Source organism: Ruegeria sp. BA12 (assembly GCF_056539625.1).
The window spans coordinates 222,842-334,828 of record NZ_JBQFVF010000002.1; the positions used below are offsets into that span (position 1 = coordinate 222,842).

116 protein-coding genes (2 of these 116 only partly in view) are annotated in these 111,987 nt (G+C 57.8%); 47 read left to right on the forward strand and 69 right to left on the reverse strand.

Annotated elements, in window-relative coordinates; translation table 11 throughout:
• A protein-coding gene (locus tag ACR0B0_RS06630; RefSeq protein WP_170349008.1) for a TRAP transporter substrate-binding protein crosses the window boundary here: on the reverse strand, positions 1-695 show its 5' portion. It extends 391 nt beyond the left edge of the window; only the first 695 of its 1,086 coding nucleotides appear in the window; the start codon lies at positions 693-695; its stop codon lies beyond the left edge, outside the window.
• A 231-nt stretch (positions 696-926) separates the two neighbouring features.
• On the opposite strand from ACR0B0_RS06630, the gene ACR0B0_RS06635 reads away from it, so the two are divergent.
• Positions 927-2,360, forward strand: a complete 1,434-nt coding sequence (locus tag ACR0B0_RS06635; RefSeq protein ID WP_170349423.1) for a cache domain-containing protein — start codon at positions 927-929, stop codon at positions 2,358-2,360.
• A complete protein-coding gene (locus ACR0B0_RS06640) occupies positions 2,357-3,004 on the forward strand; it encodes a response regulator transcription factor (RefSeq protein ID WP_170349009.1) in 648 nt (215 codons plus the stop codon). The genes ACR0B0_RS06635 and ACR0B0_RS06640 overlap by 4 nt, the downstream gene beginning before the upstream one ends.
• A 79-nt stretch (positions 3,005-3,083) precedes the next feature.
• On the opposite strand, the gene ACR0B0_RS06645 is transcribed toward ACR0B0_RS06640, so the two are convergent.
• Both ACR0B0_RS06645 and ACR0B0_RS06650 read right to left on the reverse strand, forming a co-directional pair.
• Complete coding sequence (locus ACR0B0_RS06645) at positions 3,084-3,467, reverse strand: bleomycin resistance protein (protein ID WP_170349010.1); 384 nt, start codon at positions 3,465-3,467, stop codon at positions 3,084-3,086.
• 47 nt (positions 3,468-3,514) lie between these two features.
• Positions 3,515-4,360 carry a HalD/BesD family halogenase gene (locus ACR0B0_RS06650; RefSeq protein WP_170349011.1) on the reverse strand — a complete coding sequence of 282 codons (846 nt, stop codon included), beginning with the start codon at positions 4,358-4,360 and terminating at the stop codon, positions 3,515-3,517.
• Between the two features lie 425 nt (positions 4,361-4,785).
• Between ACR0B0_RS06650 and ACR0B0_RS06655 the strand changes: the two genes are divergently transcribed.
• The 3 genes from ACR0B0_RS06655 (at position 4,786) to ACR0B0_RS06665 (ending at position 8,200) form a co-directional block, all read left to right on the forward strand.
• Positions 4,786-6,537, forward strand: coding sequence for an acetolactate synthase 3 large subunit (locus tag ACR0B0_RS06655; protein ID WP_170349012.1), 1,752 nt, complete (start codon positions 4,786-4,788; stop codon positions 6,535-6,537).
• Between the two features lie 59 nt (positions 6,538-6,596).
• On the forward strand, positions 6,597-7,157 hold the full coding sequence (gene ilvN, locus ACR0B0_RS06660; RefSeq protein ID WP_170349013.1) for an acetolactate synthase small subunit: 561 nt from the start codon (positions 6,597-6,599) through the stop codon (positions 7,155-7,157).
• Positions 7,158-7,447: 290 nt separating this feature from the next.
• Complete coding sequence (locus ACR0B0_RS06665) at positions 7,448-8,200, forward strand: helix-turn-helix domain-containing protein (protein WP_226688333.1); 753 nt, start codon at positions 7,448-7,450, stop codon at positions 8,198-8,200.
• A gap of 2 nt (positions 8,201-8,202) precedes the next feature.
• On the opposite strand, the gene ACR0B0_RS06670 is transcribed toward ACR0B0_RS06665, so the two are convergent.
• The 6 genes from ACR0B0_RS06670 to ACR0B0_RS06695 all read right to left on the reverse strand — a co-directional run bounded on the left by ACR0B0_RS06670 (position 8,203) and on the right by ACR0B0_RS06695 (position 16,831).
• Complete coding sequence (locus tag ACR0B0_RS06670; RefSeq protein ID WP_170349014.1) at positions 8,203-8,985, reverse strand: DUF2189 domain-containing protein; 783 nt, start codon at positions 8,983-8,985, stop codon at positions 8,203-8,205.
• Between the two features lie 25 nt (positions 8,986-9,010).
• Entirely contained in the window at positions 9,011-10,411 is a 1,401-nt protein-coding gene (locus tag ACR0B0_RS06675; protein ID WP_480646984.1) for an amidase, read from the reverse strand.
• Between the two features lie 172 nt (positions 10,412-10,583).
• Entirely contained in the window at positions 10,584-11,708 is a 1,125-nt protein-coding gene (gene prfB / locus ACR0B0_RS06680; protein ID WP_480646986.1) for a peptide chain release factor 2, read from the reverse strand.
• A 90-nt stretch (positions 11,709-11,798) separates the two neighbouring features.
• Positions 11,799-14,285, reverse strand: coding sequence for a penicillin-binding protein 1A (locus ACR0B0_RS06685; protein ID WP_480646988.1), 2,487 nt, complete (start codon positions 14,283-14,285; stop codon positions 11,799-11,801).
• Between the two features lie 95 nt (positions 14,286-14,380).
• Entirely contained in the window at positions 14,381-15,601 is a 1,221-nt protein-coding gene (locus ACR0B0_RS06690; protein WP_480646990.1) for an N-acetylmuramoyl-L-alanine amidase, read from the reverse strand.
• A 66-nt stretch (positions 15,602-15,667) separates the two neighbouring features.
• On the reverse strand, positions 15,668-16,831 hold the full coding sequence (locus tag ACR0B0_RS06695; protein ID WP_480646992.1) for a pyridoxal phosphate-dependent aminotransferase: 1,164 nt from the start codon (positions 16,829-16,831) through the stop codon (positions 15,668-15,670).
• On the opposite strand from ACR0B0_RS06695, the gene ACR0B0_RS06700 reads away from it, so the two are divergent.
• The 4 genes from ACR0B0_RS06700 to ACR0B0_RS06715 all read left to right on the forward strand — a co-directional run bounded on the left by ACR0B0_RS06700 (position 16,830) and on the right by ACR0B0_RS06715 (position 21,312).
• Positions 16,830-18,212, forward strand: coding sequence for a M48 family metalloprotease (locus tag ACR0B0_RS06700; RefSeq protein WP_480646994.1), 1,383 nt, complete (start codon positions 16,830-16,832; stop codon positions 18,210-18,212). The two genes, ACR0B0_RS06695 and ACR0B0_RS06700, sit on opposite strands and share 2 nt — an antisense overlap.
• Positions 18,209-18,967, forward strand: coding sequence for a DsbA family protein (locus tag ACR0B0_RS06705; protein WP_170396154.1), 759 nt, complete (start codon positions 18,209-18,211; stop codon positions 18,965-18,967). The genes ACR0B0_RS06700 and ACR0B0_RS06705 overlap by 4 nt, the downstream gene beginning before the upstream one ends.
• A gap of 190 nt (positions 18,968-19,157) precedes the next feature.
• Positions 19,158-20,045 (forward strand): FkbM family methyltransferase, encoded by an 888-nt coding sequence (locus tag ACR0B0_RS06710; protein WP_480646997.1) that lies wholly within the window; start codon positions 19,158-19,160, stop codon positions 20,043-20,045.
• Between the two features lie 196 nt (positions 20,046-20,241).
• Positions 20,242-21,312, forward strand: coding sequence for an agmatine deiminase family protein (locus ACR0B0_RS06715; RefSeq protein ID WP_480646999.1), 1,071 nt, complete (start codon positions 20,242-20,244; stop codon positions 21,310-21,312).
• Positions 21,313-21,333: 21 nt separating this feature from the next.
• On the opposite strand, the gene ispG is transcribed toward ACR0B0_RS06715, so the two are convergent.
• The 3 genes from ispG to hemA form a co-directional block, all read right to left on the reverse strand.
• Positions 21,334-22,455 (reverse strand): flavodoxin-dependent (E)-4-hydroxy-3-methylbut-2-enyl-diphosphate synthase, encoded by a 1,122-nt coding sequence (ispG, locus tag ACR0B0_RS06720; protein ID WP_170505577.1) that lies wholly within the window; start codon positions 22,453-22,455, stop codon positions 21,334-21,336.
• A 71-nt stretch (positions 22,456-22,526) separates the two neighbouring features.
• Positions 22,527-23,738: a helix-turn-helix domain-containing protein gene (locus ACR0B0_RS06725; RefSeq protein WP_480647002.1), complete on the reverse strand. Its 1,212-nt coding sequence runs from the start codon at positions 23,736-23,738 to the stop codon at positions 22,527-22,529.
• Between the two features lie 128 nt (positions 23,739-23,866).
• Positions 23,867-25,090, reverse strand: a complete 1,224-nt coding sequence (hemA, locus tag ACR0B0_RS06730) for a 5-aminolevulinate synthase (protein WP_170410202.1) — start codon at positions 25,088-25,090, stop codon at positions 23,867-23,869.
• A gap of 320 nt (positions 25,091-25,410) precedes the next feature.
• Here hemA and ACR0B0_RS06735 point away from each other — a divergent pair, with 320 nt between their 5' ends.
• Positions 25,411-26,796, forward strand: coding sequence for a M20/M25/M40 family metallo-hydrolase (locus ACR0B0_RS06735; protein WP_480647004.1), 1,386 nt, complete (start codon positions 25,411-25,413; stop codon positions 26,794-26,796).
• A gap of 144 nt (positions 26,797-26,940) precedes the next feature.
• Here ACR0B0_RS06735 and lpdA read toward each other — a convergent pair whose 3' ends face one another.
• Positions 26,941-28,335 carry a dihydrolipoyl dehydrogenase gene (lpdA, locus tag ACR0B0_RS06740; protein WP_170410206.1) on the reverse strand — a complete coding sequence of 465 codons (1,395 nt, stop codon included), beginning with the start codon at positions 28,333-28,335 and terminating at the stop codon, positions 26,941-26,943.
• A 216-nt stretch (positions 28,336-28,551) separates the two neighbouring features.
• Between lpdA and ACR0B0_RS06745 the strand changes: the two genes are divergently transcribed.
• Positions 28,552-28,986, forward strand: a complete 435-nt coding sequence (locus tag ACR0B0_RS06745; protein ID WP_170375761.1) for a hypothetical protein — start codon at positions 28,552-28,554, stop codon at positions 28,984-28,986.
• Here ACR0B0_RS06745 and ACR0B0_RS06750 read toward each other — a convergent pair.
• The 4 genes from ACR0B0_RS06750 to ACR0B0_RS06765 all read right to left on the reverse strand — a co-directional run bounded on the left by ACR0B0_RS06750 (position 28,983) and on the right by ACR0B0_RS06765 (position 35,510).
• Positions 28,983-29,561, reverse strand: a complete 579-nt coding sequence (locus tag ACR0B0_RS06750) for a DUF924 family protein (protein ID WP_170358939.1) — start codon at positions 29,559-29,561, stop codon at positions 28,983-28,985. The two genes, ACR0B0_RS06745 and ACR0B0_RS06750, sit on opposite strands and share 4 nt — an antisense overlap.
• A gap of 109 nt (positions 29,562-29,670) precedes the next feature.
• Complete coding sequence (locus ACR0B0_RS06755; protein ID WP_170375765.1) at positions 29,671-30,942, reverse strand: MFS transporter; 1,272 nt, start codon at positions 30,940-30,942, stop codon at positions 29,671-29,673.
• Between the two features lie 112 nt (positions 30,943-31,054).
• Positions 31,055-32,101, reverse strand: coding sequence for a tRNA preQ1(34) S-adenosylmethionine ribosyltransferase-isomerase QueA (gene queA, locus ACR0B0_RS06760; protein WP_170410620.1), 1,047 nt, complete (start codon positions 32,099-32,101; stop codon positions 31,055-31,057).
• A gap of 31 nt (positions 32,102-32,132) precedes the next feature.
• Positions 32,133-35,510, reverse strand: coding sequence for a YhdP family protein (locus ACR0B0_RS06765; RefSeq protein WP_480647007.1), 3,378 nt, complete (start codon positions 35,508-35,510; stop codon positions 32,133-32,135).
• 68 nt (positions 35,511-35,578) lie between these two features.
• Between ACR0B0_RS06765 and ACR0B0_RS06770 the strand changes: the two genes are divergently transcribed.
• From ACR0B0_RS06770 to aqpZ, 6 genes are all read left to right on the forward strand, one after another.
• On the forward strand, positions 35,579-36,040 hold the full coding sequence (locus ACR0B0_RS06770) for a peroxiredoxin (protein ID WP_170349033.1): 462 nt from the start codon (positions 35,579-35,581) through the stop codon (positions 36,038-36,040).
• A gap of 61 nt (positions 36,041-36,101) precedes the next feature.
• Entirely contained in the window at positions 36,102-36,941 is an 840-nt protein-coding gene (locus ACR0B0_RS06775) for a ferritin-like domain-containing protein (protein WP_170349034.1), read from the forward strand.
• Between the two features lie 180 nt (positions 36,942-37,121).
• Complete coding sequence (locus tag ACR0B0_RS06780) at positions 37,122-38,447, forward strand: DUF5930 domain-containing protein (RefSeq protein WP_480647009.1); 1,326 nt, start codon at positions 37,122-37,124, stop codon at positions 38,445-38,447.
• On the forward strand, positions 38,437-38,937 hold the full coding sequence (locus tag ACR0B0_RS06785) for a bactofilin family protein (protein WP_170349036.1): 501 nt from the start codon (positions 38,437-38,439) through the stop codon (positions 38,935-38,937). Before ACR0B0_RS06780 ends, ACR0B0_RS06785 begins: the two co-directional genes overlap by 11 nt.
• Positions 38,938-39,034: 97 nt before the next feature.
• A complete protein-coding gene (locus tag ACR0B0_RS06790; RefSeq protein WP_480647011.1) occupies positions 39,035-39,856 on the forward strand; it encodes a M90 family metallopeptidase in 822 nt (273 codons plus the stop codon).
• A 122-nt stretch (positions 39,857-39,978) separates the two neighbouring features.
• Positions 39,979-40,665 carry an aquaporin Z gene (gene aqpZ, locus ACR0B0_RS06795; RefSeq protein WP_170358950.1) on the forward strand — a complete coding sequence of 229 codons (687 nt, stop codon included), beginning with the start codon at positions 39,979-39,981 and terminating at the stop codon, positions 40,663-40,665.
• Between the two features lie 41 nt (positions 40,666-40,706).
• Here aqpZ and ACR0B0_RS06800 read toward each other — a convergent pair whose 3' ends face one another.
• Entirely contained in the window at positions 40,707-41,255 is a 549-nt protein-coding gene (locus ACR0B0_RS06800) for a peptidylprolyl isomerase (RefSeq protein ID WP_170396176.1), read from the reverse strand.
• On the reverse strand, positions 41,248-41,754 hold the full coding sequence (locus tag ACR0B0_RS06805; RefSeq protein ID WP_170349040.1) for a peptidylprolyl isomerase: 507 nt from the start codon (positions 41,752-41,754) through the stop codon (positions 41,248-41,250). The genes ACR0B0_RS06800 and ACR0B0_RS06805 overlap by 8 nt, the downstream gene beginning before the upstream one ends.
• A 132-nt stretch (positions 41,755-41,886) precedes the next feature.
• Between ACR0B0_RS06805 and ACR0B0_RS06810 the strand changes: the two genes are divergently transcribed.
• The 7 genes from ACR0B0_RS06810 to ACR0B0_RS06840 all read left to right on the forward strand — a co-directional run bounded on the left by ACR0B0_RS06810 (position 41,887) and on the right by ACR0B0_RS06840 (position 48,179).
• Entirely contained in the window at positions 41,887-43,083 is a 1,197-nt protein-coding gene (locus ACR0B0_RS06810) for a phosphoglycerate kinase (RefSeq protein ID WP_480647014.1), read from the forward strand.
• 64 nt (positions 43,084-43,147) lie between these two features.
• Positions 43,148-43,492, forward strand: a complete 345-nt coding sequence (locus tag ACR0B0_RS06815) for a lysozyme inhibitor LprI family protein (protein ID WP_480636993.1) — start codon at positions 43,148-43,150, stop codon at positions 43,490-43,492.
• A 132-nt stretch (positions 43,493-43,624) separates the two neighbouring features.
• Positions 43,625-43,924, forward strand: a complete 300-nt coding sequence (locus ACR0B0_RS06820) for an FtsB family cell division protein (protein WP_170349043.1) — start codon at positions 43,625-43,627, stop codon at positions 43,922-43,924.
• Positions 43,925-44,090: 166 nt separating this feature from the next.
• Positions 44,091-45,080 (forward strand): pyruvate dehydrogenase (acetyl-transferring) E1 component subunit alpha, encoded by a 990-nt coding sequence (pdhA, locus tag ACR0B0_RS06825; protein WP_170349044.1) that lies wholly within the window; start codon positions 44,091-44,093, stop codon positions 45,078-45,080.
• Positions 45,081-45,095: 15 nt separating this feature from the next.
• Positions 45,096-46,466, forward strand: coding sequence for a pyruvate dehydrogenase complex E1 component subunit beta (locus ACR0B0_RS06830; protein WP_170577651.1), 1,371 nt, complete (start codon positions 45,096-45,098; stop codon positions 46,464-46,466).
• A 14-nt stretch (positions 46,467-46,480) separates the two neighbouring features.
• Positions 46,481-47,785: a pyruvate dehydrogenase complex dihydrolipoamide acetyltransferase gene (locus tag ACR0B0_RS06835; RefSeq protein WP_425080460.1), complete on the forward strand. Its 1,305-nt coding sequence runs from the start codon at positions 46,481-46,483 to the stop codon at positions 47,783-47,785.
• 154 nt (positions 47,786-47,939) lie between these two features.
• Positions 47,940-48,179 carry a hypothetical protein gene (locus tag ACR0B0_RS06840; protein WP_480647017.1) on the forward strand — a complete coding sequence of 80 codons (240 nt, stop codon included), beginning with the start codon at positions 47,940-47,942 and terminating at the stop codon, positions 48,177-48,179.
• A gap of 7 nt (positions 48,180-48,186) precedes the next feature.
• On the opposite strand, the gene cysE is transcribed toward ACR0B0_RS06840, so the two are convergent.
• Positions 48,187-48,996 carry a serine O-acetyltransferase gene (cysE, locus tag ACR0B0_RS06845; RefSeq protein ID WP_170358963.1) on the reverse strand — a complete coding sequence of 270 codons (810 nt, stop codon included), beginning with the start codon at positions 48,994-48,996 and terminating at the stop codon, positions 48,187-48,189.
• An 84-nt stretch (positions 48,997-49,080) separates the two neighbouring features.
• Between cysE and ACR0B0_RS06850 the strand changes: the two genes are divergently transcribed.
• Complete coding sequence (locus tag ACR0B0_RS06850; RefSeq protein WP_480647019.1) at positions 49,081-49,419, forward strand: TraR/DksA family transcriptional regulator; 339 nt, start codon at positions 49,081-49,083, stop codon at positions 49,417-49,419.
• Here ACR0B0_RS06850 and ACR0B0_RS06855 read toward each other — a convergent pair.
• The 19 genes from ACR0B0_RS06855 to ACR0B0_RS06945 all read right to left on the reverse strand — a co-directional run bounded on the left by ACR0B0_RS06855 (position 49,400) and on the right by ACR0B0_RS06945 (position 65,185).
• Complete coding sequence (locus tag ACR0B0_RS06855; protein WP_170349050.1) at positions 49,400-49,696, reverse strand: DUF7742 family protein; 297 nt, start codon at positions 49,694-49,696, stop codon at positions 49,400-49,402. The two genes, ACR0B0_RS06850 and ACR0B0_RS06855, sit on opposite strands and share 20 nt — an antisense overlap.
• An 8-nt stretch (positions 49,697-49,704) precedes the next feature.
• Positions 49,705-53,667, reverse strand: coding sequence for a baseplate multidomain protein megatron (locus tag ACR0B0_RS06860; protein WP_480647021.1), 3,963 nt, complete (start codon positions 53,665-53,667; stop codon positions 49,705-49,707).
• Entirely contained in the window at positions 53,667-54,113 is a 447-nt protein-coding gene (locus ACR0B0_RS06865; RefSeq protein WP_480647024.1) for an NlpC/P60 family protein, read from the reverse strand. The genes ACR0B0_RS06860 and ACR0B0_RS06865 overlap by 1 nt, the downstream gene beginning before the upstream one ends.
• Positions 54,110-54,997: a DUF2163 domain-containing protein gene (locus tag ACR0B0_RS06870; RefSeq protein WP_480647026.1), complete on the reverse strand. Its 888-nt coding sequence runs from the start codon at positions 54,995-54,997 to the stop codon at positions 54,110-54,112. Before ACR0B0_RS06870 ends, ACR0B0_RS06865 begins: the two co-directional genes overlap by 4 nt.
• Positions 54,997-55,629, reverse strand: coding sequence for a phage distal tail protein, Rcc01695 family (locus ACR0B0_RS06875; protein WP_480637006.1), 633 nt, complete (start codon positions 55,627-55,629; stop codon positions 54,997-54,999). The genes ACR0B0_RS06870 and ACR0B0_RS06875 overlap by 1 nt, the downstream gene beginning before the upstream one ends.
• A gap of 16 nt (positions 55,630-55,645) precedes the next feature.
• The gene (locus tag ACR0B0_RS06880) at positions 55,646-56,308 is read right to left on the reverse strand and encodes a phage tail tape measure protein (protein ID WP_480637008.1); all 663 of its coding nucleotides are present in this window, start codon (positions 56,306-56,308) and stop codon (positions 55,646-55,648) included.
• The gene (locus ACR0B0_RS06885; RefSeq protein WP_480637009.1) at positions 56,295-56,504 is read right to left on the reverse strand and encodes a rcc01693 family protein; all 210 of its coding nucleotides are present in this window, start codon (positions 56,502-56,504) and stop codon (positions 56,295-56,297) included. Before ACR0B0_RS06885 ends, ACR0B0_RS06880 begins: the two co-directional genes overlap by 14 nt.
• Positions 56,501-56,821, reverse strand: coding sequence for a gene transfer agent family protein (locus ACR0B0_RS06890; RefSeq protein WP_480637010.1), 321 nt, complete (start codon positions 56,819-56,821; stop codon positions 56,501-56,503). The genes ACR0B0_RS06885 and ACR0B0_RS06890 overlap by 4 nt, the downstream gene beginning before the upstream one ends.
• A 4-nt stretch (positions 56,822-56,825) precedes the next feature.
• Complete coding sequence (locus tag ACR0B0_RS06895; RefSeq protein ID WP_058280596.1) at positions 56,826-57,239, reverse strand: phage major tail protein, TP901-1 family; 414 nt, start codon at positions 57,237-57,239, stop codon at positions 56,826-56,828.
• Between the two features lie 20 nt (positions 57,240-57,259).
• Positions 57,260-57,673 (reverse strand): DUF3168 domain-containing protein, encoded by a 414-nt coding sequence (locus ACR0B0_RS06900; RefSeq protein WP_480647028.1) that lies wholly within the window; start codon positions 57,671-57,673, stop codon positions 57,260-57,262.
• Positions 57,670-58,008: a phage head closure protein gene (locus tag ACR0B0_RS06905; RefSeq protein ID WP_170349059.1), complete on the reverse strand. Its 339-nt coding sequence runs from the start codon at positions 58,006-58,008 to the stop codon at positions 57,670-57,672. Before ACR0B0_RS06905 ends, ACR0B0_RS06900 begins: the two co-directional genes overlap by 4 nt.
• On the reverse strand, positions 58,005-58,604 hold the full coding sequence (locus ACR0B0_RS06910) for a head-tail connector protein (RefSeq protein WP_170349060.1): 600 nt from the start codon (positions 58,602-58,604) through the stop codon (positions 58,005-58,007). Before ACR0B0_RS06910 ends, ACR0B0_RS06905 begins: the two co-directional genes overlap by 4 nt.
• A 177-nt stretch (positions 58,605-58,781) precedes the next feature.
• Positions 58,782-59,960, reverse strand: a complete 1,179-nt coding sequence (locus tag ACR0B0_RS06915; RefSeq protein WP_480647030.1) for a phage major capsid protein — start codon at positions 59,958-59,960, stop codon at positions 58,782-58,784.
• Positions 59,961-59,994: 34 nt separating this feature from the next.
• Positions 59,995-60,540, reverse strand: coding sequence for an HK97 family phage prohead protease (locus tag ACR0B0_RS06920; protein WP_170349062.1), 546 nt, complete (start codon positions 60,538-60,540; stop codon positions 59,995-59,997).
• Between the two features lie 26 nt (positions 60,541-60,566).
• Entirely contained in the window at positions 60,567-60,785 is a 219-nt protein-coding gene (locus ACR0B0_RS06925) for a GTA head formation protein, RCAP_rcc01685 family (protein WP_058280601.1), read from the reverse strand.
• Positions 60,778-61,947: a phage portal protein gene (locus ACR0B0_RS06930; protein ID WP_480647032.1), complete on the reverse strand. Its 1,170-nt coding sequence runs from the start codon at positions 61,945-61,947 to the stop codon at positions 60,778-60,780. Before ACR0B0_RS06930 ends, ACR0B0_RS06925 begins: the two co-directional genes overlap by 8 nt.
• A gap of 152 nt (positions 61,948-62,099) precedes the next feature.
• The gene (locus ACR0B0_RS06935; RefSeq protein WP_480647034.1) at positions 62,100-62,618 is read right to left on the reverse strand and encodes a hypothetical protein; all 519 of its coding nucleotides are present in this window, start codon (positions 62,616-62,618) and stop codon (positions 62,100-62,102) included.
• 387 nt (positions 62,619-63,005) lie between these two features.
• Positions 63,006-64,376 carry a DNA-packaging protein gene (locus ACR0B0_RS06940; RefSeq protein WP_480647207.1) on the reverse strand — a complete coding sequence of 457 codons (1,371 nt, stop codon included), beginning with the start codon at positions 64,374-64,376 and terminating at the stop codon, positions 63,006-63,008.
• Positions 64,377-64,810: 434 nt separating this feature from the next.
• Entirely contained in the window at positions 64,811-65,185 is a 375-nt protein-coding gene (locus tag ACR0B0_RS06945) for a VOC family protein (protein ID WP_170349066.1), read from the reverse strand.
• Positions 65,186-65,224: 39 nt separating this feature from the next.
• Here ACR0B0_RS06945 and ACR0B0_RS06950 point away from each other — a divergent pair, with 39 nt between their 5' ends.
• A complete protein-coding gene (locus tag ACR0B0_RS06950) occupies positions 65,225-65,761 on the forward strand; it encodes a winged helix-turn-helix transcriptional regulator (RefSeq protein ID WP_480647036.1) in 537 nt (178 codons plus the stop codon).
• 296 nt (positions 65,762-66,057) lie between these two features.
• Positions 66,058-67,314 carry a DEAD/DEAH box helicase gene (locus ACR0B0_RS06955; protein ID WP_480647038.1) on the forward strand — a complete coding sequence of 419 codons (1,257 nt, stop codon included), beginning with the start codon at positions 66,058-66,060 and terminating at the stop codon, positions 67,312-67,314.
• 39 nt (positions 67,315-67,353) lie between these two features.
• Here the strand turns inward: ACR0B0_RS06955 and mltG are convergent, their stop codons facing one another.
• The 7 genes from mltG to fabD form a co-directional block, all read right to left on the reverse strand.
• Complete coding sequence (gene mltG / locus ACR0B0_RS06960) at positions 67,354-68,514, reverse strand: endolytic transglycosylase MltG (RefSeq protein ID WP_480647040.1); 1,161 nt, start codon at positions 68,512-68,514, stop codon at positions 67,354-67,356.
• Positions 68,515-69,780: a beta-ketoacyl-ACP synthase II gene (gene fabF / locus ACR0B0_RS06965; protein WP_170349070.1), complete on the reverse strand. Its 1,266-nt coding sequence runs from the start codon at positions 69,778-69,780 to the stop codon at positions 68,515-68,517. It lies immediately after the preceding gene.
• A 204-nt stretch (positions 69,781-69,984) separates the two neighbouring features.
• Positions 69,985-70,728, reverse strand: a complete 744-nt coding sequence (locus ACR0B0_RS06970) for a 1-(5-phosphoribosyl)-5-[(5-phosphoribosylamino)methylideneamino]imidazole-4-carboxamide isomerase (protein ID WP_170349071.1) — start codon at positions 70,726-70,728, stop codon at positions 69,985-69,987.
• Positions 70,729-70,847: 119 nt separating this feature from the next.
• Positions 70,848-71,387, reverse strand: a complete 540-nt coding sequence (locus tag ACR0B0_RS06975) for a GNAT family N-acetyltransferase (protein ID WP_170349072.1) — start codon at positions 71,385-71,387, stop codon at positions 70,848-70,850.
• Positions 71,388-71,525: 138 nt separating this feature from the next.
• Entirely contained in the window at positions 71,526-71,759 is a 234-nt protein-coding gene (locus tag ACR0B0_RS06980; RefSeq protein WP_008756330.1) for an acyl carrier protein, read from the reverse strand.
• Between the two features lie 209 nt (positions 71,760-71,968).
• Positions 71,969-72,706: a 3-oxoacyl-[acyl-carrier-protein] reductase gene (gene fabG, locus ACR0B0_RS06985; RefSeq protein ID WP_170359008.1), complete on the reverse strand. Its 738-nt coding sequence runs from the start codon at positions 72,704-72,706 to the stop codon at positions 71,969-71,971.
• Between the two features lie 40 nt (positions 72,707-72,746).
• Positions 72,747-73,685: an ACP S-malonyltransferase gene (gene fabD / locus ACR0B0_RS06990; RefSeq protein WP_480647042.1), complete on the reverse strand. Its 939-nt coding sequence runs from the start codon at positions 73,683-73,685 to the stop codon at positions 72,747-72,749.
• A 170-nt stretch (positions 73,686-73,855) separates the two neighbouring features.
• Here fabD and ACR0B0_RS06995 point away from each other — a divergent pair, with 170 nt between their 5' ends.
• Positions 73,856-75,082, forward strand: a complete 1,227-nt coding sequence (locus ACR0B0_RS06995; protein WP_170359013.1) for a cytochrome b/b6 domain-containing protein — start codon at positions 73,856-73,858, stop codon at positions 75,080-75,082.
• 55 nt (positions 75,083-75,137) lie between these two features.
• On the opposite strand, the gene ACR0B0_RS07000 is transcribed toward ACR0B0_RS06995, so the two are convergent.
• Together ACR0B0_RS07000 and ACR0B0_RS07005 are read right to left on the reverse strand one after the other, a co-directional pair.
• On the reverse strand, positions 75,138-75,710 hold the full coding sequence (locus ACR0B0_RS07000) for a YceI family protein (protein WP_170349076.1): 573 nt from the start codon (positions 75,708-75,710) through the stop codon (positions 75,138-75,140).
• Positions 75,711-75,836: 126 nt separating this feature from the next.
• On the reverse strand, positions 75,837-76,355 hold the full coding sequence (locus ACR0B0_RS07005; protein WP_170349077.1) for a hypothetical protein: 519 nt from the start codon (positions 76,353-76,355) through the stop codon (positions 75,837-75,839).
• A gap of 296 nt (positions 76,356-76,651) precedes the next feature.
• Between ACR0B0_RS07005 and rpsF the strand changes: the two genes are divergently transcribed.
• The 6 genes from rpsF to ACR0B0_RS07035 all read left to right on the forward strand — a co-directional run bounded on the left by rpsF (position 76,652) and on the right by ACR0B0_RS07035 (position 80,411).
• A complete protein-coding gene (rpsF, locus tag ACR0B0_RS07010; protein ID WP_170349078.1) occupies positions 76,652-77,005 on the forward strand; it encodes a 30S ribosomal protein S6 in 354 nt (117 codons plus the stop codon).
• 27 nt (positions 77,006-77,032) lie between these two features.
• A complete protein-coding gene (gene rpsR, locus ACR0B0_RS07015; RefSeq protein ID WP_005982441.1) occupies positions 77,033-77,260 on the forward strand; it encodes a 30S ribosomal protein S18 in 228 nt (75 codons plus the stop codon).
• Positions 77,261-77,272: 12 nt separating this feature from the next.
• Entirely contained in the window at positions 77,273-77,893 is a 621-nt protein-coding gene (rplI, locus tag ACR0B0_RS07020; protein ID WP_170349079.1) for a 50S ribosomal protein L9, read from the forward strand.
• 190 nt (positions 77,894-78,083) lie between these two features.
• Positions 78,084-78,524 (forward strand): lytic transglycosylase domain-containing protein, encoded by a 441-nt coding sequence (locus tag ACR0B0_RS07025; RefSeq protein ID WP_170349429.1) that lies wholly within the window; start codon positions 78,084-78,086, stop codon positions 78,522-78,524.
• A 239-nt stretch (positions 78,525-78,763) separates the two neighbouring features.
• A complete protein-coding gene (locus ACR0B0_RS07030; RefSeq protein ID WP_170349080.1) occupies positions 78,764-79,465 on the forward strand; it encodes a helix-turn-helix transcriptional regulator in 702 nt (233 codons plus the stop codon).
• Positions 79,466-79,562: 97 nt separating this feature from the next.
• Entirely contained in the window at positions 79,563-80,411 is an 849-nt protein-coding gene (locus ACR0B0_RS07035; RefSeq protein ID WP_480647045.1) for an acyl-homoserine-lactone synthase, read from the forward strand.
• A 98-nt stretch (positions 80,412-80,509) separates the two neighbouring features.
• On the opposite strand, the gene tig is transcribed toward ACR0B0_RS07035, so the two are convergent.
• From tig to ACR0B0_RS07050, 3 genes are all read right to left on the reverse strand, one after another.
• Positions 80,510-81,841 carry a trigger factor gene (gene tig, locus ACR0B0_RS07040; protein ID WP_170359017.1) on the reverse strand — a complete coding sequence of 444 codons (1,332 nt, stop codon included), beginning with the start codon at positions 81,839-81,841 and terminating at the stop codon, positions 80,510-80,512.
• A gap of 184 nt (positions 81,842-82,025) precedes the next feature.
• Positions 82,026-83,150, reverse strand: coding sequence for a porin (locus tag ACR0B0_RS07045; protein WP_170349083.1), 1,125 nt, complete (start codon positions 83,148-83,150; stop codon positions 82,026-82,028).
• Between the two features lie 303 nt (positions 83,151-83,453).
• Positions 83,454-85,190 (reverse strand): NAD(P)H-hydrate dehydratase, encoded by a 1,737-nt coding sequence (locus tag ACR0B0_RS07050; RefSeq protein WP_480647047.1) that lies wholly within the window; start codon positions 85,188-85,190, stop codon positions 83,454-83,456.
• Positions 85,191-85,359: 169 nt separating this feature from the next.
• On the opposite strand from ACR0B0_RS07050, the gene ACR0B0_RS07055 reads away from it, so the two are divergent.
• The 5 genes from ACR0B0_RS07055 to ACR0B0_RS07075 all read left to right on the forward strand — a co-directional run bounded on the left by ACR0B0_RS07055 (position 85,360) and on the right by ACR0B0_RS07075 (position 89,510).
• Positions 85,360-85,698 carry a P-II family nitrogen regulator gene (locus ACR0B0_RS07055; protein WP_058280621.1) on the forward strand — a complete coding sequence of 113 codons (339 nt, stop codon included), beginning with the start codon at positions 85,360-85,362 and terminating at the stop codon, positions 85,696-85,698.
• 27 nt (positions 85,699-85,725) lie between these two features.
• On the forward strand, positions 85,726-87,132 hold the full coding sequence (gene glnA / locus ACR0B0_RS07060; RefSeq protein ID WP_170359023.1) for a type I glutamate--ammonia ligase: 1,407 nt from the start codon (positions 85,726-85,728) through the stop codon (positions 87,130-87,132).
• A 139-nt stretch (positions 87,133-87,271) separates the two neighbouring features.
• A complete protein-coding gene (locus tag ACR0B0_RS07065) occupies positions 87,272-87,550 on the forward strand; it encodes a hypothetical protein (RefSeq protein WP_170349086.1) in 279 nt (92 codons plus the stop codon).
• Positions 87,551-87,604: 54 nt separating this feature from the next.
• Positions 87,605-88,399: a lytic murein transglycosylase gene (locus ACR0B0_RS07070; protein WP_170349087.1), complete on the forward strand. Its 795-nt coding sequence runs from the start codon at positions 87,605-87,607 to the stop codon at positions 88,397-88,399.
• A 199-nt stretch (positions 88,400-88,598) separates the two neighbouring features.
• The gene (locus tag ACR0B0_RS07075) at positions 88,599-89,510 is read left to right on the forward strand and encodes a hypothetical protein (RefSeq protein WP_368040055.1); all 912 of its coding nucleotides are present in this window, start codon (positions 88,599-88,601) and stop codon (positions 89,508-89,510) included.
• A gap of 36 nt (positions 89,511-89,546) precedes the next feature.
• On the opposite strand, the gene ACR0B0_RS07080 is transcribed toward ACR0B0_RS07075, so the two are convergent.
• A complete protein-coding gene (locus ACR0B0_RS07080) occupies positions 89,547-90,287 on the reverse strand; it encodes a heme-dependent oxidative N-demethylase family protein (RefSeq protein WP_480647050.1) in 741 nt (246 codons plus the stop codon).
• Positions 90,288-90,409: 122 nt separating this feature from the next.
• Between ACR0B0_RS07080 and dddP the strand changes: the two genes are divergently transcribed.
• Positions 90,410-91,753, forward strand: coding sequence for a dimethylsulfonioproprionate lyase DddP (gene dddP / locus ACR0B0_RS07085; RefSeq protein WP_480647052.1), 1,344 nt, complete (start codon positions 90,410-90,412; stop codon positions 91,751-91,753).
• A gap of 4 nt (positions 91,754-91,757) precedes the next feature.
• Here dddP and ACR0B0_RS07090 read toward each other — a convergent pair whose 3' ends face one another.
• Positions 91,758-91,949: a hypothetical protein gene (locus tag ACR0B0_RS07090; protein ID WP_170349091.1), complete on the reverse strand. Its 192-nt coding sequence runs from the start codon at positions 91,947-91,949 to the stop codon at positions 91,758-91,760.
• Positions 91,950-92,184: 235 nt separating this feature from the next.
• On the opposite strand from ACR0B0_RS07090, the gene ACR0B0_RS07095 reads away from it, so the two are divergent.
• Positions 92,185-93,399 (forward strand): bifunctional alpha/beta hydrolase/OsmC family protein, encoded by a 1,215-nt coding sequence (locus ACR0B0_RS07095; protein WP_170349092.1) that lies wholly within the window; start codon positions 92,185-92,187, stop codon positions 93,397-93,399.
• A 10-nt stretch (positions 93,400-93,409) separates the two neighbouring features.
• Here ACR0B0_RS07095 and ACR0B0_RS07100 read toward each other — a convergent pair whose 3' ends face one another.
• The 5 genes from ACR0B0_RS07100 to ACR0B0_RS07120 form a co-directional block, all read right to left on the reverse strand.
• Positions 93,410-93,748: a hypothetical protein gene (locus ACR0B0_RS07100; protein ID WP_226688303.1), complete on the reverse strand. Its 339-nt coding sequence runs from the start codon at positions 93,746-93,748 to the stop codon at positions 93,410-93,412.
• Between the two features lie 12 nt (positions 93,749-93,760).
• Positions 93,761-94,321 carry a hypothetical protein gene (locus ACR0B0_RS07105; RefSeq protein ID WP_226688302.1) on the reverse strand — a complete coding sequence of 187 codons (561 nt, stop codon included), beginning with the start codon at positions 94,319-94,321 and terminating at the stop codon, positions 93,761-93,763.
• A gap of 139 nt (positions 94,322-94,460) precedes the next feature.
• Positions 94,461-95,048 carry a biotin transporter BioY gene (locus tag ACR0B0_RS07110; protein WP_170359042.1) on the reverse strand — a complete coding sequence of 196 codons (588 nt, stop codon included), beginning with the start codon at positions 95,046-95,048 and terminating at the stop codon, positions 94,461-94,463.
• Positions 95,049-95,124: 76 nt separating this feature from the next.
• Complete coding sequence (locus ACR0B0_RS07115; protein WP_170349095.1) at positions 95,125-95,547, reverse strand: DUF6314 family protein; 423 nt, start codon at positions 95,545-95,547, stop codon at positions 95,125-95,127.
• Positions 95,544-95,876, reverse strand: coding sequence for a hypothetical protein (locus ACR0B0_RS07120; RefSeq protein ID WP_170349096.1), 333 nt, complete (start codon positions 95,874-95,876; stop codon positions 95,544-95,546). Before ACR0B0_RS07120 ends, ACR0B0_RS07115 begins: the two co-directional genes overlap by 4 nt.
• Positions 95,877-95,964: 88 nt before the next feature.
• On the opposite strand from ACR0B0_RS07120, the gene purB reads away from it, so the two are divergent.
• The 4 genes from purB (at position 95,965) to ACR0B0_RS07140 (ending at position 100,372) form a co-directional block, all read left to right on the forward strand.
• Positions 95,965-97,269 (forward strand): adenylosuccinate lyase, encoded by a 1,305-nt coding sequence (gene purB, locus ACR0B0_RS07125; RefSeq protein ID WP_480647055.1) that lies wholly within the window; start codon positions 95,965-95,967, stop codon positions 97,267-97,269.
• A 379-nt stretch (positions 97,270-97,648) separates the two neighbouring features.
• On the forward strand, positions 97,649-98,191 hold the full coding sequence (locus ACR0B0_RS07130) for a tetratricopeptide repeat protein (RefSeq protein WP_480647057.1): 543 nt from the start codon (positions 97,649-97,651) through the stop codon (positions 98,189-98,191).
• Between the two features lie 68 nt (positions 98,192-98,259).
• Entirely contained in the window at positions 98,260-99,351 is a 1,092-nt protein-coding gene (locus ACR0B0_RS07135) for a flagellar motor switch protein FliG (RefSeq protein ID WP_226688300.1), read from the forward strand.
• Positions 99,352-99,448: 97 nt separating this feature from the next.
• The gene (locus tag ACR0B0_RS07140; RefSeq protein WP_480647059.1) at positions 99,449-100,372 is read left to right on the forward strand and encodes a lysophospholipid acyltransferase family protein; all 924 of its coding nucleotides are present in this window, start codon (positions 99,449-99,451) and stop codon (positions 100,370-100,372) included.
• Here ACR0B0_RS07140 and ACR0B0_RS07145 read toward each other — a convergent pair whose 3' ends face one another.
• Positions 100,373-101,074 (reverse strand): DUF1223 domain-containing protein, encoded by a 702-nt coding sequence (locus tag ACR0B0_RS07145; RefSeq protein WP_480647061.1) that lies wholly within the window; start codon positions 101,072-101,074, stop codon positions 100,373-100,375.
• A gap of 218 nt (positions 101,075-101,292) precedes the next feature.
• On the opposite strand from ACR0B0_RS07145, the gene acnA reads away from it, so the two are divergent.
• The gene (acnA, locus tag ACR0B0_RS07150) at positions 101,293-103,983 is read left to right on the forward strand and encodes an aconitate hydratase AcnA (RefSeq protein ID WP_480647063.1); all 2,691 of its coding nucleotides are present in this window, start codon (positions 101,293-101,295) and stop codon (positions 103,981-103,983) included.
• A gap of 76 nt (positions 103,984-104,059) precedes the next feature.
• Here the strand turns inward: acnA and ACR0B0_RS07155 are convergent, their stop codons facing one another.
• The 10 genes from ACR0B0_RS07155 to yajC all read right to left on the reverse strand — a co-directional run bounded on the left by ACR0B0_RS07155 (position 104,060) and on the right by yajC (position 110,970).
• Positions 104,060-104,599 carry a DsbE family thiol:disulfide interchange protein gene (locus ACR0B0_RS07155; protein ID WP_480647065.1) on the reverse strand — a complete coding sequence of 180 codons (540 nt, stop codon included), beginning with the start codon at positions 104,597-104,599 and terminating at the stop codon, positions 104,060-104,062.
• Positions 104,592-104,750: a heme exporter protein CcmD gene (ccmD, locus tag ACR0B0_RS07160; RefSeq protein WP_170349104.1), complete on the reverse strand. Its 159-nt coding sequence runs from the start codon at positions 104,748-104,750 to the stop codon at positions 104,592-104,594. Before ccmD ends, ACR0B0_RS07155 begins: the two co-directional genes overlap by 8 nt.
• Positions 104,747-105,520: a heme ABC transporter permease gene (locus ACR0B0_RS07165; protein WP_170349105.1), complete on the reverse strand. Its 774-nt coding sequence runs from the start codon at positions 105,518-105,520 to the stop codon at positions 104,747-104,749. Before ACR0B0_RS07165 ends, ccmD begins: the two co-directional genes overlap by 4 nt.
• Before the next feature lie 61 nt (positions 105,521-105,581).
• On the reverse strand, positions 105,582-106,238 hold the full coding sequence (gene ccmB, locus ACR0B0_RS07170) for a heme exporter protein CcmB (protein ID WP_480647067.1): 657 nt from the start codon (positions 106,236-106,238) through the stop codon (positions 105,582-105,584).
• Complete coding sequence (gene ccmA, locus ACR0B0_RS07175; RefSeq protein WP_170359062.1) at positions 106,235-106,849, reverse strand: heme ABC exporter ATP-binding protein CcmA; 615 nt, start codon at positions 106,847-106,849, stop codon at positions 106,235-106,237. The genes ccmB and ccmA overlap by 4 nt, the downstream gene beginning before the upstream one ends.
• 66 nt (positions 106,850-106,915) lie before the next feature.
• The gene (locus tag ACR0B0_RS07180) at positions 106,916-107,269 is read right to left on the reverse strand and encodes an Mth938-like domain-containing protein (protein WP_170349108.1); all 354 of its coding nucleotides are present in this window, start codon (positions 107,267-107,269) and stop codon (positions 106,916-106,918) included.
• 9 nt (positions 107,270-107,278) lie between these two features.
• Positions 107,279-108,037 carry a sulfite exporter TauE/SafE family protein gene (locus ACR0B0_RS07185; RefSeq protein WP_254440176.1) on the reverse strand — a complete coding sequence of 253 codons (759 nt, stop codon included), beginning with the start codon at positions 108,035-108,037 and terminating at the stop codon, positions 107,279-107,281.
• Positions 108,018-108,986 (reverse strand): protein translocase subunit SecF, encoded by a 969-nt coding sequence (gene secF, locus ACR0B0_RS07190; RefSeq protein WP_170410314.1) that lies wholly within the window; start codon positions 108,984-108,986, stop codon positions 108,018-108,020. Before secF ends, ACR0B0_RS07185 begins: the two co-directional genes overlap by 20 nt.
• A gap of 1 nt (position 108,987) precedes the next feature.
• Complete coding sequence (gene secD / locus ACR0B0_RS07195) at positions 108,988-110,649, reverse strand: protein translocase subunit SecD (protein WP_170349110.1); 1,662 nt, start codon at positions 110,647-110,649, stop codon at positions 108,988-108,990.
• A gap of 33 nt (positions 110,650-110,682) precedes the next feature.
• On the reverse strand, positions 110,683-110,970 hold the full coding sequence (yajC, locus tag ACR0B0_RS07200) for a preprotein translocase subunit YajC (RefSeq protein WP_058280646.1): 288 nt from the start codon (positions 110,968-110,970) through the stop codon (positions 110,683-110,685).
• A 201-nt stretch (positions 110,971-111,171) separates the two neighbouring features.
• Here yajC and ACR0B0_RS07205 point away from each other — a divergent pair, with 201 nt between their 5' ends.
• On the forward strand, positions 111,172-111,987 hold the 5' end (the start) of the coding sequence (locus ACR0B0_RS07205) for a mechanosensitive ion channel family protein (protein WP_480647070.1). Its footprint extends 849 nt past the window's final position; only the first 816 of its 1,665 coding nucleotides appear in the window; the start codon lies at positions 111,172-111,174; its stop codon lies beyond the right edge, outside the window.

The following is a 111,987-nucleotide window of genomic DNA, read 5'->3' on the forward strand; positions in this document are numbered from 1 at the left end:
ACCTTGGCAACTTCTTGGAAGCCGGCGCGTTCGTCCGCCATCGGGCCAACCCACTCCAGACCGTCCAGCGCACCCGAAGACAGCGCCTGATACAGTTCGCCGCCGGGGATGTTCTGAACCGAGGCGCCCAGTTTGCCCAGCACCTTGCCACCCAGACCGGGCATACGGAACTTCAGACCGTTGAAGTCTGCGGCCGAGTTAATCTCGTTACGGAACCAGCCACCGGACTGCGAGCCCGAGTTGCCGGCCAGCAGGCCCTTGAGATTAAAGATCTGACCCAGCTCGTCGTGCAGCTCTTCGCCGCCGCCATGGTAGTACCAGTTAGTCAGTTCCTGCGCGGTACCACCAAACGGCACAGCGGTGAAATAGGCGTAACCGGGGTGCTGACCGATAAAGTAGTAGTCGGCCGAGTGGTACATGTCAGCCTGGCCCGACGACACGGCGTCGAACACTTCCAGCGCGCCCACCAGTTCACCCGGGGCCTTCTTGTCGATGGTCAGCTGACCGTCGGACATCTCGCCGACCATCTGCTCCATATAGCTGGCTGCGTCATCCAGAACGGCAAAGCCACGCGGCCAGGATGTCACCATCGTCAGGGTCCGCTTGCCCTGCGCATATGCCGGTGCTGCCAGCGCGGTAGCTGCAGCCGCGCTGCTGCCTAGTGCCGTGGTTTTCAAAAATGAACGACGATCCATATAGTCAGTCCTCCCAAAGTCATGGTCTGCCTCTTGGGGCAGTTGATCGTTGTCGATGGGGCGGATCATATCCATGCAATTGAAGATGAAAATACCTACTACTACGTAGAAACGGTCATTCGTTGGGTCAAACCGCTGGATTCACCGCGATTTTTTACTCGGCACCTACCTATTCCCGGCATTGAACGGTCCGACTTTGCTTTTTTTGTGAAATTTGCCTATCGCAGAGATATGGGGAGATTCCGCAACGTCTTTCGACCGAATTACGCGCAAAAGCTGTCGCTGCTGGCAACACTGCCGCTGATTGTGGCCGTGGCGGCGATTGCCATTCTCGTCGCGCATCAGTCGCGCAAACTGGCCGAACGTGAAATCGATCAGCTTGAGGCACAGCTGATCGAAGCCAAAAAGGCCGAACTGCGCAACTATGTCACCCAGGCTCGCAACGGATTTTACTTTGTCTACGGCTCGGCCCAACCCGATGATCAGGCGGCCAAGGATCAGGTCGCGCAAATCCTGTCGGCAATGATCTACGGCGATGACGGGTTCTTTTTTGTCTATGACTATGACGGTACCAATCTGGTCAGCCCGCGCCAAACCGATCTGATCAACAAGAACTGGAGTGGCCTGACCGACAGTGAAGGCACACCAGTCGTGGACGAACTGATCCGGATCGCTCGACAAGGTGCGGGGTATCACACCTATCTGTGGCCTAAACCTTCGACCGGGGAAGAGGCACAGATGATCACCTACGTCACCAGCTTTCCCAGCTGGCAGTGGGCTGTTGGAACCGGGGTGTTCATTGACGATGTTGTCGCATCGATCGCCGCCGCCCGGGCCGAGGTCGAGGCCCGTGTACGCCGGACATTCTATTATATCGGCGGAATTACTTTGGCGGCAGTGCTGGTCGTTTTTGCATCCGGCATGCTCCTGAATTTCCGGGAACGGCGGCTGGCGGATGCCAAGCTGAAGGAACTGACGCAACGGGTTCTCGACGCGCAAGAGGAAGAGCGGGGCCGAGTGGCGCGCGAACTGCATGACGGGATCAGCCAGATACTCGTCGGTGTACGCTACGCGCTGGACAATGCCCGGCGGCGGCTTGCGCGGGGCGATGACGACGGGGCCCACGCCCCATTGGACAAGGGGATAGAGCATCTCGGCACCGCAATCACCGAGGTGCGCCGCATCAGCCGCGATTTGCGCCCAGGTGTGCTGGACGATCTGGGCCTTGGCCCCGCAGTGAAGGCGCTGACCGACGATTTCCGCGAGCGTACGGGGATTGAGACCGAATTCTCGACCGTCGTGTTTCGAAACCGGTTGGATCAGGACGCCAAGATCGCCCTTTACCGTATCGCACAAGAAGCCCTGACCAATATCGAACGCCACGCCGACGCAACGCATGTTACAATTGATCTGCGCGGTCACAAAAAGGGTGCCACCATGCGCATCACCGACAATGGTCGCGGCCTGCCCCGCGAGGCTGAAGGCGTCAGCACCGGGATCGGGCTGCGCAACATGCAGGAACGCATCGAACAGCTTGACGGATCACTGCGTATTCTGTCATCACGCAGCCCGCACGGCGGCACCGTGATCGAGGTTACCCTGCCGCTTAGCCACTTGCTTCCGCCGCAGGAAGACGCAACTCCGAACCGAAAGGCCGGTACATGAGCGCACAGTCGATCCGGGTCCTGATCGTGGATGACCACCCGATGGTGGCCGAAGGGATTCAGTCGATCCTTGAAAGCTATCCCGACATCGAAGTGGTCTGCACACTAGGCACCGGGCAAGAAGCCGTTGATCAAGTTGCCGATCTGTCCCCCGATGTGATCCTGATGGATCTGAACATGCCTGGCCTAGGCGGGCTCAGCGCCACCGAGATGATTTTGGAGCGCCTGCCCGAGACCCGCATCCTGATCCTGTCGATGCATGACAGCCCCGAATACATTTCGACCGCACTGAACCACGGGGCCAAGGGTTATGTCCTCAAGGACGTACCGACGGATGAGATCAAACAGGCCATCGACGCGGTGATGCGCGGCGAACAGTACCTTTGCACCGGTGCCAGCGGGTCGCTGCAGCCCAAACAAGACAGCGCACGTGAGGCGCTGACCGGCCGTGAGCAGACCATCCTGCTGGAACTGGCGCAGGGAAAGTCCAACAAAGAGGTGGCGCAGACCTTGGAAATCTCTGTGCGCACGGTGGAAACTCACCGCAAGAACATCAAACGCAAACTGGGTATCTCATCCACTGCGGGCCTGACCCGATACGCGCTGGAACACGGTGTCCTGCAAGGCACCAGCCCCGGTTTCTAAACACGCCCGCAGCGCGCAGCGCTGCCCGGCCTAACCGGAGGAGATGCGCCGCAGGTGTATTGACAACGGGCGGGAGGGCCTACCCCCTCGGGCTGATATCCTGTCCAAAGAATACCAACGTCCCGTCTTCGTCGATAACGTGAAACTCGCGCTGCAGATAGGGTTGATCAAACGGCGGGCGCACGCGCCCTTCGGGTAGATCAGCCAATCCCGGCAGCAAGCTGTCGTACAAATCGTCGATTTCGTCGACGTCTATGTAAAACGACTGATCTTCTCCCAACGGGCGACCATCATCGCGCGGCGGGCATTCCAATAGCCGAATGGCCACGGACCCCAATGACAAAAAAGCGTAATTGTCCTGCCGAAACCCGCAAGAAAATCCCAAACGATCGCAATAGAAATCAATCTGCTTTTGCAGGGAGGAACACAGAACAAATGGCGTAAGCTGTATAATCTTAGGCATCGGACCCTCCGGTCGCTGAAAACCTCTTTATTTTAACCCCAGAATTTTCAGTCCAGCAATTGATCCTTTCGCATCCCTTCACGCGCATGATGATGCGGTAACACACGCCCATAAAGCTGTCGTGTGCGTTCAACCCCGCCGCACATCCCTTCGGCTTCAACGAATGAGAAAATCCCAACGTATCGGGTGCGCGCACCCGTTACTGGGGCCACCCTGTGCAGCGCGTACCGTCCCTTGAAAATCTGTAGGTCCCCCGGTTGCAACTCCAGCTCTCGGACCCGTGCCCTGTCTCCGTCCAAAACCGAGGCCACGGACTTAAAATTTTCGTCCTCGGCCGTGCGCAGGTTCGGCACATATTCAAAGGTGCCCCCGACTTCTCCATTCTGAATGGCCAGCGTAACGGTGTAGTTGTTGGTGTCGAAATGCCAGGGAAAGCCCTGCCCCTCTTCGACCACGTTAATGATCACATCTGCCAGCGGATCATCATAGCGAAAGAACCGATCCTCGGGCTCGTCCAATGCGTCACGGACAAAAGGCATGAACCATTCATATTCGTAAATCCGCCGCAAAGGACCCGACGTGGGGAAATTATCTGCGGGAACAAAGGCGTTTGAGCGGTCATAAAAACGGCGTATCGGATGCCCGATCCCAAAGCGCGGATCATCTTTGGTGAAATAGGCGTTGGTCCTGTTGAAAGAGCGATGCGCTTGTGGGGCAACCTCATCCGCCTCGCGCACCAGCAACTCCAAACCGTCCTCATGCACAAATCCTGGCAGAACCGCGCAGCCGTCTTGATCAAGTTCTTTCCGCACATCTGCAATCGTCTGATCATAGCCCCGCGACCCGGGCCGATCGATCGGATACCGCCCTAGATCTATGAGGTCCTGCAACATTCTTCGCCTCCCTTACCTGTTCAACTGAGACCAGCGTGCCGCACAGAGCCGGGTCGCTCATGTCAATTTTAGACATTGCCTTGACGCTTTCAGACCTGCCATTTGCCAGCCCAAATCATCATGAGCGGGCAAAAATTCGCGGAAATTCCCAACCTGCGGCAATCTGCGCAATAAAATGTCGCAAAAACTGCATCTCAGGTTACAAAATTGGTACGATTGCCTGTTGACGCCCCTTTCGCCCGCCCATAATGTCCCTGCCAAGCTGAAAAGGAGCCTCTGGCGATGAAAGCGCTAGTCGTAATCGTAGGAAACACGCGCATGGGCCGGTAACGGTAAACCATAATCGAACCCATGCGCCTCCGAAAAATCTCGGGGGCTTTTTTTATGCTAAACGCAAGACACATGTCGCGAACGGAGCAAAGCAGATGACACGTGAGATGACCGGCGCAAAAATGGTAGTTCAGGCCCTCAAGGATCAGGGCGTGGACACGGTATTCGGATACCCCGGTGGCGCCGTGCTACCGATCTATGATGAGATCTTTCTGCAAAACGACATTCGGCACGTTCTGGTGCGCCACGAACAGGGCGCGGTTCACGCCGCCGAAGGCTATGCCCGGTCAACCGGCAAACCCGGCGTTGCACTGGTGACTTCTGGCCCCGGCGCCACTAACGCGGTGACCGGCCTGACCGATGCGCTGCTGGATTCGATCCCGATTGTGGTTCTGACTGGGCAGGTTCCGACCTTCATGATCGGCTCGGACGCCTTTCAAGAGGCCGACACAGTCGGTATCACCCGCCCTTGCACCAAGCATAACTGGCTGGTGAAGGACACGGATTCGCTGTCTGAGACGATGCATGAGGCATTTCACGTCGCCATCTCGGGCCGCCCCGGGCCGGTGCTGGTCGATATTCCCAAAGACGTTCAGTTTGCCTCGGGTGAATATACCGCGCCAAAACCGTCAACATCGCACTACCAACCGGTTCTGAAAGGCGATCTGGAAGAGATCACCGAACTGGTTGCGGCAATCGAGACCGCAAAGAAGCCGGTCTTTTACACTGGCGGCGGCGTCATCAACTCGGGCCCTGCTGCCAGCCAATTGCTGCGCGAATTGGTTGATGCGACGGGCTTTCCGGTCACCTCGACCCTGATGGGTCTGGGCGCTTATCCGGCGTCGGGTGAAAACTGGCTGGGCATGCTGGGGATGCACGGCCTGTACGAGGCCAACCTGGCGATGCATGACTGCGACCTGATGATCAATGTCGGCGCACGGTTCGACGACCGGATCACCGGGCGGATTGATGCATTCTCGCCGAACTCGAAAAAGGCGCATATCGACATTGATCCGTCATCGATCAACAAGGTGATCCGCGTGGACATCCCGATTGTCGGTGATGTGGCACATGTGCTTGAGGATATCCTCAAGGTCTGGAAATCGCGCGGCCGCAAAACCGATGCGGCCGCCGTCAAGAAGTGGCAGGCCCAGATAAGCGACTGGCGCAAGGTGAATTGCCTGGCGTTCACCAACAGCGAAAAGACCATCAAACCGCAATATGCGCTGCAACGCCTTGAAGAGCTGACCAAAAAGCACGACCGCTACATCACAACCGAGGTCGGTCAGCATCAGATGTGGGCGGCGCAGTATCTTGGCTTCGAAGACCCCAACCGCTGGATGACCTCGGGTGGTTTGGGCACGATGGGCTATGGTTTCCCGGCCTCTGTTGGGGTGCAGATGGCGCATCCGGACGCGCTGGTGATCAACGTGGCCGGTGAGGCGTCGTGGCTGATGAACATGCAGGAAATGGGCACGGCTGTTCAGTACCGCCTGCCGGTGAAGCAGTTCATCCTGAACAATGAACGCCTTGGCATGGTACGTCAGTGGCAGGAACTTCTGCATGGCGAGCGGTATTCGCATTCGTGGTCCGAAGCGCTGCCCGATTTCGTCAAGCTGGCCGAGGCGTTCGGCGCCAAGGGCATCCTTTGCTCTGACCCCGCCGATCTGGATGACGCGATCATGGAGATGATCAACTATGACGGTCCGGTGATTTTTGACTGTCTGGTGGAAAAGCACGAGAATTGCTTCCCCATGATCCCGTCAGGAAAGGCACATAACGAGATGTTGCTGGGCGAGGCCGAAACACAGGGCGTGATCGATTCCAAAGGCTCGGTTCTGGTTTGACGAAATTTGTTGGGCGCGGCGGAGCGCCCAACACCACAAGAATGATGAAAGGGACGTAAATGTCTGCCCTACATATCAAAAAAGGCTCTACCCGCCATTCGGCCTATAACCTACGCCCGACCTTTTCGGACGTGCAAGAACGCCACACGATTGCGGTTCTGGTCGAAAACGAACCCGGTGTCCTAGCCCGTGTAATCGGGTTGTTCTCGGGCCGTGGTTACAACATCGAAAGCCTTACCGTAGCCGAGGTTGACCACACCGGGCATCTGAGCCGTATCACCATCGTGACCACCGGTACGCCGCAGGTTATCGAGCAGATCAAGGCGCAGCTGGGTCGTATCGTCACCGTTCACGACGTGCATGATTTGACCGTCGAAGGCGACGCGGTCGAGCGGGAGCTGGCGATCATCAAAGTGGTTGGCGCAGGCGACAAAAGGGTCGAGGCGCTGCGTCTGGCCGATATCTTCCGCGCCAACGTGGTCGACAGCACGCTGAACTCTTTCATTTTTGAAATCACCGGAGCCCCGGACAAGATCGACGCCTTTGCCGATCTGATGCGCCCTCTGGGTCTGGTCGAAGTGGCCCGCACTGGCGTTGCGGCCCTGCTGCGTGGCGAGTAACATTTACCCCACCCTGTCGGCTCGCGTATGGGTGGGGAAACTCTGGCCTGTCATGCTGCCTTGTAAGCTAAAACTGGCCGAATAACGTTTATTGGCGCCAAAGCGCCCAAAAAGATCACACAAAACAAGATAAAGCCTATTGCGTTTGTAAGATTGGACGTTAGCCTCTGGGGGTGACGTGGCGTTGGGATGCGCCCGTTCGTGTCATCTGTACGATATGTGCGTTATGTCGACCGTCAGGTCGAACATGTTGCGTACTATAAAACAAGTCGCGAGAACCTGGGACACCTATGACCAAAGACATCCGCAACCCGGACGAATTGCGCAGGATGTTCGGCGCCAATCTCAGACAACTTGCGCAGCAATATACATCAGTATCAGAACTTTGCCGACAATTGGGCGTCAACCGGACGCAATTCAACCGATACCTTGGTGGCGAGAGTTTTCCAAGACCTGACGTACTTGACCGGATTTGCCGGTTTTTCGAAGTGGACGCCCGTATTCTGCTGCGCCCGCTGGACGAGATCGACCGCTCTCCGACACATCCCGCAGCGTCTGCCCTTACAGATTTTCTGGGCTCGGGCCCCACAACACTGACCGAGAACCTGTTTCCGGCGGGGTTCTACTATGCGACGGAGACCGAACTGGATGATCCTAAGCCCTCGCGTCATCGGTTGATTCACGCACGCCGGTTGCCGCAATGCACGCTGGTGCGTGGTTATGAGCCGCGCCCTGGCATGCCGAGCGCCGCTCCGACAGAACGTGAAGTGCAAGGCATCGCCGCCTGTGCTGGCCGGCAGATTTATATCCTGATGTCCAGCCGAGCCTCGCAAAACAGCCGTATTTATCTGGTGACGCGCGGGACCGATGAGCATTCGGACCGGTGGCGCGGCGTGGCAATCTGCTTGTCCAGAACGACCGCCAGCGAGACAACCACCCGGCGCATTCTACTGCGTCATCTGGGCGAAGACCCTTCGGCCGTTCTGGCAGCGGCGCGAACCGCCCGCCGTGCAGAACGCTCGCTTCAGCAAGCGGCAAGCTGACGTCACGCAGCGTTTTCGCCCGACGCTTGAGTGATCAGCCGATATAAATGCCAGCTAGCATGCCCCAACAACGGCAGCACAAAAAACAAGCCCAAAAACCACGGAATCATGGCTAGAAAAGTCAGGATGGCGATAAAGATTCCCCACAACAACATGACGCTGAAATGATCACGGACATAGCTGAAACTGGCGATCATAGCGGTCACGAAATCCAGCTCTCGGTCCAACAGCATGGGGATGGAAAGTACGGTGATCATATAAAGCACCGTCGCAAACACAGCGCCCACAACGCTTCCCACAGCCAACATCGTCAACCCGTTGGCGGTCAAATACACCTCTAACGAGGTCGACACGTTTGTCATCGTCGACAACCCCATGAACAGGGCAAAGATCATATGGCCCAGAAAGAACCAGAATAAAAACATCACCACAATAATCGCGCATATCGAGGGCAACTGACGGCGCCCCTGCTGCACCACCACTCCGAAAATAGACTTGAATTCCAAGGTCTCACCCTGCTCCAGCCGGTGCGAGACTTCATACATCCCTACCGCCGCAAAGGGCCCCAGCAAAGGAAACCCGATAGCAGCCAGAACCAACCAGTACGACGTGCCCGTCTGCAAGGTGATCCAGGCCATGAACCAACCGGCCAGCACGTAAAACCCCGCAAACAGAAGCCCAAAAACCGGAGCCCGACGAAAGTCTGTCCAGGCCCGGCGCAGGGCTTCGCGCAACATCCCCAAATTCACCGGCCCCATTTCCGGAACACCAAATGGCTTGTCCATGTTCTGTCCTCCTCCCTTGCCGACCCTATGGTTGGGCCGGTCGTTTTTGCGGCCACATGGTGGCGGCGTGATAGGTTGCGCCAATCGACAGGATGCGGGCGTCGGAGCCGCGTGGACCAAACACCTGAATTCCCATCGGTAATCCGTTGGCTCCAAAACCCGCCGGTGCTGACAGGCAGGGCAAGCCGATCAGGCTGACTGGCACCATGACCTCCATCCACCGATGATAGGTATCCATCCTTCGCCCCGCAATTTCCGTTGGGTATGGCGTCTCAATCTCAAAGGGCCAAACCTGCGCAGACGGCAACACCATGGCATCATAACCACGCATCAACTCTGCCACGCATCGAAACCATTCGGACCGGATGACGCTGGCTTCATGCACTTGCATCGCCGTCAGAGTCTGCCCTCGGTCCAACTCCCATTGCGCCGTGTCTTTCAACACGTCACGTTGATCTGCAAGCGGCGCAAGGCTTGCGGCCACGCTCCAGGATCGCAAGGTTATCCAACTCTCCCAAAGGCGCTCGGCCTCAAATGGCGGCGCAACGGGGATGACCTCGGCCCCCAGCTGAGTGAACACATTCAAAGCACTTTCACATTGCGCGTGTACGCCATCCTCAAATGGATAAGCCCCTCCCCAGTCATCCAGCCACCCAATCCGCACGCCGCGCATGTCTGCCGCCTGCACCGGCGACACTATGGGGGTGGCCCCACCAAACGGCTGCCGCACATCTGGCCCTGAGATCACGTCCAGCAACAGGCCCAGATCCTCTGGGCTGCGCGCCATCGGGCCAAGCGTGGACAGCTGATGCAGAAAGCCATCACCTACCGGTTCCGACGGCACCCGCCCCCAGCTTGGCCGAAACCCGTAAACATTGTTCCAGGCCGCCGGGTTGCGTAGGCTGCCCATCGCGTCTGACCCATCCGCAAGCGCCACCATCCCGGTCGCCAGCGCCACCGCCGCGCCGCCGGATGACCCGCCGCAGGTCCGGGCCGGATTATAAGGGTTCGTCGTCGCGCCATGGACCGGATTGAAAGTATGGGACCCCAGCCCGAATTCGGGAACATTGGTCTTGCCGATCAGGATCGCTCCGGCCGCCCGCATCCGCGCGGCAATCAGATCATCCCTTTGCGCAACGTGATCCTTAAAAATCGGAGATCCCTGCGATGTTACGATCCCCGCCACGTTCACCAGATCTTTGACCGCAATCGGCAGTCCATGCAGGGGGCCACGGATTGGACCAGCATCCAAAGCGCGGGCCTCGGTCATCAAATCATCCCGCTCGCGCAAAGCCACAATGGCGTTCGCGGCCTCGTTGACCTCGCCAATCCGCTCCAGCGTTTGCAGCATCACCTCTTGCGCCGACACCTGCCGGTCCGTCAGCGCGTTCAACAGGTCACTTGCAGTTGCTTGGCTCAGATTCATCCCAGGCTCGTCCCTTTTGCAAGGTCAACCTAGCCGGGGCATCCCCCCATTTAAACCCACTGTTTAAATGAATCTTTTCCGTTCCCACAGAAAGCCGGGATCCGTTGCATCTGGCCAAAAATATATCGGGGGAGGCATTGCTTGCGGAGACCGGGCAATGCCCCTGCCCGCCTTAGTCGCCCTGCGCCTCGGACCGGCTTTTGCCCGCCACGTTCAACGCCAGTGTGGCTGCCATGAACCCATCCAGATCACCATCCAACACACCCTTGGTGTCTGATGTCTCATGGTTGGTGCGCAGATCCTTCACCATCTGATAAGGCTGCAGGACATAGGACCGGATTTGGTTTCCCCAGCCCGCGTCGCCCTTGGCCTCGTGCGCAGCGTTGATATCCGCGTTGCGGCGATCCAGCTCTTGCTGATACAGGCGCGACTTCAGCGCCTTCATCGCAATATCGCGGTTTTGGTGCTGCGACTTCTCGGAACTGGTTACAACGATCCCGGTCGGAATGTGCGTGATCCGAACTGCCGAGTCCGTGGTGTTCACGTGCTGACCGCCCGCGCCCGAGGACCGGTATGTGTCGATACGGATGTCCGAGGGGTTCACCTCGATCTCAATATTGTCATCAACCACCGGATAGACCCAGACCGAGCTGAACGACGTATGCCGCTTAGCCGCCGAGTCATAAGGTGAAATCCGCACCAACCGGTGCACACCACTTTCAGACTTCAACCAGCCATAGGCGTTATGACCGGAAATCTTGTAGGCGGCGGATTTAATCCCCGCCTCTTCACCCGAGGTCTCGGATTGCAGCTCGACGGTATAGCCCTTTTTCTCGGCCCAACGCACATACATCCGCGCCAGCATCGAGGCCCAGTCGCAGCTTTCCGTGCCACCCGCGCCCGAGTTGATTTCGAGGAAGGTGTCATTGCCATCGGCCTCGCCATCCAGCAGCGCCTCCAGCTCTTTCTTGGCGGCTTTGGCTTTCAGGCTTTTGATGGCGTTTTCAGCGTCCGTGACAACCTCTTCGTCCTCCTCCATCTCGCCCAGTTCGATCAATTCGATATTGTCGCTTAGATCGGTTTTGATGGTTTCATAGGTTTCGATGGCATCAACCAGCATCTGACGTTCGCGCATCAGTTTCTGCGCGTTCTCGGGGTTGTCCCAAAGGTTGGGATCCTCGACGCGCGCATTAAATTCCTCAAGGCGGTGGGGCGCAGTGTCATAGTCCATACGCTGCGCCAGTAGCTCCAGCGACTTTTCAATTTCCGCCACGGTATTCTGGGTTTCGGCGCGCATGGTCTTGTCCCAACTTGCTCAATCAGGCCTGCGTGATAGCAAGAGGTTCGGGGCACCACAAGACAGCGGAGCCCCGAAACATATCGGTTATTAGTAAAGCCCACCGGTCGAGAGATCACCCTGGCTGGCATTGGGGCCAACAGTGACGGTATTCCCGGTTGATGTGGTCACCTGACGGCCGGTGTTGACCTCTTCGAACAGCGGCAGGTCCGAACCAACCGCAAATCCGCCGTCATACACGCGGTCAATAAAGCCGTCGACGCCATCGCGGAAATACTCGGCAACGACATAATCCCCGGTCGCATCCGCAGGCAGGCGCGCGCCACTGAAACGGTCGATTTTGATAAAGTGGCCACCCTCGGGCACTTCAAACGGACCGCCGCCATATTTCTCGACAGCTTTTTCCATAAAGCTTTGGAAAACCGGGCCACACATTGTGCCGCCATAGGCCCCCCGCCCCATCGGTCGCGGGCGGTCATACCCGATATAGCAGCCGGCCACGATATTGGACGTAAAGCCGATGAACCACGCATCTTTGGATTCGTTGGTCGTACCTGTTTTACCCGCTGTGGGCACGGGCAGATTAACGACGCTCGACGCAGTTCCCCGATCCACCACGCCCTTCATCATCGACGTCAGCTGATACGCGGTGATCGCATCCATGACCTGCCAGCGATCGGTCACAATGGTGGGCGACTCGTCCGGCTCAAGCCAGCTAGAGTTACAGTTCACACACTGGCGGTCGTCATGTCGGTAAATCGTCTTGCCGAACCGGTCCTGAATTCGGTCGACCAGAGTGGGCTCGACCCGTTCACCACCATTGGCGAACATCGCATAGGCCGCGACCATCTTGTACAACGTGGTTTCCTCGGATCCCAGCGAGTTGGCAAGGAACGCACCCATCCGATCGTAAACGCCGAAACGCTCAGCGTAGCCCGCGACAACCGGCATCGTGACCTCTTGCGCCAGACGGATCGTCATCAGGTTCCGCGACTGCTCGATCCCGGTGCGCAGTGGCGTCGGACCATAGAACTTGTTTGTCGAGTTCTTGGGCCGCCACAAACCTTGCGGCGTGTTCACCTCGATCGGGGCATCCACCACGATTGTTGCTGGGCTATAACCACTGTCCAGTGCCGCTGCGTAAACAAAAGGCTTAAAGCTGGACCCCGGCTGGCGCTGCGCCTGCGTAGCGCGGTTGAACACCGTATCCTGATACGAGAACCCGCCCTGCATCGCCAGAACCCGGCCCGAATTCACGTCCATCGCGACAAATCCGCCCTGTACTTCGGGAATTTGACGCGCCGACCACTGACCTTCTTCGCCGGCCATGACCAGGATGACGTCACCACGTTTGAAATTGGCGGCGAAATCGCCCTGCATCCATTTGATATCGGAACGGGGCACAACGCCGTCGGCTGGGCCGTTCTCGATACCGACCGTTAGGGATTGATCGGCCACGTTCAAAACCACCGCCGGATACCACTGCGTTGGCAGCACCACGTCGCGCGGGATTTCCAAGATCGCCAGCGCCTCGCGCCACTGGGCTTCATCGGTCAGTTTATCTTCGGCGATCACTTCTTTCGTGCCGCGCCATTTACCGCGTGAGCGGTCGTATTTCTGCAGCGCGGTACGCAGGGCCTTGGCCGCTTCAACCTGCATCTCTTCGTCCACCGAGGCGCGGACGGTAAAGCCGCCAGTAAAGAACTCACCCTCGCCGAAATCCTCGCTCAACTGGCGGCGGATTTCGTCGGTGAAATAGTCACGCGGTGGCAGCGCAGTGCGGAAGCTTTCGAAGTCACCGTTTTGGACCGAGCGCAGCGGTTGATTGACCTCGGTCTCATAGGTCGCCTTATCGATATAGCCATTCTGGTGCATTTCGCGCAGCACGTAATCACGGCGCGCCAGCAGGCGTTCTTTCTGGCGAACTGGATGGTAATCGGACGGCGCTTTGGGCATTGCGGCCAGTGTGGCCGCCTCATGCGGGGCCAGTTCCTGCAACGTCTTGTTGAAATAGGTCTGCGCGGCAGCCGTCACACCATACGAGTTCTGGCCCAGAAAGATCTCGTTCATATAGAGTTCGAGAATCTGTTCCTTGTCCAGCGTATCCTCAAGCCGGGTGGCGAGGATGATTTCCTTGATCTTGCGCTCGGCCCGGCGGTCGCCGGACAGCAGGAAGTTCTTCATCACCTGCTGCGTGATCGTGGACGCACCACGCACGTTTTCACCCTTGGATTTCACAGCCTCGACACCGGCAGCGATGATGCCGCGAGGGTCATAGCCTTGATGCGTGTAAAAGTTCTTGTCCTCGGCCGAGATGAACGCCTGCTTCACCAGGTCGGGAATTTCTTCGGACGGGGTAAACAAGCGGCGTTCCTGCGCGAATTCGTCGATCAGTTGACCTTCGCCCGAATAAATCCGGCTGATCGTCGGCGGCTTGTATTGCGCTAGCGATTCATGGCTGGGCAGGTCGCGCCCATACATCCAGAACACCGCGCCGATCACAAGCGCAGCCATGAAGATACCCAAGGTGAAGAGGCTGAAGATTGCCCCGAAAAACGAAAGAATGAAACGGATCACGTTACTGCCTTTTACTCGCGCTGCCGCCTATATAGTGGTGCCCCGGCGCAGGGTCAAAACACGATGGCCAATTTTAGCCGTTTTGCGCCGCAGGGTCACTGCCCAATCAGGGCGCGTTTAACCAGATCGTCCTGCCGCCATTGCTCTAGCCCGGCCAGGATTCCGCGCGCCATCCGTTTGCGCCATCCTGGATTCGTGACGTTTTTTAGATCTCTGGGGCTGGACAGAAACCCAAGCTCGACCAAAATCGACGGGATATCCGCCGCCTTTAGCACAGAAAAAGATGCCGTGCGGATCGGTCTGTTGTTCATTGGCCCGCCCTGCTGCGTCATCCCGTCGGCCACGGCCCGCGCCAACGCGTCGGTGCGTGGTTTGGTCTCTTGCCGCGCGATATCCAGCAGGATGTCGGCCACCTGGTCGTCGGCACCGCTGAGGTCCACGCCCGAGATCAGATCGCCCCTATCGTGACGTTCGGCCAATTTGTGGCTGGCAACGTCCGAGGCATCGTCGGACAGCGTATAGACCGCCGCACCATGCGCGCGACCCTCGGAGAGACTATCGGCATGAAGCGAGATAAACACGTCCGCACCCGCCCGATGCGCCAGAGCTATGCGCCGTTCGAGGCTGACAAAATGGTCGTCCACACGGGTCATTACCACCTGATATCCCCCGGCCCGCAGCAGTGTTTCCCGCAACTCGCGCGCGAAGGTCAGCATCAGGGTCTTCTCGTTTGTTCCCGCGACCTCGGCCCCTGGATCAATACCGCCGTGGCCTGGGTCCAGCATCACCAGCAAAGGGCGCGTTCCGTTTGGACCGGGTTTGGCAGGCGTCACCGACGGTTCCGGCAAGTCCCATCCCGGCTGGCGCGGCGCCCCGGCGCTGGCGGCGAAGCTGTCGAAATCAGTGCCACTCAGACCAAGCGACAGGTGCGCTGTTCCCTTGACCTGATCCACCCTCAGGTCAGAGGTATCGACGGCCAGTGGTGCGCCCAGCTCCAACACCATGCGCGACCAGCCGGGAACATAGGCGCCGAATTGCACGCCACTGATCCGGTCGGTTTGCAGGAAAGTGTCGGCGTCCAGGCCGGTCCAGTCGACCTCCTGAAAATCCAGCACGACACGGTACGGATCGCGCAGTGTGAAGACACGGTAAGGAACGCCCTGACTGAGGCCAAGTTCAACGCGAACTCCGGCGCGGCCATCTTGAGTTATGCGGCTATCGTCGGGCAAAACCCGCGCAAGCGCGCTGAAATCATGCGCGAGCGCAGCGCTGCTCAGCGCCCAGATCAGCGCGATGGCGTAGAAAATCCTGCTCATGGCCTCAAGTTTTCCCGAGATCGTTTGGCGGTCAGACTAGCGGACCGAAGCTAATTTGTGAACGGGTTACGCCGGAGTTGTGATCGAACCGCGTTCAACCATGAAACGCTGAAGCCGCATCAGACCTTCCTCGATATCTGCCGTTGATCGCGCATAGGAAAACCGCAGCGTGCGGTGCCCGCGCACTGGGTCGAAATCCAGCCCCGGAGTCACGGCCACCCCGGCCTTGCCCAGTATCTCGGCCGCGAAGGCACGGCTGTCTTCGGTCAGGTCCGAGACATTGGCGTAAACGTAGAACGCCCCGTCAGGCGGCGCGATATTGGTGAACCCGGCCTTGGGCAAACCGTCCAACATCAAAGTGCGATTGCGGCGATAAACATCCAGATTGGCTTGCAATTCCGCGTCGCAATCCATCGCGGCTAGTGCTGCCAACTGGCTGGCATGGGGCGCACAGATGAACATGTTCTGGGCGATACGCTCGACGACGCGCACTTGATCTTCGGGCACGACCATCCAGCCAACACGCCAGCCGGTCATCGAGAAATATTTCGAGAATGAGTTGATCACATAGCACTCGTCCGTCAACTCCAGCGCAGTGACGGCTTTGGCCTCATATTCCAGACCATGGTAAATCTCATCGCTGATGAACGAGGCCCCCTGCCCGTGCGCAGCCTCGATCAGCGCGCCCATTGACGCATGATCCAGCATGGTACCGGTCGGATTGGCAGGTGACGCGACCATCAGCCCCTGCAGATCAAGCCCGGCGAAATCTGCAGGCACCGGTTGCAGGCGGTTTTCCGGCGCAGTGGGCAGGTCAACCGGCACCAAACCCAGTGCTTTCAGAATTTGCCGGTAAGACGGATAGCCCGGCGCGCCGATGCCAACGCGGTCACCGCTGTCGAACAGCGCGGTGAAGGCCAGCAGGAATCCGCCAGAAGATCCCGGAGTAATCACAACGCGTTCGGGGTTCAGATCAACATTATACCAATCGCCATACAGACGTGCGATCCGTTGCCGCAGCTCAGGCAATCCCAACGCGACCGTATAACCTAACGGGGCTTGCTCCATGGCCTTCCCCAGAGCCTTAACAGCCCCCTTAGGCGCACCGGTGCCGGGCTGGCCGACCTCCATATGGATTATGTGGCGCCCGGCCTCTTCGGCGCGGCGCGCGGCCTCCATCACGTCCATCACGATAAAGGGATCGACCCCGGACCGGGTTGAGTTTCTCATGCCAATCTCCCATGTTTCAGCCATGGCTTTTGAACGCTTATCCAGGGTGGCGTCAATCCCGACCCTGTTGCTGGTGGCAGTGACATGGATGGCAAGCCTTGTTCCGGCAAACGCTCAGGGCCTGATCCGAGACCCCGATATCGAACATGGGCTGCGCGAACTGGCCTTTCCGATCCTGCGTGCGGCCGGGCTGAACACCAATCGGGTCAAGATATTTGTCGTCAATGACCGCACGTTCAACGCCTTTGTCATCGATTACAGCGCGATTTACCTGAATTACGGGCTGATCCTGACCGTCGAAAGCCCTGAAATGCTGCAGGCCGTGATCGCGCACGAGGCCGCGCATATCGCCAATGGCCATCTGGCCCGGCGGACGCAAAACCTGCGCGCGGCGCAACGCAAGGCGGGGTTAGGGACTGCGCTGGCCCTAATTGCCGCTGCCGCCGGAGGTGGTGAGGCCGCAGTAGGCATTGCCGCAGGAACCCAAAGTGCTGCCCTGCGCAGTTTTCTGGGACATACCCGCGCCGAAGAATCCTCGGCCGACCAAAGCGCCGCCAGTTACCTCCGATGGGCCGGTATCTCGCCCATCGGGATGGTTGAACTGCATCGAAAATTCGCAGGTCAAGAGTTACTAAACGCGGTCAATCAAGACCCCTATATGCGGTCGCACCCCACCAGCCGCGAGCGCCTGCGCGTGGCCGAAAGGTTTCTAGCGCAATCTGGCGACTGGTCCAAATCGGACCCAAATGCCGACTATTGGTTCGCACGGGTCAAGGGTAAGCTGTCGGCTTTCCTCCGATCCCCAACATGGACCATGCGACGCGCAAAAGAGGAAGACGCGCAAGACATCCGCCTGATGCGTGAGGCAGCGGCCTATCATCAGAACCATGATCTGGCCAACGCCCGCGCCGCCATAGATGGCGCCCTGGCCATTCGGCCAAATGATCCGTTTTACTATGAGCTTAAGGGCCAGATTTTACTGGAAAGCCGGCAAATGCAGGACGCCGTGAAAGCCTATGGCAAAGCTGTTGAAATGGCCCCGAATGACGCGTTGATCCTGGCTGGGTACGGGCGTGCATTGCTGGCGCAAGGTCAGACAAAGAACGCCTTGCAAATGCTTGTAAAGGCACGTCAAAGAGATTACCGAAATGCCCGACTGATGCAGGACCTCGGGGTCGCATATGCGAAGGTCGGCAATAATGGCATGGCTTCGGTCGTGACCGCTGAACGATATGCCTTGCGCGGCCGGTTGGCCGACGCGGGTATTCACGCAAAACGGGCCTTAGGGCAATTGCCCGAAGGCTCTCCGGGTTGGCAAAGGGCGCAGGATGTGCTGATTGCCTCGGAACGCGCTAAGAAAGCAAAAAGGAAACGGAAATGATCCTCAGACATGCAGCACCTGCCCTACTGGGGCTTTCCTTGATCACTGGCCCTGCGCAAGCGTTGGATTTGAACGCGCTTAGCGCCTCGGAAAAGGAAGAATTCGGCGCCCAGGTGCGCGAATATCTGCTGGAGAACCCCGAAGTGATCATCGAGGCGATCAACATCCTTGAACAACGCAACGCGGTTGCCGAGGCCGCCGCTGACCAAGAACTAGTGGCCGCCAATGCCGAAGAACTGTTCAATGACGGCTATAGCTGGGTGGGTGGCAATCCAGAAGGCGACATTACTCTGGTCGAATTCATGGACTACCGCTGCGGCTATTGCCGCCGTGCGGTGCCCGAAGTGGCCGACCTGCTGGCTGAGGACGGCAATATCCGTTTGGTGATCAAGGAATTCCCGATCCTGGGCGAAGCTTCGGTCCTGTCTTCGCGCTTTGCGGTGGCGACCAAACATGTGGCCGGCGACGACGCATATAAACAAGTTCATGACGCGCTGCTGGAATTTGGCGGCGAACCGACCGAGGTTTCTCTGCGTCGCATTTCCGATGGTTTGGGTCTGGACAGCGATGCAATCGTCGCGGCGATGGACAGCGATCAGGTGACCGATGAGATCACCCGCACCCGCGCCCTTGCACAACGGATGCAGATTACCGGAACGCCGTCGTTTGTTTTGGGCACTGAAATGCTGCGCGGTTTCCTGCCTGCGGATCAAATGCTTCAAATCGCCAAAGGCGTGCGCGCTGAACAAGGCTGAGTAAAGGGGCGGTTCACCCGCCCCCCCTCTCGCTTCTGACGCAAGTGTTCGGGCAATAGGTCGGACTTGTTCAGCAACCTATTGCCACGCACACCTTTCAAGGTTTGAAATCCAAATTTTTGTGTTGAACGAGATTTTGGTCTCGGGCATTGAACACGCTAATGTAATTTATCCAAAGTCAGAGGCACGCATGAGCGATAACAAGAAATCTGGACTGTCCCGCGCGGCGCGAAGCGTACGCGAAGCAGGTCGTGTTCTGCGTGGCAAGAAAAAACCGATTGCCAAGCCATTGCCTAAGGAAGACGGAACTTCAGTTCAATCTTTGTATCCCGAAGCCCGCGAAAGCATTATCGTCGACATCGGCATGAATGACGGTAAAGACACGGTCTATTACCGTAAAAGAGGGTTCAACGTCATCGCCGTAGAGGCCATCCCAGATTTGTGTGCTGCCGTAACCAAGCATTTCGAAGACCTGGGCGTGGATGGCGTCGATATCAGAAATTGTGCTGTAACCGACGGCACGGCGGATGAGGTCACTTTCTACGTGAACAAGTTCAATTCGGCCTGGAGCTCGGTAAATGAGAGAATCGGAAGCCGGAAGGATGGGGCCGAAAAAATCGTTGTTCCGGCAGTTGATCTTTCCGAGGAATTGGGGCCGGTTTCCAAGCAAATCCTTTACGTTAAGATCGACATAGAAGGCCTTGACAGCGTTGCGCTTTCGCAAATTATGAACCTGCCCAATCTGCCGAAATATGTGTCGGTTGAAAACGGAAGCCTGGATATGCTCGAGACGTTGCATAAGAACGGGTATGACAGGTTCAAGTTTTCAAACCAGAAATATGTCGAGTACCAAACCATCTCGCCTGCGTCACCGCACGGACCGGTTCCCGATCACAAGTTTGTAACCAGTGCATCGGGTGTGTTTGGTGAAGACATACCTGGAAAATGGATATCTTATGAAGATGCAGTAAAGGTTCAAGAAGGGCTGAATATTGCCGCGGGCCTATCCCCTGACAACCTGTTTGCTGTTGTTGTTGGATGGTTTGATCTGCACGCCAAGCGCTCATCCGTCAAGTAAGGTCATCCGCTATGCGGGGGAAACTGGGTCAGGGATGGTGCGAAATGCCAATGCCTTTGACCCTAAGGGTTCGGCCCTGTAAGCCTTCGCACTGGCCAGCCTACAGTGCGTCAATCGGAAGGTCCAAAACCCTGCCTACTTTCGGGCCATGAAACGATGACGTGCTTTAACGTCCGGAAACCGATATAAGATTGCCATGAACAGAAGGCATTTGATCCTGACCGGAGGGGCGCTGGGATTGATGGGTTGGTCCAATCGCTCTGCATCGCAACCGGACTTGGGCTATTTTGTACCCGCCGAGGAAACCCGCCATCAGCGCACCTTTATGCAATGGCCTAGCAGCCGACGGGTGTATTGGGATGCAGCCCATCTGGAAGACACGCAACAGGCCATCGCCGACATAGCCAACGCCATATCCGCATTTGAGCCCGTGGTCATGCTGGCTTCTGCGGCTGAGCATGCATCGGCAAAGCGAAAGCTCTCGCCAGCCATCGAACTCTGGGACATTCCGACCGAAGATCTTTGGTGTCGCGACTCTGGGCCGGTATTCGTCGTTAATGAAGGCGGTCAGTTGGCGATCCGTCAGATTCAATTCAATGGTTGGGGCAAGAAGCAGGTCCATACGCATGACGCGCGCATCGCTGGTCGCGTAGCGAAACACTTGGACCTGCCCCTGCTAACAAGCGGTTTACAAGGCGAGGCTGGAGGGGTTGAACAGGACGGGCACGGGCTGCTCATGGCGCATGAAAGCTCGTGGGTGAACAAGAACCGCAATCCCGGCCTATCGCGGGACCAGATCGAAACGCGCTTGCTGGCCGCCTACGGAGCAGATCGCATGATCTGGTCCGAGGGGGTATGGGGCGAAGATATCACCGACTACCATATCGACTCTTTGGCTCGTTTCACGGGGCCGGGGCGCGTTTTGATGAACCTGCCCGATGAGCCCGACATGCGGGACTCATTCCATCTGGCTGCACTGGATACACATGACCGATTGGCCGCCGAAGGGCTGCAAATCGAGGTGATCCCAGAGCCCCATTCACCGCGCATCAGAGACCTGGATTTCGTCGCGTCTTATGTGAACTATTATGTGTGCAATAATGGTGTGATCATGCCTGAGTTCGGCGATATTGAAACCGATCTACTAGCGCAAGATGCAATTGCTCGCCACTATCCTGGGCGCGAGGTCGTTGCCCTGAACGTGGACGTATTAGGGCAATCTGGCGGCGGGATTCACTGTGCAACACAGCAGATGCCTGCGATCTAAAACTGCCCACCCGAGGTTAAGTTATTCTGCCGCTTCCTGCGCGGCGTCCAGCTCGGCTGCCTTCTTTTCGACCTCTTCAACGATGTGGTCGATCATCTGGTCGTTGGACATCTTGTGGCTGGCCTTGCCAGCCAGATAGACCATACCCGACCCAGCCCCACCGCCGGTAAAGCCGACATCGGTCATCAAGGCCTCACCCGGGCCGTTGACCACGCAGCCGATAATGGAAAGACTCATCGGGGTCTTGATGTGTTCCAGCCGCTGCTCAAGCGCCTCGACCGTCTTGATCACGTCGAACCCCTGCCGCGCGCAGGACGGGCATGAGATGATGTTCACGCCGCGATGGCGAAGGCCCAGAGATTTCAGGATCTCATAACCCACCTTCACCTCTTCGACCGGGTCGGCAGACAGGCTGACACGGATTGTGTCGCCAATACCCATCCACAAAAGGTTACCCAGCCCGATGGCCGATTTGATGGTGCCGGACACCAGCCCTCCGGCCTCAGTGATCCCTAGGTGAATGGGGGCGTCGGTGGCCTCGGCAATACCCTGGTAGGCAGCGGCGGATAGGAATACGTCGCTGGCCTTCACACTGATCTTGAATTCGTGGAAATCGTTGTCCTGCAGGATGCGGATATGCTCCAGCCCGCTTTCGACCATCGCCTCGGGGCATGGCTCACCATATTTCTCAAGCAGGTGCTTTTCCAGACTCCCCGCATTCACGCCGATCCGGATCGAGCAATTGTGGTCGCGCGCTGCTTTGATGACCTCTTTCACGCGCTTTTCGTCACCGATATTACCCGGATTGATCCGCAAACAGGCGGCACCGGCCTCGGCAGCCTCAATCCCACGGCGATAGTGGAAATGAATGTCAGCGACAATCGGCACCGGGCTTTCGCGTACAATCTCTTTCAGAGCTTTTGATGACGCCTCATCCGGGACAGAAACACGTACGATATCGACACCGGCCTCGGCAGCGGCTTGCACCTGTGCCACGGTCGCCGCAACATCGGTTGTCAGCGTGTTGGTCATCGTCTGAACGGCAATGGGTGCGTCACCACCGACAGCAACATCCCCAACCATGATCTGACGGGACTTGCGGCGGTAGATATTGCGCCACGGGCGAACGTGATTGAGCGACATGAGGACGGTTCCAAGACAACCTAAGTTGCGTCTTTAGATAGTCCGCCTGCCAGGACACCGCAATGGCTAGATCACTCGGCGGGGTCTTCTGAAACCTGTGCCTGAAGTTCAGCCACCAATTGTTTCAGCGCGCTGTTCTGATCAGCCTCGAGATCGGCAACCGCATAGGTTTCGGCAACCGCGTCCTTGGACAGAACTACGCCTTTGGCGACGGTCCCCGGCGCGCCCGCCGGTCCGTAATGTTCGCCGTTCATCGAAAAGAACACCGAACCCGAAGCACCCGCTCGCAGTTGAGGCGGCTCTTCCGTCAGCGGAACCTCGAACACATTACCTTGTTCAACCGTGCCAAGGGTGCCTTCGAAGATTACGCTTCCATCAGCTGCGGTGACCCGCATCCAGGCTGGTTTCACGGCGACAATTTTCAAGGTGGTGTCGATCTGCTCGACCACCTGCGGCAAGGCCGGGCGTTCGACAGTGTGGACCTCGGCGACCTCAACCTTCGGCAATTCCTGTGGCAGGAAGGTGCCCACAGTGCGCGGGTCCAAGGTAGAGATCGGAGCATCACGGGCGACCAGAACAGGAACGTCCAGCGCCTGTGGGCGATACAGACGGTCCAACGCCTCGGCGCTGGGGGTGGTCGCAACGGCAACTTCAGTTTCGGCACTGTCGCGCGCCGCATCCAACGGATCGAGATCGGAAAGAACCACCGGGGCCTGTTCGACTGGGCTTACCTGTACCTGCTGAATCTTGTTCAGCACCGACCAGCCGCCATAGCCAATGCCGCAGATCACTGCGACCAGAACCAGTGACGAGCCGATAGCCCGCGGTTCAATCTGGCTGACAAGGGATTCGCGACCGGGAATGTATGGCGTGTTGGGCGAGGTAAACGGATCACGCCCCATCGGACCGCGCGCCGGAACCGCGCCCGTGGGCTTGCGAACAACCGAAGCCTCGGCCGACATGCCATGCGCAACCTCGAACCCGCTTTCCTTACAGAAGGCAGCAAAAGTCTCATCCGGGTTCATCCCCAGATACCGGGCATAAGAACGCACATACCCGGCAATGAAGCCGGGTGTGTCGAACGCGTCAGGATCGGCGTCTTCGATGGCAGCTATGTAGTTGGCTTTGATCCGCAGTTCGCGCTGAACATCCAACAGGGACTTGCCCATCGTTGCCCGTTCGCCGCGCATCCTGTCACCAAGCCGTACTTCGTAATCGTCAAAACCCTTTGGCCTGACGTCGGCTTCGTCCTTGGAATCGCGCTGAGATCTGCGCCCAATCATCCCTGCTGCCCCATTCTGCCTGCGCGCGTTTCGCGCTAACGGCGAATCATCCCATTAACGATTCGTCCGATACTTTTGTTAGCCTAAGCTTAACACGCGGCAAACGCGTTGCACACTTTAGCGTGAGGTTAACCGGCAAGTTCGGCGCGATTTAGCGCACAATGTGACCAAAGTTCGTCCATCGCCTGTACCAAACGGTTCATTTCGTCAGGCCCATGTACCGGAGATGGGGTAAAGCGCAGACGCTCGGTTCCGCGCGGGACAGTGGGGAAATTGATCGGTTGAACATAGATGCCATGATCATCAAGCAGCCGGTCGCTGAGGATCTTGGTGTGTACCGGATTTCCAACAATCACCGGCACGATATGTGTACCGTGATCGATCAATGGCATGCCCAGCCCCTTGAGCCGCAGCTTAAGGATCTTGGCCTGTGTCTGATGCTGCTCACGCAGATCGCTCGCCGTTTTCAGGAAAGCGACCGAGGCCGCTGCCCCTGCGGCCACTGCAGGCGGCAACGAGGTGGTGAAGATGAAGCCCGGTGCATAAGAACGCACGGCATCGCACATTTTCTCGCTGGCGGCGATATAACCGCCCATTACGCCAAAGGCTTTGGCAAGGGTTCCGTTGATAATGTCGATGCGATGCGCCAGGCCATCGCGCTCAGTCACGCCGCCACCGCGCGGGCCGTACATGCCAACTGCGTGGACCTCGTCGATATAGGTCAGCGCACCAAACTCATCGGCCAGATCACAAATCTCTTCTATCGGACCAAAATCGCCGTCCATCGAATAAACGGATTCAAACGCAATCAGTTTGGGTGCTTTGGGATCGTCGGCCTCAAGCAATTCGCGCAGATGGGCAACATCGTTGTGACGGAAGATACGCTTGGCCCCACCATTGCGGCGCACGCCCTCGATCATCGAGGCATGGTTCAACTCGTCCGAATAGATGATCAGACCCGGGAACAATTTCGGCAAAGTGCTGAGCGTCGCGTCATTGGCGATATAAGCACTGGTGAACAGCAGCGCGGCCTCTTTGCCATGCAGATCGGCCAGCTCGGCCTCAAGCTTTTTGTGGTAGACGGTCGTCCCCGAGATATTGCGGGTCCCGCCCGAACCGGCGCCGGCGGCGTCAACGGCTTCGTGCATTGCGTTCAGAACAACTGGGTGCTGGCCCATGCCCAGATAGTCATTGCCGCACCACACGGTGATATTCTGCTGCGACCCGTCCGGGCGGGTCCGCACCGCATGCGGGAAATGACCATTGCGACGTTCGATATCGATGAAGGTCCGGTAGCGTCCTTCATCATGCAGCTTGGCAATCGCTGTATCGAGCTGAGCAGTATAGTCCACCGGTATCTCCTTACATGCCCGACCAATTGCATTTGCAGCCGGACAAAATTTCTGACGCCCTCACCGGACGAATCCGATTATACGCCAATGCGTTCCCTTGTGCCCCGTACGTATAGACAACATTGGGATCACACATTTGATTTGCATCAAATATCCCCTCGCACTCGCATCGACAAGTAAAGTTACGGCCATCGGGCGCGAGGAAACGACGCAGGCGCCACTCGGAGTTTCCGATACTATATCATAATCCCGCCAAAGCGCACTGGACGGCGCCGATTGCGCTGATAGGTTCTGCCAAATCTTGAAAGCAGGAGAACCCCATGTCGCTGGACGCCGTTCTGAACCGCATCGACGCTGATCTGCAAACCTCAATCGATCGCCTGATTGAGCTGCTGCGCATTCCATCCATCTCAACCGACCCTGCGTATAATGCGCAGGTAGATCAGGCCGCAGACTGGTTGGTCGCTGACCTACAAAGTATTGGCATCGCAGCGGAAAAGCGTGAAACCACCGGCCACCCCATGGTCGTCGGCCATGTCGGAGAGGACAGCAACGCACCGCATGTGTTGTTCTATGGGCACTATGACGTGCAACCTGTTGATCCGCTTGAGCTGTGGAAACGCGACCCGTTCGATCCCGCCATTGAAGACACCGACAACGGCCCTGTCATTCGTGGGCGCGGGTCGTCAGATGACAAAGGCCAGCTAATGACCTTTGTCGAAGCTTGCCGGGCCTGGAAGGCCGTCAATGGCTCCCTGCCCTGCCGCATCACCTTTTTCTTCGAGGGTGAAGAAGAATCAGGATCGCCGTCCCTGGTGCCTTTCCTGCGGGAAAACGTGGCCGAGCTGAAGGCTGACTTGGCACTGGTGTGCGACACTTCGATGGTATCTCGCGGCGTTCCGTCAATTTCCTCGCAACTGCGCGGCATGCTCAAGGACGAATTCACCGTCACCGGCCCCCGCATTGACCTGCATTCGGGCCATTACGGCGGCCCCGGCCTGAACCCTCTTCGTGAATTGTCCAAGATCATCGCGTCGTTCTATGACGATGAAACCGGCCGTGTTGCCGTGGACGGGTTCTATGAAGGCGTCCACGAAGTGCCTGCGGAACAACTGCGACAGTGGCAAAGCTGTGGGTTTGACGAGGCCGAATACCTGAACTCGGTCGGTTACTCGCAACCCCATGGTGAAAAAGGGTATTCGACGCTGGAACAGCAATGGGCACGCCCAACGCTTGAGGTCAACGGCCTGTGGGGAGGTTACAATGGCGCGGGATCAAAAACTGTGATTCCATCGCAGGCGCACTGTAAAATCACTTGCCGTCTGGTTGGCGACATGGACCCTGACGCGTTGCGCACCAAAATCCGCAAACATGTGCAAGAGCGTCTGTCACCCGACGCCAAGGTCGACTGGGACAATGATCTAGAAGGGTCCCCCGCTTCGGTCATGAATCTGGACCGCCCCGAGTTCGAAGCCGCCCGCGGCGCCCTGTCGGACGAATGGGGGCGCGAAGCCGTGTTCACCGGGATGGGTGGTTCGATCCCCGTCGTCGGTTATTTCAATACTGAACTTGGGTTGGATTCGATGCTGGTTGGCTTTGCCAACGATGACGATGCAATTCACTCGCCGAACGAAAAATACGACGTGAAAAGCTTTCACAAAGGCATCCGGTCCTGGGCTCGCATTCTGGACGCGCTGACGCGCTGATGAGTCCAAGCGAAGCTCTGCCTCGCGCTCCGAGGTATTTTCGGCCAGATGAAGTTAAGGACCCCTTGCTTCATCTGGCTATGAATATCTCGGGGGAGTCGCCCGGAATGGGCGGCGGGGGGCAAAGTCCCCACCCACCGCAGATTACATGTGGATGACCTTTCCATAAGCGTCCAGAACGCTTTCATGCATCATTTCTGAGAGTGTCGGATGCGGGAAGACCGTGTTCATCAGGTCTTCTTCCGTGGTTTCCAACTGACGACCAACCACATAGCCCTGAATCAGCTCGGTCACCTCGGCCCCGATCATGTGAGCCCCCAGTAATTCGCCGGTTTTGGCGTCAAATACTGTTTTGATCAGACCTTCGGGTTCACCCAGCGCAATGGCCTTGCCATTTCCGATAAAGGGGAAACGACCGACTTTGATGTCGTAACCCAACTCTTTGGCTTTTGCCTCGGAGTATCCGACCGAAGCCACTTGCGGCTGACAATAGGTGCAGCCGGCGATGCTTTCGGGCTTTACGGGATGCGCGTGTTTGCCGGCGATTAGTTCGGCGACCATGACGCCTTCGTGGCTCGCCTTGTGCGCCAGCCACGGTGCGCCCGCGATGTCACCAATCGCATAGAGACCATCAACTCCGGTGCGGCAGAACTCATCCGTTACAACATGGGTGCGGTCGATTTTCACGCCCAAAGCCTCAAGCCCAAGGTCTTCGACATTCCCGACGATCCCCACGGCAGAGATCACGGTATCGAAATCGTGCTTTTCGACCTTACCCTTCACTTCGATATGCGCGGTGACCTTGCCCTTGGCCCGATCCAGCTGCTTGACCATCGCTTTTTCCATGATGGTCATGCCTTGCTTGGTAAAGGCTTTCTTGGCCAGCCCGCTGATCTCGGCATCTTCCACCGGCAGCACGCGGTCCATCACTTCGACAACGGTCGTGTCAGCGCCCAACGTGTTGTAGAAGCTGGCGAATTCGATACCAATCGCGCCCGAGCCGATGACCAGAAGTTTCTTGGGCATCCGCGGCGGTTGCAGCGCGTGCTTATAGGTCCAGACCAGATCGCCATCAGCTTCAAGCCCCGGCAATTCACGCGCTCGTGCGCCGGTGGCCAGTACGATGTTTTTGGCCGTCAGCTCTTCGGTTCCTTTCTCGGTTTTGACCGAGACTTTGCCCTTAGAAGGAATCGTCGCTTGCCCCATCACCACGGTGACTTTGTTCTTTTTCAGCAAGTGACCGATGCCGCCTGAAAGCTGCGCCGCCACACCGCGCGAGCGTTTAACGACAGCATCAAGATCGTATCCGACCTTGTCCGCCTTGAGGCCGAAATCCTTGGCGCGCTCCATCAGGTGAAACACTTCGGACGAACGTAGCAGTGCCTTGGTAGGGATACATCCCCAGTTCAGGCAGATGCCGCCCAGATGCTCACGTTCAACCACGGCCGTTTTCAGGCCCAGCTGCGCCGCACGAATGGCAGCGACATAGCCGCCCGGACCAGCGCCGATTACGATCAGATCAAAAGATTGTGCAGCCATGTTTCCCTCTCGGCGCAGGACGGTTGAAAATTTAGTTTACCATTAAACTAATTTCCGAAACGCATCAACACACCATTCCCGCGACAAATACGACGTGGGATCATCGGTATCAGTTTATGCGGTTTTCAGCCTATACCGGGCATCCTTCAATGGCTAGAACATAGATGTCGGGTTCGCCCGCCATTTCATAAACGCAAATCATTCGAGAGGCTTACCATGGCCAAAACACTTAAAGATCTGCTGCTTGCATTGCTCAACGCGACACTCATCCTCGTGGCTCTTTGCTTATTTCTAGGCTGGAAACTGGCATCGACAGTCGAGGGCGTCACCACGGTCTTCTCGGAAAAAGTCCAGGTTATCGCTCCCTTGAAGGACGAAATTCTCGGCGTTCGGGGGGAACTTGCGGCGCTACGCAATGATCTAGCCGAGGTGCAATCAAGCGGCTCAGTCACAGATATTGCCGAAAAACTGCGGATATCCACGGCGCTGGTAAAACTGGATAATCTGGAACAAAGAATGCAAGGCGCGCAAGCCAGCATTGCCGAGTTGACCGACTCTCCGGACAAGCTGATCAATTCCGCCATAGAGAAATCGGCCGACGTGGTCGCCGACCGAATTATTGCCATTCGAGGTTGCGTGCCGCAGTCCTAGAGGGACGCCTGCAATTCGCGTACCGTCGAACCATATCCACCCATGTCGACATAGGCGGCTTCGTGTTCGGTCATCGGACGGTCCAGTGCTTCGTTCCGATAAGGGAAACGCCCAAATTTGCGTATCACCTCACGATGTGCTCGTGCGTGCAGCAGATTGCTTTTATCGCTGTCACTCATGTTCTGGCACATCAAACGGACACAGCGTTCCTGATCACACAGATTTTCCGAATGCATCATCGGCAGGTAAAAGAACTGCCGCGCTGGTTCGTCGATCTTGAGATCCCACCCCTTGTCCACCGCACATTTCGCGGCCGACAATGCGGCGCGATCTGACGCGAAAGCCTTGGCGCTACCGCGGAACATGTTGCGCGGGAACTGGTCCATCAAAATGATGTAGGCTAGTGACCCACTAGGATACGTCAACCAAAGAGAGAATTTGCCTTCATTCGCGGCTTCCCAGGTGGTCAAAAACCGTTCGCGAATGTCTGCGTCCAAGGCATCGTCCTGTAGATACCAACCTTTGGGACCAATCTCATCTAACCAATAACTCAATACTTCTTCAGGCCCTACCATTGCCCTAACTCCGTCGTGTTGCCCTCCCCAGGGACGTAAGGTCATTTAAGGATGTTTTTCAGGATTGTAACAGTAAAAAATTGCAACATTCGCGACATATTCTTGTGTCTTAGGCAACATCTTGCGTTTCGGCCTCGGCTTCGGCGGCTTCAATGGCAACCTCTTGCGCCACTTCAACCGCAACTGGCGAGGCCGTCGGATAGACCGGGGACATGGTGCCCGTCTCATCCACCGGGATCGCCGCACGCTGTGTCATACGGTACAGCGCATAAACAGCCATCGTTGCAAGTAACGCGGCGATGAACAGGAAGAACCCCTGCGGGCCAAAGACGCTGTCCCCCATCAGCCAACCGGTGATCAGCGGGCCGGCAATCGCGCCGAGACCGTTGATGAACAGCAAACCGCCCGAGGCTGCGGCCATATCTTCATGATCCAGAAAATCGTTCGCGTGGGCGATCAACAGCGAATAAAGCGGGTTCGACATTCCCCCGATCACAAAGGCCGCGCCCAACAGGATCGGGAAAGTGACGCCGAATAGCATGCCCGCTAATGCAGCACACGTTCCCACCCCTGCAACCAACATGATCAGGAAACGACGGTCCATGCGGTCCGACATCCAGCCCAGCGGGTATTGCAGCACCAAGGCACCGACATAGAACGCAGCGATAAAGGTCGAGATTTCAACCAACGACAGGCCCGCGCGGGCACCGTAGACCGACGCCATACCGAACTGAGCCGAGAATACACCACCCAGAAGGAACATACCGACACAGCCCAGCGGCGAGCTTTTGAAAAGTTCGCGTAAGGTCATTGGTTTGGTTGTGTCGAACGCCGGTGTTGGTGAAATTGACAGCAGAATTGGCGCAAATGAGACGGAAACCAGGATGGAGGCAATCACGAAAGTGTCAAACCCAGCCGGGTCGCCCAACAATACCAGCCCTTGGGCAGTGATGATGCCCGTCATCTGGAAAATCATATAAAGCGACAGCGCCTGACCGCGGTTCTCGTTGCTGGCCGCGTTGTTCAACCAGCTTTCTGCCGTGACGTACACGCCGGAAAAGCAAAATCCGATCACGACACGACCCAAAATCCAGATGACGGGGTCGGTCATCAACGGGTACAGGATCATGACGGCCGAGATGAATGAGGCCAACGCCGCAAACACACGCACATGCCCAACCCGTCGGATCATCTCGGGCGCCAGACGCGACCCGCCCAGAAATCCCATAAAATAGGCTGACATCACAAAGGACATTTGCAGGGTCGAAAAGCCCTCGATCTCACCCCGAACCCCCAGGATCGTCCCTTGCAGGCCGTTTCCGACCATCAATAGGCCCATACCAAGAAGAAGCGCCCACGCGCTGGACAGGACCTGAATCATTGGGGCCTCCGAAAAATGCCGACCTGAACTCTGGATTCGTTTTTATATGAAAAACGGCTCTGATCGCGCTTGTCTACGACATTGCAATCAGACGATCCCGACAACGCGCCCCTTATGGGATCAAAAGCGACGCGTCCCCGTAAGAAAAGAAACGATATTTCTGTTCAATCGCATGCGCGTAGACATCACGCATCCGGTCCTGCCCCATCAGTGCCGAAACCAGCATCAGCAGGGTGGATTTCGGCAGATGGAAGTTGGTCATCAACGCGTCGGTGACGTGGAATTCAAAACCGGGATAGATGAAGATATCAGTATCACCCTCCCACGGCTCGATCTGCCCGGACCGTGCGGCGCTTTCGATCAGGCGCAGGGCGGTGGTGCCCACGGGGATCACCCGCCCTCCGGCGGCTTTGGTGGCGCGGATTTCTTCGACGGCCGAGGCGCTGACCTTGCCCCATTCGGCGTGCATCTTGTGGGTGGTCACGTCCTCGACCTTGACCGGCAGGAAGGTCCCCGCCCCCACATGCAAGGTTACATGGCTGATGGCGACGCCGCGGCCTTCAAGCGCCTGCATCAGCGCCTGATCAAAATGCAGTGACGCCGTGGGGGCCGCGACGGCACCTGAATTGCGCGCCCAGATCGTTTGATAATCGGTCTTGTCTTGTTCGTCCGCCGGGCGTTTGGCCGCAATGTAGGGCGGCAACGGCATTGCGCCGGCCTGTTCCAGCGCGGCATCGAAATCCTCGCCCGTCAGGTTGAATCGCAAATAAGCCTGGCCATCTTCGACCCGGTCCAGCGTGGCGCTGAGGTCATCGGAAAACCTGATGTCTTCACCCAGCTTGACCTTTTTCAGCGGTTTGATCAGCGCCGCCCATGTGCCGTCGGCCTGCGGGTCCAGCAAGGTCGCTTCGATCGCGGCCGAGACCGGCCCCTGTGCGGTGTCGCGATGGCGGCGACCGTTCAGGCGCGCGGGGATAACGCGCGTATCGTTCAGCACCAGCCGGTCACCAGGTTGCAGCCAATCCGGCAGATCAAACACATGGGCGTCCGTTACCGTTTCACCATTGGCCACAAGCAGCCGCGCAGACGAGCGTGGGCTCGCCGGGCGCGTGGCAATCAGGTCTTCGGGCAGGTGGAAATCAAAGTCGCTGAGTTTCATGGCCGCGCCATACAGCGCCCCACTTCCCAATTCAACGGTCTGATGGTGGTGCCCCGAAAGTTCGTTTCGGCTCATCCGGTTTTATCGGCTGTGCATTTGGCCCATCGGACACCGTGGGTGCTGGAGCCCTCAGTAGGTTTCGCAGAAACAGTGGTGCCAGCCCAGACAACGGATTGACCGAGACTTTTGGGTCTCGCAACGGTCCGGTCAGGGTATAGTTGAAACCAATGACGCCCTCACCTTTCTTAGTGAAAACACTGCCAATCGCGTTCACCAGATAGATCGGAGAAATCGCGCCACGCAGGTTCAGCGTTCCGGCAACCGTGTTGATGGTGCCGTCAAAGGACAATCCCATCGACGGCCCGACCGCACTGCCGCTGAGAACTTTGACCTCGGTCGGGGTGATGCGCATCCGGCTTTCGATGGACGAGAAAAAGATGCCCTGCCCGGCCATTTCATTGACCAGACCAACAAGGCTGATAGCGTTCAGCAGCGCGGCCATGGCCGGGGCATCCTTGATGTATGTATTGGTAATTTTCGCGATCACGTCATAGTTGCCAGGCCCCGCAACCGGTTCCAGTTGCACGTTCAGCGACCCGCTTCGCGCCTGTGTGATCATGCCCGCAGACCGCAAAACTGCCCCGGCATCCCCCGAGGTTAACGTCACTGCGCTGCGACCTGCGCGCGGAGAGACCTGTCCACGCACGGGGGCACCCCCGTTTACGTTTGCGGTGAAAGAGCCGTTGACGCCACCGGTGGTTTGAAACGCGCCCTTGAAACCGGTCAGGGCTATGGTCTCGGTCACTTGCAGACGGTCCAACGTCACGTCCATCCGGGGTCCCGCGCCCGAGCCACCACCGCTGCTACTGCCAAAGGTCGCACGGCCCAGGTTCATCACACCGCCCAGCACCCGGATATCCGGTACTGCCCCACCTCGATTGATCAGTTCGGCCGGAACCGCCAGCCAATTGCCCAGATCAAACGAGCTGAACTGAACCCGGTCGAAATCACCATCGTTGAACGAGATCGACGCGGTGGTACGCAATCCGGCTGCATCCAGCTTAAGTTCATCCACACGCAGTTTGTCGCCCAGGGTGGCCTCAAGCGTCATCGCGCCTGTTGTGCCCGCTCCCTTGAGCCAGCCCAGTTCGGGAATAGCCAGCGCAACGCCTTTCAAATCGGACGATGCGGTCAGCTTAGGCGGCGTTCCTGCGCCAATTCCCAGCGCAATATCAGCCGTCCCCCGTCCCGTCAGCATCCCCTGCGGAAGCCCAGCATTCAGCTCTGTCATCAATCGAGGGGATAGTTCGATCTGACCTGTCATCTCGCTGCGCTGCGCTTCGGTACCACCGATTGGTTGTCGCCAGGCAGCTTGGATGGGAACGTCGCCAAACAAACCTTCGCCGGAAATTTCAACTCCGGTTTGGTTGCCTTCAAGCGCCAGCTGATCGGCGCTAACCGAAAAACCAGGAACCAGTTTGTCACTTTCTACATTGTCGATATCACCAAGAAAGTGGAATTCGGTGTCTTCGAATTTCAACCCCTTCTTCATTGGCAGCGACAATGTTCCGGCAAGATTTACAGTACCTTCGACCAGATCAACCGGCAGGTTCGCTTTGGTTAGCAAGCTGAGCGGCGGGCGATCAAGCAGCGACAACGCAGCGGTCGCACTCCCTTTGGCCGTGATCCGGGTAATCGACGGGGAAATCCCCTTGATCTCGGTATCGGGGATGATGAAGGACGTGCCCGTGGCATCAACTGCGCCCCCCTCATCCGCGATGACAACACCCGATTCAGCGGTGGCGGTGAAACGGTGATTGATCAGACTGGCCTGTCCCTGCGCATTCTCAAGCGGCGGCAGGGTCTTGGCGAACCGAATCTTTGCCTCGTCAAAACCGAAATCCAGATAGATATCTGGTTTGCTGTCTGGCCGCAGCCGCAAAGCAAAGTCAACGTCCGAGAACCGCCCTTCATACAAATTCTCTTGGACCCAAAGCCGTGGTTTTGACGCCAGGCGTTCAGGCCAGTAGTTCAACAGTTCATCCCCGTTCATGCTGTCCAGATGTGCATCCAGTTGCGCCGCCCAACCCTCGGGTTCGCCGATCAGCGTGCCAGAACCCAGCAACCGATAGTTGGCGTCTTCGACCATGATCTGACCCAACCGCAATTCGAACGGGGCCAATTTCATCTTCATATCAAGTTCGGCGCGTGCCAGGTTCAGCGATTCTGGAAACAGGTTGGCCGGGTTGATATTGATGTTGCTGAGGCTCAGCTGCGAGGTCAGGCTTTCCAACGCACCGTTTTCAATTCCACGCAGGAACGCCTTGCCCTCGGCATGAAACGCGCCCCATGCGGACACCACCGAAACTTCGTTGAAGTCCAGCTCCTGCCGCGTGGGGTTGTAGGTGAAGTAGGTTCTGGCGGACTCGAATGGAATGGGGCGCGTTTCCTGCGTAGGCTGCACCGCGCCTGCTCCAAGGTTTAGCGTTGCAAACAGCGGCCCCAACGCCGCCCTGTCGTCAATGCTGCCGCGCAACGCCCCAGAGATCGGTGCCTTGAGAACCTGCAACCACGACAGGGCAAGACTTTGGCTGGCGATGTCTTCGGCTGGCAGGTCGGTGATCGAAATGCCGAACCGTGCCTGTGGCGTACCCAGAACACTGGTATAGTTCGCCTCGATCGAGCTTGCATAGTCGCGCCCGGTCAGCACGGAAAACCCAGTGGCCAGATGCATCTCATCGCCGGTGCGGGTCACAGTGATATGCCCCCCGTCGAATACCCAAGCCCGCCCAAGACGCAGATCCTGATAATCCAGCGTCAGCGATTCCAAGTCGACCGAACGCAACCCGGACAGGATAGGCGACAGGAATACATCATCCGATTGCTCGATCAGTTGAGCCAGGTCCGGTGCTTGCTGCACAGGGGCGCTGCCCGAACCAACTGTCAGCGACAATGCTCCGTCCAGGCCCCGGGTCAGCGCGATCTGTGCATCGCGAAGGATGATGCGGCGCGGGCGGATTTGACCCCGTAAAAGCCCGCGCATCGACAATCGGGTGCGCAGGTCCGAAACCTGCGCAATCTGCTGCCCGGCTGCGTCGCTGATCGTCACGTCGCTCAGCTGCAGACGGGGACGCCATTCCTCATTCACGATAAAGTTGACGTCGCCAAACCGGATTTTCAGCCCTCCGAGGCTGTGTTCAAGGCGCTGTTCAACCTGCTTTCGCAACCATTCGGGTGCATGAAGATTCTGGCCGATCAGAAAAAACCAGCCCACAAAGACCAACAGCCCCAGCGACAGGACCGTCCAACCGGAAAAATGCGCGGCAATACGACGACGGGACCGGCGACGCCGGGGCTTTTTGGGCTGCGACGCACTTTTGTCTTCGTGCTGCACCAATTTTCTATCCACGTCTTCCAACCCGCCCGCGCCGCCCTATGATGTCTGGCAGCCCTTAAAAAACTTTAGCGGAGTTTCCAATGCCCGACGTTTCAGACATCGCCCCTGATTTCACTTTGCCCCGCGACGGAGGCGGCGAGGTCACATTGTCAGCCCTGCGCGGCGGCACCGTCGTTCTGTTCTTCTATCCTCGTGATGATACGCCGGGCTGCACCAAGGAATCCATCGGTTTCTCGGAACAACTTCAAGCCTTTGGTAACGCGGGCGCTCACGTTTTCGGCATCTCGCGGGACAGCGTCGCCAAGCACGACAAGTTTGTTGCCAAGCACAATCTGACCACTCCGCTGTTGTCGGATGAGGGCTCGTCGGTCTGCGAGGACTATGGCGTATGGGTTGAAAAGAATATGTACGGTAAGAAATCGATGGGCATTCAGCGCTCGACCTTCATCATCGATGCCGATGGCAAAATCGCCAAGATCTGGCGCAAGGTTAAAGTGCCCGGTCACGTGGATGAAGTGCTGGAAGCCGTACGGGCGATGTAACGCCCCTCGACCACGCGCGCCATCCGGTCTAAGAGCCGCGCGTGCAATCAAGCGGAGAAACATGGTGCCCAAAACGCTGACCCAGATGGCTACTGAGGTTCTGACAACGGCGGATGGTCGGGAAAAAACCGCCCTGTCCAAAAGTCATGCCGCCGCGTGGTTCGCATCGCGCAGCGGTGACGCGCCAGAGATCGAGATCGGCACCGCTACGCCGCCGCTGCAACCCGCACGCCCGGATCAACCTGAACTGCTTTCCCCGCGCGAGGTACCGAAACGGAAACCGGGTACAGAAGCGGGCCGTATCGCCCTGCTACACGCCGTCGCGCATATCGAGTTGAACGCCGTCGATCTGCATTGGGACATCATCGCCCGCTTTGGTCATGTACCTATGCCTGTCGGGTTTTATGACGACTGGGTTAAATGCGCCGAAGAGGAATCGCGTCATTTCGAGATGGTGTGCGATTGCCTTGAGGCCATGGATAGCAACTATGGCGCTCTGCCCGCCCATGCCGGGATGTGGCGCGCGGCGGAGGACACCGCCGAAGATTTGATGGGTCGATTAGCCGTGGTTCCCATGGTGCTTGAGGCACGCGGGCTGGACGTGACCCCCGGCATGATCGACATATTCCGCAAGGCCAAGGACGAAAAAGCTATTGCTGCGCTGGAAGTCATTTATGCCGAAGAGGTTGGGCATGTGGCTTATGGCTCAAAATGGTTTCATTTCCTGTGTGGGCGCGAGAATGCCGATCCCAAGGATGTGTTTCACCAATTGGTTCGCCGGTACTTTCACGGCGTGTTGAAGCCACCTTTCAACGAAGAAAAACGCGCCGAGGCCGGGTTGCCGCCTGATTTCTACTGGCCCCTGACCGAGGAGCTGCCCGCGCCCGGCTCGGCGCAATAAACGCGCGCAAATTGATGTTATCGGCAATTTCCCGCCGAGATTTGGCGGGAATAACGCGGTTTCATGTGTGAACTAGTTTACAAACTTGCCCAAATCCCGCGTGCCCTCTATGCACTTCGCCAAAGGGACGGCTATCACTCACGACCGGTCCCGAATCTTGGGGATGAGAGGTGAAGACGCGTGCGAACACGTCTGGCAATTAAGTTACACTCACTGCTCGAGCGGCATTTTCCCGAACGCCGAGTCTTTCTTAAATCTGACAACGACACGCGGTTTATCCGGCTCAGCTCGGAAACGCAGATTTTCGCCGTTGCTGGCGTTGCAGTATTCGTTGGCTGGACCGCCGTCGCCACGGCGATCCTGCTAATGGACAGCATCGGATCGGGTAATTTCCGCGAGCAAGCCAAGCGCGATCAGGCGACTTATCAAGACCGTCTGAACATCCTGTCGACGGAACGGGATGCCCGGGCGCAAGAAGCGCTGGCCGCGCAAGACCGGTTCAACGCAGCGCTGGAACAGATCTCGGCGATGCAATCGGAGCTGCTGGCGTCGGAAAACCGCCGCCGCGAGCTTGAGACCGGGATCGAGGTCATCCAGACCACCCTGCGCGCCACGATGAAACAGCGCGAAGAGGCCCGCACTGAGCTAGCCAGCATGCAGGTCGAGACCGATGACGGCGACATTTATATGACCGCCGCAGGCGACCCGGAACAAATGAATTTCATGACCGACGCTCTGGTCCGGACGGCACAAGAGCGCGACCAAATCGCCGCCGATGCAAAGGATGCTCTGGCACAGCGCGACGATCTTGAGTTGGAAATCCGTTTGATGCAGGAACGCAGCGACGAGATTTTCCGTCAGCTGGAAGAGGCGATGATTATCTCGGTTGAGCCTCTGGACAAAATGTTCCGCCAGGCCGGCATGCCCACCGACCGTATTATCGAAGAAGTCCGCCGCGGCTATAGCGGTATGGGTGGCCCCCTCACCCCCATCTCATTCAGCACGCGCGGAGAGGACCTGACCCCCGACGAAATCCGCGCGAATGTGTTGCTGCAACAGATGGACCAGCTGAACCTGTACCGCATTGCCGCCGAAAAAGCCCCCTTTGCCAGCCCGGTGCATGATGTGGTGCGCTTTACCAGCGGCTTTGGCACGCGACGGGATCCAAAAACCGGGGGGCGGCGCATGCACAATGGGGCGGATTTTGCCGGTGCCCACGGAACCGACATCTTTGCTACCGCCGACGGAATCGTCACCCATGCGGGCTGGCAATCCGGGTTCGGCAGGCTGGTGAAAATCAAGCACGCGTTCGGGGTTGAGACTCTTTACGCTCATAATACCAAGATCCGGGTCAAGGTTGGCCAAAGGGTCTCGCGCGGGGATCATATTGCTGATATGGGTAGCACTGGACGGTCTACCGGCACGCATCTGCACTATGAGGTTCGCGTCGACGGTGTGCCAAGAAATCCAATGACTTACATTAAGGCTGCGAGAAATGTTTTCTAAGAGCAAAATCAACGAGCCCGCATCCGACGCCCCCGAGACAGCAAAACCTGCTGCTCCGGCGACACCGGCTGCCCCTGCACCGGCGGAAACCAAGGCCAGCACCGCACCCAAGCCCAAACCTCCGGCATCGGTTCTGTCCTCGGATCTGCACATCACAGGCAATCTGAAAACCACGGGCGACATCCAGGTCGAAGGCACAGTAGAAGGCGACATCCGCGCACACCTGCTGACCATCGGCGAAACAGCGACCATCAAGGGCGAAGTCACCGCTGATGACGTCGTGATCAACGGCCGCATCGTGGGCCGCGTGCGTGGCCTGAAGGTGCGCCTGACCTCGTCTGCCCGTGTCGAAGGCGACATCATCCACAAGACCATCGCCATCGAAAGCGGAGCGCATTTCGAAGGTTCGGTGCAGCGTCAGGACGACCCGCTGAATCCTGGCCGCAGCGGCAAGTCGGGCGCCAACCCGGCGGCAGAGGTCAAGCAGTAACACTGCCCCAAAATATGAATAAGCAAACGCCGCGGGTCAGCCTGCGGCGTTTTTCTTTTGCCCTTGCCGGTTGCTGTGGTCGGTATAGGGTTCTGACATGTTGATCTTTTTCTCTATCCTTCTGTTGATTGCGGGCTTCTTTCTGTACCGCCACTGGTCAAAGTCCCAAGCGCGGCAGGCCCTGCTGGCCACGCCCTTGACCGACCACCAGCGCAGGCTGATCGAGCAGCAAGTACCACTGATCCGCCGCCTACCCGCCGATCTGCGGGCCAAGCTGGACGGCAAGGTGAACCTTTTTCTGGACCAGGTGGAGTTCCACGGCTGCGACGGGCTGGAGGTCACCGAAGAAATGGAGCTGGCCATAGCCGCGCAAGCCAGTCTGCTGCTAGTTAACACCGACCTTTGGTACGATCACCTGACAACCATCCTGATCTATCCTAGCGCCTTCAAATCACGTCAGCGGCGGCAAGATGGCTATGTCGTCAGTGAAAAAGAGATCGTACGCACCGGCGAAAGCTGGGATCGCGGGCCGGTCATTCTGTCGTGGTCGCACAGCAAGCAAGGCGCCGCGAATGATCACGATGGGCAGAACGTCGTCCTGCACGAGTTTGCGCATCAGGTCGATGACCTGTCTGGGGGCACCAACGGCGTTCCGATCCTGAGCGACGGTCAGAGCTTTGCGGAGTGGGAACGTGTTTTCCTGACAGCCTATGAAGCCCACGTTCGCGCAGTCGAGCATAGCCAACATACGGTTATCGATCCCTATGGTGCCGTGGGTCACGAAGAGTTCTTTGCCGTGTCGGTCGAGGTGTTTTTTGAACAGCCCCGGCAGCTCAAGGCCGCTGTTCCCGATGTTTATAAACAGCTGTCAAAGCTGTTTCGACTGGATCCAGCCAGTTGGGACAACGCAAAGAAATGAAGCCAACAGGGACGTGAAAAGTCATCCCTGAACACAGTTGGAGAATTTTCTCCTTATCCTGACATTTCACAAATTGTAATTTTTGAATTACGCTTAAACCAGTGTTTTCAGGAGGGATTTTCATGGCACCTAAACTCATGGCCGAGTTCTTCGGCACATTCTGGCTGGTACTGGGCGGGTGCGGCAGCGCCGTTCTGGCGGCTGGCGTTGCTGACGTAGGCATCGGCTGGTTGGGCGTTTCCTTTGCCTTCGGCCTGACGGTTCTGACCATGGCATACGCGGTTGGACATATCTCGGGCGGGCATTTCAACCCGGCGGTCAGCCTTGGTTTGATGATCGGTGGCAGGTTCCCTGCGCAAGAACTGATCCCCTATTGGATCGCGCAGGTGATCGGCGCCATTGCTGCTGCGGCCGTTTTGTACCTGATCGTCAGCGGCGCACCAGGGTTCGAAGGTGTTGGCGGGTTCGCCTCGAACGGGTACGGCGAAGCGTCACCCGAAGGTTATTCAATGATGTCCGCATTGGTGATTGAGATCGTGATGACCGCGTTCTTCATTGTGGTCATACTGGGCGCAACATCCAACTTTGCACCTGACGGGTTCGCTCCGATCGCGATTGGCCTTTGCCTGACCCTGATCCACCTGATTTCGATCCCGGTGACCAACACTTCGGTCAACCCGGCGCGTTCAACCGGCGTGGCCCTGTTTGCTGATGGCCCGGCGCTGGCGCAGCTCTGGCTGTTCTGGGTCGCCCCACTTATCGGCGCAGCCATCGGGGCGCTGATTTGGCAAATGATGGGTGACGACTGAGACAAAAAAGCCCCGATGCCGATGCGCATCGGGGCTTTTTTTTATTCGGTGACGGTGACTTTTTTCATCACGTCCGGTTGACCGATCACAGCGCCGTTCGGGCCGTCACCGCGCTTAATCGCGTCCACCACGTCCATGCCGTCAGTGACCTGACCGACAACCGTGTATTGGCCGTTCAGAAACGGACCCGGTTCGAACATGATGAAGAACTGCGAATTCGCGCTGTCTGGATCCTGCGCTCGCGCCATGCCGACGACACCGCGGTCATAGTTGAAATCCGAGAACTCGGCAGGCAAATCGGGACGATCAGATCCGCCGGTTCCGGCACGACGCATGTCGCCACCGATACGGCCGAATTCAACATCACCGGTCTGCGCCATGAAGCCATCGATGACTCGGTGGAACACCACGCCGTCATACTTGCCCTCAGAGGCCAGAGCGCTGATCTGCTCGACATGTTTGGGGGCGATGTCATCAAATAGGTCAACGGTGACGGTGCCGTTGGCGCCCTCACCTTCGATCTCGATCTGCAGGCCCGTGGCCAGCGCAGGGCTGGCCAGCAGGGCAAAAGCGGCGGCCAGCTTATACATCAGACGCAACCTTGACGCTGATCATGCGGTCGGGGCTTGCAGGCGGCTCGCCACGCACGATGGCATCTACATGCTCCATCCCGTCGATGACGCGGCCGTAAACGGTGTACTGGCCATTCAGGAAGTGGTTGTCTTTGAAGTTGATGAAGAACTGCGAGTTGGCCGAGTCCGGGTTTTGCGAACGGGCCGCACCCAAGGTGCCACGGTCATGTGGCAGCTTCGAGAATTCTGCAGGGACGTTCGGCAAAGACGAGCCGCCAGTACCCGCCATACGCAGGTTGAACCCGTCTTCCATATCGCCGTGCTGCACGTCGCCGGTTTGCGCCATGAAACCGTCGATCACACGGTGGAAGGCCACGTTGTCATACTCACCACCACGCGCCAGTTCCTTCATCCGGGCGCTGTGCTGCGGGGCAACATCCGGCAGCAGCTCGATGACGACATTGCCGTCTTTCAGTTCCATGATGATCGTGTTTTCGGGATCCTTGATCTCGGCCATGAGGCCCTCCTGTCGTTTATCTTGCGCAAATACCTATGCGCCACGCGCGTGAATGCCAAGTGACGCATTGACCTGAAGGCAAAATGCAGGAAAAGAACCGCCTGAATCTGTTGTAATGGCAAGGATAGAGCGATGGGCTGGAAAACTCTGGACGATATGGACCTGAACGGCAAACGCGTGCTGGTGCGCGTCGATATCAACGTGCCGGTCGTTGACGGGGTTGTGACCGATGCGACCCGTATTCAGCGTATCGTCCCGACCGTTCGCGATATCCTCGCAGCCGGGGGCAAGCCTATCCTGCTGGCCCATTTCGGTCGCCCTGGTGGCGAGCGGCGCGAGAACCTGTCGCTCAAACAATTGATCCCCACGCTTGAAGCCGCCTTTGGCACCGAAGTTCTATTCGCCGCCGATTGCGTCGGCACCGAGGCTGATCTGGCCACCAAAGCCTTGAAGCCCGGTCAGGTGCTGCTGCTGGAGAATACCCGCTTTCACGCCGCTGAAACCAAGAACGACGCCGATCTGGCCGCCGGCATGGCCAAGCTGGGCGACATCTATTGCAACGACGCCTTCTCGGCTGCTCACCGCGCCCACAGCTCGACCGAGGCCATCGCGCGGTTGCTGCCCGCCTGTGCCGGTCGCCTAATGCAGGCCGAGCTGGAAGCGCTGGAAGGCGCACTGGGTGCGCCCAAGCGCCCTGTTACAGCGGTTGTTGGGGGGGCAAAGGTATCAACCAAGCTAGAGCTGCTGGGCAACTTGATCGACAAGGTTGATTACCTGGTGATCGGTGGCGGTATGGCGAATACGTTTTTGGTCGCTCAGGGAGTTAGCGTTGGCAATTCATTGGCGGAAACAGCGATGAAAGACACCGCAGCCGAGATCTTGACCAAGGCTGAAACCTCGGGCTGTAAGATCGTACTGCCTTCGGACGTTGTGGTCGCCGAGAAATTCGAGGCAAATGCCCCACATCAGGTGTTGCCAGCCGATCAATGCACCGAAGACGGAATGATCCTGGACGCTGGTCCTGAAAGCGTAACGACCATTACGGACATTTTTGGTCAGAGCCAGACCCTGATCTGGAACGGCCCGCTGGGCGCATTCGAGATCGAGCCCTTTGACACCGCCACCAACGCCGCGGCCCTAAAAGCGGCGGCGCTGACTCGGTCGGGACAGCTGGTTTCGGTCGCTGGCGGCGGTGACACAGTCGCGGCGCTGAATGCATCCGGTGCGGCCAAGGATTTCTCGTATATCTCGACCGCTGGCGGCGCGTTCCTGGAATGGATGGAAGGTAAAACCCTGCCCGGCGTCGCCGCCCTAGAAGGTCAGGCGTAAGGTCAAAATTGGTCGCATTTCGGGCCTCATGGTAGTCTCTCCTTGTTGAATCGGAGATTTTGTCATGAGGTTCATAGTCTGCCTGGTCGCCATATTGATACCTGCCTACTCTGCGGCACAATCCAGCTGCGAAGGGCAAACGCAACTCGACGCCAATTTCTGCGCCAAGGAAAAGTGGGAAATCGCTGATCGCGAACTGAACCGTATCTGGGCTGAGGTCAAACCAATGGCCGATGCACGTGGAAACGGTCAGGCCCTATTGGACGAACAGCGCGCCTGGCTGAAAGCGCGCGACGCAGCCTGCAACCCGGAACTGGATAGTGACGGCAGCGCGGCGCCCATGTTCTATTGGGCTTGCATGGAACAACAAACCCTGACGCGCAATCAGATCCTTAAGTCTGCGCGCTGAGAAACTTAATCCGACCATTCGCGAAAAAGTGCGAATCAAGGGATTCACAAGCCGAATCACCTGTGACATAGTGCGAACAGATGCCCGCAAAGGGCACGTTTTTGAGGCAGACTTCATACGGCGGTAAACAGAGTGTCCCGTTCCCATCGGCCCGGTTTGGGCGCAGTTGTATTCTTCATGGTGGCTTTCATGCTGGGTGTGTATTTCACCTTCGCCGCCGTGCAGGGCGACTATGGCCTATTCAGACGGGTCGAGATCGCAGCGGAACGGGACGCCCTGTCACAAGACCTAGCCAAGCTTAAGGCCGAGATCGCCGAGATGGATAACCTGACCCGCCGTTTGTCCGACACTTATTTGGACCTCGATCTGCTGGATCAGCAGGCCCGCTCGGTTCTTGGCATGATCCGTTCGGACGAAATTGTCATCCGCTAAGCCGGACCGACATTTTTCTTGGAAATCCAACTTTGCACGAAGGTTCCCCCGGCCTGAAGCCGCGCGAAATGACGATGCGTCATATTTACTCTCGCCAGATTGCCGGAAATGCTTTATGAGATAGTTTAACGCTAAACTATCTGTCCGGAAGGGGGAGATCGCCACGATGGCTGCGCGAAAAACCACAAAGAAACCAAATGTTTCTGCGGAAGAGCTTAAAACCTACTACCGCGAAATGCTTTTGATCCGCCGATTCGAAGAAAAAGCAGGTCAGCTTTACGGCATGGGCCTGATTGGCGGGTTCTGCCACCTGTATATCGGGCAAGAAGCTGTCGTTGTGGGCCTTGAGGCCGCAGCCAAGGAAGGTGACAAGCGCATCACCTCATACCGCGACCACGGCCACATGCTGGCATGTGGGATGGAGCCGGGTGGTGTGATGGCCGAACTGACCGGGCGCGAAGGTGGGTTGTCCAAAGGTAAGGGCGGCTCAATGCACATGTTCTCGAAAGAGAAGCACTTCTACGGCGGCCACGGTATCGTTGGCGCGCAGGTGCCATTGGGTGCAGGTCTGGCTTTTGCCGACAAGTACAAGGGAAACGGCGGCGTGACCTTCACCTATTTCGGTGATGGCGCAGCGAACCAGGGTCAAGTCTATGAGACCTTCAATATGGCCGCGCTGTGGGAACTGCCGGTGGTGTTCGTGATCGAGAACAACCAGTACGCCATGGGCACCGCTCAGGCGCGTTCGACGTCTTCCGCTGACATCTACCACCGAGGTCAAGCCTTTGGGATACCGGGCGAAATGGTCGACGGCATGGATGTTCTGGCGGTTAAAGCCGCAGGTGAAAAAGCCGTCGCGCACTGCCGCGCAGGCAAAGGCCCCTACATTCTGGAAATCAAGACCTATCGCTATCGCGGCCACTCGATGTCCGACCCGGCCAAGTACCGCACCCGCGAAGAGGTTCAGAAGGTTCGTGAACAAAGCGACCCGATCGAACATGTGCGCGAGCTGTTGCTGACCGGCAAACACGCGACCGAGGAGGATCTGAAGGCGATCGACAAAGAGATCAAAGAGATCGTCAACCAGGCCGCCGAATTTTCGAAAGAAAGCCCCGAGCCGTCGCTGGATGAGCTCTGGACAGATATCTACGCCTGAGAGGACGATTAAGACATGGCAACCGAAATTCTCATGCCCGCACTCTCGCCCACGATGGAAGAGGGTACATTGGCCAAATGGCTGGTCAAGGAAGGCGATACCGTTTCTTCCGGCGACATCATGGCCGAAATTGAAACCGACAAGGCGACAATGGAATTCGAAGCGGTCGATGAAGGCATCGTCGGCAAGATCCTGATCGCGGAAGGCACCGAAGGGGTCAAGGTTAACACCCCTATCGCGGTTCTGGTCGAGGAAGGCGAAGACGCCTCGGCCCTGCCCGCGGCTGCGCCTGCAGCCACAGCGGTGGCCGAGGCCGCCCCAGCGGCGGTTGAGGCCCCCGCTCCATCCACGGCACCGGCAGCACCAGTTGTTGATCTGTCACCCGATTGGCCTGCCGACGCCGAGATGAAATCTGAAACGGTCCGCGAAGCCCTGCGCGACGCCATGGCCGAAGAGATGCGCCGCGACGAAGATGTCTACCTGATGGGCGAAGAGGTCGCCGAATATCAGGGCGCTTATAAGATTTCCCAAGGCTTGCTGGACGAATTCGGGTCCAAGCGCGTGATCGACACCCCAATCACCGAGCATGGCTTCGCCGGTATCGCGGTTGGCTCTGCCTTTGGCGGGTTGAAACCGATTGTCGAGTTCATGACTTTCAACTTCGCCATGCAGGCAATGGACCAGATCATCAACTCGGCCGCCAAGACGCTCTATATGTCCGGTGGTCAGATGGGTTGCCCCATCGTGTTCCGTGGCCCTAACGGTGCTGCTGCCCGCGTGGCCGCACAGCACTCTCAGGACTACGCCGCATGGTACATGCAGGTCCCAGGCCTGAAAGTAGTGATGCCGTATTCTGCAGCCGACGCCAAAGGCCTGCTGAAATCAGCGATCCGCGATCCCAACCCTGTGGTCTTCCTGGAAAACGAAATCCTCTATGGCCGCTCCTTCGATATGCCACAGGTCGATGACCTAGCCATCCCTTTGGGCAAAGCCCGTATCTGGCGCGAAGGCTCGGACGTGACCATCGTCAGCTTTGGCATCGGCATGCAGTTCGCGTTGGAAGCAGCCGACAAGCTGGCCGAGGAAGGCATCAACGCCGAAGTGATCGACTTGCGCACCATCCGCCCCATGGATACCGGCGCGATCATCAACTCAGTGATGAAAACCAACCGCCTGGTGACCGTAGAAGAAGGCTGGCCGCAAGGTTCGGTCGGCAGCTACATCTCGTCCGTAGTGATGCAGGAGGCGTTCGACTACCTCGACGCGCCCATCATTAATTGCACCGGCAAGGATGTGCCAATGCCCTACGCCGCCAACCTTGAAAAGTTGGCTCTGATCACCACCGATGAGGTGATCGCCGCTGTCAAACAAGTGACTTACCGGTAAGGAGCGACAGATAGATGCCCACAGAAATTCTGATGCCCGCCCTGTCACCGACGATGGAAGAAGGCACGCTTGCTAAATGGCTGGTCAAGGAAGGCGATACCGTCTCGTCCGGTGACCTGCTGGCCGAGATCGAAACCGACAAGGCCACGATGGAGTTCGAAGCCGTCGACGAAGGCACCATCGGCAAGATCCTGATCCCCGAAGGCACCGAAGGGGTCAAGGTCAACACCGCCATCGCAGTTCTGCTGGAAGATGGCGAAAGCGCCGATGATATCGCGTCCACGCCCATCGCCGCACCTGCGGCTGCCCCCGCAGCCGCCGCGGGCAACGAGGCCGCCGCGCCAGCGGTGTCCGAGGCGCCCGCCCCTGCCCCAGCTGCTCCGGCCAAGGCGGATGGCGGTCGTATCTTTGCATCTCCGCTGGCCCGCCGGATTGCGGCACAAAAAGGTCTGGACCTGACGCAAATCGCAGGGTCCGGTCCGCATGGCCGTATCGTCAAGGCAGATGTCGAAAGCGCCACGGCTGCTCCGGCCACTGCTGCCGCTTCGGCCCCTGCTACGGCACCCGCACCCGCTGCGGCACCGGCTGGTCCCTCGGCAGATGCCGTGGCCCGCATGTACGAAGGGCGAGAGTATGAAGAGGTCAAGCTGGACGGTATGCGCAAGACCATCGCCGCGCGCCTGTCCGAGGCCAAACAAACCATCCCGCATTTCTACCTGCGCCGTGATATCAAGCTCGACGCGCTGCTCAAATTCCGCGGCCAGTTGAACAAACAGCTGGAAGGCCGAGGCGTAAAGCTCAGCGTCAACGACTTCATCATCAAGGCCGTCGCCAACGCCCTGCAGCAAGTACCGCAATGCAATGCCGTCTGGGCGGAAGACCGAGTTCTGCAGCTGAAACCTTCGGATGTGGCCGTTGCGGTTGCTATTGAGGGTGGCCTGTTCACTCCGGTCCTGCAGGATGCTGACACCAAATCCCTGTCGGCCCTGTCGACCGAGATGAAAGACCTTGCGGGTCGCGCCCGTGAACGCAAACTGGCACCGCACGAGTATCAGGGCGGCACATTTGCCATCTCGAACCTGGGTATGTTCGGCATCGACAATTTCGACGCCATTGTGAACCCGCCTCACGCCGGCATTCTGGCCGTGGGCTCGGGCGTCAAAAAACCGGTTGTCGGCGACGATGGCGAACTTACCGTTGCCACAGTCATGTCGGTCACCATGTCAGTGGATCACCGGGTCATTGATGGCGCGTTGGGTGCGGAATTGCTGCAAGCCATCGTCGATAACCTTGAAAACCCCATGGTTATGCTGGCGTAAAGCCTTTTGAACACAGGCCACGCCGGATCATTCCCCGGCGTGGCCTACCAAATCACTGCCATGTTGTGAGCAGTCGTGATCGCTGCGATAGTTGCTCAGACACACGCAACAAACCACCTTGATTGCATTGCTAGTTCTGATGCAAAGGTGCCCCATGACCCTCATGAACTCGACCAAGTGCTTTCTGGTGGTTTCATTGTTGGCGACGTCGCTGCCCGTTGCTGCGATCGCAAAACCCAACGGCTATCCGGGCGAGAACTCGACCTATAACCCGGATCCCGCCGAAGTCGCCAAGCGCAAAGCTGAGCGCGCCAAACGTATCGAGGCGCGCAAAAAGCGCCGCGAGGAAAAGCGGCTCGAGCGGTTGAACAGAAAGAAAAACCGCTCGAACTAAGGTTGAATTACTGGTCTTTGCCCAGCATATGATCCATCGAGATCGAGGGCTGATCGCACCCAGCCTCGCCGACGATCTTTGCGGGAATACCTGCCACGGTCTTACAGGCAGGAACTTCTTGCAGCACCACAGAACCCGCTGCGATGCGGCTGCAATGGCCGACTACGATGTTGCCCAGAACCTTGGCCCCGGCCCCGATCAGCACGCCGTTACCAATGGTCGGGTGGCGCTGCTCTTCTTCCTTACCTGTGCCGCCCAGCGTTACGGAATGCAGCATCGAGACATTGTCACCAACAATAGCTGTTTCACCAATGACAATCGAATGGGCATGGTCGATCATGATGCCCTTACCAATTTTCGCCGCCGGGTGAATGTCGATCCCGAAAATCTCGGACGAGCGCATCTGGAAGAAATACGCCAGATCGTGGCGCCCTTTTTTCCACAGCCAATGCGCCACGCGATAAGCCTGCATCGCCTGGTAGCCTTTGAAATAAAGGATCGGCTGCAACAATCGGTGGCATGCCGGATCACGTTCATAGACTGCCATCAGGTCCGCACGGGCCGCTTCAAGCAGCGAAGCGTCATCCGCATAGGCTTCATCCACGATTTCACGCAGCACCATCATCGACATTTCGTTCGAACACAGCTTGGCCGACACCCGGTATGAGAGGGCCCGCTCAAGGCTTCGGTGGTGCAGGATGCAAGCGTGAACCAGACCACCCATCAATGGTTCGCTTTCGACCGCGGCATGAGCTTCGGTCGTGATACGATTCCAAACCGGGTCGACCGGAGTAACCTGACTGCGCTTTTCCAACATGGCTTTTGATCCTTTGCTGCGCCTAGAATGCCATTTAGTGGGAAAAACGCCAAACGCAAACCCGTGATCGGCAGAGTAACGAAAATGAATGAAACAGATTTGGCAGACTATGAAGCGAAAATTCAGGCAAGATTGGCTGAACTTTCAGAACATTCCGCGGCGGAAAAGCAGGCTCAGGCCATTGTTGAGCTTGATCAGCAGGCCGTCGGCCGCCTTAGCAGAATGGATGCCCTGCAGAATCAGGCGATGGCCAAGGCACAACAGGCCAATCGGGATATCGAAACGCACCGGTTACAAGCCGCCCTGGACCGCATACATGACGGAGAATTCGGGTATTGCGAAGATTGCGGCGATGAGAATCCTGGCGGTCGATTGAATCTGAACCTTGCCGCCACGAAATGCGTCAGTTGTGCGTCCGGCTGATCTGAAACCGGATCAGATGCTGCAAAACCAGTTCGAAACAGCGACAATATTGCACATCATCAAATCCGGGTTCATCCGCCAGCCGCCTGTTTCGCGCGGCTGCCATCAAAGATCCATTCCCGAACAATGGATGAAGATTACCCGTCTGGCCGACATATTGGTCGGCCAGCGCTGCTTCTTGGATGAGACGTGTACAAAGGCGGTCGCGATCCTGCGGTAGCGCGGCCAGCAAGGCCCGCGCCGCCGCTGCGACATCTCCATGCAGGATAGGGCGCATTCAGTGGATCACCCGACTGTCACTTGGGCGAATAGTCCCGGCCCGTAGCTGGCTGAAACCTGTGCAATGTGGACTTCATAAGGCCCGTTGATCCCATCGTCTGCTTTCATTGCTGACGTGTAGGTCCAGTTTGGAACGCTCACGATCTGTTCCCGTACCAGGGTCCCGTTGGTTCGTATTTGCAGAAGGTAGGATTCGCTTTCCTCGGCCAGCGGAACCTCGATCCCCGCCCAATCGTCCCCATCCAGCCGGGTTCGACGTATCCACGAGAGTTGATCACCTGCGGCTGTTCCCATCGCCTTCAGATGCACCGGTGTGTATGGGCGCAACCCGTTGCCATCGAACGCCTCGACAAGATGTACATAGGACGGGTCATCATACCCGCGCGTTGCCGGACCAATGCGGTAGTGCTTGCTCACACGCCGCTCGGACCGCAACAAGCCGGTTTGGTAAATACGCTGATCCAACAGGACGAACATCGACCCATCGGGCCAGACATCGGGAATGATCGCATCCGTCCCAAGCTGACCGCGCAAGCGACCGGACAATGTATAGATGCCCGTTTCTTGCAGCGTGGCGTCGGCGAATTGGAACAGCTCCCAATTGCCGGGTGTTCCATCCCCGATCGCGGCCAGATTGGCCCCGTTCAGCAACGCATCCCGAGGACGCGATTCCAGCAGGCCATCAACCAGATTGACGCGCAGCGGCGTTCCTTCATCCCAGACACCGGCGCTTGCCCGTCTCAGCGGGGTTTCGGTAAATCCAATTATCGCTTGCCCCGAGATCACCTCTTGCAGAGCATAGTCTTCGTCGCTGGCCGCCGAATAGACGGCAACACTGCCGGGCCATGGGTTGGCCGAAGTAGCAAGGTATGGGGCATGCGGTGCCTCTGAGCCGGTCAGCAGCGGCAAATCCATGAACACAGGCAAAACAGGAACCGGTGCCACAAAGGGTTTGATCGACACTTGATCGTCAGGCAGATCAGATGGCGCATAGACGCCGGGTTCGATGCGCACTGCCTCGGCCAGTTGCAGATCGGCCTGCTCTAGCCGGTCGATGCGATAGCGCGCACTCTGCCCGTCTTTGGTCAGGCTCACGACGTCGCCCGCCCCCAGATGCAACATCGACGGCGGCAGTGCAAAGCGCGCTGTCTCGCGTGAGACCCGCGCCTCGCTTAGCCAGCGTTCAGCGGTTTGGCGGCCTTCGGCGCGTGTCAGCGATAGAGGCATCTCGTTCACGGCCACCGAATGCGTTCGAGTGTCCGGCAAGATGGCCTCTTCAGACACTACATCATGATCGGCGTCCGATTGTACAAAGCGCAACCGAACGCGGCCTGTCATTTCGGCCTCGGCTTCTCTGCGATATTCCACGCGGCCTTCGATATCAGAGCTGTCTGCCAGATCGTCTGTATCCAATCCGACCACTTTCAGACCGTCGCGCATCTGAAACAGCAGCACACCATCCCGTTCAATCGCATCAAACCCATAACGCAGCATCAAGGGCTGCAATGCCGCGCGCGCGCTGGAGACATCTTGAACCAGATAGCCCCGTACGACGCCCTCCAGACGCGATACGTCGATATCCTTTACTCCGGCACCGTAGCAGATTTCAGTGACCACGGAGGCCAGAGTCCGCGTGCCTGACCGTCCATTCAACCAATGACCTCGGGGATAGTTCGCCCCGTCGCTCCACTGGCTTCGCAGGTTCGGAAACGTTGGAAACGGACGCGCATCCCATGCCCAAACATAGGCGTTCGCCATATCAACCATGTGACCATCATATTGATCCGAAAGCGGGTTGATTGCCGGATCAGACCAGTAGCCATACATCGCTTTCAAGTACTGCACCTGCATGAAATCATCGCGCCGACCGGAAGAGTATTTCGGCAAGCTGGATTCCGAGGATTTCGGGTCAAGAAACTTGTTCGGCTGATTGGTTCCTTTGTCGATGGCCGCGCAACCCAGTTCCGTAAACCAGATAGGTTTTGAGCCAGGCACCCAATCGGTCGGGTTCGATTGACGTACACCGCCAATGCGTTCGTGATGCCGGTTCGACCACCAATTGCGAAGGTCTTTGTAACGCCAGACCCATGCCTCATCATGCTCCTCATCCGTGATCGGCGTTCTTATCTGGGCTTCGGCCTCTTCCGACGAGGCATAATACCAGTCATAGCCTTCTCCGCCTTCGATATTGCCTCGAAGGTAGTCGAGGTCATAGATCGCGTCTGTGCCGGCTTTCAGATCCACGTGATCCTCACCATCCCGCCAATCCGACAGGGGCATGTAATTGTCGATGCCGACGAAATCGATGTTTTCATCTGCCCACAGTGGATCAAGGTGAAAATAACGGTCCCCGGTTCCATCATTCGGCTGATAGCCGAAATACTCGCTCCAATCCGATGCGTACCCGATTTTTGTGCCTGGTCCCAAGATTTCGCGCACTTCGGCGGCCAAGGCTTGCATTTGGGAAACGGCTGGAAAGCCGGTCAGACCTCGGATTTGGGTCAGCCCACGCATTTCGGAACCGATGCAAAAAGACTCCACCCCTCCAGCAGCTTTACACAATGCCGCATAATGCAGAATGAAGCGGCGCAAACCCCACTCCTGAGGGCCGCTATAGGTCACTTCGCCATCGCCAACGGCAAAGTCACTGGCGCGTGCGTGTCCAAAGAACGCGGCCACCTGCGCGTCGGCCGTTGCCGTTTTATCCGGTGATCCTTTTCTACCGGGCGCGGTGCTAAGCGTGATGCGCCCCCGCCAAGGCAAATGCGGCTGGTTGGCGGCATCCGACCACGGGTCTGGCAAACCGTTGCCTTGCAATTGATCCATCAGGATAAACGGATAAAACATAACCCGTTTGCTAGTACTTTTCATATGCCGGATTGCCTGAACTACGGATTGATCCGCAGGGGTTGCGCCATAGACGGGGCGGTCATTTTCGCACCGGACAGCTTGGGCGGTCTGTCGGGTCACACCTGCCACGCGCCAGGGCATGTTCTTGCCTTCGATGTCTTTGCGCAAAACCTTGGGCTGAATTTGACATTGCCCGCACCGCAAGTCATCGCCAAACCACGACACGATCAAAGAGGCCGCCTCGCAGGAAGGCAACTCACGTTGCAGCGCCCGGGTCGAGGTCACCAGGTCCGGCCTCCCCGAGGCAGAGTTGACATTCGCCGCCCAGCTTTGCCCACGCCCTTTTGTGTAATTGATCTGTTCGCTGGCCAGCGCATATTCACCGGTGCCCGGCATCAGGGCAACGCCCCGGATGGTCTTGAACAGGGCATCCGGCGTATCCGGCAATCCCGGCTGTTCCTGACGTACGACTTCGAATGAAAATTGCGGCACCCTGTTTCCAAACGGCGCCAGTTGCAAACCTTCAATCACAACATAAGCCGTGCCACGATAGGCCGGAACGTTGCCCGCGCCCTCAATGGCTTCGATCAGAGGGTCCGGCAATTGATGGTCGTTCCCCCGATAGATACGCATGTTCAGGGTTGAGAGCTCCAGCTCCTCTCCATCAGCCCAAATGCGCGGGACGTCCGAAATTTGCCCCGCCCCTACCGCAATGGCCAGAGAAATCGAATAGCTGTAGCTGTGCGTGGTTGTTGTGACCTCGGGCGATTTCGGAGATCCCTTGCCACCTCCGCCACCCTGCGAGGTTGTGCTTGTGCTTTTGGTTTCTAGAAAATCCGACGCCCAGATAACCTGACCACCCACCCGCATACGCCCGAAAACCGTAGCGACCGGAGAACCCTCTCCGGATTCGGTCAGGCGGAAACGGTCCAAGCGCCCGGTCTCGACCACTTCGCTGCCGCCGCCCATGACCGACTGGCTCATTAACCGCTGGTCGATGACCCGGCCCAGCGTTGCCCCAATGGCACGGCCGATCACCGCGGTCGACAGCCCCGCAACGGTGCCGCCAATCGCTCCGCCGACCGCGGCTCCTGCTGCAGACAGAATTATTGTAGCCATCACACATCCTCCAGCGGGAATTCAAAACAGGCGACCACCCGGCGGCGCCAGGGATCACTCAGCGTGCTTTCGACGACGCCATAGCCGGAATAGGCGTGAATAAACCGCAGCGCGGGTGTTGTTTCGCTGACGATACCAACATGCTTGGCAACACGCCCATCGCGCATACGGAACAACAAAACATCGCCCGCCTTCGCAGAACTGGGGTTCTTTTCAATCAGGTGACGGCGGGCCGCTGCCCACATGCGCTCTTCGCCCTGCGGCTCAGACCAGTCCATGCTATAGCTCGGCACCGTTTCGGGTTCGTGCCCCAGCAGCGCGCGCCACACACCACGCAAAAGGCCCAGACAATCCGTACCCACCCCTTTGACCGAAGCCTGATGCACGTAAGGCGTTCCCAACCAACCGCGCGCCTCGTCGACAATATCCTGCCTATGGCCGCTCATCGTCTGCTTCCCCCAGTGTTGGGATTGCCTTGCTTGGGCACCGCCATTACCCAGTCTTCACCGGGCAGGTCAGGAAACCCCTGAAAGTTGATGATGTTATTAAATTTTTTCCGGCAGGTGTGCATACTTTTGTTGCACCCTGCTGTCAGCTTTACCCGGTCCCCGACGGCCAGGCCGCCGCTGATCCCGGACCAAAGCGTAACATTGCGCCCACCCACGATCCGGTCGTCCTGTTTGATTGCGGCCCACAACCCGGTTGCCCGCCCGGACAAAACATCCAATCTGCCCCGCCTGAACCAGGCTTCATTCGGTGCTTCTGCCCCTTTCAATTGCAGGACAGTGCCGGCAATTAAAGCGACCACTTCAGCCTCGGCCTGATACTCTGGCGCGCCGAGATTGAACTTGCAATCACCGTCCCCCAGAACTGCCGTACAAGGTTTCTGGTAAACCCTGCCCATCGGTCGGTTGAGCAGGTCGGTCAAACCGCGCAATTCGGCGTGAAATGCACCACCTGCGCGGCGCATCTCACCGATCGAGCCTTTGAATTGCAGAAAACGCTGTTCAGGCCTGGCCCAGTTGACCAGCCACGCCCGGACCTGAGCATTGTCGAACCGACCGGCTTCGATGTCTTCTTCTGTGACCGCGGCATCGGACAAGGCCCCCATGGCCTCAGAGTTGTCGACGGACAGTCCGGTGGCTTGTTCGATAGCCGTGGCCGTCAGGCCCGTGCTGGCCTTGAAGGTCATCCCGTCAAAGCTCAATACCATGTCATGATCGGTGAAACCGTATTCCTGCCCGTCCTCACGCCGGATCGCCCAGCATCGGCAGGTTGTGGTCAACCCTGTTTGCAGATGGGTCTGCAGCCCTTGCTTATCACCGCTCATCAGACACGTACCTCGACCACTGGAACGTTGGGTACGTCGCCCGCTTGAAAACTAGCGACACTGGTCTGAATCTTGTCGGTGTCAAAACGAACCGGGACGTCAAACTCAAACCCGGCGGTGACTTCCACCTCTTCAGGCGGCGGCGCTGTAAACGTGATCAGACCGCTGTTTAGATCCACTTCAAAATCTACGCCTTCGCGCATTTGATCCTGTTCTAAACCGATCCGCACGGTACCCAAAACCGGTTTGACGATTGGGCGGACATAGCTGAACCCGCCCGAGCTGTAGGTTTTGACCAGCTGAAACTCGGTGCTTGTACCGTCACCACGAGCAATGACCTGATCATCCATTGCCACGTCTGCGGTCGCAGCCCCGGATTTGTAATCCGACCAGTCTTTCCAGCGAAAACCGAACATCTGCCCCTGACGGGCTTCGAAAAACGAAACCAACGTCTCGATATCGTCCAATGATCGCATCCCCAGCCCGGCGTCATAGCGGCGACGGGAATGCGTCCAAGGCGTGTTGCGTTCTTCGAACCCGTTGGCCAGCGTCACGATATCTGTGCGCCGCTCGGGGCCGCCGACCGAACCAAAGCTCAGGCTGGCGGGAAATCTTACCTCGTGGAAATTCATGAGCTGCTCCCTCGTGTTACCTGTTGCGATTGCCGCGACCCAAGGCGCGGCTCATCTGAGCGGCGATCTGACCCTGACTGCGTCTGAATCCCTGCACGTCCGGCGTTGTGATATTCATCACCACGTTCACTGCGCGCCCTCCGCCGGATGTCCGCACGCCCAACTTGCCATCTGGCCCGCGCGCCAGAGGCATGATCGCCTCGGGGCCGGCCTCGCCCATCAGTCCGGTGCCGCCCCGCATCGGAAATGTCGTTGGGCCGCTGACCACACCGCCATTGGCAAAAGGCATCACCCGGCCCTGCGAAAAGCTGCCGCCATTGGCAAAGGGCAAAATTCCCTGCACCAGACTACCAACCGTATTGGCCAGCATGCCGCCAAAGTGATCGGTCACAGGCTTGATCGCTGCCGAATAGGCCGTGCGTATCATCGAGTTCTTCAGCACATCCAGCGCATCCGACAGGTTCATGCCGTCCAGCACCACGCCGTCAAATGCCTTGCGCAAACCGCCGGACATGCCGCGCTCCAACGTGGCGACGTCCTTGCCGGTTTCTTCAAAGGCTGCGCTGATCCGCTTCATCTGATTGTCGAATGCCGCAGCCATCGACGCCGCATCCCCCAACGAGTCGCCCAGCGCCTCACCCCGTTCCTGCAGGTCATCCAACCCGTCACGATCCGTCATCACGCTCTCCTTGTTGCTTGTCCGGATAGGCCGCCAGCAAAGCGTCCAACCCCGCCCGGTTCATCGCTGGCATCCCGGCCCCTTGCCCCAACACAAGCCGCAATTCAGCCGGTGTCAGACGCCAGAACTGATCCGGCGTCAGGCGCAGGCCGACGAAACCGGCCCGCATAAGAACGGGCCAGTCGAACCCGCTCATGCGCCCCCCGGAACCATGAAGGCCCGTGCCAGCAGTTCAGCCGCAGCTTTGGCGCCAGCCATCGGTCCGCCATCGATCTCGGCCCGCAGCAGATCCGATCGGGCGACATCGGCGCCCCCGCCTCGCAGCCCGGCCACGATCAATGCCAGCACATCACCGCTGGAATAGGCCCCACCTTCGAAGCGCTGCACCAGTTCCACCAAAGACCCGGTGCCCAACTGTTGTTCCAATTCCGCCAAAGCACCCAGCGTCAGCTTGAGCACCCGCCGCTCTCCATCGATGGTCAATGCCACCTCGCCCGTCCACGGATTGGCCATAGGATTACAGTGCCGTGAAGGCCAAAGCGCCGGCGCTGGCCAGGCTCATCTCATAAGTCGCCTCGCCATTGTGCGACCCCGCATATTCGATGCCGGTGACTTGAAACGCGCCTTCAACGATGCCGAAATCGGGAATGATCACCTGAAAGTTCGGTGTCTCACCGTCAAAAAACAGCTGTCGTGCGCGTTCGTCGGTGCCTGCATCCTTGAATACGCCCGAACCCGAGATCGCAGCGGACTTCACCCCTGCCCCCGACAACAGCTCGCGCCAACCACCCTGACTTTCCAGGCTGGTGACATCCACACTTTCTGCGTTGAAACTGACCCGCGTGGCCCGCAGCCCCGCGATGGTCTCGAACAGGCCCGAGCCGTTCATATCCACTTTGACCAACAGGTCTTTTCCGTTCTGGGCAGCCATATGTTCTCTCCGTTGATTGCTTAGTCGTCTTCCACGCGGGCGCGGAATCTCAGGTCGATCTGGCGGATGGCACCGCCGGTTCCCGTGCGGCGGGCCGAGGCGCGTTCGAACCACAGCCCCACCAGTCGCCCGCGATCCAGGGTCAGTGCTGCATCCTCAAGCGCATCGCACACCGCCCCCGCAAGGGCCTTGGCTGCGCCAAACCCGGCGGCCTCGGACATCACCGACACCGTGAACCGATGCAGGGCACCAGCGCCCGATCGGTCCGAGGCATCCCGCACCTCTTCCGGGCCCAGCGTCACATAAGTCTGGGGCACCGCCCCTGCCGGCACCGCGTCATAGATCGCTCCGCCCGACAGCGTGATGACCTGCGTATCGCCTGAAAGCTGCTGATACACCGCCGCTTGCAAAGCCGCTGAAACGCCATAGCTCATGCCGCCACCTCTTCGTCCGCGAAACAGGTCAAGTACTGGCCACGCGGATCACGCTCGGCGACCGCGCGAATAACAAAACGCCGTATGCCTTCGGCAAAACGCTGGTCCGGCGACGGGCGCATCAATGACCCCTCGGGCGCACCCCGCACAACGATGCGGTAACTCACGCGCGAAACTGGCACCCCGGCCACCTGACGCTCGGACCCGCTGCGTGCAGTGACTTCAGCCCAAACCGTGCCCAACGAGGCCCATGTTTCGATGTACCCACCTGCGCCGTCGGCAGTTCGGACTGGCGCTTCGAGAACCAGCTTTCGGTTCAATCGCGGCGCCTTCATTGCGTCACCCCTGCGCCAAAGCGCACGACGCGATAGCGTTGGATCAGGCTGGTTACGCCAAAGGGCATACAACCGGCACCCAAAGCAGTCTCGTCGCGGTATTCGTAGTAATGCGCGGCCAGCAACAAAACTGCCTGACCCAGATCAGCAGGTAGCCCACCCCAATCTGCCGACATCCCTGCAGCAAAGGTGATTTTCACCGAGCCGCCTGTCGCAATGTTCGGCAACATTGCGCCCTTTGGGCGCAGCCTAGGGCGCTGGCTGTCCTGTTCCAGCCGATAGGCATCGGGCGCGATTGTGCTTTCCAAACCCGCCGCATCGCGGATTGTCACCGCGCCCACAGTCACTACCGGGGTTACCGGCAACACCTCGCCTGCAGCATCGCGCCATTCGCTCAGGCTCCAATAAAATTCGCGTTCAATCAGCACCTTGCCGGTGCGCGCCTCGATCGCAGCGATCGCCGCCCGCAAAAAGCCCTTCAACACCTCGTCCTGCACATTGTCCTCGGCAAAGCCCGTGCCCAGCCGCAGATGCGCCTTGAACTGATCCACCGGCAGCGCCGCATCCGCGATGGCGGTTTCTTCGATCAACATCATCCATTCACTCCGCAATCTCGGCCCCCTCCGGGGGTCGTCACTTCAGGAATTTGACGGGCACGCGCCGCCCCACGTTGCTCGGACGGAGGGGAGCAGCTAGACAACGCAAGGGATCTCACCCCGGCCCGTACCCGCCGCCCGGAGGGCCAGTTGCCCGCCCCCCGGATTCGCCACCACTTAGGCGGTGCCGAATTTCACCAGCTTGATCGCGGCAAAGTCGCTCACGTCGCCGCCAACGCGCTTGGTTGCGTAGAACAGGACATGCGGCTTGGCGCTGAACGGGTCGCGCAGGACGCGCAGGTCGGGACGTTCGGCAATGGTGTAACCGGCCTGGAAGTCACCAAAGGCAATCGAGAAGCTGTCGGACGCCGCATCGGGCATGTCCTCGGCGATCAGCACCGGATAGCCCATCAGACGCGCAGGCTCGCCCGCTGCCAGGCCGTCGGACCACAGGAAGCGGCCATCGCTGTCCTTCAGCTTGCGGATCAGACCCGCGGTCTTCGAGTTCATCACGAAGGTGCCGTTCACGCGGTACTGGGCACCCAGCGCATAGACCACATCGACAATCGCATCCGCCTCGACACCACCGTCGATGCCGGTGGGAACATAGCCGATATTGCCCCAGGCCCAGACGTCATTATCGACCTTTGTGTGGTCCAGAATGCCCTTCGGCTTGTCGACACCATCGCCTCTGATAAACGCCGACGCCTCGGCGCGGGCAAACTTGTCAGCGATACGACCGGCCAGCCAACCTTCGACGTCAAACGCGCTGTCATCCAATAGGCGCTGCGAGGCCTTGGGCAGCGCGCTCAGCTCGTGCAGCGCGATTGAGATGCGGTCAATCGATGGAGTCGCAGTCTCGGTCGCGGTCGAGGCCTCATCCGCCCATCCCGCACCCACATCGGTGTGGTCGATCAGCACATCGAACGAGTTCGCTTCGACATTCACCACCGACGCAATCGAACGGATCGAGGCGGTGGATTTCAGCACCGATTTGATGATCTCAGCGGTTTGCGGATCAACCAGGTAACCGCCATCGCTGTTGACCGCACTGGTCAGCGACTTGGCCTCCATATCCAGCCCACGCAGGCCGTCATCGTCACCCGAACGCACATAAGCGTCAAAAGCCTTTTGGTGCGGTGCGCCTTCGGTGATCGAGGCAGCAAGATGCGGGCGTGCCGCGATGGTTGATTTACGATCCAGCATAGTCAGTCGCTCTTCTGTCTGTTGCAGTTTGGTTTTCACTTCAGCCTTCAGGCCCTTGAATTCATTCACGAAGCCAGCCATCGCCTGCTTCACCTCCTGAACCAGGGGCGCACCCTCTCCGGTCAAGGCCGGGGTCTCGGTCTTGCTCATCAGCACTTCCATTCTTGGGTGGGTTTGAGGCGCGCTAGGGTCGCGCCAGCTCCTGCCGGGCGTCGTTGAACACCTCGGCAATACTGCGCAGGGTTTCTTCGGCATCCAGGGTCGCCCCCTTTGCCGCCACCCGCGCACTGGGCAGCATCGGGAAAGTCACAAGCGACACCTCCCAAAGCTCCAGTTCCGTCAGGACCCGCTGGCCCTTGTCATTCTTCACGGCGCGCTTAGTGCGATAGCCAATCGACAGACCATCCATCGCACCCGCCCGGATCAACTCCGCCGCCTCACGACCCTTTTGTGTGCTTTCCAGCAGACGCCCCTTGACCCATAGGCCCTTATCGTCTTCGCGCACTTCGTCCCAAACGCCGATTGGTTGCGCCGGGTCGTGCTGCCACAGCATCTTAACTCGCTGACCAGCCTTCACCAGCCCATCCAGTGATGCACGATAGGCGCCTTTTTGCACCACATCACGGCCCTGATCGACCTGACCGAACAGGCTGGCATAGCCTTCGATCACTGCATCCTCGGACACAGACAGCCCATAGCCGAACCGCGCAAACTTATGCTCCAAATCCATGAACAACTCCTCGTAAGCCTCTGAACTCATGGTGTTACCGACAAAAACGACTGAAACGCCTGTGCCAGGATCACTGCGGCCACACCGTAGACCGTCAGCCACAACCGGCGCTCTAACCGCTCCATCATTTCTTCGATCTGATCCAACCGTTTGCACAGGTGCGCATGCTGAATCTCGGCCACCCGTTCATGCGCAGCCAGACGCAAGCCCGGCGCGCAATCGAATGGCGGATACCCTTCAGCCATCCGCATCCTCCGCCAGAGCCGGCAACCCCAGCAAAGATCGCTTCTCGGCATCTGTCAGGAAATCGGCACGGCTGACGCGGGTCCACTGCGCATCACGTTCGGTAGCCAACGCGGGCACCTGATCCAGATCGGGTTTCAGCATCAAATCCTCGCCAGAAAAGCCCGAGAGCCACTCTGACACTGCTGCCGCCACCCGCGTCACCAGGGGCAGAACGGTCAGGCGATAAAACGCCCGGTTGGCCTCCTGATAGTTCGAATAGGTCGCGTCGCCCTGAATTCCCAACAACATTGGCGGGACCCCAAAGGCCAGCGCGATCTCGCGGGCGGCGGCTTCCTTGGTCTTTTGAAATTCCATGTCCGAAGGGGAAAAGCCCATCGGCTTCCAATCCAGCCCCCCTTCCAGAACCATTGGGCGGCCAGCATTGCGCGCCCCGCGATAGTTCTGCTCAATCTCGTCTGACAAACGCCGGAACTGATCTTCGGCCATCACCCCATGGCCATCGCCTTTCCACACCAGCGCCCCCGAAGGCCGCGCCGCATTGTCCAACAGCGATTTCGACCACCGAGACGCGCTGTTATGCACATCAATCGCCATAGCCGCCGCCTGCATCGGCGAAAATCCATAGTGGTCATCCTGCGGGTGAAAGGACTTTATGTGACAGATGACTTCAGCCGCAAAACGATGCGTCTTGCCACCGACGCTATAGTCATACGCCTTGGGCCAGCCATCCGCTCCCGGCACCACGCTCATCCGGTCCGAGCGCAGCACATGTAGTTCAACCGGCAGCCCGTCTTCGGCCTGTACCGCCTCGATATAGGCGTTGCCGGACAGAAGTAGCTGACCGAACACGGTCTCCATCAACTCGGCCCGTCCCTGCGCTGCGTTCGGACGACGCATGAGGGTCAACATCGGATGCGTCTCATAGCGCTGTTCACGGTCCTGCAACACCAGTGGTAATGCCGCCGCTGCCTCAGCAATCAGCTTGACCGAGCGAAACCCCACCGGGTTCCCCGAAAACCCCGTCCGCGTCAGCGATACCGCATCCCGAGGGCTCCACGCCACGCGCCCCCCGGTCTGCCACGCCACCACTGGCCCCGCTACACTTGCCTTTGCTTCGGGCGCTTCCTCAGCCGCTCCACGACGCAAGAAATCGAATACCATCTGTGCTCCTTTCTGCCGCCGTTCTGCCCGGCTTGTTGAAAGGAGTTATGACGGAAAGAAGTTTAAGCCTCGGGAATAGGGCGTACGGCGGGTGGGCAACACACAAAAAAAGCCCCAGAAACTGGGGCTTTGTATCGAGTTATTTAGTTTTCCTAAGCAGCCAAAGCACCTATTAGTCCTCGCCCTTCGCTTTTGATTACTCTTTGAACCGTCTGTGCATTGTAAGGCGTGTACGTCTCATCTTTCTCCAAACGGCGTCCCAAAGAACTGCGGATCAAAAAGCGAGCTAACAAATTCTTGTTCGACACATACTGAAACCACGCATGCACGAGTTCCAGAAAGACTTCATCCAGTGGCTCACGTAGTTCAGTTGATATAGATCGGCGTCTCGTTGCGCCATTTGCATTTCGATCAGCCAGAACAGTGGCGAGTATAAACTCGATACCAGACTTGTCGGCACTCTTTACCATCCAAGTGGCGAGTTCCATTACTTTATCCGGTACATCTTGCTCAAACCGCTCTTTAGCATCGTGCAACGCAGTCCATTTAGCCAGCATCTCATCAACAGCGGCAGACATATTTTGTTGCGCACGCAGGCGCGCCTCGTTTCGTTTGTGCAAAACAAGCGTGAGGATCGCCGCAACGACGAGAGCAAAAATTAGTCCAGTCATGTTCATTTCCTCGGTTTGGCAGACGAGGAGGCCCTTGTCGCACGGACCCTTCTTTTCTCTTCCGCCACTTTGATCTTATTGTCTACAGTCTTGTCAAGGTGGTCGTATTTTCGACGTGTCTCGTATTTTTCTAGGTGAATACGGTATAATTTGGGCGCATTCCAAAGCACCATAACACCAAGAATCAAAACAATTAGTTGCCAAGGGGCAAAATCTGCCTCCCTGATTGCATTCGCGATGGTATTTGCGCTCTCTGTATCTAATGGGTTTTTCGAATTTGCCAATGACTGCTCGCTGAATCTTCTGTTCAATGAATCGCGAACATAACGAATTCAACCCAAAGCACTAGCTATTGTTCGCTCCGAATCAAACAATTTTTCAGCACTTTCACAAACTCCGCACCCTAGGCCGCCGATACGCCCCCGCTGGCCCTACAACCAACTCATGCAGCGCCCAGACCAGCGCGTCGACGCGGTCGGGCGAGCCCTGCCCTTCGAACCCGCGCGCGGTCATCTGGCACATCTGCTCCTCCAGCGCGTCCAGCCCGGCCACATGGCGCACCCGCCCCTGCTCGTACAACGCCGCCACAGGCTCCGCTCGCGCCACTTTGCCGCGTGACGCCCGCACCGCGCGATAAGGGACCAAAGGGTCCACCTGCCGCACCACCTCTTCCACCAGTTGCCCGCCCTGATTGACCTCGGCCACCAGCCGTTCGGCCCCAAACTCATCCATCGCGTCAATCGCCGCCTGCGCCCAGCCTGCCGGGCCAACGCGCTGCACCGTCCGGTCGGCCAGCACATAGGCCCGCCACTCCTCGGGTGGCCCCTGTAGCTGAGCCCCCACGACCACGATCCCACAGGCATCCGCATCTGAACCGGACGTCACAGCCGGATCTAGCGCCACCACGATGCGATCCAATTCAGGCACCTGCGCACCGCGCGCCGTCTCCAGCATCGAGCCCGTCCACAAAGCCCCCTCGGCATCCGACAGCAGCACCCCGTCCAATTCCTGCCGCCCCAGCCGCGTGCCTGCATAGCGCGCGCGCACTTCGTCCAGAAACGATGCGGCCAGATTTGCCCGGTTCGCCTCGGTCGGCGCGTGCGTCTGCACCGTTGAAGGCGACGCCAGCAACTCTTTCAAAACCTTCACATTCCGCGGCGTGGTCGTCACACAGACCCGAGGCCGCTCACCCAATCTCAGCGCAAATTGCAGCATATCCCACGTTTCCCCGGCCCTTTTCCATTTGGCCAGCTCATCCACCCAAGCTGCATCGAACTGGGGTCCCCGCAACCCTTCGGGATCATTTGCCGAAAATGCCTGAGCCTCGGCCCCATTGGGCCAGATCAACTTGCGTTCAGATGCCTTCCAACTGGGTCGCCTGTCCGGGGGCGAACATCGCAATATCCCGCTGTCACCAAAAATCATGACATCGCGCACCTGATCGAAGGTCTCTCCAACCAAAGCCACACGGCGGGCCTCACCCCGATCCAGCGGTTTCGCCCCCTCGACCATCGACCGCACCCATTCGGATCCAGCCCGTGTCTTGCCCGCGCCACGTCCGCCCATGATCACCCAGCATCGCCAATCACCCTCGGGCGGCAACTGATGCGGCAGCGCCCAAAACTCAAACAGGAAAGGGAGGGCACACAGCCCCCCCTCCCCGATCTCACTCAGAAATCTCTCCCGAACCGCAGCATCTGCGGAGGCGAGCCAACCTGCACCCGATTTCAAATCGAGCGCGCTCAAGGTCGAGCGCATACCCTCCTTGGGCAATTCCGGCTTGTCTGTGATGTTGTTCGACAAAGCTTGTCTCCACTTTCTGACAACTTCGGATCAGCCCCTCTAGCTGCCCCAGTTGCTTGCTTGCTCCGGCAAGGTCTGCATCCTCCCCGGCACCAATCTGCTGGCGCAGTTCTTCCGCTGTTTGGCGCAGATCGCGAATGGATCTTTCAAGGGACTGCAACAAGTCAGCCGTCTGAGAAATCCGCTCTTCCGGGGTAATCAAAGTCATGTTTGCCTGTGACCTCATGCGTGAGTTTTCTCCGCACGAGAGAAACGAAAAACGGCCACCGGGTCGCCCCGGGGCCGTCGCCCACCTCTTCTAGCATGACATAACTTCTACGTGATTAAGTACGCAAAGTCAATGTGTTACGCAACATCGAACGCAACAACAATCGTACGCTGTGTTAAGATTAACCGCCCGTCAAATCTTGCGCCAGCATCATCGCATTGCGATCCGGATCATAGAATGTGGCCGTGCTGACCATCCCCTCGATCGTTTCCGTCGGGCCATCAAACGCCACCCCGGCAGCTTCCAGCGCACCACGCGCCGTGGCAATATCACCAACTTCATAGACCGGAACGCAATTACCCGGTGACGGCTCGGCCTGTTCTCCCAGACCCAATGTCACTCCGTCCACATTGGTGCGCATTTCGCTCCACCCGGCTTCATCGATGTGATGGGCAAGTTCGAACCCAAGCATGTCACGATACCAATCCGCACTGGCGTGACGATCCCTGACTGAAATCGCAAACGTGATCGTGTTTTTTAACGAAACATGCGGCATTGAACTTTCCTTTATATTTAAATATAGTTACTATACTTTATGGACATAACTCTACTTGTCAAGCTCACCTCCCGCGCATGGTCACTGAACATTCTGGCCCTGATGCATTCCGGTGTTTCTGGGCGACAAGCCCCTTTACTCGCCGCAACCAGCGCCAGTCGAACGGCCTTCGCGGCCAGTCTCGATCACCTCGTTCAACTCGAACTGCTCGAGCGTAACCCCGGCCATGGCCATCCCCTACGCCCCGAGTTTCGCCTCACCCCCGCAGGCACCCAAGCCGCCCGTATCGCCAGCGCGATCATTCAGGTTGCCCCGGATGACGCCACGCACAAGCTTCTCCGAAAGTCGTGGACCGTTCCTATCCTGGCCCTAACCGGCACCCCGCATCGCTTTTCGGCGATCAGGTCGGATCTGATCACCATCACCGATCGTGCCTTATCCGCCTCATTGCATCAGTTAGAGGATCACGACTGGATCCAGCGCGAAATTGAGACCACGGGGCGGATGCCCTTCCCGACCTATCGCGCGGTCAAAACCGGTTTTGCCATCCATCAGGCCGTTGGGTTGGGTCAGTAATCAAGCAACACCGTCGTACAGGACATAGAAAACCCTGCCCGATAGCTTGACATTCGACCTCTCAACCCGCATGTGCCCATGAAACAGCGCTGCCGCGTGAGCATTCGGGCCATCAACAGCCCCACAGCGCCCGATCCACCCATAGTTCCCCATCACGCAGGGTTCTTGATGCGACGACCGGATGGTGCAGGAACCGCCTGCATTTCCCGAGGTCTCGTACAACCCCTGCCGGTCGCAGATGCGGCCCGTGACGACTTGCCTTTGGGTTAATACCGAGGGCTGCAAAGGATAGTTATTTGTTCGACTTTGACATGCTGGGCCTCGCGCCCGCCCTGAACGACGCGCTGAAACGCGCCAATTTTACCCAACCTACGCCGATCCAAAACCAGGCCATTCCGCTGGCGCTGAACGGGCATGATATTCTTGGGCTGGCCCAGACTGGCACCGGCAAGACCTTGGCCTTTGGCTTGCCTCTGATTGATCATCTGCTGGCGCAACCGGGCAAACCTGCGGCGAAAACGGTGAAGGCTTTGATCCTCGCCCCCACCCGTGAACTGGTGAACCAGATCGCGGAAAGCCTGCGCAATCTGACGCAAAAGACGAAACTGCGCGTGGCCACTGTGGTTGGCGGACAATCCATTGGCAAACAGATCTCGTTCCTGTCGCGAGGTACCGATATTCTGGTTGCCACTCCGGGGCGCCTGATCGATCTGATGGAGCGCGGTGCCGTTGACCTCAGTTCAGTGCGTCATCTGGTGTTGGATGAAGCTGACCAGATGTTGGACATGGGCTTTATCCACGCCCTGCATAAAATCGCACCTGCACTGGGCACACCGCGTCAAACCATGTTGTTCTCGGCCACAATGCCGAAACAGATGGAGGAGCTTAGCCAATCCTACCTGACCAACCCGCAGAGGGTGCAGGTTTCCCCCCCGGGCAAGGCAGCCGACAAGATTACGCAGTCTGTGCATTTCCTCAGCCGGGGCGAAAAGCCGCAAAAACTGCGCGAAATTCTGTCCGCTGACATGGACGCCCTGACGTTGGTCTTCTCCCGCACCAAACACGGTGCTGAAAAGCTGATGAAAGGTCTCGTGGCCGATGGCTTCAACGCGGCATCGATCCACGGAAATAAAAGCCAAGGACAGCGCGATCGCGCAATCAAGGCGTTCCGCGCCGGTGAGATCAACGTGCTGGTTGCCACCGACGTGGCCGCGCGTGGCATCGACATTCCCGGCGTTGCCTATGTGATCAACTATGACCTGCCCGAGGTGCCAGACAATTATGTCCATCGCATTGGCCGCACAGCCCGCGCCGGTCGTGAAGGCGAAGCCATTGCCTTCTGCGCACCGGATGAGCTGGACCAGCTATTGCAGATCCAAAAGCTGATGAAGATCGAAATTCCGGTCGCCAGCGGTACCATGCCTGAATACGCCGAGCCCAAAAAACCGCGCAATCGTGGTGGGTTCCGGGGGCGCAAACCGCACGGAGCGAACTCGACGTCAAAACCTGCGTCGTCAAAACGTCGCCGCCCCCGCAGACGTCCCGCTGCATAAGAAAAAGAAAGGGCCGCGTTTTTCGACGCGGCCCTTTTCTTAGTTGCTCGAGCTGTTTCTCTCAGCTTCTATTTCTCGCCATTTGGCGACGTTGCGGTTGTGCTCATCCAGAGTTTCCGCAAACGCGTGCCCGCCAGTACCATCCGCAACGAAGAACACATAGTCTGTATCCTCCGGCGCCACCGCGGCCTCAAGGCTCGCGAGGCCGGGATTGGCGATTGGTGTGGGCGGCAAACCGTCAATCACATAGGTATTCCAAGGGGTTGCACGGCGCAACTCACTACGACGCAAACCACGACCCAGCACGCCTTGCCCCTTGGTGACACCATAGATCACAGTCGGGTCTGTCTGCAGCTTCATGCCATTCTCAAGCCGGTTGACAAAGACGCTGGCCACTTGGCCGCGCTCATGTGGAACGCCGGTCTCTTTCTCGATAATCGAGGCAAGGATCAACATCTCCTCTGGGCTGCTAATCGGCAAATCGTTCTGCCGGCTTTCCCAAACCGCGTTGATCCGCAACTGTTGCTTCGCCTGCATGTCCTGTAACACAGCGGCCCGGTCATCACCTGGGGCCAGCTCATAGCTGTCGGGCGCCAACATGCCCTCGGCCGGAATTTCGGACACCTCACCGGTCAGGGCGTCAATGCCCTTAAGCGCCTCGACCACCTGCCAAGAGGTCACGCCCTCAGCCACCGAAACACGATACCGCGTATCGGAGTCCTGACGTTTTTCAACGTATTCAGCAGGGGCTTCCTCTTCACCAGCCTCGAAACTCGCAATTTCGACAAACTCCAAGGTGGCCGGGTTCAGCTCTCGCACGCGGGTTTGTACCCGTGTGACACCAACGCGATATTCAATCTCGGATCCACAGGTGCTGGCACCGCTGCTGGTGATATCGTCGATGATCTGCGCCATCGATGCGCCTTCGCGAACCAGAAAACTGCCCGCTTTCAGCTGCTGCGCCTTGTCAGTGTAATCCGCACCCATCCGGAAGATCATGGCGCTGCTGATGGCACCCTCATCTGCAAGCTGCTGGCTGACGCGAGTCATGTTCGAGCCGCTTTTCACCTGTAGGCACATGGCGGTGTCCAGCGGGCCTTCGGCCTTGTACTGCGATTGCCCCCAAAGGATCAGACCGCCGATCAAAAACAGGCCGACCACCAGGATGGTCAGCGCGTTTGATGCCAAAGCCCGCCACATTTAGCTGGCCTTTCCGAAGATCACGCTGGCATTGGTGCCGCCAAACCCGAACGAATTCGACAAGGCCACGTTGATCTCACGCTCGCGTTTGGCATTCGGCGCCAGGTCAATCGGTGTCTCAACCGCCGGGTTGTCCAGGTTTATCGTCGGCGGAGCCACCTGATCGCGGATCGCTAGGATCGAGAAGATCGCCTCGATCGCGCCAGCCGCGCCCAGCAAGTGACCCGTGGCCGATTTGGTCGAAGACATGGTTGCGTTGCCCGCATGATCGCCCAACAGACGCTCCACCGCGCCCAGCTCGATCGTATCCGCCATGGTCGAAGTCCCATGCGCGTTGATATAATCCAGATCCTTTGGCTCTAGCCCGGCACTGCGCAGCGCGGCTTTCATGGAACGTTCTGCCCCGTCGCCGTCCTCGGACGGTGCGGTGATGTGATAGGCGTCACCGGACATGCCATAGCCCAGAACCTCGGCGTAAATCTTCGCACCGCGCGCCTTGGCATGTTCGTATTCTTCCAGCACGACAATGCCTGCGCCTTCACCCATTACGAACCCGTCGCGGTCGACGTCATAAGGGCGGCTGGCTTTCTTAGGGTCGTCGGCATACTTGGTCGACAGCGCCTTGCACGCGTTAAAGCCCGCAATGCCAATCTCACAGATGCAACCCTCACCGCCACCTGCAACCATGACATCCGCGTCACCGGCACGGATGATACGGCTGGCATCGCCAATGGCATGTGCGCCGGTCGAACAGGCGGTAACAACCGAATGGTTCGGCCCTTTGAACCCATGACGGATCGAGACCTGACCCGAGGCCAAGTTAATCAGCGCGCCAGGGATAAAGAAGGGCGACACGCGGCGCGGACCCTTGTCACGGATCAGATTGGCCGTGTTCGCGATAGAACCCAGCCCACCGATACCCGAGCCGATCAGAACCCCAGTGCGCAGGCGATCTTCTTCATTCTCAGGCAGCCAATTCGCATCCTGGCAGGCCATATCAGCCGCAGCGATGGAATACAGGATAAAGTCCTCGATCTTGCGCTGCTCTTTCGGTGGCATCCAATCGTCGGGATTGAACGTCCCGTTCGTACCATCGCCACGGGGCACTTCGCAGGCATAGGTCGTGGTGACCCCGCTCGCCTCAGCATCGAACTGCGTGATCGGGCCCGCACCGGATTCTCCGTCCAGCAGCCGTGACCAGCTTTCCTCGACCCCACTGGCCAACGGAGTGACCAATCCCAGACCGGTTACAACGACTCTGCGCATGAAATGCCTCTTGCCTGCTTCCTATTTGAGAACCGCTCATACCCCGGCGTGGGGGCCGGGGGCAAGAGCCACGGCGCAATCCCTTCCGGCATCATCCCGCCAAAACCGATAGAAAATCCGCCTGTCACCCTTGGAAGGGTTCAGAAATGAAAAACCGCCTTCTGCCCGCGCGGGGCAAAAGGCGATTTCCGGGTGACTTGTCTTTTACTGGAACTGCGCCACGGGCTCGTGCGCGGTTTTGGCAACTTCCAGCGCATCTTCCAGGCTCAGCGATTTGCGGAACAGCGCCCGCCCGACAATCGCGCCCGATATGTTGTGGATATAGGCCAAGCGCGAGATATCGTCCGCCGTGCGCACCACACCGCTGGCGATAACGGGGGTACGGGACTTTTCCGCAAGTCCCGAGATCAGCCCCAACTGCGCTTCGACATCTTCCATGTCACTGTCGATATCCGTCACCACAATACCCGCGAACGGGGTGTCGGCGAACGCTTCGATAAAGGCTTCGGGGGTAAAGGCGCTTTGACTGCGCCAACCTTCGGTCATGACAAAGCCCTGCCAGACATCAACCGCCAGAACGATCTGATCCGGATAAAACTTGGCCAGTTCCTTTACCAAGATCGGGTCGCGCGCAGCCAAGGTACCGATGACGACCCGCCCGGCCCCTTTGTCGATCCAATGTTCGACATGTTCGCGCGCGCGCATCCCACCGGCCAATTGCACCGGCATTTCAGCCGAGCGGATGATTTCCTCGACCAGTTCGGCATTGGTGTCACGGCCTTCGATCGCGTCGAAATCCGTCAGCTGCATCCATTCGGCCCCGGCGGCCGACCAACTGCGCGCTGTTTCAACCGGGTCCACGTGCCAGATCATGGCATTGTCCAGACGGCCCTTGTCCAGCGTCACGCACCGGCCGTTCTGCAGTTCCATAGTAGGGTAAATCCTCATGAGCCCGCTCCTTCGCTCAATCGCATGTCAATCCAGTGTACCATACACACCGGACCGATCCCGGATTTTACCAGTTTCGGCAAACTGAGGACATTTTGCGGCATTGCCGCGATTGATAACTAATGGCGTTTCGGGGGGCCATTCCGGCGCAGCAATACAACTTCAGACCCGTTGTACTTATCTTCGCGCATCGGCACATATCCCAGCTTCTCAGCCAGTTTCTGCGAGACGGCATTGGCCGAATTTACCATTGCAACCAAGGGCCCAGGCATGATGCGGTCGAACCAATCATGCGCCGCTTGGGCCGCTTCTATGCCCAAACCCTGCCCCTGCGCTTCGGGTACCAAAATCCATCCGGCTTCGGGGTAACTGTCGAAATCTTCACCCATCGAGCGGTTGCCGTAGAAAAAACCAGCCTGACCGATCATCTGGCGATTCGATTGCTGCAAAACCGCCCAATGCCCGAACCCGGCCATCTGCCAGTGCCCGGCATTGCGCAGGAATGAATCCCACGCCTCACCACGCGACCTTGGTTTGCCACCGATATGCCGCACGATGCACGGGTTGCGCCAGATCTCGGCGAACCGGTTAAAATCTTCGGGACGCATGGCGCAAAGCATCAAGCGTGCCGTGTTTATCGTCGGGGTGGATCGTATCATGCCCTGCCCGCTCGGAAAAAATTGCCTCTGTTCAGACAGTGCTTAGCGGAAAAGCGTCAAGCAAGAGTGAATTTGTTTCGGGCATAAAAAACGGCGCCTCCGTTGCCCGGAAGCGCCGCTTTTAAGGATTTGAAACGCTTAGGACGCTTCAGAGATGAATTTGACGGCGTCGCCAAAGGTCTGGATGGTCTCGGCTGCGTCATCGGGGATTTCGATGCCGAACTCTTCTTCAAAGGCCATGACCAGCTCAACAGTGTCCAGGCTGTCTGCGCCCAGATCGTCGATGAAGGAAGCGTTTTCTGCCACTTTGTCTTCTTCAACACCCAGGTGCTCAACAACGATCTTTTTAACGCGATCTGCGACGTCGCTCATGTCTATTCCTCATTCCATTTCAGGGCGTAGCGCCCGGTTCTGCCCTTGCCCGCTCAGGCTGGCTTGATTTTGCCCGGTCCGGGCGGTTTGGTTTCCCGATTGCCGGGAAAGTAGAAGGCCGACCCACTGGCCGACCCCCGCATACATGCGCCGCCTATAGCACAGACAACGCCCGACGCAAACGCTTTCGCGCCTGCCCCGGTGTGCGCTCACAACATGGCCATACCGCCGTTCACATGCAAGGTCGTTCCTGTGATATATCCCGCTTCAGGGCTTGCAAGGTACAGAACTGCCGCAGCAATTTCTGACGGCTCGCCCATACGACCAGCTGGAACCTGACCCAGAATTCCCGATTTCTGATCGTCGGTCAGCTTATCCGTCATCGCAGTTGTGATGAATCCCGGGGCCACTGCGTTTGCCGTGATTCCGCGGCTTGCGACCTCATAGGCCAGCGACTTGGTCATACCGACCATACCGGCCTTGGACGCGGCATAATTGACCTGACCCGGATTGCCGGTCGCGCCGACCACGGACGAGATGTTGATGATCCGACCCCAACGCGCTTTCATCATGCCGCGCAATACGCCTTTGCACAGCTTTGCTGTGGCAGTCAGGTTCACGTCAATCACGCTTTGCCATTCGTCATCCGACATCCGCATAAACAGATTGTCCCGCGTGATGCCCGCGTTATTCACCAGAACGTCCACGGATCCCATCGCGTCGGCGGCTTGCTTCGGCAGCGCTGCAACTGCTTCGGGGTCGCTCAGGTTGCAAGGCAATACATGCGCGCGCTCACCCAACTCATCCGCCAGTGCTTGCAGCGGTTCGACCCGCGTACCAGACAACCCCACAGTGGCACCCGCGCCATGCAGTGCGCGTGCGATATCGCCCCCGATACCACCCGAAGCGCCGGTGATCAGCGCGTTCTTACCTGTCAAATCAAACATTCGGTTTCCCTCTTGGTACGTCCGTTGCGACGTTTTCAACTTACGATTCAGCCTGAATGACCTTTTGCACGTCTTCCGGCGTACTGACGGCCTTGCCCGCAATGGCCCGATCAATCTTGCGGACCATACCTGACAGCGCTTTACCTGCGCCAATCTCCCATGTCTCGGTCACGCCTTGCGCCGCCATGTATTGCACGCTTTCACGCCACCGAACCGAACCCGTGATCTGCTCGACCAGCAATTGACGGATCAGATCGGGGTCCGAGACTGCCTCGGCCCGCACATTGGCCACCAGCGGCACAGCAGGTGCCTTGATTTCAACCTCTGACAGCGCCTCTGCCATTACGTCTGCGGCAGGCTGCATCAGAGCGCAATGGAACGGCGCGCTAACCGGCAACATCACTGCGCGCTTGGCACCTTTTTCCTTAGCGATCTCGGCAGCACGCTCTACGGCGGCTTTGGAGCCTGAAACCACGACTTGTGTCGGATCATTGTCATTTGCGGCCTGACAGACTTCGCCCTGCGCGGCTTCCTCGGCCACGACGCGGACGGCGTCCAAATCCAAACCCAAAATGGCAGCCATTGCGCCTTCGCCTACCGGCACGGCGCTTTGCATGGCCTGACCACGAGTGCGCAGCAGGCGGGCAGTATCGGCAACCGACAAAGCTCCAGCAGCGGCCAGCGCGGAATACTCACCCAGCGAGTGACCGGCTACAAATGCTGCGTCAGTAACCGAAACACCTTCGGCATCCAGCGCGCGCATCACCGCCATTGACGTCGCCATAAGCGCAGGCTGCGCGTTCTGCGTTAGCGTCAGATCCGCTATATCACCTTCCCAGATCAGGCTACTCAGCTTTTCACCCAGCGCCTCGTCGACCTCGTCGAACACAGCCTGAGCAGCCGGATAAGCCTCGGCCAGAGCCTTGCCCATCCCGATAGTTTGGGCACCCTGCCCCGGAAAAACGAATGCGCGTGTCATTGCGACCTCTTGGATGACGTTAGGTTGCGGGCGGGTGTAAACCGAGTGCGGACGCGGCACAAGCATTGCCTGACCTCTGCACTATGGCACTTTTGATGTGCGCATCCCGCTATTGAGTCCTGATCCCATGGCTTTAGGTTGAACGCAGCCACCCCAGTACGGAGCAACCAATGCCCTCGACCAACACCTTTTCCAGCTATGGCAGTGTGGCCAAGACCTTTCACTGGTTGACCGCCTTGCTGATCTTTACCGCCCTGCCGCTGGGATGGTTCGCCAACAATCTGGCCCACGCAATCTATGATCCGTCCATCCCCACCACCGAAGAGGACCTTGTTCGGGCGGTTCAGTTGTTCTCGCTCCATAAAACAGTCGGGGTCACCGTCTTTTTTGTCGCGCTGGCCCGCATCTTATGGGCGATGACCCAGACCAAGCCCGGCCTGTTGAACGCAGACAACAAACCCGAAGCCTTCGCCGCCGAGGTCGTACACTGGATGCTCTATGCCTCGCTGGTTCTGGTTCCCCTGACTGGCTGGCTGCACCATGCCGCAGCGGAAGGTTTCGCCCCGATCCTGTGGCCCTTTGGGCAAAATCTGCCCTTCGTACCCAAGTCACCCTATGTCGCCGAGGTTACGGCGGGCCTGCACTGGCTGTTCATTCTGGTTCTGGCGGGATCACTAATCCTGCATATCGCAGGTGCCCTCAAGCACCATGTGGTCGACAAGGACAGCACTCTACGCCGTATGCTGCCCGGCCGTTCAGACGTGCCTCAGCCCCCAGACCAACATCACTCTGCCCTACCCGCTGTTGCTGCGCTGGCTATTTGGGGTGCGGTCCTGTTGGGTGGTTGGTCCACGGGCGTATTCTCGGATCACTCCGCCGCCGCAACCGACACCGCAGAACTGTCCGAGGTGCAATCGGACTGGCAGGTGCAAGAAGGCACACTGTCCATTACCATCACCCAACTGGGCAGCCCAGTGACCGGCACATTCGCCGATTGGACCGCAGCAATTGCCTTTGAAGACCCATCTGAGCCGGGCCTAGCCGGTACAGTTGACGTCACAATCGCGATCCCTTCGCTGAGCCTTGGAACGGTTACGGATCAGGCCATGGGGGCCGATTTCTTTGACAGCACCCAATTCCCGACCGCCCAGTTCAAGGCCGACCTCTACAAGACCGACACCGGGTACGAGGCCCGCGGTCCGCTGACCATCCGCGACAAAACTATGGATGTGGTGCTGCCTTTCACACTTGATCTTCAGGACAACACCGCCGCGATGTCCGGGGTGTTGGAATTGAACCGGCTGGATTTTGATGTTGGCAAGTCCATGCCCGGCGAGGACTCGCTGGCCTTTGTGGTTGCAGTTTCTGTGGAACTGGTCGCGCAACGAGCCGAATAAAAAAACCGCCGAGGCGACGTGCCTCGGCGGTTTTGTTCAGAAGATCGCGTGCGACTTATTCAGCCTTAACTGCTTCTACCGAGATCCGGACTTCGACTTCGTCACCGACAAAAGGCGCAAACTGACCTAGATCGAAATCGCTGCGTACCAGCGTGGTGGTCGCGTCAAAACCCGCCCACGGCTTTTTCGCCATTGGGTGTTCGGACACCTGGTTCAACTTGGCATCCAGAACGACCGACTTGGTCACGCCGTTCATGGTCAGATCGCCGGTGATGTTGGCCGTGTTTTCACCGGTGACTTCGATACCAGTCGAAGTAAAGGTGACCAGGTCACCTTCGGCGGCGCCAAAGAAATCTTCGGTCATGAAGTGATCTTCGCGTGGCTTCCAACCGGTGATCATTTCAATCACGGGCATCGAAACAGAAACGCTGGATGCCGCAGGGTCTTCTTGGTCAAACATGATCTCGCCTTCGAAGCCCGAGAACATGCCGGTCGTGGTGGAATAACCCAGGTGGTTATAGCTGAAGACGACCTGGCTGTGGCTGGGGTCCAAAACGTATTTCTCGGCGCTGGCAAACGCCGAAGTTGCCGAAACGGCCAGTGCAGCAGCAAGAAGGGTGGATTTCATAACAATCTCCGAAAAATTATGGATGCAACCCGAATGGGTTGCTCGATAACGAAAATGTGCTGCCCAAGGGCAGCACACAAGTATTATTCTCTAACAGTTTCTGTTCCTAGATGAACAGAATAAATTTCACGCGAAGATTGTTACGCTTCCACTGAGTTGCCCCTTGAGCGCTCGGCTGACATCCGCCGATTGCAGCGGCAGTTTCATCAGCAGGCTGCCATCGACATCGTACAATTCGACCTGATCGTCGGCAAAGCGGGCACCACCCAAGGTGTCATAGCTGCGGCGCAGAACGGTCTGCGGGCGGCCGTTTTCGTTCTTTTGCAGAACCCGAACCTCGCGGCGGATCGGATCGAAATAAGCATCCGGGCGGGCATCCAGCAGCTGAATCGTCAGCAGGCTAACCCCGACCAGCAGAAACATAAGTGACGCAGCCAGCTTGATTGGCCAGACTTCGGCGGCCATTGCGGAACCGGCCACCAACCACATGGAAAACGCCATCACGATCAGAAAGGCGCCCAGGACGCGGGCCAGTACCATCCGAACCTTCCAGTTCGGTGCAAAGGTGATCAGAACTGGTACAGATTTCTCATAGTTCGCTGAGGTTGCGGACTCTTCGAATGCATTCGTATTCATCGCGGTCATCTCTCTCACCCTGTTTTTCAGGTTGCCGTTCTGGGTCCGGTAATTCCGGATAGTCCCCGGTATGAAAAACAACTTTGAGCCGAAAAGCGTCAGGAATTGGGCAGCGCAATGTTAATTGGATGTTAATAGCACGACACCGCCAAGGCGTCTGTGGCGGGGCTTGCCCCTCACGCTCAAACGTGTATATGAGGCCATCCTTCGCAAATCTTATGAATCGCGCAGCCTCTCGTGGCAGGGTCGCGAAGGACAAAATGGCCCCGCCTATGAAATGCGCCTTGATAGAAACAGGAGTACACATGCCGCTGTATGAGCATGTAATGATCGCGCGTCAGGACCTGTCCAACGCGCAGGCAGAAAGCCTTGTCGAACATTTCGGCACCGTTCTGGCGGACAACGGCGGTAACGTCGTCGAAAGCGAGTACTGGGGCGTTAAGACAATGGCCTACAAGATCAACAAAAACCGCAAGGGTCACTATTCCTTCCTGAAGACCGACGCCCCCGCTGGCGCCGTTCAGGAAATGGAGCGCCTGATGCGCCTGCATGATGATGTTATGCGCGTTCTGACCATCAAGGTCGACGAGCATGCCGAGGGCCCTTCGGTCCAAATGCAGAAGCGCGACGAGCGCGAAGGCCGCCGCGAGCGCCGTTGATCAACGCCTGACGAAAGGACATAAACCATGGCCGCAAAACCATTTTTCCGCCGCCGCAAGGTCTGCCCGTTCTCGGGCGACAACGCGCCGAAGATCGACTATAAAGACACCCGTCTGCTGCAGCGCTACATCTCTGAGCGTGGCAAGATCGTACCTTCCCGCATCACCGCCGTTTCGGCGAAAAAGCAGCGTGAACTGGCCCGTGCTATCAAGCGCGCCCGCTTCCTCGCCCTGCTGCCCTACGCCGTGAAGTAAGGAGAGACTGACATGCAAGTTATCCTTCTGGAACGCGTTGCGAAACTGGGTCAGATGGGCGACGTCGTTGACGTCAAGCCCGGCTACGCCCGCAACTTCCTGCTGCCTCAAGGCAAAGCGCTGAGCGCGTCCGAGGCAAACGTCGCCTCGTTCGAAGCCCAGAAAGCGCAGCTTGAGGCCCGCAACCTGGAAACCAAAAAAGAAGCTGAAGCACTGGCTGAAAAGCTGGATGGTCAGCAGTTCATCGTGATTCGCTCGGCATCGGATGCCGGCGCTCTGTACGGTTCGGTCACCCCACGTGACGCCGCAGACGCAGCAACCGAGGCTGGTTTCACCGTCGACAAGAAACAGATTGCCCTGATCGCACCGATCAAGGAACTAGGTCTGCACTCGCTCGCAGTCAAACTGCATCCTGAGGTCGAAGTTGAAATCAAGATGAACGTCGCCCGTTCGGAAGAAGAAGCCGAACTGCAGGCGTCGGGCAAATCGATCCAGGAACTGGCTGCTGAAGAAGAAGCCGCTGCTGAATTCGAAATCGCCGAACTGTTCGACGATATCGGTTCCGCTGCTTCGGAAGATGAAGAGCTGGTTGCCGAAGAAGCTCCGGCTGAAGAAGACGAAGCCAAAGCCTGATCTGGTTCAATCGAATTTCGAAAAGGCCGCACCGATTTGTGCGGCCTTTTTTCATGCACACGCAAAACGGGCAAATTTCGGCCACATCTCAAGCCTACACTTGCAGATGGGCACTCGTTTCCTATCATCGCGCCCTGAAATTCGGAGTACACAGATGACCGCTTACCTGCGCCGCAGCGCTCTGGCCATGATGCTGATGATCCCCTTCGCTGCTTGCGGAGGGCCGGAGACGGTGTCGCAAGACGCATTCGATCCCCCTCTCTACCCCAACGAAACGCCTGAGTTACGGGCCTCGATCAATAAGTGGGCGGATCACTACGAAGTCCCCCGCGAGCTTGTACACAAGCTGGCGATCCGGGAAAGCACTCATCGCCCGTGGGCTGTGAACCGGCCTTATTATGGACTGTTGCAAATCCTTCCTGCGACGGCACGCTCTATGGGCTACAGCGGAAATGCACAGGGGCTGCTGGACGCCGATGCCAATCTGGAATTTGCCGGAAAGTATCTGCGCGGCGCCTGGTTGCTTTCGGATGGCGATCAGCAAAGGGCAATCTTCCTGTACGCCAAAGGGTATTGGCCCGAAGCCAAAGCCCGCGGAATGCTGGTTGAAACTGGGCTTGTACCCGAATGAATTCCCGCTCAACTTGTACAAAGAACGTAAACATCCGATGCCAATTCGCGTCAGAATCGGCGGAATTCCACCCAAATACCCCAGCTTCACGCAGTTCTGTTGCTCTAAGTACGCATTATGCCTGCGCGATATGAACAATTCCCTTGCGCTTAATACCTCGGTTGACGCAACGTAGGCTTGAATACGGACAGACTGTGCGCTTTCGGGGGGTGGAAAGCGCTATGTAAAAGGTTGGACAGGTGAAACTCATAGACTTGGCCGCGCTCGACCAACAGGAAAAGTCGACCGCAGACATAATCAACTCGGTCTGCGAGGAACTCGGCTTTGACTATGCGTCTTATGCCACTTTAAATCCTGTGAAAGGTGACGTTCAGGGGTATGCGAATTACCCTGACGAATGGAAAATCCATTACGGCAGCCATGGATACCACCATTTCGATCCAACAATATACCAGTCGGTTCTCAGCATTGCACCGGTCGATTGGGGCCGTTTCAATCACGACGAAAAATTTAATGCCGTTTTCCGCGATGCACATGACTTCGGCATTACCCCGCGTGGCTTAACCGTTCCTGTCCGCGGCCCTTACGGCGAATGCGGAATACTAAGCGTGACCCGCGATTGTTCAGATGCTGAATGGGAGTCGCTCAAAAGAGAAGTTATGGGCGACCTGCAAATGGCCGCTGTGCATGCGCATGATACGGTTATGCAGTCCGGGGTTCTGGCCAAAGCATTGTACCTGCCCGCCCTTTCGACACGCGAAAAAGAGATCCTTCAATGGGTCGCTGAGGGTAAATCGCAGCAAGATATTGGTGATATTTTGTCGATTTCCCACCGAACCGTCGAGGTTCACATGCGCTCTGGCCGCGAAAAACTGGGCGCGTTAACCACGCCTCAGGCCATTGGCCGGGCGATAGGTTTGGGCTTAATCGCCCCAGGATAAGCAAAAAATCGAAAAAAATACGGGAAACCCCCAATAGTTTCCGCCCGCGACATGGTTAACTCTCGAGTCACGGTAACCAGACTGTAGGGGGATGGAAATGATCATCGTAATTGATGGTATCAACCAGCATATGTTTAGTGATGTCCTGGACGAAATGTTCAAACTACGAGCCCGCGTGTTCGGCGATCGTTTGGGCTGGGAGGTCAACATAGTAGACGGCCGTGAACGCGATATGTTCGACGACCTGAATCCTGCACACGTGGTCAGCATCAACGACAAGGGGGAAGTCGTTGGGTGTATGCGCCTGTTGCAGACCACAGGTCCACACATGCTTGCGGATGTCTTCAATTCTATTCTGGACGGTGAACCGCCCTTGCGCAGTTCACAGGTCTGGGAAGCGACCCGGTTCTGTGTCGACACCAAACGACTGGGCCAAGGGCGCGGCAAAAATTCAGTGTCCTATGTGACCAGCGAGGTCATGATCGGCTCGTTCGAATACGCCAAAACCGCAGGCGTACTGGACTCGATCGCTGTGATTGACCCAATTATGAACCGTGTTCTGCAACGGTCGGGCAATGCCCCGTATGATTACCTCGGTAGTGCAAAACCAATGGGCAAAGTGGTTGCGATGGCGGCGTTGATGGATTGCTCGGATGAACGAATTTCGGGCATTCGGGACTATGCGGGAATCGAACATGACGTCTTCCTGACCGAAGAACAGGCGCTGAGTCTGTTCGCGCTCGGCAAGGCCGAAAAACCCGCTAATGTCGATCACCAACCGCTGACCGAGCTTGAGAAATACTTCGTCGAACAGATGCATTCAGCAAAATCGAAAGACGAAGTCAAAGACGTGCTTAAACTGATCGAAGCGCTGTCAGATCGTTTCACGCCAGAGCAAAAGACTGCTCTGCTGAGTACCCCCCGTGCTTTTGCTCATGAGGCCTGACCCCCTCACCTCATAAGATCAAAAGCCACCCACCGGAGCCGTCTGATTGTCAGACGGCTCCGTTTTTTTGTGCCCCGTGGGCAGGGGGCGGAAGAGGATTACTCCTCTTCCAGTGCCTCTACGGCTTTCTGCAGGTCGTCTTTGCTGACTTCTTTGTCGGCAACCTGAGCTAGTTCAACGATGTAGTCGATGACTTTGTCTTCGAAGATCGGCGCGCGCAACTGCTGCTGCATCTGAGCGTTCTGCTGCACGAACTCAAAGAACTGACGTTCCTGACCCGGGTACTGACGCGCCTGGTTCATGATCGCCTGCGTCATCTCGGCATCGGTGACTTCAACCTCGGCCTTCTGACCCAGCTCGGCCAGCAGCAGGCCCAGACGCACGCGGCGCTCGGCCAGTTTGTTGTGCTCGTCGGTGGGCTCGATCTCGGCGTGGTCGTGGCCTTCCACTTCCGGGTTTTCCTCGTGCCACAGCTGGTGAGCGATCTGCTTGGCTTCGGCTTCAACCAACGACGGCGGCAGGTCGAAGGAAACGATCTTGTCCAGCGCATCCAACAGCGCGCGCTTCATGACCGCACGCGACGCACCGGAATACTCTGCCTCCAGACGCTCAGCGATCTGAGCTTTCAGACCAGCCAGATCTTCGGCACCGAACTTGGTGGCCAGCTCGTCGTTAATCTCGGCAGCAACCGGCTCTTTCACTTCTTTCACCGTGCAGGTGAAAACAGCGTCCTTACCGGCCAGGTTTTCGGCGCCGTATTCTTCTGGGAAGCTGACGTTCACGTCTTTTTCTTCTTCGGCCTTCACACCGACCAGCTGCTCTTCAAAGCCGGGGATGAAGCTGTTCGAGCCCAGAACCAGCGGGTAGTCTTCGGCCGAACCACCTTCGAATTCTTCGCCGTCCACTTTGCCAACAAAGTCGATCACAACCTGATCGCCGTCTTTGGCTTTGGACCCCTTGCGGCGCGCTTTGAAGTCCTGCGCGGTTTCTGCCAGGCTTTTCAGCGCTTCTTCGACGGCCTCATCGTCTGCTTTGACAATCAGCTTTTCCAGCTCGACCGATTTCAGATCAACTTCGGGGATTTCCGGCAGCGCCTCATAAGACATCTCGACGTGAACGTCGTCGCCTTCTTTCCAGTCTTCGTTGGTCATCTTGACGTCGGGCTGCAGTGCAGGGCGTTCACCGCTGTCTTCAAAGTGCTTGTTCATGGCACCATCGATGCTTTCCTGCATCGCTTCGCCCAGCAGGCGCTGACCAAACTGCTTTTTCAGCAGGGCCATCGGCACCTTGCCTTTGCGGAAGCCCTTCATCTCGACTTCGGGCTGTGCTTCGGTCAGTTTTTCGTTAACCTTGTCGTCCAGCTCGGCTGCGGTCACAACGATGTTGTAGCCGCGTTTCAGACCTTCGTTCAGCGTCTCGGTAACCTGCATTATGGTAGTCCCCATAGGATTCGGGGCGCGCAAAACGGCGCGCCGGGCAAATTTGACGCCTTCTATTTGCCCAGCCGCCTGCGTGCAAGGGGGCAAAGCCCGGATCAGCCTTGTTTTACCGCCGATTTGAACAAAAAAAACGCCCCGGACTGACCCGGGGCGCCTATTCCCAAGAAGGTCGGGATCAGAACTTCCAGAGCGCACCCAGAACCCAGGCTTCGTTCTTGTCAAAGTCGACCGTGTCGTCGAAGTCATGGTTGCGATATTTCAGGTACGCATCAGTGTTGATGCTGTCGATCCGCTGAACGACGGCGACACCCCAGGATTTTGTGCTGGACCCGTCGTTTTCGAAATCCGAACCATCGAAATAGTCGATTCCGACACCGGTTTTCCCCCAGGACACCCAGTCCCCTTCATAGGCCAGTTTGGTGTACCAATAGTCCGGGTCGCTGGCACCGGTGGCAGTGTCGTCACGCGTACCCAAAGCCGCCGTAAAGCTGAAACCGCTGGGCAGCAAAACCGAAGCGGACCCGATCGTGTCTTTGCGTTCACCCGAGCTATTGTCGAAATCCCGCACCGCATAGGCCACGCTTGCGGCAAACTCCACGCCATTTGCGAAAGTATTGCCGTAAGAAACCGCGATGTCGTAGTAGTCATCATCGTCGCTGCTGGACAGAATGTTCTGACCATAGGCAATTGCCGCTGAGAAACCGTTGAAGTCGGGGGTGTCGTAACGGATCCGGCCACGGCGAGCGCCATCAAAGTTGCTGGCAGAGTCACCGACGGTGATACCGCTTAATACACCGTCCGTACCGCGATAGAAAAACGCACCGTTTTCGTCGTTCGTAAAGGAATACAAAGCCGTTCCAACATAAGACAGGTCAACCTCGGCCGCACCGTCCGACGCCATGCTCCCCTGCCCGGCCGAGAACTTGCCGTATCCCCCTTTTAACGAGAAATCGACATGTCGGATGTCTTCCCGTGACCACCCGTCATTGTTGGTTCCATTCTGGTTGGCCGTTCCCGTACTCGGCAGACCCAGTCCGGTTTCGAAACGGAACATGAATTCATTGCTGCCATAGGGCTGCATCAGCCGCAGGCCGACGCGGCTGTTGGAAAGGTCATTGTCCAGCAAGCGCGTTTCCGTTTCCTCGCCATCATCGACCGAGACGATCACCGGATCGAGCTGTCCGTACAACAGAACGTAACCGCCACTGTTGTTGTTGTATTTCAGTTCCGCTGCCGCGGGAATTGCCGTTGTCGCAACCAACATCGCAGCTATTGAGGACAGTTTTAGTTTCTGGGTCATTTCATTCACCTTGAAAATTCCGGCTTTCGTTGCTCATCAATCGCGCGCATGTCGCCATGGCTCCAGAGGCCTCTTGCGATACTTTCAAAGTATTGCATGTCCGCCACTCAGAGCAGGAAAGTCAGAAATAATTCCTATTTTAATCAACGCATTATCTGCAGGAAGACCGCAGCCGGAGACCCCCTCCAAGCGAATTCTGACGCCCGGCTATGCGTCTGGCAAACACTCGATTTGACGACACCGCAAACCCGTCGGCCAAATGCTGCCGAAGATCGGGTGGATCGGCCAAATCTCGCCTAAAAATCATATATTAAGTTGTTTGAAAACTTCAGGAAGCAACTCGGGCAAGTCTTCAGCGATAAGCCCCGGGCCAAACGCACGCGCGCATTCCACATGCAACCAAGCCGCTGTTTCAGCGGCCTGCATCGGGGCAAACCCACGCGCGAGCAGCCCGGTGATAAAACCAGCCAGAACATCGCCGGACCCGGCCGTAGCCAACCAAGGGGCCGCACGGTCGTAGACTGCTGCATTGACCGAACACTGTCCGTTCGGCGCCGCGATCACCGTGTCCGGCCCTTTGAACAAGATCACGCACCCTGCCCGCTTGGCGGCCTCGCGTGTTGCATCCACCTTGGAATAGGCCGGGCCTTGGGTTGCAGGGGCTGACAGCTTTTCGGCAATATCCGGAAACAACCGCGTAAACTCACCACCATGTGGTGTCAAAACGCAGTTTTCATGCAATTGCGCGAACAAGGCTGCGGGATCATCCGCAAAAGCCGTCAATGCATCCGCATCCAGTACAGTCGCGCGCTTGGCGTTCAGAGCAGCTGGCACCAATTCCCACGCACGCTCCAGCCCCAACCCGGGGCCAAGGCACAATGCGTTGAGCCGCTCGTCCTGCAGCACTTGTGTCAGGCCATCCGCTCCTTCGACCCTCTGCAACATGATGGCTGTGACCTGCGCAGCGACCTCCATCTGAGCCGCCGGAGGCACCCCCAACGTCACAAGCCCTGCCCCAATCCGCAGAGCCCCGCGCGCCGCCAATCGAGCAGCACCGGTTTTAACTGCGCCACCCGAAAGGATCAGAGCGTGGCCGTGGGTGAACTTGTGATGCTGTTTGGATTTTGGCAAGCGATAGAGCGGCAACCCACCCCATGTTCGCTCGTCCTTCACGCGGCCCGGTGCTTCGGCAAGGGTTAGAAAAGCAGGGCGGTTCGCTCTGCGAAAAGGCTTTGGGCCTAATGTGAACGCATCGTCATATGGTTCACCGTTAAAGCGGCAACGCTGAATGGAGATACCGATGTCTTTCACAACTAGCCTGCCACACAAATCCGGCCCTTGCGCCAGGAAATGCCCGGGCTTTGGGCTGTCGAAACAAACAGTCAGCCACGCAAAACGGTCGCGCAAAGCACGCGCGCCGCCCGCTTGGGCAGCCTTGCTCCGTATCTCTGCAGGAACACTGTCCAGCAACTTGCTAGACCATGGGTTCGGAGCCTCTTGATGCAACACACGCCCGCTGTCCAGACACAATCCGGACGGGGCGTCGATGCTGATTATGCGGTCGGTGTAGTGGTCCCCATTCACACCAGAAAGATGCCGAACGACCTTGAACAACTCACCGTCCAAACCGCGTTTCAGCCCCGTACCGAACAGTGCGTCAACGTATAGATCGGCAAAACCACCCTTGCGCATGTCCTGTTCAGTCAGCGGTACAACCTCCCCAAACTCCAACCATCGATCATAATTCACTCGCGCATCTGCCGGCAGCTTCTTGGGATCGCCATAGAGAAAGACCTCGACCTCCCAACCCCACTCTTTCAGCAGCCGGGCAACAACAAACCCATCTCCACCATTATTCCCCGGCCCGCACAAAACCACAGCGCGCCCCGAGGTCTTCGACAGTTCTGGCCACTCCTCGAAAATCGCCTCGACAACGCCGCGCCCGGCCCGCTCCATCAACTCCAGCCCGGTCACCTCGCCAGACTCAATCGCGGCCTGTTCGATGGCCCGCATCTGTGAAGCAGTCAGCAATTCCGTCATCTCAAATTCCCTCGATGATTCAATTTTGATTACTTTTTATGCAAGTCGATCAAAATTTCACCCACCGCTTAATTTCTCACCACAAGGGCCCGGCCATTTTCGCAATCAGATTGCCGACCGATCTTAGACGTGATCAGTGCCTTTCTGACAAGAGTTATAGGAGCCCGGGATGAAGAAGATCGAAGCGATCATCAAACCGTTCAAACTGGACGAAGTGAAAGAGGCGCTGCAGGACGTAGGTGTCCAGGGCCTCAGCGTGATCGAAGTTAAAGGGTTCGGCCGACAGAAAGGTCACACCGAGCTCTATCGCGGCGCTGAATACGTGGTCGACTTTCTGCCCAAGGTGAAGATCGAGGTCGTTCTGGACGATGACCAGGTTGACGCCGCCATCGAGGCCATCGTGTCCGCCGCGAAAACCGACAAGATCGGCGACGGCAAGATCTTTGTCTCGCCCGTTGAACAAGCCATTCGCATCCGTACCGGCGAGACCGGTTCGGAAGCCCTGTAATCGAACACCCAATAGAGGAATAAGAGTATGAGCAAGGACGCAGTTCTTCAGCTGATCAAGGACGAAGGCGCCGAATACGTCGATGTTCGCTTTACCGACCCGCGCGGCAAGTTGCAGCACGTGACCCTGATGGCCGACCAGGTTGACGAGGATTTCCTGGAAGAAGGCTTTATGTTCGACGGTTCGTCCATCGCGGGCTGGAAGTCGATCGAAGCATCGGACATGAAGCTTATGGTCGACACCGATAGCGCGTATGTCGATCCGTTCTACGCCGAAAAGACCATCTGCGTGCACTGCTCGGTTGTTGAGCCCGACACTGGCGAAGCTTATGAGCGTGACCCGCGCGGCACCGCTCAGAAAGCCGAAGCATACCTGAAGGCATCGGGTATCGGTGATGTGGCCTATATGGGCCCCGAAGCCGAGTTCTTCCTGTTCGACGATGTTCGTTTCTCTAACACTATCAACAAAGTATCCTACGAAGTTGATGCAACCGACGCATCGTGGAACACCGACACCGAGTACGAGATGGGCAACATGGGCCATCGTCCGGGCGTCAAGGGGGGCTACTTCCCGGTCAACCCGATTGACGAAGCACAGGACCTGCGTTCGGAAATGCTGTCGACCATGAAGCGTCTGGGCATGAAGGTCGACAAGCACCACCACGAGGTTGCCTCGTGCCAGCACGAGCTGGGTCTGATCTTCGACAGCCTGACTAAACAGGCTGACGAGCTGCAGAAATACAAGTACATCATCCATAACGTTGCCCACGCCTACGGCAAATCGGCGACCTTCATGCCGAAGCCGATCGCAGGCGATAACGGCACCGGTATGCACGTCAACATGTCGATTTGGAAAGACGGCAAGCCGCTCTTCGCTGGCGACAAGTATGCTGATCTGTCGGACGAAGCCCTGTGGTTTATCGGTGGTGTTCTGAAGCACGCCAAGACCCTGAACGCCTTCACCAACCCGTCGACCAACAGCTACAAGCGCCTGATCCCGGGTTTCGAAGCTCCTGTTCTGCGCGCCTACTCGGCCCGTAACCGTTCGGGTTGTGTCCGTATTCCGTGGACCGAAAGCCCGAAAGCCAAGCGCGTCGAGGCCCGCTTCCCCGATCCGGCTGCGAACCCTTATTTGGCGTTTGCCGCACTGCTGATGGCCGGTCTGGACGGCATCAAGAACAAGATCGATCCGGGCGAAGCCATGGACAAGAACCTGTACGATCTGCCCGCCGAGGAACTGGCCGATATCCCGACCGTTTGCGGCAGTCTGCGTGAAGCTCTGGAAGCTCTGGCATCGGATCACGACTTCCTGCTGCAAGGCGACGTGTTCACCAAAGACCAGATCGACGGCTACATCGCACTGAAGATGGAAGAGGTCGAAACCTACGAGCATACTCCGCACCCGGTTGAGTACGGCATGTACTACAGCTGCTAAGCGGCGGTTGAACTTAAGAAAAGAAAAGGGCGTCCTACCGGGCGCCCTTTTGCCGTTCAGGGTAACACTTCTTGACTGACACGCACGAACGTCCGAGCCTCGTCCCAAAGTATTGATCAGAGGATTTTGGGAGGGCGCGATGCGGTTGATGTTGAAATTCACAATACCGGTTGAAAAAGGCAATCAAGCAGAACGGGACGGATCGCTGGGAAAAGCCATCGAAGCGCTTGTGAAAGACGTCAATGCCGAGGCCGCCTATTTTGCGCTGGAACACGGAAAACGCATGGGCATTGTCATTTTCGAGGAAAGCGATCAGGCCCGCATGCCGAAAATCAACGAGCCCCTGTTTGCCGCATTGAACGCCAATATCGAAATTCAGCCCGTCCTGACGGCCGAGGATCTGCAGCGTGCATTATAAGTGCCACTCGGATCGCGGGGTCGGTTGGACTTAGCTTATTAAGGGATTCTTTTCATGAAGCGATTTGCAATTTTACTGACCCTTACGCTGGCTCTGCCCACAATTGCGGCCAGCGCCCCTTGCGGCAATACCAGCAGCGGGTTTGAGGTTTGGAAGAAGGACTTTGCCAAACAGGCTAAACGCGCGGGAGTCAAAAAGAAGGGATTGCAGGCGCTGGCGCAAAGCCAATACGCCACCCGTACAATCGCGGCAGACCGCAATCAAAAAAGCTTTAAATACTCGTTGGACAAATTCATGCGGGTACGCGGCGCCGACGCAATCGTGTCGCAAGGACGCAAGCGCAAGGCCCGCAACCCGCAGTTCTATGCCGCGCTGGAGCGCCAATACGGCGTCCCCAGCGGAGTGCTTATCGCCATTCACGGAATGGAAACGGGTTTCGGAAATTTCATGGGGGACAGTCAGGTTGTTTCCGCGATCACAACACTGGCCTATGATTGTCGCCGTTCTGACTTCTTTATTCCACATGCCATCGGTGCGCTAAAACTGGTCGATCAAGGCAGTATTACGACGGCAACCCAAGGGGCCAAACATGGCGAATTGGGGCACACTCAATTCCTGCCGGGCAATGCGTTGACCTATGGGGTCGATGCAACCGGTGACGGCCAGGTCGATTTCTACAATATGACAGACGCGCTTGCCTCAACCGCCAATTTTCTACGCCAAAAAGGGTGGAAACCGGGGCGTGGCTACCAGCCGGGGCAACCCAACTTCGCTGTAATTCAGCAATGGAACGCTGCCACGGTCTATCAGCAATCCATTGCGATTATGGCAGCCCGAATCGACGGCTGAGACCTGCCACAAATCTGCGCCTGCGCACCCCAATCCGGCCACATTGTTGCCACAGACATTAAGTGGCCCCCAAAATGTCTAGGTTTCCATAGAGTAATCAATCCTGCCAAATTTGGATTTTTTTCCATTTCTGCCAAATTCTGCCCCATATCGCTTGTTAACCTGTTTGGTAAGACAGGATGCGACAAGGGACAGCGCAGTGACTACGAAGCACAGCTATCATGGTGGTCTTCAATTCGACGGTGAGACCGACGGCGCGATCGAGCGGTTCGGTGCCATCGTCGCCACGACATTGGAAGACTATGGCCATCTGGTCGAGCGTAAGACCATGCTAAGCGCAACCGAAGCCAGCATCGTATCCAGCCAGTATCTGGTGCGCCTGACTTTGGAAACTCAGGCGACCGGAGCAGAAGACCGGTTTGAGCGGTTGGACCGTGCCGCCGGGTTAAAGACCGCCCATCGGCCGATCGTGACCCTTCCGCAGAGCCGTTTGGCAATTACAATCTCTCCGGTATCAGCGCTGCTGGATGACAGTGAAATCTCAGAGCTTATGTTGGTGGTCATCCTGTATCGGATGGTTGATATCTGCGCGACGCAGCGCGTCGAATGGCTGTCGCCCAACACAGTTCTGACCGTGGAACAGTTCATGAGCGCGTTCAACACGCTGACGCCTTCCAAACCACGCAACAGACAACAGATTTTCGAGGCAGTGACAGGCCCGTTCGCGGGGCTGGTCATTACTGAAGAAGACCTGGATGAGCCACAAAAAGAGGCGCTGAAACCAGCAGCCCGGCCGATCCAGCTGTCGGATGAGCAGTTGCTCAGCATCGCTTTCCGGACAGAACCTATCGAGCAGCCTACTGATCGGGACGAAGATACGCCCCCCCTCGACCACGATAAGCCCAGCGATATCCTGCGACTGTCCAGTTGGGGATTGACCGGGGCCGTGGCAAGCGTGTCAGTTCCGATCGCGGTCTCTCTGGCCGCAGTGAACCTGATCAAAGGTGAAGATTTTCGCCTTAATACTCAGGTACTTGCCTACTCCGTCGCAATCTCCGCTCTCAGCACAAGCGGGGCAATTGCCGGTGTCGCAAACGCGTTTGGCATGTAGCACTAAACCGAAGACCCTCCTTGGAAGCCCCGCCACTTAGGCGGGGTTTTCCGCTTTGCGCAGGTGCTTTGCCTCAAGCACATAAGTATGGATTGAAAAGACCACGGCCTTCGTTTCAGGCAGACGCAATAGCGTCTGTCGTTCGCTGCGCAGATACCGCGCGACCCCAGGTTCTTGGACATCACGCGGTGCGCTGGCACTGCGGGGTTGGTGCAGTTCCGCGTCCTCGTACCACAAGGCATTGAAGCGCCAAAGCGGACGTTCAGATTGTATTCCATCAAACAGGCGCTGCACGCGGCGGGCGATATCGGCATCATAGCTGGCGACGGGCCCATGAATGTCGATCAAGGGGCGCATGAATTTTTCAGACAAACGCCAACTGGCGGGAAAACACAGGATGGCACCGGTCAGAACGTGTTCATCCCCGTGCTTTTGAAGGATGCAGAAATCTTCCTGCACCAGACGACACAGCATATCCATGGGGTTGGAGCGGTCGATTTCAACACCCTGCCCGTCCGGGCGTATGACCCGGTCCAAACACCCAGGGTAAGCGTGCTTTAGGACAAGGTCAAACAGCTCCTGCGCCGCAGGTTCGGCACTTGGGTCCAGCGCCAGAACCTCTGCCCGTCTTTCGGTCAACAACGTCGTGCGCCGCTGCATCTGCGCGGCAAACACATCATCACAATGCAGCCAATCATCCATGCTGCCCGGTTGGATACCGGGCAAAGGACGTGGGGCAAGCGGATCATAAGGAATTGAGGTCTGGAGGATCGTCATGCCTTTGACCTAACACCAGTTTACTGGATTGTCGGTCAAAAAGCGACGGATGCCCGGTCGCAAACCTTCAAGACGTGGGGGAAATGATTCTCCACGCTCGACGGCAGGCAGGGAGACCCACTATGAACCGGCACTATCGCGACACCCGCAAGATTGACCCGGCAAAGGGCGCTACGCTTGGCGACGGCACCCCGAACGAGAATGATCGGATTGAGATCGGGCCGACGCAGCTGGCCTTTGCCGAATGGGAAGCCGCCGGGCTTGCCCTGCCCGATCTGGCGCGGATGCGGGAATACCGGTGGAAGCGCCTGACGAAGGCCATCGTCGATCGTGGCTATGGTGGGCTGATGATGTTCGATCCGCTTAACATCCGTTATGCCACGGACAGCACCAATATGCAGTTGTGGAACACTCATAACCCGTTCCGCGCCGTGCTGCTGTGTGCCGATGGCTACATGGTGATCTGGGACTATAAAAACTCTCCCTTCCTGTCGAAATTCAATCCTCTGGTACGTGAACAACGCTCGGGAGCAGACCTGTTTTATTTTGACCGTGGTGACAAGGTGGATGTTCAGGCCGACGTGTTCTCGAACGAGGTACGGCTGCTGATCGACGAACATAGCGATGGCAACAAACGCCTGGCCGTCGACAAGATCATGTTGCACGGCCTACGCGCGCTTGAGGCGCAAGGGTTCGAGATCATGGAGGGTGAAGAGGTCACCGAAAAGACCCGCGCCGTAAAAGGCCCGGATGAGATCCTGGCCATGCGCTGTGCCAATCACGCCTGTGAAACCGCGGTGGCCGAGATGGAGAAGTTCGCGCGCGCCAATGTGGGTGACGGCAAGACCTCCGAGGACGACATCTGGGCCGTACTACATGCCGAAAACATCCGGCGCGGTGGGGAATGGATCGAAACCCGCCTGCTGGCCTCGGGGCAGCGCACCAATCCTTGGTTTCAGGAATGCGGACCACGCATCACGCAAAAGAACGAAATCATCGCCTTTGATACCGATCTGATCGGATCTTACGGTATCTGCATCGATATTTCGCGCACGTGGTGGATCGGGGATGAGAAACCCCGCCCTGACATGGTTTATGCCATGCAGCACGCCCATGAACACATCATAACCAATATGGAGATGTTGAAACCCGGCGTGATGATTCCGGAACTGACCGCCAATGCACACAAGCTGGACGACAAGTTTCAGGCGCAAAAATACGGCTGCCTGATGCATGGCGTGGGTCTGTGTGATGAATGGCCTCTGGTTGCCTATCCGGACAAGGCGGTTGCGGGCTCATACGACTATCCGCTTGAGCCCGGCATGGTGTTGTGTGTCGAAGCCGCCTGTGGCGAGGTTGGGGGCGATTTTTCGATCAAGCTGGAAGATCAGGTGCTGATCACCGAGGACGGGTATGAAAACCTCAGCACATACCCGTTTGATCCTCAGCTTATGGGTCTAACATAAAGGATTAGTCCGGCCAGGTTGAGCGGCGGACGTTACCATGCCAGTCCTCGTGTGGGATGGCGGCTTCGGTTGTAGACGGTGCCGCCTGTGGCCAATTTTGCCCCACTGAGAACCCCAGAATTCCGGTCAGGGCAATGATGATTAAAAGATCGGGACGAATAACAACGCCACGCGGGGCGGATGCAGTATGTGCCATTTGAGCCTCCTTGGCTGACTGTGTGTGACACCTGCAAGATGGACATCAGAGAGAAATAATTAAAACGAATATTTGATTGACCAAGAATCACAAATATTGAACCTCGAATTCTCCCAAGAATCCGACCCAAATATCTGTATTCCCCTCACCTTCCCGTGACGCTTCTTACAATGGGGTTGAGTGCCTAGACCGAAGCACACACTATTGGGGCCATCCCGATAGGTAAGGAATTGTCATGCCCACCGAACGCATCACTTTTGCCGGTCACGACGGCAACCAGCTGGCTGCGCGCCTTGATTTGCCGGATGGACCGGTACTTGCGACCGCGTTGTTTGCGCATTGTTTTACCTGTTCCAAAGATATTCCCGCCGCCCGCCGTATTGCTGCGCGTCTGGCGGCTATGGGCATTGCTGTATTGCGTTTTGACTTCACCGGTCTGGGTCATTCGGGCGGTGAGTTCGCGAACACCACCTTTACCTCGAATGTAGAAGACCTGATTGCCGCCGCGCATTATCTGGCCGGGCGAAACATGGCTCCCGCCTTGCTGATCGGTCACTCATTGGGTGGGGCTGCCGTTCTACGCGCGCGCGCAGGTATCCCAAGCGTCAAGGCAGTGGTCACGCTGGGCGCGCCTGCTGATCCCGGACATGTCTCGCACCATTTTGAGGCTGCACTGCCCCAGATCGAACAGGAGGGATCAGCCGAGGTCATGCTGGGCGGTCGCCCGTTCCGCATCGGCAAGGCTTTTGTCGACGACATTTCAGAAACGGCTCTGTCTCCTGCCATTGGCGACCTGAAAGCTGCCCTGCTGGTCCTGCACGCCCCCCGGGATGAAACCGTCAGCATCGACAATGCCAGCACCATCTTTCTTGCTGCCAAACATCCCAAAAGCTTTGTTACGTTGGACGATGCCGATCACCTGATCACGCGGGCCTCGGATGCGGAATACGCGGCGGATGTGATCGCCGCATGGGTCAAGCGATACGTCACTCTCTGCCCACCGGCACCACCGCCGGGCGCGCCCGAGGGCGTGGTGCGCGTGACAGAAGTTGATCCCTCCGGGTATTTGCAGGACATCCAATCCGGCCCCCGGCATCACGCGGTTGCGGATGAGCCTGAATCCTATGGCGGTACGGATCGGGGCATGTCGCCTTATGGCTTTGTTTCCTCGGGCCTGGGGGCGTGTACGTCGATGACGATCCGCATGTATGCGCGGCGCAAGCGGTGGCCACTGACGGGTATCTCGGTCGATGTCTGCCACAACAAAGTACATGGTCAGGATGCCGGTCTTGCAGGAGACGGCAAGATCGACGTGTTCCGTCGCAAGATTCGCTTGGAAGGACCGCTGGATCAGGAACAGCGTACCCGGCTGCTGGAGATTGCAGATAAATGCCCTGTACACAGAACGTTGGAAGGGTCAGCCCATATCACTACGGAACTTCTGACCTGACCCTCTGAAACTATCTGCGCGGTCGTGGCGCCGGGCGATGGATCGGCGGTCTGGCTGTGGGTGGTCGCGCCACTGGCGGACGCGGTCGCGCAGGTGGTTTTGCAACCGGCGGCTTTGGTCTTGCCGGAGGTTTGCCAGCAGGCGGTTTCGGCCGCGGAGGCCGGTCGACGTCAATATCTACGTCAACATCGCGTCGATAGTAGTCATTCCACAGCATCGAGTCATAAAACGGGTCGTAACCGTATCCATAGCCGACACCAACTGAAACACCATCACATGCAGAGAGCGTAAAACCTGCAGCCCCAAGCCCCAGCGCAAGGATTGTACGTTTGATACGTTTTGTGATCATCAGCACATCTCCTTACTGCGAGGCCCGAAACGACGCGAAAACGGCATTCAGGTCGTCAACATATGCCGGATCAGCGCCATTGCGCAGGATCGCGACAACAACGGCCACGCGACTGTTTGGCAGGTCAATGACCGAGGCCGTAAAGTTAATGCCACGCCCGTCGCGGGTACCGGTCCCCCGGATCACCCGCGCCGGTAAACCGCCAATTCGTGTGTCGGACGTGTTGGTAACTTCGGGATCTTTTACAAGAAACTTATCAATATCTTCAAGATATTGCAGTCCATCCTTAATTGACTTTACGCCAGCAGGTGAAACGAACCCCATCCAGACGTTGTCATCGGTCAAAGGCCGTATGGCCATGACACGTGCGACAGCGCGAAGATCACCCAGTTCGGTATCCTCAATCTCACGCGGGCCGCCCGTTCGTACGACCCAATAGTCGGGCACCGAAAAGCCAAACAGGGCGCGCCCTGCTTCGGTGTATGTGACAGGAGTATCTGCAGACGCCGGTGTCACAGCCCCTAACCACAGGGCGGCACAGGCGGCCAGAGTCGAGCCAGTAAAAATTCTCATTTCTAAATAACCTGATGTTTTCGTTGAATGCAGCTTGGACTGCGGTGGCCGGTTTTGTCCAGCATCTCTTGGAATAGGCCACAAAAAACCGCGCCCGGATTGCTTTGGGCGCGGTGTCATTCACAAAGTTATTCGGAAATCAGTTGCGGGCGTCACCAACCAGTTTCCACAGGCCGGGGATCAGCAGAGCGGCCAGCGCCAGTTTGATCACATCCCCCATCAGGAAGGGCGTCAGACCCCATTCCAGGATCGGCTTATCCCAACCATAGAGCTGACCCAGCCAAAGCAGGCCGGGCACATAGATCAGTACATTTGCCAGCACCAGCGCCAGCGCCAGTTTCCCGACCGAGCGATCCCAACCGCGCGCGGCCAACGCACCCAGCAGTACGGTAGCCATCAGGTAGCCGACCAGATAGCCGCCAGTGCCGCCCATCATGTAAGTCAGCCCAAATTTCTCGGCCGAGGACCCGGCGAAGACGTCAAAACCCAGCGCGCCGATCAACAGATAGCCCAGCATGGTGATCAGACCCAGACGCGCACCATAAGCGGTACCGATGGTCAGAACAGCAAAGGTACCCATAGTGATCGGTACCGGCCACATCGGAACCTTAATCTTTGCGGCAATCGCCAGCGTAACGATACCCACCGCGACCAAGGCCACCTGTTTCACGCGCAGCGCTGTGCCCTCGCGCGGACCGATTGCCTCGGCCAGAACATTTGTAGTCATTTTCGTTTCTCCACGTTCGGATGGAAATTGGGGCACAGGATGGCCCATTTCACATCGAGACTTCAAGATGATTGCGCTATCGAGGGCGGTATTCGGTTTTCATTTCATAGGCTTTTCGCGGTCCGTTCACCGTCCAGTGGACGGACCAAATCGGCCAGGCTGAGAAATCATAAACCGCGTCATAGCTGTCTGGCGGACAATCATGATGATCCCTAGACTGCGAATGCTCCAGCTTCAATGTATGAAAAAACCGTCCGTCTTCGAAATGAACCGCAATCCCTTCGCCTTCATCCCGCCACAGGTAGCGCCGGGTGCCTGTCATCTCGGCCTGACCCGGAATACGCAGCGTGACCTCTTCATCATAGATTAACCCATTTTCAGCCGGGCGCAGAACCGCGTGACCTTCGGCTTGCACGAACTGCCCTGCCCGCGCGTCGTTTATGGTTCGGCTCAGACTCCAGCTCCCTTCGAACTCGGATAGGCTGCGAGGCTGGGTCATTCGGCATAGGTCCCGTCGGTGGTGCCTCCGCTGTCATCGACGAACCGGATCACGTCACCCTTTTTCTGAACGTCATAACAGGCCCACAAATCAGAGGGCGGCCAGACCGAGCAATACCGATCCTCGCGCACCGCCCAACGGCCCGCGCTTGGGCGACCCGAGTAATACTGCGTCAGCATCGTTTCATCGAATGTCTGCCAGACGCCGTCCCCGTAATCGAGCTTCTGGCCGGTCAGGGCATCCAGAATCTCGTCTCCGGTCAGTGTCCGGAACTCTTCCGCGGCCAAAAAACCGGGCCAAACGGCCAAAATCAGGGCAAACCGTCTCATACTTGCACTCGTGCCTTGTTCCCTTGTGCGGCTGGGTTTAAACCCCGCGCCAACGCTCTATCCCAAACACAAAAAGGTCTCACCGCCAATGATTCCACGTTATTCCCGCCCCGATATGGTTGCCATCTGGTCGCCCGAGACCAAGTTCCGCATCTGGTTCGAGATCGAGGCTCACGCCTGCGACGCCATGGCCGATCTGGGCGTCATCCCGCGCGAAAACGCCGAGGCGGTGTGGAAGGCCAAGGACGTGGAATTCGACGTGGCCCGCATTGATGAGATCGAGGCCGTCACCAAGCACGACGTTATCGCCTTTTTGACCCATCTGGCCGAGCATGTCGGCAGTGAAGAGGCACGCTTTGTCCATCAGGGCATGACCTCTTCGGATGTACTTGACACCTGCCTGAACGTACAGCTTACCCGCGCCGCGGACCTGCTGATTGCTGACCTCGAAAGCCTGCTGGCCGCCCTGAAACGCCGCGCGATCGAACACAAGAACACCGTCCGCATCGGTCGCAGCCACGGCATCCATGCGGAACCCACCACAATGGGTCTGACCTTTGCCCGATTCTATGCTGAGATGGACCGCAACCTGTCACGCATGCGCGACGCCCGTGCGGAAATCGCCACCGGTGCGATCAGTGGTGCGGTCGGCACTTTCGCCAATATCGACCCCCGCGTTGAAGAGCATGTCTGCGATCAGCTAGGTCTGGTGCCTGAACCGATCAGCACGCAGGTCATCCCGCGTGACCGCCACGCGGCCTTCTTTGCGACCCTTGGCGTCATCGCCAGCAGCATCGAAAACATCGCCATCGAAATCCGTCACATGCAGCGGACCGAGGTGTTGGAGGGTGCCGAGTTCTTCTCGATGGGCCAAAAAGGCTCCTCGGCCATGCCGCACAAGAAAAACCCGGTCCTGACCGAGAACCTGACCGGTCTGGCGCGCATGGTGCGCGCGGCTGTGATCCCGGCAATGGAAAACGTGGCGCTCTGGCATGAGCGCGATATCTCGCATTCCTCGGTCGAACGGATGATCGGACCGGACGCCACGATCACGCTGGATTTTGCGTTGGCCCGCCTAACCGGCGTGGTCGACAAGATGCTGATCTTCCCCGAGAACATGCTGGATAACATGAACAAGTTCCCCGGTCTGGTGATGAGCCAGCGGGTTCTGCTGGCGCTGACGCAAGCAGGGGTCAGCCGCGAAGATGCTTATGCCATGGTTCAGCGCAACGCGTTGAAAGTGTGGGAGCATCGCACCGACTTCAAAGAAGAACTGCTTGCCGACGCTGATGTCACCGCAGCGCTGAGCCCTGATGAAATCGAAGAGAAGTTCGACCTCGGTTACCACACCAAACACGTCGACACGATCTTCGCCCGCGTGTTTGGCGAATAAATCCTGACCGTTCAGTCAGTTCAAAGGGCCCGGTTCGCACAACGCGATCCGGGCCCTGCTCTTTTGCCAGACCGGTCAAAATCAGCTATGGTGCGCGTATATTTCCGAACGGGAGAAATAGCATGATACGCACCATTCTCTGCGCCTTGGCCCTTACGTTTTCAGCTTCGGTCGCTTTGGCCTGTACTGGCCATTCCAAGCAAACCCAGTCCTGCGCAGAAGGGACATATTGGGATTCCGAAACCCAAACCTGCGCGAAAATCGTAAACAGCTGAGAATTTTATTTCCTACTTGTGAATAAAAGCGAAGCCGCGATTGTTAGCTTTTTATCAGATCGCACTATGCTTGATCAGAGCAGCCGAGAGAACGGAGTAGGAAAATGCGTCTTGTATTAGTTTCAGCTATTGCCCTTCAGGCCTTTGTCTTTCCACCGGCGGCATACGCTGCGGGCGGTGGAAGCGGCGCCGCACCCAAGCCAACGAACACAACCAAGAAATGCCTGTTTGGCCGCGTTTACGACAAGGATGCCGGGCGCTGTGTCAAGCCGGACAAGACCAACTTCACCCAAGATGAGCTGTATGAAGCCGTGCGGGAATTGGCATATGACGGCCAGTTAGAAAACGCTCAGAATATTCTGCGCATCATGGATCAAAACGATGATCGTGTGCAGACCTACTGGGGCTTTACCTATCGCAAAATGGGTGAGCTTGAGCTGGCCAATGTCTTTTATTCCAACGCCATCGAAACCAACCCCGACAATATCCTAGCACGCAGCTATATGGGTCAGGGCTTTGTGGCCGAAGGGAAAACCGATTTGGCAATTGCACAATGGCGCGAGATCAAGGCGCGCGGTGGTGAAGGTAGCTGGGCCGAGGCGTCGCTGCGCGAGGCAATCCGCACCGGGCTGACCTATAACTACTAAGCTTCAGCCTTTCTTTACCCGACTCTCCGTAATCTGCCTGTGGAACGCAACTATGGCACCGCAGGCAGATGCAGGATACAAACACTTTGATACAGGTGGCACCGGGGGCGGCTCCGGTGACAAATCAGGCGGACAGTGAAGCGCCTCGCGTCATTCCTCGCGCGCTCAGCAACCGACAGAAGGCCGCCGTGGTCGTGCGGCTGCTGCTGAATGAAGGCGCGGATATCCCGCTGGAAGACCTTCCCGACGATTTGCAGGAAAAACTGACCCATCAGCTGGGTGAGATGGGGCTAGTGGATCGTGTAACATTGGACGCAGTGGCGCAGGAGTTTGCACAGGCGCTGGACAGCGTCGGCCTTTCTTTCCCGCACGGTCTGGCCGGTGCTTTGGACGCGGTGGATGGTAAGATTGCCCCAGCTACAGCCGCGCGGCTGCGTAAGGTGGCCGGAGTGCGCCAGATTGGTGATCCCTGGCAACGGCTGCGCGAGGTACCAAATGAAGACCTGGCTGCCATGGCACAAGCAGAAAGCACCGAGATCGCCGCCGTGATGCTATCAAAACTGGATACCGCAAAGGCCGCGCAGCTTTTGGGAAACCTGCCCGGTCCTGTTGCCCGTCAGATCACCTATGCGATTTCGAAAACCGCCAATGTCACACCCGAGGCGGTGGAACGCATCGGCTGGTCGCTGGCGGCTCAGCTGGACCAAAGGCCGTCGCAGGCGTTTGCGGATGGTCCCGGGGCGCGCGTGGGCGCAATTCTGAACCAGTCGGCGGCCTCAACCCGAGACGGGTTGCTGACCGCGCTAGACGAAGAGGATTCGGATTTCGCCAGCGTCGTGCGCCGTTCGATCTTTACCTTTGCGCATATCCCAGCCCGTATTCTGTCACGCGACGTCCCGGCGGTTCTCCGCAGTGTGGATCAGGCCGATCTGGTCACCGCGTTGGCCGGGGCCACTGCTGAGGATGACCAAAATACAACCGAATTCCTTTTGTCCAACATTTCATCGCGAATGGCCGACAACCTACGCGAAGAAATCGGCGAACGCAGCAAAGTCAAGCAGTCCGAGGCTGAAAAGGCCATGACACAGATTGTTGGCGCTATTCGTGCCCTGGTTGACGAAGGAACGATCGCCCTGATCGAAGAAGAAGATGAGGAATAGGCAAGCACCACGACTTAAGCCATAGGAATGCTTGTGGTCGCGGAATGTGCCTTGTATGTCTGACCCGGCAAAATGCAACAGCCGGTGAGACCAGATTATGCCCGTCGAAAAGTCGGAACTAAGCCGCGGGGCGCTTCGAAAATATTATGTCACCGGCCTGTTTCTGAAAGGTGTAATCGGGGCAATGCGGCTGTTGCCGTATGAACGGCGTATCGCAACGATGGGGGCCATCGTACGCGGGCTTGCCCCTTTGGTCGGGTTCACCAAGCGCGTGCGCAGCAACCTGAAACTCACCCGCCCCGACCTGTCGGACGCCGAGGTAAAACGCATCTGTCGTGCTGTACCCGACAATGCAGGTCGCGCCATCATGGAGCACTTTTCGCCAGAAGGCTTCACGGAACGGCAGGCCAGCGCCAAGGTGTCCGGCCCCGGCATTGCTGCCTTTGACGCCGCCGTGGCCGAAGGGCGACCCGTCATGATGATAACCGCGCATTTCGGTCACTACCTGGCAGCGCGGATCGCCCTGCAAACCCGCAGTGGACAGCCCATTGGATGCCTCTATCGTCGCATGGCAAACCCCTATTTCAACGACATGTATGTCGACGCGTTCTACAAAACCGGCGCGCCGATGTTCGAACAGGGCCGCCGCGGCATGGTTGAAATGGTGCGCTCCCTTAAGAGCGGCGGTATCATTGCCATCGTCTCAGACCTGCACGCCCACGGCGGGGAAGAGCTGACGTTTTTTGGCAAACCGGCCGTGACATCCGTCTTGAACGCCGAATTGGCGATGAAATACAAAGCCGAACTGATCCCGTGCTATGCGATCCGCCAGCCTAATGGCATTGATTTCGAAATCGTCCTGCATGACCCGGTTCCGCATACTGACGCCAAGACCATGACCCAGTTCACCAATGATGATCTTGAGGCCGTGGTACGGCAGCACATGGGACAATGGTTCTGGATTCACCGACGCTGGAAAGCCTGGAACGGACTTGGCGTTCAGCCCGAGGATATGCCCTGATCACTTGACCTTGGTGGCGGCAACGATTGGGCCATGCCCAACCTTCTGCACAAGTACGACCGCTGGCAGGTCCGAGGTCAACACCGCCGAAAACTTCTGCGGCGCCACCCCGTCCCACTGCCCGGCGACCTCCCAGGTATCTACAACATTTGCATAGTCCAGCTCATGCCCTGCCAGCTCTCCTCGGCGGATCGAGGCATGGCGCATCGGCGCATACTGCACCACGCGCACGTCAAAAAGCTCACCTTCTGGCAGTTCGACCGGCGTAACATCGACCGTGACATCGTTGCCCGAACGGGTCGCCACCACTTCGGCCTCGGGCGCAGCTTTGAGATGGGCATCGATCAGATACTCCAACTCCTGCGACTTTGCACCGACCACATCCTGCTGACCGTTGATAACCATCTGCGGCGTGTAGATCATCGACCGCCCGCCCTGACGCGCATAGGCGCGCTGACGCAGGGTGTGATTGGGATCGGCATATTCGTCCTTCCAACCAATATAGTCCCAATAATCCACATGCAGGGCCAGTCCGATCACATCGTCACGTTGTGCCAGATCATGCATCAACTCATCGGCTGGCGGGCAGGACGAACACCCTTGTGATGTGAACAGTTCAACCACAACCGGGTCATTCTCGGCTAGGGCTGAGGTGGCCAGAAACAGGGAAACAAACACAGTGACAGGAGCAATTCTGAACATATGAAATCTCGGGCTTTTGGGGTGCTTATCCGGTTTAAACGGATCGACGCTCAACCGCCAATCAAGGTTTCTTGAGATTTAAAACAATCGCCCTTGAATTGTATACTTTAGCATACAACTTAGAAGTCAAGGTATCTAAGCCTTGAATGCACGGCAATGATGCTCCAGAAAACAATCAGCAAATCCCCAAACCCAATATTTTGAAAGGGAGGCCAACAATGCCCATTACCGTTGGAAAGGATAGCGCCAAGACACGCCGCAGCCTGAGCGTGAACGGCAAGTCCATTGCCTATTACTCGATTCGCGCCGCGCAAGAGGCCGGTCTAGGTGATTTTTCCAGACTCCCTGCGGCACTGAAAGTGGTGTTGGAAAACATCCTGCGGTTTGAGGATGACGGGTTTTCTGTCTCGGTTGATGACATCAAAGCCTTTGCCGAATGGGGCGCAAATGGTGGTAAAAACCCGCGCGAGATTGCCTATCGCCCTGCCCGCGTATTGATGCAGGACTTCACGGGCGTTCCGGCCGTCGTTGATTTGGCCGCAATGCGTGACGGGATCAAGGCGCTGGGTGGTGACGCACAAAAGATCAATCCGCTGAACCCGGTGGATCTGGTCATCGACCACTCAGTCATGATTGATGCGTTTGGCAATCCGCGCGCGTTCCAGATGAACGTGGATCGCGAATATGAACGAAACATGGAACGCTATCAGTTTCTGAAATGGGGGCAGTCGGCGTTTGACAATTTCCGCGTTGTGCCACCCGGCACCGGCATCTGCCATCAGGTAAACCTTGAATATCTGGCCCAAACCGTCTGGAGCGACAAAGACCAGAACGGTGAGGAAGTTGCCTATCCCGATACTCTGGTCGGCACCGACAGCCACACCACCATGGTCAACGGCATGGCCGTTCTGGGTTGGGGCGTTGGCGGGATCGAGGCCGAGGCCGCGATGCTGGGCCAGCCGATTTCGATGCTGATCCCCGAGGTTGTTGGCTTTGAGCTGACCGGCGCGATGGTCGAGGGCACTACCGGCACCGATCTGGTTCTGAAAGTGGTCGAGATGCTGCGCGAAAAAGGCGTGGTTGGCAAATTCGTCGAATTCTACGGCAGCGGTCTGGATCGCCTGCCATTGGCTGACCGCGCGACCATTGCCAACATGGCACCGGAATACGGCGCGACCTGCGGTTTCTTCCCGATTGATGGCGAAACCCTGCGCTATATGCGCAATACCGGACGCGACGAGGATCGCCTGGCGTTGGTTGAGGCTTACGCAAAAGAAAACGGCCTGTGGCGGGATGAAAACTACGCCCCGATCTACACGGACACACTGTCGCTCAACATGGGCACTATCGTTCCAGCCATATCGGGTCCGAAACGTCCACAGGACTATGTCGCGCTGACTGGCGCCAAAGCCGCTTTCACCAAGGAAATGGCTGAGACCTTCAAACGCCCGATGGCCAAGGAAGTCGCGGTCAAAGGCGAAGACTACACTATGGAATCGGGCAAGGTGGTTATCGCCTCGATCACCTCATGCACCAACACATCGAACCCCTATGTGATGATCGGGGCCGGTCTGGTGGCGAAAAAGGCGCATGAACTGGGCCTGAACCGTCAGCCTTGGGTCAAGACCTCGCTGGCCCCCGGATCGCAGGTTGTGACCGAATATCTTGAGTCTGCAGGGCTGCAACAGCATCTGGACGCCATCGGATTCAACCTTGTGGGCTATGGCTGCACCACCTGCATCGGTAACTCGGGTCCGATCCAGAAGGAAATCAGCGAAGCGATTGCCGAGGGCGATCTGGTCGCTACCTCGGTTTTGTCGGGCAACCGCAACTTCGAGGGTCGGATTTCGCCGGATGTGCGCGCCAACTATCTGGCTTCCCCTCCGCTGGTGGTGGTCTATGCGCTGGCGGGCACCATGGATATCGACCTGATCTCGGAACCGATCGGTCAGGACAAGAACGGCAATGATGTGTTCATGAAAGATATCTGGCCGGACCAGAAGGAAATCGCCGATTTGGTGCAGGAAACCGTCACCCGCGAGGCATTTCAGTCGAAATATGCCGACGTGTTCAATGGCGACGACAAATGGCAGGCGGTCGAAGTTCCGCAACAGGAAACCTATGACTGGCCGCCGACCTCGACCTACATCCAGAACCCGCCATATTTTCAGGGTATGAGCCCCGAACCGGGCACCATCTCGAACATCGACGGCGCCAAGGTTCTGGCCATTCTGGGCGACATGGTCACCACCGACCACATCTCACCTGCGGGGTCCTTTGCGGCAACCTCGCCTGCGGGTAAGTACCTGACAGAGCGTCAGGTCCAGCCGCGCGAGTTCAACTCGTATGGTTCGCGCCGGGGCAATCACGAGGTCATGATGCGCGGCACGTTCGCCAATATCCGCATCAAGAACGAGATGCTGGATGGCGTCGAGGGCGGCTATACCAAAGGTCTGGACGGTCAGCAGACCTCGATCTACGACGCGTCGATGGCCTATCAGGAACAGGGCGTTCCGCTTGTGGTGTTTGGGGGGCAGCAATACGGCGCCGGGTCCTCACGCGATTGGGCGGCAAAGGGTACCGCGTTGCTGGGCATCAAGGCCGTGATCGCCGAAAGCTTTGAACGCATCCACCGGTCTAACCTGGTTGGCATGGGCGTGATCCCCTTCGAATTTACCGGCGGCGACACCCGGAAATCTCTAGGGCTAAAGGGGGATGAGACGGTCTCGATTGATGGTCTGGATAAGGTTGAACCATTGCAAGAGGTGCCCTGCACTATCACCTATGGCGACGGCACCACAAAGACCATCACCCTCAAGTGCCGCATAGATACCGCGCCCGAGATCGAATACGTCGAAAACGGCGGTGTGCTTCAATATGTGCTGCGGAACTTGGCGAAAGCTGGTTAAATCTGCGCGCTATAAAATTAAGGGCGTCCGATTGGACGCCTTTTTTCATTTCTCATTTGGTTAAACCATCGCGGCTTTAGTTGCCTGCCGCTTTTTCCAACGCCGGACGGATTGTGCTTTCGATCACGCGCTGAGTTATCGGCCCGGCAAAGCGCAGGATGATCGTGCCCTCACCATCGATCACATAGGTCTCGGGCACGCCATAAACGCCCCAATCCAATCCCATACGCCCCTGCTCGTCCCGGCCGATTCCGGCATAGGGGTCGCCCAGTTCGGTCAGGAAGGCTTCGGCGTTTGCCAGCTTGTCCTTGTAATTGACGCCGTAAACGGGGATGCCCTCATCTGACAGGGCCTGCAGGTTGGGATGTTCAACCCGGCACGGCGCGCACCAGCTGGCCCAATAGTTGACCAGCTTGACTTCTCCGTCCCGCAGCGTTGCGTCATCAAATCCCGTCTTTCCCGCGAATTCCGTCAGCACCACCGGCGGCGCGGGTTGGCCTTCGCGGGCCGACGGTAACGCGTTGGGGTCATCGCGGAACATGCCGATGCCCGCTAGAACGGCGAAAGCGCCAAAAATCAGCGGCGGCGCAATCATCAGGGGTGAGATTTTAGCCATTGCGCGTCATCCTTTGTTCGACCTTTTCCATCTCGGCCCGGACCTTGCGGCCACGTACGATGCTGAACACAATCAGCAGCGCCAGCAATCCGATCGAGGCCGCATAGGACCAGAGAACCGTATCGGCATATTTTCCGAGATCAGGGATCATCCGCTTACCCTTTCCCGCGCCAACAGCACCTTGACCCGGCGCGCGCGAATTTCCGTGCCCGTGCGGTACAAAACAAGAGCAATGAACAGCAGTACAAACCCGATGATGCACAGCAAAAGTGGGTAGAAATAGATATTGCTGACCTTCTCTTCGGTATCCGCCCCGGTCACGGCGGCGGCCCGCATCACGGATGCGCCCTGATGCAGCCCCTGATTCCAAAAATTCACGGCATAGCGGCTGAGCAGCGCAAAGACAGACCCGACCAGACACAGGACCGAGGTCAGATCGGCCGCCGTATCAGGGTCTTCGATAGCTTCCCAAAGTGCGACATAGCCCAAATAGAACAGGAACAGGATCAGGAACGAGGTCAGGCGCGGATCCCAGGCCCACCAGGTGCCCCACATTGGCTGCCCCCAGATCGCCCCGGTCGCCAGCGCGATCAGTGTCATCACAATACCCACTGGGGCCGCTGCACGCGCCGCCAGCGCGCTGACATGGTGGCGCCGCACAAGCCACACCAGCGAGGTCGCCAGCATCATCAGCCAGCAATTGATCGCCATCAGCGCAGCAGGCACATGCAGATAGATAATCTTGACCGTCGATCCCTGCTTGTAGTCATCCGGTGTGAAGAAGAACCCCCACACCAGCCCTACCACGATGCAGGCAAGCGATGATGCCCAGAAAAATGGCATCACCCGTTCACTGGTGGCAAGGAACTTGCGCGGATTGGCGTATTCCCAGAGGGCGTTGGCTTTGGCTGCGATAGACATGGGCCTTATCTAGTCCGAGTCGGGTTCGTTCTCAATTGACATCAATCAAAGTTTGACCACGTCAGCGAAGGTTAATGCGCAGCACCGCTGCGCTGGCAAAGGGCAAAAGGGCGATTGTCGCGGCGGTGATCCCCGCTAGCATAAACAGCGGGGTCTGGGTTTCCATCCCCGTCGCCCCACGGCGCGCGACTTCGGCCCCAAAGATCAGGGTCGGCACGTACAGCGGCAGGACCAGCAGGGATAGCAGCAATCCGCCACGTTTCAGGCCCACGGTCAGGGCCGCGCCAAAAGTGCCGATGACACTCATTGCCGGGGTGCCGATCAACAGCGATACGACCAGCCAGAAAAACCCCGGCACCGGCAGGTTCAGCAACACGCCCAGAAACGGAGCGGCCAGAACCAGTGGCAGGCCAGTGGTTAGCCAATGGGCCAGCGCCTTGATGGTCACTACCGCCTCCAACGGCAGCGGCGCGGTGGCCAATAGGTCAAGCGAGCCGTCCTCCCAATCCAGTGCAAGCAGGCGGTCCAGCGACAACAGACAGGCCAGCAGCGCGCCCAACCACAGAACACCCGGCGCGATGGTCGACAGCAGCGAGGATTGCGGCCCTACTGAAAATGGCACCAAAACAGTCACGATCAGAAAAAAAGCCAGACCGAGACCAAACCCCCCGCCCGCGCGGAAGGCCAGTTTCAGGTCACGCAGCAACAGGGCGATCACAGGAAGCCTCCGTCGAAATCTTCTATGGGTTTGGGTTTCGCCTTGTTGCGGCCGACATCCAGAACTTCTCCGTCCAGGCCAAGGTCGATATGAGTGGCGATCAGGGCCGAACCGCCCTGCCCCAGATGCGCGCGAACGGCATCAGCGAACATCTGCACTGCATTACGGTCCAGTGATACGGTGGGCTCATCCAGCATCCAGATTGGCCGCCCCGTGACCAGCATGCGCGCCAGACCCAACCGCCGTTTTTGCCCGGCCGACAGGTTGCCAGCATGGCGATCAGACAATTCGTTCAGCGCAAAGGCGTCTAGCGCGGGCTGAATTTCATAAGTGCCAAAGACCGAGGCCCAGAAGGTCAGATTCTCAACCACCGTCAATGTCGGCTTCAACCCGTCGGAATGCGAGGCATATGCGATCTGATCCTCAGCCCCGTCAATCTGCCCCGCCAGCGGCGGCTGCAATCCGGCCAGTGTGCGCAGCAAGGTCGTCTTACCGATCCCGTTCGGCCCGCGCAGAATCAACGCCTTGCCCGGCGGCAGAGCAAAGCTCAGCCCTTCAAGCACAGGAACGCCGCCACGGGCGATGGCCAGATCGGTCACAGTCAATGTCATGGGTCCCGCTTATCTCATTGCCGTCAGGCGCAAAAGGTGAGATTTGACGCAGGCCCTGCCGACAGATCAGACCGGCAATAAGGCCAGCGCAACGCGCCGCCCTTCGGACAACAACACGTTATACGTGCGGCACGCAGCCGGAGAGTTCATGATCTCAACTCCGATCCCGGCATTTTCCAGGGCCGTGCGCAGATCAGCAGGAATGTGATTCAGTTCAGCCCCTGTGCCGACGAACAAAACGTCCACGGTATCGGAAAGTTCCAGCAGCGGCGCGTTGTCCTCATACCCGTCCCAGGTCATTGTTCCGGCGGGGCCTGTCAGAACGGCTCCCTCATAAACCTGCCCACCGATCCGAAAAAAGCCCGGGCCATACCCGTCAACCGGGACTGCGTTGGTATAGGAAATCTCATTCAGGCGCATGGCCGTGTTCTAGCCCCAAAGCGGTAGGCCCGACAAGGCCGCAACCGCAATCGCCAGGTAAGCCGCAGCGCGATACAGCTTTTCATACGCGGGCCGGAACAACCAACCGCCCAGCCAGTTGCCCAGCAAATTGGGCACGGCCAATGCAAGACCCAATGCCGCCGCCGCCCAAGTGATCCGCTCCATCCCGGTCAGGAACCCAAGGAGGAGGAAATCGAACCCGAAGAGGAACAATAAAATCGTGGCGCGGATAACTTCGACCGGTATGGGGCGCGACATGTAAAACAGGATTACCGCCGGGCCGGGCAAGCCCGCCACGCCGCCCAGAAACCCGGCCGCTGCACCAATTCCCGCAACCATCCCCCGGCCAACATGGCCGTGATACCGCAAGCCAAGGATCAGCACGGCCAGCATAAACAACGCCAGCAGACTGACGGCATAGCGGAAAACCTCGGGTTCAACCTTGGTCAGCACCCATAACCCTACAGGAAGCAACAGCGCACAGCCCACCAACAGCCGCAACAGATCCTTGCGATGCACAACATGCCAAGCACGACGCAGGTTCGGCAATGGGCCGAAGATGTCCATTATGGTCAGGCCGATGATGGCTCCGAATGGACCAAGGAATGGTGTGGAAAGAGGAAGGAAAATCAGTGCGGTGCCGAATCCGGAAAACCCGCGAACAACGCCGCCGAGGAAAGCCGCTAAAATGATAACGGCCAGCCCCATTGGGGACTGGCCGAATATATCAGGCGTCGATGTTGGCAAACTGATTGCCCGCCGTATTGGACGGCTTGGACCAGTCGCGTTTGACCCCCAGCCACAGCAAGATGGTCGAAGCCACAAAGACCGAAGAATAGGTTCCCACGATCACACCCCAGATCATCGCAAAGACGAAACCTCGGATCACATCCCCACCCAACACGTAAAGCGAAATCAGCGCCAGCAGCGTGGTCACTGAGGTCATCACCGTCCGGCTGAGCGTTTCGTTGATCGAGATGTTCAGAACCTCTTTGAGATCTTTCTTCTTGTACTTCCGCAGGTTCTCACGCACGCGGTCGAACACGACCACAGTGTCGTTCAGCGAATAACCCACGATGGTCAGAAGCGCCGCGATAATGGCCAGATCGAACCGAATCTGTAGTTCCGAGAAAATACCGATGGTCAGAATCACGTCATGGACCAACGCGGCAACTGCTCCCAAAGCGAATTGCCATTCGAAGCGCAGCCAGATGTAGACCAGCACGGCGCCAATCGCCAAAACCACCGCGATCACGGCAGTCTGGATCAACTCACCGGAGACCTTTGGGCCGACGGATTCGACGGACACAAATTCTATATCCGGCGCTGCCACTTTCAGCGCCTGTTCCACGGCGGTAACCGTCGCGGCCGAGACGGCCTCGGCATCTGCTTGCGCCTGAATGCGGATCATGGCGACGTTTTCATCCGGCCCAAAGGTAGGGTCGAAAATCTCGGTGATGCTCACGTCGCCCAGCGCCAGCGGAGAGATCGCGTCGCGATAGGCGCCGACGTCGATTTCCTGTGCGGATTGGGTCCGGATCGTGGTCCCGCCACGGAAATCGATACCGAAGTTCAGCCCTTGCAGCATGAAAGACGTAAACGCCACAACCATCATCAGGGCCGAGATACCCAGCCAGACCTTCCAGCGGCTGAAGAAATCGAACGAGGTGTTCTGGGGTACGAGTTTCAGTCTCATGTCAAACCTCGATCATTTTCGGACGACGGCGTTCGAACCACATCACGATCATCAAACGCGTCACGAAGATCGCGGTAAAGACCGAGGTCAGAATACCCAGGCCCAGCGTAATCGCGAACCCGCGCACCGGCCCGCTGCCCATGGCAAACAGAATCACGGCGGTGATGAAAGTGGTAACGTTTGCGTCCAGAATAGCCGACAGGGCTTTTTCATAACCCAGCTCAATGGCACGCGCCGGGCCTCTGGCGGATTTCAGTTCTTCGCGGATACGCTCAAAAATCAGCACGTTGGCGTCCACCGCCATACCGACCGTCAGGACAATCCCCGCAATACCCGGCAGGGTCAGCGTGGCCCCGATCAGCGACAGCAGGCCGAACAGCAGCCCGACGTTGATGATCAGCGCAATGTTGGCAAACACGCCAAACAAACCATAGCTAAGCGCCATGAAGGTCAGCACCGCGACAAAGGCCACGATGGTTGCCACCTTACCAGCATCGATGCTGTCCTGCCCCAGTTCAGGACCGATGGTGCGTTCTTCAAGGAACTCCAGCCCCGCAGGCAATGCACCCGCTCGCAACAGAACCGCCAGATTGGTGCTTTCTTCAACGGTGAAGTTACCGGTGATGATACCCGACCCGCCCGGAATATGGCTTTGGATCACCGGGGCCGAGATCACCTCGTCATCCAATACAATCGCAAAGGGCGCGCCGATGTTTTCCAGCGTGTAGTCGCCAAACTTGCGTGCGCCGGACGTGTTGAACCGGAAGCTGACTGCCGGGCGACCGTTCTGGTCGAACGAAGGCTGCGCGTCGACCAGTTCCTCACCCGTCACAACCGGGGCGGATTCGATGATGTAATAAACGCCATCTTCGTCAATGGACGGGACGACCTCTTGCCCTATCCCCGGAACAGCGTCCGGGTCGGTGCCGCGACTGACGACCGAGTTGAAAGTCAGTTGAGCGGTGGTGCCGATGATCTCTTTCAGTTCACCTGCACTGCCAATGCCCGGCACCTGAATCAGGATGCGGTCTGCACCCTGACGCTGAATTGTAGGCTCTCGCGTTCCGACCTCGTCAATCCGGCGGCGGATGATTTCCAGAGCCTGCCGCACGGTGCGATCATCCGAGGCCAGCTTTTCGGCCTCAGACAACTGCACGACGATGGTGTCACCGTCTGCGCGAGCTTCGATATCAGTGGCACCAACACCGGTCAGCGTTTGCACTTGACGGGCCAGACCACGCACAACCTCCAGCGCGCGGGACATGCCCTCGGGCTGGCTGATGCGAACGCGAATCTCATCCGGTGCCGAATCCTGCCGGCGGATCGTACCAACAGTCGCGCGTTCATCGCGTAGCGCGTCACGGATTTCCGGCCACATCGCCTCCATCCGGGATTCGTAAACATCTTCGACCTTCACTTCGGCCAGCAGATGCGCACCACCCCGCAGATCAAGACCCAGATTGACCAGCGACGACGGCAACCAGCTGGGCCATTGTGCGGCCTGGGCCTGCATCTCGGGGGTGTCGATGCCAAGCTCAATCGCGGCTTTGGCATCGTTGGATTGCTCGACGCGCGTGTAAAACGCATTCGGCAGGGCCATCAGCAGACCGATCACACAGACCGACCAGATCAGAACCCGCTTCCAGGTATTAATTTGCAGCATTACCCTGCCTTTTCAAGGAATTGTCGCGCGAAGTTACTTCGCCGGTTCGGTCTTGTTCAGAACCTGCGCAATAGTCGACTTGACCACACGAACCTTGACGTTTTCGGCCAGTTCAACCTCGACTTCGTTCTCGCCTTCCTTGACTTTCGACACCTTGCCGATCAGACCGCCCTGGGTGACAACTTGATCACCCCGGCGCACGGCCTCGACCATGGCCTGATGTTGCTTCATCTTCTTCTGCTGCGGACGGATCAGCAGGAAATACATGATCGCGAAGATCAGGATCAGCGGGAGAAACTGGGCGAATGCGCCACCTTCCATGGGATATTCCTTTTGCTTTGGATTGCGGCACGGTTCCGCAAATTTGGCGGGAACCTATGCCCTGAGATGCGCCTTTGCAAGCAAAGGCGGTGCTGTGACCCACCTGAACCTGATCCCAACGCATGAACTCGCGTCAAAGCGTTGCAGATATGTCCTAGCCAGAGGCCTGAACTCAGCTATAGTCAAACCTGAGGAGGGACAATGACAGCTCGTTACAAACCATTCCAATCGTTGACGCTTTTGCTGTCATTGCTGACCTTGATTTTGTGTCTTGCAGCACCGCTTGGGGCACAGGAAACGCCCGCCGATATCGTTGAACCAGAGGCCGAGGAAACAGACAGTTTCAAAGCCCCCGTCATCGTGGACGGCGATATGCTGTTCTTCCTGCGCGGCTCTAGCGCCCTGCCCGCGCCGGAACGGGCGGAAAGTGTCCAGAACAAGATCATCGAGGTTGCCGAGGCCTCAGAAGACCCCTCGGTCGACATTTCATTCGAAGAGACCGAGCTTGGCATCCGAATTCGCGCGGATGGTGTGATCGTGTCCATTGTGACCGTGGCAGATGCTGATCTGGACCAGATGGAGCTGGATGTTCTCAGCTTCCTACACGGTCAGGCCATCGAAGAAGCCATCCTTGCCTATCGAGCTAATCGCACGGAACAGGCCCGCGTATCCGGCGCGATCGAAGCCGCAGCCTGGACACTTGGGTTTGCCGTTTTCATCGTTGCGATCCTTTGGCTGCATCGTAGGATCAGACGGCGCACGCTGAAATTTGTCAAACGCCACTTGCGGGATGTGGAAACCGCCACGGCCAAAAGCGTTCAGGCCGAGGCGATTGCCGCACTGGTAAGGTATGGTCTGAATTTCGTTCTGCTCATTATCTTCTTCCTGGGCTTCTACTACTACCTGTCCTTTGTTCTGCTCGCCTTTGCCGAAACCCGCTATTTTGCGCAATTGCTACTGACCTACCTGACCGAACCGGTTCTGCTGATCTTCAAAGGCATTCTCTCTTACATCCCC

What these genes read in the sequence shown, in the direction of transcription:
- ACR0B0_RS06635 (WP_170349423.1), top strand. Translation starts at nt 927, where the DNA reads ATGGGGAGATTCCGCAACGTCTTTCGACCGAATTACGCGCAAAAGCTG.
- ACR0B0_RS06640 (WP_170349009.1), top strand. Translation starts at nt 2,357, where the DNA reads ATGAGCGCACAGTCGATCCGGGTCCTGATCGTGGATGACCACCCGATG.
- ACR0B0_RS06645 (WP_170349010.1), bottom strand. Translation starts at nt 3,467, where the DNA reads ATGCCTAAGATTATACAGCTTACGCCATTTGTTCTGTGTTCCTCCCTG.
- ACR0B0_RS06650 (WP_170349011.1), bottom strand. Translation starts at nt 4,360, where the DNA reads ATGTTGCAGGACCTCATAGATCTAGGGCGGTATCCGATCGATCGGCCC.
- ACR0B0_RS06655 (WP_170349012.1), top strand. Translation starts at nt 4,786, where the DNA reads ATGACACGTGAGATGACCGGCGCAAAAATGGTAGTTCAGGCCCTCAAG.
- ilvN (WP_170349013.1), top strand. Translation starts at nt 6,597, where the DNA reads ATGTCTGCCCTACATATCAAAAAAGGCTCTACCCGCCATTCGGCCTAT.
- ACR0B0_RS06665 (WP_226688333.1), top strand. Translation starts at nt 7,448, where the DNA reads ATGACCAAAGACATCCGCAACCCGGACGAATTGCGCAGGATGTTCGGC.
- ACR0B0_RS06670 (WP_170349014.1), bottom strand. Translation starts at nt 8,985, where the DNA reads ATGGACAAGCCATTTGGTGTTCCGGAAATGGGGCCGGTGAATTTGGGG.
- ACR0B0_RS06675 (WP_480646984.1), bottom strand. Translation starts at nt 10,411, where the DNA reads ATGAATCTGAGCCAAGCAACTGCAAGTGACCTGTTGAACGCGCTGACG.
- prfB (WP_480646986.1), bottom strand. Translation starts at nt 11,708, where the DNA reads ATGCGCGCCGAAACCCAGAATACCGTGGCGGAAATTGAAAAGTCGCTG.
- ACR0B0_RS06690 (WP_480646990.1), bottom strand. Translation starts at nt 15,601, where the DNA reads ATGAGCAGGATTTTCTACGCCATCGCGCTGATCTGGGCGCTGAGCAGC.
- ACR0B0_RS06700 (WP_480646994.1), top strand. Translation starts at nt 16,830, where the DNA reads ATGCCAATCTCCCATGTTTCAGCCATGGCTTTTGAACGCTTATCCAGG.
- ACR0B0_RS06695 (WP_480646992.1), bottom strand. Translation starts at nt 16,831, where the DNA reads ATGAGAAACTCAACCCGGTCCGGGGTCGATCCCTTTATCGTGATGGAC.
- ACR0B0_RS06705 (WP_170396154.1), top strand. Translation starts at nt 18,209, where the DNA reads ATGATCCTCAGACATGCAGCACCTGCCCTACTGGGGCTTTCCTTGATC.
- ACR0B0_RS06710 (WP_480646997.1), top strand. Translation starts at nt 19,158, where the DNA reads ATGAGCGATAACAAGAAATCTGGACTGTCCCGCGCGGCGCGAAGCGTA.
- ACR0B0_RS06715 (WP_480646999.1), top strand. Translation starts at nt 20,242, where the DNA reads ATGAACAGAAGGCATTTGATCCTGACCGGAGGGGCGCTGGGATTGATG.
- ispG (WP_170505577.1), bottom strand. Translation starts at nt 22,455, where the DNA reads ATGTCGCTCAATCACGTTCGCCCGTGGCGCAATATCTACCGCCGCAAG.
- ACR0B0_RS06725 (WP_480647002.1), bottom strand. Translation starts at nt 23,738, where the DNA reads ATGATTGGGCGCAGATCTCAGCGCGATTCCAAGGACGAAGCCGACGTC.
- ACR0B0_RS06735 (WP_480647004.1), top strand. Translation starts at nt 25,411, where the DNA reads ATGTCGCTGGACGCCGTTCTGAACCGCATCGACGCTGATCTGCAAACC.
- lpdA (WP_170410206.1), bottom strand. Translation starts at nt 28,335, where the DNA reads ATGGCTGCACAATCTTTTGATCTGATCGTAATCGGCGCTGGTCCGGGC.
- ACR0B0_RS06745 (WP_170375761.1), top strand. Translation starts at nt 28,552, where the DNA reads ATGGCCAAAACACTTAAAGATCTGCTGCTTGCATTGCTCAACGCGACA.
- ACR0B0_RS06750 (WP_170358939.1), bottom strand. Translation starts at nt 29,561, where the DNA reads ATGGTAGGGCCTGAAGAAGTATTGAGTTATTGGTTAGATGAGATTGGT.
- ACR0B0_RS06755 (WP_170375765.1), bottom strand. Translation starts at nt 30,942, where the DNA reads ATGATTCAGGTCCTGTCCAGCGCGTGGGCGCTTCTTCTTGGTATGGGC.
- queA (WP_170410620.1), bottom strand. Translation starts at nt 32,101, where the DNA reads ATGAAACTCAGCGACTTTGATTTCCACCTGCCCGAAGACCTGATTGCC.
- ACR0B0_RS06770 (WP_170349033.1), top strand. Translation starts at nt 35,579, where the DNA reads ATGCCCGACGTTTCAGACATCGCCCCTGATTTCACTTTGCCCCGCGAC.
- ACR0B0_RS06775 (WP_170349034.1), top strand. Translation starts at nt 36,102, where the DNA reads ATGGTGCCCAAAACGCTGACCCAGATGGCTACTGAGGTTCTGACAACG.
- ACR0B0_RS06785 (WP_170349036.1), top strand. Translation starts at nt 38,437, where the DNA reads ATGTTTTCTAAGAGCAAAATCAACGAGCCCGCATCCGACGCCCCCGAG.
- ACR0B0_RS06790 (WP_480647011.1), top strand. Translation starts at nt 39,035, where the DNA reads ATGTTGATCTTTTTCTCTATCCTTCTGTTGATTGCGGGCTTCTTTCTG.
- aqpZ (WP_170358950.1), top strand. Translation starts at nt 39,979, where the DNA reads ATGGCACCTAAACTCATGGCCGAGTTCTTCGGCACATTCTGGCTGGTA.
- ACR0B0_RS06800 (WP_170396176.1), bottom strand. Translation starts at nt 41,255, where the DNA reads ATGTATAAGCTGGCCGCCGCTTTTGCCCTGCTGGCCAGCCCTGCGCTG.
- ACR0B0_RS06805 (WP_170349040.1), bottom strand. Translation starts at nt 41,754, where the DNA reads ATGGCCGAGATCAAGGATCCCGAAAACACGATCATCATGGAACTGAAA.
- ACR0B0_RS06810 (WP_480647014.1), top strand. Translation starts at nt 41,887, where the DNA reads ATGGGCTGGAAAACTCTGGACGATATGGACCTGAACGGCAAACGCGTG.
- ACR0B0_RS06815 (WP_480636993.1), top strand. Translation starts at nt 43,148, where the DNA reads ATGAGGTTCATAGTCTGCCTGGTCGCCATATTGATACCTGCCTACTCT.
- pdhA (WP_170349044.1), top strand. Translation starts at nt 44,091, where the DNA reads ATGGCTGCGCGAAAAACCACAAAGAAACCAAATGTTTCTGCGGAAGAG.
- ACR0B0_RS06830 (WP_170577651.1), top strand. Translation starts at nt 45,096, where the DNA reads ATGGCAACCGAAATTCTCATGCCCGCACTCTCGCCCACGATGGAAGAG.
- ACR0B0_RS06835 (WP_425080460.1), top strand. Translation starts at nt 46,481, where the DNA reads ATGCCCACAGAAATTCTGATGCCCGCCCTGTCACCGACGATGGAAGAA.
- ACR0B0_RS06840 (WP_480647017.1), top strand. Translation starts at nt 47,940, where the DNA reads ATGACCCTCATGAACTCGACCAAGTGCTTTCTGGTGGTTTCATTGTTG.
- cysE (WP_170358963.1), bottom strand. Translation starts at nt 48,996, where the DNA reads ATGTTGGAAAAGCGCAGTCAGGTTACTCCGGTCGACCCGGTTTGGAAT.
- ACR0B0_RS06850 (WP_480647019.1), top strand. Translation starts at nt 49,081, where the DNA reads ATGAATGAAACAGATTTGGCAGACTATGAAGCGAAAATTCAGGCAAGA.
- ACR0B0_RS06855 (WP_170349050.1), bottom strand. Translation starts at nt 49,696, where the DNA reads ATGCGCCCTATCCTGCATGGAGATGTCGCAGCGGCGGCGCGGGCCTTG.
- ACR0B0_RS06860 (WP_480647021.1), bottom strand. Translation starts at nt 53,667, where the DNA reads ATGGCTACAATAATTCTGTCTGCAGCAGGAGCCGCGGTCGGCGGAGCG.
- ACR0B0_RS06865 (WP_480647024.1), bottom strand. Translation starts at nt 54,113, where the DNA reads ATGAGCGGCCATAGGCAGGATATTGTCGACGAGGCGCGCGGTTGGTTG.
- ACR0B0_RS06870 (WP_480647026.1), bottom strand. Translation starts at nt 54,997, where the DNA reads ATGAGCGGTGATAAGCAAGGGCTGCAGACCCATCTGCAAACAGGGTTG.
- ACR0B0_RS06875 (WP_480637006.1), bottom strand. Translation starts at nt 55,629, where the DNA reads ATGAATTTCCACGAGGTAAGATTTCCCGCCAGCCTGAGCTTTGGTTCG.
- ACR0B0_RS06880 (WP_480637008.1), bottom strand. Translation starts at nt 56,308, where the DNA reads ATGACGGATCGTGACGGGTTGGATGACCTGCAGGAACGGGGTGAGGCG.
- ACR0B0_RS06885 (WP_480637009.1), bottom strand. Translation starts at nt 56,504, where the DNA reads ATGAGCGGGTTCGACTGGCCCGTTCTTATGCGGGCCGGTTTCGTCGGC.
- ACR0B0_RS06890 (WP_480637010.1), bottom strand. Translation starts at nt 56,821, where the DNA reads ATGGCCAATCCGTGGACGGGCGAGGTGGCATTGACCATCGATGGAGAG.
- ACR0B0_RS06895 (WP_058280596.1), bottom strand. Translation starts at nt 57,239, where the DNA reads ATGGCTGCCCAGAACGGAAAAGACCTGTTGGTCAAAGTGGATATGAAC.
- ACR0B0_RS06900 (WP_480647028.1), bottom strand. Translation starts at nt 57,673, where the DNA reads ATGAGCTATGGCGTTTCAGCGGCTTTGCAAGCGGCGGTGTATCAGCAG.
- ACR0B0_RS06905 (WP_170349059.1), bottom strand. Translation starts at nt 58,008, where the DNA reads ATGAAGGCGCCGCGATTGAACCGAAAGCTGGTTCTCGAAGCGCCAGTC.
- ACR0B0_RS06910 (WP_170349060.1), bottom strand. Translation starts at nt 58,604, where the DNA reads ATGATGTTGATCGAAGAAACCGCCATCGCGGATGCGGCGCTGCCGGTG.
- ACR0B0_RS06915 (WP_480647030.1), bottom strand. Translation starts at nt 59,960, where the DNA reads ATGAGCAAGACCGAGACCCCGGCCTTGACCGGAGAGGGTGCGCCCCTG.
- ACR0B0_RS06920 (WP_170349062.1), bottom strand. Translation starts at nt 60,540, where the DNA reads ATGGATTTGGAGCATAAGTTTGCGCGGTTCGGCTATGGGCTGTCTGTG.
- ACR0B0_RS06925 (WP_058280601.1), bottom strand. Translation starts at nt 60,785, where the DNA reads ATGGCTGAAGGGTATCCGCCATTCGATTGCGCGCCGGGCTTGCGTCTG.
- ACR0B0_RS06930 (WP_480647032.1), bottom strand. Translation starts at nt 61,947, where the DNA reads ATGGTATTCGATTTCTTGCGTCGTGGAGCGGCTGAGGAAGCGCCCGAA.
- ACR0B0_RS06935 (WP_480647034.1), bottom strand. Translation starts at nt 62,618, where the DNA reads ATGACTGGACTAATTTTTGCTCTCGTCGTTGCGGCGATCCTCACGCTT.
- ACR0B0_RS06940 (WP_480647207.1), bottom strand. Translation starts at nt 64,376, where the DNA reads ATGCGCTCGACCTTGAGCGCGCTCGATTTGAAATCGGGTGCAGGTTGG.
- ACR0B0_RS06945 (WP_170349066.1), bottom strand. Translation starts at nt 65,185, where the DNA reads ATGCCGCATGTTTCGTTAAAAAACACGATCACGTTTGCGATTTCAGTC.
- ACR0B0_RS06950 (WP_480647036.1), top strand. Translation starts at nt 65,225, where the DNA reads ATGGACATAACTCTACTTGTCAAGCTCACCTCCCGCGCATGGTCACTG.
- mltG (WP_480647040.1), bottom strand. Translation starts at nt 68,514, where the DNA reads ATGTGGCGGGCTTTGGCATCAAACGCGCTGACCATCCTGGTGGTCGGC.
- fabF (WP_170349070.1), bottom strand. Translation starts at nt 69,780, where the DNA reads ATGCGCAGAGTCGTTGTAACCGGTCTGGGATTGGTCACTCCGTTGGCC.
- ACR0B0_RS06970 (WP_170349071.1), bottom strand. Translation starts at nt 70,728, where the DNA reads ATGAGGATTTACCCTACTATGGAACTGCAGAACGGCCGGTGCGTGACG.
- ACR0B0_RS06975 (WP_170349072.1), bottom strand. Translation starts at nt 71,387, where the DNA reads ATGATACGATCCACCCCGACGATAAACACGGCACGCTTGATGCTTTGC.
- ACR0B0_RS06980 (WP_008756330.1), bottom strand. Translation starts at nt 71,759, where the DNA reads ATGAGCGACGTCGCAGATCGCGTTAAAAAGATCGTTGTTGAGCACCTG.
- fabG (WP_170359008.1), bottom strand. Translation starts at nt 72,706, where the DNA reads ATGTTTGATTTGACAGGTAAGAACGCGCTGATCACCGGCGCTTCGGGT.
- fabD (WP_480647042.1), bottom strand. Translation starts at nt 73,685, where the DNA reads ATGACACGCGCATTCGTTTTTCCGGGGCAGGGTGCCCAAACTATCGGG.
- ACR0B0_RS06995 (WP_170359013.1), top strand. Translation starts at nt 73,856, where the DNA reads ATGCCCTCGACCAACACCTTTTCCAGCTATGGCAGTGTGGCCAAGACC.
- ACR0B0_RS07000 (WP_170349076.1), bottom strand. Translation starts at nt 75,710, where the DNA reads ATGAAATCCACCCTTCTTGCTGCTGCACTGGCCGTTTCGGCAACTTCG.
- ACR0B0_RS07005 (WP_170349077.1), bottom strand. Translation starts at nt 76,355, where the DNA reads ATGACCGCGATGAATACGAATGCATTCGAAGAGTCCGCAACCTCAGCG.
- rpsF (WP_170349078.1), top strand. Translation starts at nt 76,652, where the DNA reads ATGCCGCTGTATGAGCATGTAATGATCGCGCGTCAGGACCTGTCCAAC.
- rpsR (WP_005982441.1), top strand. Translation starts at nt 77,033, where the DNA reads ATGGCCGCAAAACCATTTTTCCGCCGCCGCAAGGTCTGCCCGTTCTCG.
- rplI (WP_170349079.1), top strand. Translation starts at nt 77,273, where the DNA reads ATGCAAGTTATCCTTCTGGAACGCGTTGCGAAACTGGGTCAGATGGGC.
- ACR0B0_RS07025 (WP_170349429.1), top strand. Translation starts at nt 78,084, where the DNA reads ATGCTGATGATCCCCTTCGCTGCTTGCGGAGGGCCGGAGACGGTGTCG.
- ACR0B0_RS07035 (WP_480647045.1), top strand. Translation starts at nt 79,563, where the DNA reads ATGATCATCGTAATTGATGGTATCAACCAGCATATGTTTAGTGATGTC.
- tig (WP_170359017.1), bottom strand. Translation starts at nt 81,841, where the DNA reads ATGCAGGTTACCGAGACGCTGAACGAAGGTCTGAAACGCGGCTACAAC.
- ACR0B0_RS07045 (WP_170349083.1), bottom strand. Translation starts at nt 83,150, where the DNA reads ATGACCCAGAAACTAAAACTGTCCTCAATAGCTGCGATGTTGGTTGCG.
- ACR0B0_RS07050 (WP_480647047.1), bottom strand. Translation starts at nt 85,190, where the DNA reads ATGACGGAATTGCTGACTGCTTCACAGATGCGGGCCATCGAACAGGCC.
- ACR0B0_RS07055 (WP_058280621.1), top strand. Translation starts at nt 85,360, where the DNA reads ATGAAGAAGATCGAAGCGATCATCAAACCGTTCAAACTGGACGAAGTG.
- glnA (WP_170359023.1), top strand. Translation starts at nt 85,726, where the DNA reads ATGAGCAAGGACGCAGTTCTTCAGCTGATCAAGGACGAAGGCGCCGAA.
- ACR0B0_RS07065 (WP_170349086.1), top strand. Translation starts at nt 87,272, where the DNA reads ATGCGGTTGATGTTGAAATTCACAATACCGGTTGAAAAAGGCAATCAA.
- ACR0B0_RS07070 (WP_170349087.1), top strand. Translation starts at nt 87,605, where the DNA reads ATGAAGCGATTTGCAATTTTACTGACCCTTACGCTGGCTCTGCCCACA.
- ACR0B0_RS07080 (WP_480647050.1), bottom strand. Translation starts at nt 90,287, where the DNA reads ATGACGATCCTCCAGACCTCAATTCCTTATGATCCGCTTGCCCCACGT.
- dddP (WP_480647052.1), top strand. Translation starts at nt 90,410, where the DNA reads ATGAACCGGCACTATCGCGACACCCGCAAGATTGACCCGGCAAAGGGC.
- ACR0B0_RS07090 (WP_170349091.1), bottom strand. Translation starts at nt 91,949, where the DNA reads ATGGCACATACTGCATCCGCCCCGCGTGGCGTTGTTATTCGTCCCGAT.
- ACR0B0_RS07095 (WP_170349092.1), top strand. Translation starts at nt 92,185, where the DNA reads ATGCCCACCGAACGCATCACTTTTGCCGGTCACGACGGCAACCAGCTG.
- ACR0B0_RS07100 (WP_226688303.1), bottom strand. Translation starts at nt 93,748, where the DNA reads ATGATCACAAAACGTATCAAACGTACAATCCTTGCGCTGGGGCTTGGG.
- ACR0B0_RS07105 (WP_226688302.1), bottom strand. Translation starts at nt 94,321, where the DNA reads ATGAGAATTTTTACTGGCTCGACTCTGGCCGCCTGTGCCGCCCTGTGG.
- ACR0B0_RS07110 (WP_170359042.1), bottom strand. Translation starts at nt 95,048, where the DNA reads ATGACTACAAATGTTCTGGCCGAGGCAATCGGTCCGCGCGAGGGCACA.
- ACR0B0_RS07115 (WP_170349095.1), bottom strand. Translation starts at nt 95,547, where the DNA reads ATGACCCAGCCTCGCAGCCTATCCGAGTTCGAAGGGAGCTGGAGTCTG.
- ACR0B0_RS07120 (WP_170349096.1), bottom strand. Translation starts at nt 95,876, where the DNA reads ATGAGACGGTTTGCCCTGATTTTGGCCGTTTGGCCCGGTTTTTTGGCC.
- purB (WP_480647055.1), top strand. Translation starts at nt 95,965, where the DNA reads ATGATTCCACGTTATTCCCGCCCCGATATGGTTGCCATCTGGTCGCCC.
- ACR0B0_RS07130 (WP_480647057.1), top strand. Translation starts at nt 97,649, where the DNA reads ATGCGTCTTGTATTAGTTTCAGCTATTGCCCTTCAGGCCTTTGTCTTT.
- ACR0B0_RS07135 (WP_226688300.1), top strand. Translation starts at nt 98,260, where the DNA reads ATGCAGGATACAAACACTTTGATACAGGTGGCACCGGGGGCGGCTCCG.
- ACR0B0_RS07140 (WP_480647059.1), top strand. Translation starts at nt 99,449, where the DNA reads ATGCCCGTCGAAAAGTCGGAACTAAGCCGCGGGGCGCTTCGAAAATAT.
- ACR0B0_RS07145 (WP_480647061.1), bottom strand. Translation starts at nt 101,074, where the DNA reads ATGTTCAGAATTGCTCCTGTCACTGTGTTTGTTTCCCTGTTTCTGGCC.
- acnA (WP_480647063.1), top strand. Translation starts at nt 101,293, where the DNA reads ATGCCCATTACCGTTGGAAAGGATAGCGCCAAGACACGCCGCAGCCTG.
- ACR0B0_RS07155 (WP_480647065.1), bottom strand. Translation starts at nt 104,599, where the DNA reads ATGGCTAAAATCTCACCCCTGATGATTGCGCCGCCGCTGATTTTTGGC.
- ccmD (WP_170349104.1), bottom strand. Translation starts at nt 104,750, where the DNA reads ATGATCCCTGATCTCGGAAAATATGCCGATACGGTTCTCTGGTCCTAT.
- ACR0B0_RS07165 (WP_170349105.1), bottom strand. Translation starts at nt 105,520, where the DNA reads ATGTCTATCGCAGCCAAAGCCAACGCCCTCTGGGAATACGCCAATCCG.
- ccmA (WP_170359062.1), bottom strand. Translation starts at nt 106,849, where the DNA reads ATGACATTGACTGTGACCGATCTGGCCATCGCCCGTGGCGGCGTTCCT.
- ACR0B0_RS07180 (WP_170349108.1), bottom strand. Translation starts at nt 107,269, where the DNA reads ATGCGCCTGAATGAGATTTCCTATACCAACGCAGTCCCGGTTGACGGG.
- secF (WP_170410314.1), bottom strand. Translation starts at nt 108,986, where the DNA reads ATGAGACTGAAACTCGTACCCCAGAACACCTCGTTCGATTTCTTCAGC.
- secD (WP_170349110.1), bottom strand. Translation starts at nt 110,649, where the DNA reads ATGCTGCAAATTAATACCTGGAAGCGGGTTCTGATCTGGTCGGTCTGT.
- yajC (WP_058280646.1), bottom strand. Translation starts at nt 110,970, where the DNA reads ATGGAAGGTGGCGCATTCGCCCAGTTTCTCCCGCTGATCCTGATCTTC.